This window comes from Mycobacterium sp. FW102-FHT13B02, assembly GCF_058790275.1.
Genome location: NZ_JBYTCM010000001.1, coordinates 57672 through 173014, shown reverse-complemented (window position 1 = coordinate 173014; position 115343 = coordinate 57672). Strand labels below are relative to the sequence as shown.

Annotated in this window: 105 protein-coding genes, 1 tRNA gene and 2 pseudogenes (2 of these 108 cut by a window edge); 53 read left to right on the top strand and 55 right to left on the bottom strand. The window is 65.0% G+C overall.

The genetic code is table 11. From position 1 onward, the window contains the following. A protein-coding gene (locus AC3WTE_RS00820) for a hypothetical protein (protein WP_492434859.1) crosses the window boundary here: on the bottom strand, window positions 1-60 show its beginning. The gene continues 147 nt to the left of window position 1, outside the view; 60 of the gene's 207 nt are visible here — the first part of the coding sequence; it begins with the start codon at window positions 58-60; its stop codon lies beyond the left edge, outside the window. Between the two features lie 172 nt (window positions 61-232). Here AC3WTE_RS00820 and AC3WTE_RS00815 point away from each other — a divergent pair, with 172 nt between their 5' ends. Further along, a complete protein-coding gene (locus AC3WTE_RS00815; RefSeq protein WP_492434857.1) occupies window positions 233-925 on the top strand; it encodes a cupin domain-containing protein in 693 nt (230 codons plus the stop codon). A 6-nt stretch (window positions 926-931) separates the two neighbouring features. Here the strand turns inward: AC3WTE_RS00815 and AC3WTE_RS00810 are convergent, their stop codons facing one another. Next, entirely contained in the window at window positions 932-1201 is a 270-nt protein-coding gene (locus AC3WTE_RS00810; RefSeq protein WP_459369497.1) for a metal-sensitive transcriptional regulator, read from the bottom strand. Between the two features lie 106 nt (window positions 1202-1307). After that, a complete protein-coding gene (locus AC3WTE_RS00805; RefSeq protein WP_459369496.1) occupies window positions 1308-1463 on the bottom strand; it encodes a DUF8730 family Cys-rich protein in 156 nt (51 codons plus the stop codon). A 235-nt stretch (window positions 1464-1698) separates the two neighbouring features. Between AC3WTE_RS00805 and AC3WTE_RS00800 the strand changes: the two genes are divergently transcribed. Together AC3WTE_RS00800 and AC3WTE_RS00795 are read left to right on the top strand one after the other, a co-directional pair. Further along, complete coding sequence (locus AC3WTE_RS00800; protein WP_492434855.1) at window positions 1699-2142, top strand: MmpS family transport accessory protein; 444 nt, start codon at window positions 1699-1701, stop codon at window positions 2140-2142. Next, complete coding sequence (locus AC3WTE_RS00795) at window positions 2139-4979, top strand: MMPL/RND family transporter (RefSeq protein WP_492434853.1); 2841 nt, start codon at window positions 2139-2141, stop codon at window positions 4977-4979. Before AC3WTE_RS00800 ends, AC3WTE_RS00795 begins: the two co-directional genes overlap by 4 nt. 15 nt (window positions 4980-4994) lie before the next feature. On the opposite strand, the gene AC3WTE_RS00790 is transcribed toward AC3WTE_RS00795, so the two are convergent. Further along, the gene (locus AC3WTE_RS00790; RefSeq protein ID WP_492435455.1) at window positions 4995-6530 is read right to left on the bottom strand and encodes a PucR family transcriptional regulator; all 1536 of its coding nucleotides are present in this window, start codon (window positions 6528-6530) and stop codon (window positions 4995-4997) included. A 147-nt stretch (window positions 6531-6677) separates the two neighbouring features. Between AC3WTE_RS00790 and AC3WTE_RS00785 the strand changes: the two genes are divergently transcribed. Genes AC3WTE_RS00785 through AC3WTE_RS00770 form a run of 4 tightly spaced genes read left to right on the top strand, consistent with a single transcriptional unit; the run spans window position 6678 to window position 12501 of the window. Then, window positions 6678-8108 carry an aminobutyraldehyde dehydrogenase gene (locus AC3WTE_RS00785; protein WP_492434852.1) on the top strand — a complete coding sequence of 477 codons (1431 nt, stop codon included), beginning with the start codon at window positions 6678-6680 and terminating at the stop codon, window positions 8106-8108. A gap of 60 nt (window positions 8109-8168) precedes the next feature. Next, window positions 8169-10112, top strand: coding sequence for a primary-amine oxidase (locus AC3WTE_RS00780; protein WP_492434851.1), 1944 nt, complete (start codon window positions 8169-8171; stop codon window positions 10110-10112). Between the two features lie 3 nt (window positions 10113-10115). Further along, window positions 10116-10967 (top strand): universal stress protein, encoded by an 852-nt coding sequence (locus AC3WTE_RS00775; RefSeq protein WP_492434850.1) that lies wholly within the window; start codon window positions 10116-10118, stop codon window positions 10965-10967. Continuing rightward, entirely contained in the window at window positions 10960-12501 is a 1542-nt protein-coding gene (locus AC3WTE_RS00770; RefSeq protein ID WP_492434848.1) for an APC family permease, read from the top strand. Before AC3WTE_RS00775 ends, AC3WTE_RS00770 begins: the two co-directional genes overlap by 8 nt. 231 nt (window positions 12502-12732) lie before the next feature. Here the strand turns inward: AC3WTE_RS00770 and AC3WTE_RS00765 are convergent, their stop codons facing one another. Next, window positions 12733-14754, bottom strand: coding sequence for a fatty acid desaturase (locus tag AC3WTE_RS00765; protein WP_492434846.1), 2022 nt, complete (start codon window positions 14752-14754; stop codon window positions 12733-12735). A 119-nt stretch (window positions 14755-14873) separates the two neighbouring features. Between AC3WTE_RS00765 and AC3WTE_RS00760 the strand changes: the two genes are divergently transcribed. The 4 genes from AC3WTE_RS00760 (at window position 14874) to AC3WTE_RS00745 (ending at window position 21450) form a co-directional block, all read left to right on the top strand. Continuing rightward, window positions 14874-15887, top strand: coding sequence for a helix-turn-helix transcriptional regulator (locus AC3WTE_RS00760; RefSeq protein WP_459370304.1), 1014 nt, complete (start codon window positions 14874-14876; stop codon window positions 15885-15887). A gap of 140 nt (window positions 15888-16027) precedes the next feature. Further along, window positions 16028-17368: a 4-aminobutyrate--2-oxoglutarate transaminase gene (gabT, locus tag AC3WTE_RS00755; protein WP_492434844.1), complete on the top strand. Its 1341-nt coding sequence runs from the start codon at window positions 16028-16030 to the stop codon at window positions 17366-17368. Then, window positions 17365-18819: an NAD-dependent succinate-semialdehyde dehydrogenase gene (locus AC3WTE_RS00750; protein WP_492434842.1), complete on the top strand. Its 1455-nt coding sequence runs from the start codon at window positions 17365-17367 to the stop codon at window positions 18817-18819. Before gabT ends, AC3WTE_RS00750 begins: the two co-directional genes overlap by 4 nt. 63 nt (window positions 18820-18882) lie before the next feature. After that, on the top strand, window positions 18883-21450 hold the full coding sequence (locus AC3WTE_RS00745) for an NAD-glutamate dehydrogenase domain-containing protein (RefSeq protein WP_492434840.1): 2568 nt from the start codon (window positions 18883-18885) through the stop codon (window positions 21448-21450). Here the strand turns inward: AC3WTE_RS00745 and AC3WTE_RS00740 are convergent. From AC3WTE_RS00740 to AC3WTE_RS00730, 3 genes are read right to left on the bottom strand one after another with little or no spacing between them, the layout of a single operon-like run. Next, complete coding sequence (locus AC3WTE_RS00740) at window positions 21437-21874, bottom strand: VOC family protein (RefSeq protein WP_492434838.1); 438 nt, start codon at window positions 21872-21874, stop codon at window positions 21437-21439. The genes AC3WTE_RS00745 and AC3WTE_RS00740 overlap by 14 nt on opposite strands. Window positions 21875-21914: 40 nt before the next feature. Continuing rightward, window positions 21915-22928, bottom strand: a complete 1014-nt coding sequence (locus tag AC3WTE_RS00735) for an agmatine deiminase family protein (protein ID WP_492435453.1) — start codon at window positions 22926-22928, stop codon at window positions 21915-21917. Window positions 22929-22939: 11 nt separating this feature from the next. After that, complete coding sequence (locus tag AC3WTE_RS00730) at window positions 22940-23929, bottom strand: nitrilase-related carbon-nitrogen hydrolase (protein ID WP_492434837.1); 990 nt, start codon at window positions 23927-23929, stop codon at window positions 22940-22942. A gap of 83 nt (window positions 23930-24012) precedes the next feature. Between AC3WTE_RS00730 and AC3WTE_RS00725 the strand changes: the two genes are divergently transcribed. Then, window positions 24013-24627: a TetR/AcrR family transcriptional regulator C-terminal domain-containing protein gene (locus AC3WTE_RS00725; RefSeq protein WP_492434835.1), complete on the top strand. Its 615-nt coding sequence runs from the start codon at window positions 24013-24015 to the stop codon at window positions 24625-24627. Here the strand turns inward: AC3WTE_RS00725 and prcA are convergent, their stop codons facing one another. The 4 genes from prcA to dop form a co-directional block, all read right to left on the bottom strand. Continuing rightward, the gene (gene prcA, locus AC3WTE_RS00720) at window positions 24628-25404 is read right to left on the bottom strand and encodes a proteasome subunit alpha (protein WP_492434833.1); all 777 of its coding nucleotides are present in this window, start codon (window positions 25402-25404) and stop codon (window positions 24628-24630) included. Then, entirely contained in the window at window positions 25404-26216 is an 813-nt protein-coding gene (gene prcB / locus AC3WTE_RS00715; protein ID WP_492435451.1) for a proteasome subunit beta, read from the bottom strand. Before prcB ends, prcA begins: the two co-directional genes overlap by 1 nt. A gap of 50 nt (window positions 26217-26266) precedes the next feature. Then, entirely contained in the window at window positions 26267-26461 is a 195-nt protein-coding gene (locus tag AC3WTE_RS00710; RefSeq protein ID WP_424075267.1) for a ubiquitin-like protein Pup, read from the bottom strand. Window positions 26462-26535: 74 nt separating this feature from the next. Next, a complete protein-coding gene (dop, locus tag AC3WTE_RS00705) occupies window positions 26536-28044 on the bottom strand; it encodes a depupylase/deamidase Dop (RefSeq protein ID WP_492434832.1) in 1509 nt (502 codons plus the stop codon). 113 nt (window positions 28045-28157) lie between these two features. Here dop and AC3WTE_RS00700 point away from each other — a divergent pair, with 113 nt between their 5' ends. Further along, window positions 28158-29342, top strand: a complete 1185-nt coding sequence (locus AC3WTE_RS00700) for a hypothetical protein (protein WP_492434830.1) — start codon at window positions 28158-28160, stop codon at window positions 29340-29342. 55 nt (window positions 29343-29397) lie between these two features. Here AC3WTE_RS00700 and arc read toward each other — a convergent pair whose 3' ends face one another. Next, window positions 29398-31245, bottom strand: coding sequence for a proteasome ATPase (gene arc, locus AC3WTE_RS00695; protein ID WP_492434829.1), 1848 nt, complete (start codon window positions 31243-31245; stop codon window positions 29398-29400). Window positions 31246-31403: 158 nt separating this feature from the next. Between arc and AC3WTE_RS00690 the strand changes: the two genes are divergently transcribed. Genes AC3WTE_RS00690 through AC3WTE_RS00680 form a run of 3 tightly spaced genes read left to right on the top strand, consistent with a single transcriptional unit; the run spans window position 31404 to window position 32758 of the window. Continuing rightward, the gene (locus AC3WTE_RS00690) at window positions 31404-31910 is read left to right on the top strand and encodes an MTB12 family secreted protein (RefSeq protein ID WP_492434828.1); all 507 of its coding nucleotides are present in this window, start codon (window positions 31404-31406) and stop codon (window positions 31908-31910) included. 19 nt (window positions 31911-31929) lie between these two features. After that, window positions 31930-32457 (top strand): lipoprotein LppK, encoded by a 528-nt coding sequence (gene lppK / locus AC3WTE_RS00685; protein ID WP_492434827.1) that lies wholly within the window; start codon window positions 31930-31932, stop codon window positions 32455-32457. Between the two features lie 7 nt (window positions 32458-32464). Beyond that, entirely contained in the window at window positions 32465-32758 is a 294-nt protein-coding gene (locus AC3WTE_RS00680) for a DUF503 domain-containing protein (RefSeq protein WP_492434826.1), read from the top strand. Here AC3WTE_RS00680 and AC3WTE_RS00675 read toward each other — a convergent pair. Then, a complete protein-coding gene (locus tag AC3WTE_RS00675) occupies window positions 32755-33582 on the bottom strand; it encodes a tRNA (adenine-N1)-methyltransferase (protein WP_492434825.1) in 828 nt (275 codons plus the stop codon). The two genes, AC3WTE_RS00680 and AC3WTE_RS00675, sit on opposite strands and share 4 nt — an antisense overlap. Before the next feature lie 221 nt (window positions 33583-33803). Here AC3WTE_RS00675 and AC3WTE_RS00670 point away from each other — a divergent pair, with 221 nt between their 5' ends. The 6 genes from AC3WTE_RS00670 to AC3WTE_RS00645 all read left to right on the top strand — a co-directional run bounded on the left by AC3WTE_RS00670 (window position 33804) and on the right by AC3WTE_RS00645 (window position 40821). Then, window positions 33804-34637 carry a RecB family exonuclease gene (locus tag AC3WTE_RS00670; RefSeq protein ID WP_492434824.1) on the top strand — a complete coding sequence of 278 codons (834 nt, stop codon included), beginning with the start codon at window positions 33804-33806 and terminating at the stop codon, window positions 34635-34637. Continuing rightward, complete coding sequence (locus AC3WTE_RS00665) at window positions 34634-35425, top strand: thioesterase family protein (RefSeq protein WP_492434822.1); 792 nt, start codon at window positions 34634-34636, stop codon at window positions 35423-35425. The genes AC3WTE_RS00670 and AC3WTE_RS00665 overlap by 4 nt, the downstream gene beginning before the upstream one ends. Before the next feature lie 990 nt (window positions 35426-36415). Beyond that, complete coding sequence (locus tag AC3WTE_RS00660; protein WP_492434821.1) at window positions 36416-37195, top strand: hypothetical protein; 780 nt, start codon at window positions 36416-36418, stop codon at window positions 37193-37195. A 617-nt stretch (window positions 37196-37812) separates the two neighbouring features. Then, on the top strand, window positions 37813-38247 hold the full coding sequence (locus tag AC3WTE_RS00655) for a CBS domain-containing protein (protein ID WP_459369471.1): 435 nt from the start codon (window positions 37813-37815) through the stop codon (window positions 38245-38247). Between the two features lie 10 nt (window positions 38248-38257). Continuing rightward, window positions 38258-38722: a DUF5709 domain-containing protein gene (locus AC3WTE_RS00650; protein ID WP_492434818.1), complete on the top strand. Its 465-nt coding sequence runs from the start codon at window positions 38258-38260 to the stop codon at window positions 38720-38722. Window positions 38723-38730: 8 nt separating this feature from the next. Continuing rightward, window positions 38731-40821 carry an adenosylcobalamin-dependent ribonucleoside-diphosphate reductase gene (locus AC3WTE_RS00645; RefSeq protein ID WP_492434816.1) on the top strand — a complete coding sequence of 697 codons (2091 nt, stop codon included), beginning with the start codon at window positions 38731-38733 and terminating at the stop codon, window positions 40819-40821. 83 nt (window positions 40822-40904) lie between these two features. Here AC3WTE_RS00645 and AC3WTE_RS00640 read toward each other — a convergent pair whose 3' ends face one another. Next, window positions 40905-42260, bottom strand: a complete 1356-nt coding sequence (locus AC3WTE_RS00640) for an NRAMP family divalent metal transporter (RefSeq protein ID WP_492434814.1) — start codon at window positions 42258-42260, stop codon at window positions 40905-40907. Between the two features lie 76 nt (window positions 42261-42336). Continuing rightward, window positions 42337-42807: a hypothetical protein gene (locus AC3WTE_RS00635; protein WP_492434812.1), complete on the bottom strand. Its 471-nt coding sequence runs from the start codon at window positions 42805-42807 to the stop codon at window positions 42337-42339. 403 nt (window positions 42808-43210) lie between these two features. Here AC3WTE_RS00635 and AC3WTE_RS00630 point away from each other — a divergent pair, with 403 nt between their 5' ends. From AC3WTE_RS00630 to AC3WTE_RS00615, 4 genes are all read left to right on the top strand, one after another. Further along, window positions 43211-44425 (top strand): acyl-CoA dehydrogenase family protein, encoded by a 1215-nt coding sequence (locus tag AC3WTE_RS00630; RefSeq protein ID WP_492434810.1) that lies wholly within the window; start codon window positions 43211-43213, stop codon window positions 44423-44425. A gap of 4 nt (window positions 44426-44429) precedes the next feature. Next, window positions 44430-45563, top strand: a complete 1134-nt coding sequence (locus AC3WTE_RS00625; RefSeq protein WP_492434808.1) for an LLM class flavin-dependent oxidoreductase — start codon at window positions 44430-44432, stop codon at window positions 45561-45563. A 2-nt stretch (window positions 45564-45565) separates the two neighbouring features. Next, window positions 45566-46765 (top strand): acyl-CoA dehydrogenase family protein, encoded by a 1200-nt coding sequence (locus AC3WTE_RS00620; RefSeq protein ID WP_492434807.1) that lies wholly within the window; start codon window positions 45566-45568, stop codon window positions 46763-46765. 66 nt (window positions 46766-46831) lie between these two features. Further along, window positions 46832-48112 (top strand): MFS transporter, encoded by a 1281-nt coding sequence (locus AC3WTE_RS00615; protein ID WP_492434805.1) that lies wholly within the window; start codon window positions 46832-46834, stop codon window positions 48110-48112. Between the two features lie 65 nt (window positions 48113-48177). Here AC3WTE_RS00615 and AC3WTE_RS00610 read toward each other — a convergent pair whose 3' ends face one another. From AC3WTE_RS00610 to AC3WTE_RS00585, 6 genes are all read right to left on the bottom strand, one after another. Beyond that, window positions 48178-48972: an LLM class flavin-dependent oxidoreductase gene (locus AC3WTE_RS00610; protein ID WP_492434803.1), complete on the bottom strand. Its 795-nt coding sequence runs from the start codon at window positions 48970-48972 to the stop codon at window positions 48178-48180. Between the two features lie 675 nt (window positions 48973-49647). Continuing rightward, entirely contained in the window at window positions 49648-49944 is a 297-nt protein-coding gene (locus tag AC3WTE_RS00605; RefSeq protein ID WP_492434802.1) for a hypothetical protein, read from the bottom strand. A gap of 288 nt (window positions 49945-50232) precedes the next feature. Next, complete coding sequence (locus AC3WTE_RS00600; RefSeq protein WP_492434801.1) at window positions 50233-50676, bottom strand: hypothetical protein; 444 nt, start codon at window positions 50674-50676, stop codon at window positions 50233-50235. Between the two features lie 155 nt (window positions 50677-50831). Then, on the bottom strand, window positions 50832-51539 hold the full coding sequence (locus tag AC3WTE_RS00595; protein WP_492434799.1) for a DUF4241 domain-containing protein: 708 nt from the start codon (window positions 51537-51539) through the stop codon (window positions 50832-50834). A 480-nt stretch (window positions 51540-52019) separates the two neighbouring features. Then, on the bottom strand, window positions 52020-52385 hold the full coding sequence (locus AC3WTE_RS00590) for a PLD nuclease N-terminal domain-containing protein (RefSeq protein ID WP_492434797.1): 366 nt from the start codon (window positions 52383-52385) through the stop codon (window positions 52020-52022). 48 nt (window positions 52386-52433) lie between these two features. Then, window positions 52434-52895: a hypothetical protein gene (locus tag AC3WTE_RS00585; protein ID WP_492434795.1), complete on the bottom strand. Its 462-nt coding sequence runs from the start codon at window positions 52893-52895 to the stop codon at window positions 52434-52436. Between the two features lie 645 nt (window positions 52896-53540). Between AC3WTE_RS00585 and AC3WTE_RS00580 the strand changes: the two genes are divergently transcribed. The 3 genes and pseudogenes from AC3WTE_RS00580 (at window position 53541) to AC3WTE_RS00570 (ending at window position 55351) form a co-directional block, all read left to right on the top strand. Beyond that, entirely contained in the window at window positions 53541-54152 is a 612-nt protein-coding gene (locus AC3WTE_RS00580) for a helix-turn-helix domain-containing protein (protein WP_492434794.1), read from the top strand. 189 nt (window positions 54153-54341) lie between these two features. Then, window positions 54342-54472, top strand: a pseudogene (locus AC3WTE_RS00575) (transposase); the annotation flags it as partial. A gap of 432 nt (window positions 54473-54904) precedes the next feature. Next, window positions 54905-55351 (top strand): pyridoxamine 5'-phosphate oxidase family protein, encoded by a 447-nt coding sequence (locus AC3WTE_RS00570; protein ID WP_492434793.1) that lies wholly within the window; start codon window positions 54905-54907, stop codon window positions 55349-55351. 52 nt (window positions 55352-55403) lie between these two features. On the opposite strand, the gene AC3WTE_RS00565 is transcribed toward AC3WTE_RS00570, so the two are convergent. Then, window positions 55404-56090, bottom strand: coding sequence for a Crp/Fnr family transcriptional regulator (locus AC3WTE_RS00565; RefSeq protein WP_492434791.1), 687 nt, complete (start codon window positions 56088-56090; stop codon window positions 55404-55406). 722 nt (window positions 56091-56812) lie between these two features. Here AC3WTE_RS00565 and AC3WTE_RS00560 point away from each other — a divergent pair. From AC3WTE_RS00560 to AC3WTE_RS00540, 5 genes and pseudogenes are all read left to right on the top strand, one after another. Further along, complete coding sequence (locus AC3WTE_RS00560) at window positions 56813-57484, top strand: Crp/Fnr family transcriptional regulator (protein WP_492434790.1); 672 nt, start codon at window positions 56813-56815, stop codon at window positions 57482-57484. Between the two features lie 255 nt (window positions 57485-57739). Continuing rightward, on the top strand, window positions 57740-58390 hold the full coding sequence (locus tag AC3WTE_RS00555) for a TetR/AcrR family transcriptional regulator (protein WP_492435449.1): 651 nt from the start codon (window positions 57740-57742) through the stop codon (window positions 58388-58390). 168 nt (window positions 58391-58558) lie between these two features. Further along, a complete protein-coding gene (locus AC3WTE_RS00550; RefSeq protein ID WP_492434789.1) occupies window positions 58559-58912 on the top strand; it encodes a VOC family protein in 354 nt (117 codons plus the stop codon). 386 nt (window positions 58913-59298) lie between these two features. After that, entirely contained in the window at window positions 59299-60315 is a 1017-nt protein-coding gene (locus AC3WTE_RS00545; protein WP_492435448.1) for an AurF N-oxygenase family protein, read from the top strand. 111 nt (window positions 60316-60426) lie between these two features. Continuing rightward, a pseudogene (locus AC3WTE_RS00540) lies at window positions 60427-61915 on the top strand (flavin-containing monooxygenase). A gap of 144 nt (window positions 61916-62059) precedes the next feature. Here the strand turns inward: AC3WTE_RS00540 and AC3WTE_RS00535 are convergent. Together AC3WTE_RS00535 and AC3WTE_RS00530 are read right to left on the bottom strand one after the other, a co-directional pair. Further along, window positions 62060-63823, bottom strand: coding sequence for a phytoene desaturase family protein (locus AC3WTE_RS00535; RefSeq protein WP_492434788.1), 1764 nt, complete (start codon window positions 63821-63823; stop codon window positions 62060-62062). A gap of 34 nt (window positions 63824-63857) precedes the next feature. Beyond that, window positions 63858-65621: a nitroreductase/quinone reductase family protein gene (locus tag AC3WTE_RS00530; RefSeq protein ID WP_492434787.1), complete on the bottom strand. Its 1764-nt coding sequence runs from the start codon at window positions 65619-65621 to the stop codon at window positions 63858-63860. A gap of 207 nt (window positions 65622-65828) precedes the next feature. On the opposite strand from AC3WTE_RS00530, the gene AC3WTE_RS00525 reads away from it, so the two are divergent. The 6 genes from AC3WTE_RS00525 to nrdF all read left to right on the top strand — a co-directional run bounded on the left by AC3WTE_RS00525 (window position 65829) and on the right by nrdF (window position 72547). After that, window positions 65829-66413, top strand: a complete 585-nt coding sequence (locus AC3WTE_RS00525; protein ID WP_492434785.1) for a TetR/AcrR family transcriptional regulator — start codon at window positions 65829-65831, stop codon at window positions 66411-66413. Between the two features lie 235 nt (window positions 66414-66648). Beyond that, on the top strand, window positions 66649-67101 hold the full coding sequence (locus tag AC3WTE_RS00520; protein ID WP_492434783.1) for a hypothetical protein: 453 nt from the start codon (window positions 66649-66651) through the stop codon (window positions 67099-67101). A gap of 1229 nt (window positions 67102-68330) precedes the next feature. Then, complete coding sequence (mspA, locus tag AC3WTE_RS00515; protein ID WP_492434781.1) at window positions 68331-69014, top strand: porin MspA; 684 nt, start codon at window positions 68331-68333, stop codon at window positions 69012-69014. Window positions 69015-69929: 915 nt separating this feature from the next. Beyond that, entirely contained in the window at window positions 69930-70328 is a 399-nt protein-coding gene (locus AC3WTE_RS00510; RefSeq protein WP_492435446.1) for a helix-turn-helix domain-containing protein, read from the top strand. 130 nt (window positions 70329-70458) lie between these two features. After that, the gene (gene whiA, locus AC3WTE_RS00505) at window positions 70459-71388 is read left to right on the top strand and encodes a DNA-binding protein WhiA (RefSeq protein ID WP_492434779.1); all 930 of its coding nucleotides are present in this window, start codon (window positions 70459-70461) and stop codon (window positions 71386-71388) included. A 166-nt stretch (window positions 71389-71554) separates the two neighbouring features. Continuing rightward, window positions 71555-72547: a class 1b ribonucleoside-diphosphate reductase subunit beta gene (gene nrdF, locus AC3WTE_RS00500; RefSeq protein ID WP_492435444.1), complete on the top strand. Its 993-nt coding sequence runs from the start codon at window positions 71555-71557 to the stop codon at window positions 72545-72547. Window positions 72548-72563: 16 nt separating this feature from the next. Here nrdF and AC3WTE_RS00495 read toward each other — a convergent pair whose 3' ends face one another. The 3 genes from AC3WTE_RS00495 to ctaD all read right to left on the bottom strand — a co-directional run bounded on the left by AC3WTE_RS00495 (window position 72564) and on the right by ctaD (window position 76204). After that, window positions 72564-73235: a Crp/Fnr family transcriptional regulator gene (locus tag AC3WTE_RS00495; RefSeq protein ID WP_492434778.1), complete on the bottom strand. Its 672-nt coding sequence runs from the start codon at window positions 73233-73235 to the stop codon at window positions 72564-72566. Between the two features lie 575 nt (window positions 73236-73810). Beyond that, window positions 73811-74461, bottom strand: coding sequence for a hypothetical protein (locus AC3WTE_RS00490; protein WP_492434776.1), 651 nt, complete (start codon window positions 74459-74461; stop codon window positions 73811-73813). A gap of 27 nt (window positions 74462-74488) precedes the next feature. Then, window positions 74489-76204 carry an aa3-type cytochrome oxidase subunit I gene (gene ctaD, locus AC3WTE_RS00485; protein ID WP_492434775.1) on the bottom strand — a complete coding sequence of 572 codons (1716 nt, stop codon included), beginning with the start codon at window positions 76202-76204 and terminating at the stop codon, window positions 74489-74491. 395 nt (window positions 76205-76599) lie between these two features. On the opposite strand from ctaD, the gene AC3WTE_RS00480 reads away from it, so the two are divergent. Both AC3WTE_RS00480 and AC3WTE_RS00475 read left to right on the top strand, forming a co-directional pair. Further along, a complete protein-coding gene (locus AC3WTE_RS00480; protein ID WP_492434773.1) occupies window positions 76600-77373 on the top strand; it encodes a sigma 54 modulation/S30EA ribosomal C-terminal domain-containing protein in 774 nt (257 codons plus the stop codon). Beyond that, window positions 77360-77815: a pyridoxamine 5'-phosphate oxidase family protein gene (locus AC3WTE_RS00475; protein WP_492434771.1), complete on the top strand. Its 456-nt coding sequence runs from the start codon at window positions 77360-77362 to the stop codon at window positions 77813-77815. The genes AC3WTE_RS00480 and AC3WTE_RS00475 overlap by 14 nt, the downstream gene beginning before the upstream one ends. Before the next feature lie 38 nt (window positions 77816-77853). Here the strand turns inward: AC3WTE_RS00475 and AC3WTE_RS00470 are convergent, their stop codons facing one another. The 3 genes from AC3WTE_RS00470 to AC3WTE_RS00460 all read right to left on the bottom strand — a co-directional run bounded on the left by AC3WTE_RS00470 (window position 77854) and on the right by AC3WTE_RS00460 (window position 80023). Then, window positions 77854-78132: a WhiB family transcriptional regulator gene (locus tag AC3WTE_RS00470; protein WP_492434770.1), complete on the bottom strand. Its 279-nt coding sequence runs from the start codon at window positions 78130-78132 to the stop codon at window positions 77854-77856. 97 nt (window positions 78133-78229) lie between these two features. Further along, window positions 78230-79207 (bottom strand): acyl-ACP desaturase, encoded by a 978-nt coding sequence (locus tag AC3WTE_RS00465; RefSeq protein ID WP_492434769.1) that lies wholly within the window; start codon window positions 79205-79207, stop codon window positions 78230-78232. Window positions 79208-79417: 210 nt separating this feature from the next. Then, the gene (locus tag AC3WTE_RS00460; protein ID WP_492434767.1) at window positions 79418-80023 is read right to left on the bottom strand and encodes a vitamin K epoxide reductase family protein; all 606 of its coding nucleotides are present in this window, start codon (window positions 80021-80023) and stop codon (window positions 79418-79420) included. Between the two features lie 704 nt (window positions 80024-80727). Here AC3WTE_RS00460 and AC3WTE_RS00455 point away from each other — a divergent pair. The 3 genes from AC3WTE_RS00455 to AC3WTE_RS00445 are packed head-to-tail and all read left to right on the top strand — an operon-like array spanning window position 80728 to window position 82213. Then, window positions 80728-81054, top strand: coding sequence for an ArsR/SmtB family transcription factor (locus AC3WTE_RS00455; RefSeq protein WP_492434765.1), 327 nt, complete (start codon window positions 80728-80730; stop codon window positions 81052-81054). Continuing rightward, window positions 81041-81568: an SRPBCC family protein gene (locus tag AC3WTE_RS00450; protein ID WP_492434764.1), complete on the top strand. Its 528-nt coding sequence runs from the start codon at window positions 81041-81043 to the stop codon at window positions 81566-81568. Before AC3WTE_RS00455 ends, AC3WTE_RS00450 begins: the two co-directional genes overlap by 14 nt. Before the next feature lie 9 nt (window positions 81569-81577). Then, on the top strand, window positions 81578-82213 hold the full coding sequence (locus AC3WTE_RS00445; protein WP_492434762.1) for a flavodoxin family protein: 636 nt from the start codon (window positions 81578-81580) through the stop codon (window positions 82211-82213). Here AC3WTE_RS00445 and AC3WTE_RS00440 read toward each other — a convergent pair. The 7 genes from AC3WTE_RS00440 to metH form a co-directional block, all read right to left on the bottom strand. After that, window positions 82197-83570 (bottom strand): FAD-containing oxidoreductase, encoded by a 1374-nt coding sequence (locus AC3WTE_RS00440; protein WP_492434761.1) that lies wholly within the window; start codon window positions 83568-83570, stop codon window positions 82197-82199. The genes AC3WTE_RS00445 and AC3WTE_RS00440 overlap by 17 nt on opposite strands. Further along, on the bottom strand, window positions 83560-84060 hold the full coding sequence (locus AC3WTE_RS00435; RefSeq protein WP_492434759.1) for a DUF4126 family protein: 501 nt from the start codon (window positions 84058-84060) through the stop codon (window positions 83560-83562). Before AC3WTE_RS00435 ends, AC3WTE_RS00440 begins: the two co-directional genes overlap by 11 nt. A 62-nt stretch (window positions 84061-84122) precedes the next feature. Further along, window positions 84123-84968 carry an ATP phosphoribosyltransferase gene (gene hisG, locus AC3WTE_RS00430; protein ID WP_492435443.1) on the bottom strand — a complete coding sequence of 282 codons (846 nt, stop codon included), beginning with the start codon at window positions 84966-84968 and terminating at the stop codon, window positions 84123-84125. Window positions 84969-84988: 20 nt separating this feature from the next. After that, on the bottom strand, window positions 84989-85270 hold the full coding sequence (locus AC3WTE_RS00425; RefSeq protein ID WP_029118502.1) for a phosphoribosyl-ATP diphosphatase: 282 nt from the start codon (window positions 85268-85270) through the stop codon (window positions 84989-84991). 484 nt (window positions 85271-85754) lie between these two features. Then, window positions 85755-87209, bottom strand: coding sequence for a sugar porter family MFS transporter (locus AC3WTE_RS00420; RefSeq protein WP_492434757.1), 1455 nt, complete (start codon window positions 87207-87209; stop codon window positions 85755-85757). 78 nt (window positions 87210-87287) lie between these two features. Next, window positions 87288-87950 (bottom strand): HAD family hydrolase, encoded by a 663-nt coding sequence (locus AC3WTE_RS00415; protein ID WP_492434755.1) that lies wholly within the window; start codon window positions 87948-87950, stop codon window positions 87288-87290. Between the two features lie 6 nt (window positions 87951-87956). Further along, the gene (metH, locus tag AC3WTE_RS00410; protein WP_492435441.1) at window positions 87957-91763 is read right to left on the bottom strand and encodes a methionine synthase; all 3807 of its coding nucleotides are present in this window, start codon (window positions 91761-91763) and stop codon (window positions 87957-87959) included. Between the two features lie 264 nt (window positions 91764-92027). Between metH and AC3WTE_RS00405 the strand changes: the two genes are divergently transcribed. Beyond that, window positions 92028-92885 carry a PAC2 family protein gene (locus AC3WTE_RS00405; RefSeq protein WP_492435439.1) on the top strand — a complete coding sequence of 286 codons (858 nt, stop codon included), beginning with the start codon at window positions 92028-92030 and terminating at the stop codon, window positions 92883-92885. Between the two features lie 143 nt (window positions 92886-93028). On the opposite strand, the gene AC3WTE_RS00400 is transcribed toward AC3WTE_RS00405, so the two are convergent. Genes AC3WTE_RS00400 through AC3WTE_RS00385 form a run of 4 tightly spaced genes read right to left on the bottom strand, consistent with a single transcriptional unit; the run spans window position 93029 to window position 97404 of the window. After that, window positions 93029-94450 (bottom strand): DUF1254 domain-containing protein, encoded by a 1422-nt coding sequence (locus AC3WTE_RS00400; protein ID WP_492434753.1) that lies wholly within the window; start codon window positions 94448-94450, stop codon window positions 93029-93031. A 2-nt stretch (window positions 94451-94452) separates the two neighbouring features. Continuing rightward, complete coding sequence (locus tag AC3WTE_RS00395; protein ID WP_492434752.1) at window positions 94453-95328, bottom strand: SDR family oxidoreductase; 876 nt, start codon at window positions 95326-95328, stop codon at window positions 94453-94455. Window positions 95329-95359: 31 nt separating this feature from the next. Next, window positions 95360-96607, bottom strand: coding sequence for a cysteine--1-D-myo-inosityl 2-amino-2-deoxy-alpha-D-glucopyranoside ligase (gene mshC, locus AC3WTE_RS00390; RefSeq protein ID WP_492434751.1), 1248 nt, complete (start codon window positions 96605-96607; stop codon window positions 95360-95362). A 38-nt stretch (window positions 96608-96645) separates the two neighbouring features. After that, entirely contained in the window at window positions 96646-97404 is a 759-nt protein-coding gene (locus tag AC3WTE_RS00385) for a 3'(2'),5'-bisphosphate nucleotidase CysQ (RefSeq protein ID WP_492434750.1), read from the bottom strand. Window positions 97405-97545: 141 nt separating this feature from the next. On the opposite strand from AC3WTE_RS00385, the gene AC3WTE_RS00380 reads away from it, so the two are divergent. Next, the gene (locus tag AC3WTE_RS00380; protein WP_492434748.1) at window positions 97546-97842 is read left to right on the top strand and encodes a hypothetical protein; all 297 of its coding nucleotides are present in this window, start codon (window positions 97546-97548) and stop codon (window positions 97840-97842) included. Between the two features lie 64 nt (window positions 97843-97906). On the opposite strand, the gene AC3WTE_RS00375 is transcribed toward AC3WTE_RS00380, so the two are convergent. From AC3WTE_RS00375 to AC3WTE_RS00350, 6 genes are all read right to left on the bottom strand, one after another. Beyond that, complete coding sequence (locus AC3WTE_RS00375) at window positions 97907-98572, bottom strand: GNAT family N-acetyltransferase (RefSeq protein WP_492434746.1); 666 nt, start codon at window positions 98570-98572, stop codon at window positions 97907-97909. Between the two features lie 68 nt (window positions 98573-98640). After that, window positions 98641-99501, bottom strand: a complete 861-nt coding sequence (locus tag AC3WTE_RS00370) for an SCO1664 family protein (RefSeq protein WP_492434745.1) — start codon at window positions 99499-99501, stop codon at window positions 98641-98643. Further along, complete coding sequence (locus AC3WTE_RS00365; RefSeq protein WP_492434743.1) at window positions 99485-100069, bottom strand: DUF3090 domain-containing protein; 585 nt, start codon at window positions 100067-100069, stop codon at window positions 99485-99487. The genes AC3WTE_RS00370 and AC3WTE_RS00365 overlap by 17 nt, the downstream gene beginning before the upstream one ends. Before the next feature lie 29 nt (window positions 100070-100098). Then, window positions 100099-100803 carry a histidine phosphatase family protein gene (locus tag AC3WTE_RS00360; RefSeq protein ID WP_492434741.1) on the bottom strand — a complete coding sequence of 235 codons (705 nt, stop codon included), beginning with the start codon at window positions 100801-100803 and terminating at the stop codon, window positions 100099-100101. A gap of 16 nt (window positions 100804-100819) precedes the next feature. Next, window positions 100820-101650, bottom strand: a complete 831-nt coding sequence (locus AC3WTE_RS00355) for an undecaprenyl-diphosphate phosphatase (RefSeq protein WP_492435438.1) — start codon at window positions 101648-101650, stop codon at window positions 100820-100822. 53 nt (window positions 101651-101703) lie between these two features. Beyond that, complete coding sequence (locus AC3WTE_RS00350) at window positions 101704-102015, bottom strand: hypothetical protein (RefSeq protein WP_492434740.1); 312 nt, start codon at window positions 102013-102015, stop codon at window positions 101704-101706. 191 nt (window positions 102016-102206) lie between these two features. On the opposite strand from AC3WTE_RS00350, the gene AC3WTE_RS00345 reads away from it, so the two are divergent. The 3 genes from AC3WTE_RS00345 to AC3WTE_RS00335 are packed head-to-tail and all read left to right on the top strand — an operon-like array spanning window position 102207 to window position 104507. Beyond that, window positions 102207-103196: a YncE family protein gene (locus AC3WTE_RS00345; protein ID WP_492434738.1), complete on the top strand. Its 990-nt coding sequence runs from the start codon at window positions 102207-102209 to the stop codon at window positions 103194-103196. Window positions 103197-103210: 14 nt separating this feature from the next. Then, window positions 103211-103438 carry a DUF5703 family protein gene (locus tag AC3WTE_RS00340; protein WP_492434736.1) on the top strand — a complete coding sequence of 76 codons (228 nt, stop codon included), beginning with the start codon at window positions 103211-103213 and terminating at the stop codon, window positions 103436-103438. 10 nt (window positions 103439-103448) lie between these two features. Then, window positions 103449-104507 (top strand): quinone-dependent dihydroorotate dehydrogenase, encoded by a 1059-nt coding sequence (locus tag AC3WTE_RS00335; protein ID WP_492434735.1) that lies wholly within the window; start codon window positions 103449-103451, stop codon window positions 104505-104507. 6 nt (window positions 104508-104513) lie between these two features. Here the strand turns inward: AC3WTE_RS00335 and AC3WTE_RS00330 are convergent, their stop codons facing one another. The 3 genes from AC3WTE_RS00330 to AC3WTE_RS00320 all read right to left on the bottom strand — a co-directional run bounded on the left by AC3WTE_RS00330 (window position 104514) and on the right by AC3WTE_RS00320 (window position 107912). After that, window positions 104514-105890, bottom strand: a complete 1377-nt coding sequence (locus AC3WTE_RS00330) for a hypothetical protein (protein WP_492434734.1) — start codon at window positions 105888-105890, stop codon at window positions 104514-104516. Window positions 105891-106027: 137 nt separating this feature from the next. Continuing rightward, entirely contained in the window at window positions 106028-106552 is a 525-nt protein-coding gene (locus tag AC3WTE_RS00325; protein ID WP_492434733.1) for a YbhB/YbcL family Raf kinase inhibitor-like protein, read from the bottom strand. Window positions 106553-106580: 28 nt separating this feature from the next. Beyond that, window positions 106581-107912, bottom strand: a complete 1332-nt coding sequence (locus tag AC3WTE_RS00320) for a M20/M25/M40 family metallo-hydrolase (protein ID WP_492434731.1) — start codon at window positions 107910-107912, stop codon at window positions 106581-106583. 75 nt (window positions 107913-107987) lie between these two features. Between AC3WTE_RS00320 and AC3WTE_RS00315 the strand changes: the two genes are divergently transcribed. Further along, window positions 107988-108073: transfer RNA gene (locus AC3WTE_RS00315), tRNA-Leu, on the top strand. Here the strand turns inward: AC3WTE_RS00315 and AC3WTE_RS00310 are convergent. The 4 genes from AC3WTE_RS00310 to AC3WTE_RS00295 form a co-directional block, all read right to left on the bottom strand. Further along, window positions 108055-109701: a recombinase family protein gene (locus tag AC3WTE_RS00310; protein ID WP_406804670.1), complete on the bottom strand. Its 1647-nt coding sequence runs from the start codon at window positions 109699-109701 to the stop codon at window positions 108055-108057. The two genes, AC3WTE_RS00315 and AC3WTE_RS00310, sit on opposite strands and share 19 nt — an antisense overlap. Before the next feature lie 186 nt (window positions 109702-109887). Further along, the gene (locus AC3WTE_RS00305; RefSeq protein WP_406804669.1) at window positions 109888-111393 is read right to left on the bottom strand and encodes a replication initiator; all 1506 of its coding nucleotides are present in this window, start codon (window positions 111391-111393) and stop codon (window positions 109888-109890) included. After that, window positions 111386-112831: an FtsK/SpoIIIE domain-containing protein gene (locus AC3WTE_RS00300; protein ID WP_406804668.1), complete on the bottom strand. Its 1446-nt coding sequence runs from the start codon at window positions 112829-112831 to the stop codon at window positions 111386-111388. The genes AC3WTE_RS00305 and AC3WTE_RS00300 overlap by 8 nt, the downstream gene beginning before the upstream one ends. Before the next feature lie 94 nt (window positions 112832-112925). Continuing rightward, on the bottom strand, window positions 112926-113264 hold the full coding sequence (locus AC3WTE_RS00295) for a hypothetical protein (protein ID WP_406804667.1): 339 nt from the start codon (window positions 113262-113264) through the stop codon (window positions 112926-112928). Between the two features lie 166 nt (window positions 113265-113430). Here AC3WTE_RS00295 and AC3WTE_RS00290 point away from each other — a divergent pair, with 166 nt between their 5' ends. Further along, complete coding sequence (locus tag AC3WTE_RS00290) at window positions 113431-114633, top strand: NsdA family TPR-like regulatory protein (protein ID WP_406804666.1); 1203 nt, start codon at window positions 113431-113433, stop codon at window positions 114631-114633. Next, a protein-coding gene (locus tag AC3WTE_RS00285) for a creatininase family protein (protein ID WP_406804665.1) crosses the window boundary here: on the top strand, window positions 114630-115343 show its 5' portion. Its footprint extends 12 nt past the window's final position; only the first 714 of its 726 coding nucleotides appear in the window; its start codon is at window positions 114630-114632; its stop codon lies off the right edge, out of view. The genes AC3WTE_RS00290 and AC3WTE_RS00285 overlap by 4 nt, the downstream gene beginning before the upstream one ends.

Genomic DNA, 115343 nt, shown 5'->3' with positions numbered 1-115343 from the left:
GGCGCCGGCGATGCCGGCCACGGCCAGTCCGGGGGCGATGAACTTGATCGGGTTCTTCATGATCGGCGCTTTCTGTCGGAGTGCTCGTCCGTTCTCGGACTGCATTCATCGTCTGCTCCGACCAGGTGAAAGTCGCTACTGCAGGCACCCGTTCCGTATTGCAGCTAGCCGGAAGACGCAACTGGGTGCCAGCGGTGAGGACAACGCGGCCCCGCGGGACGAGCCTGGCCGCATGATGATCAATCGACGCACGATGCTCGGCGGAGCGGGCGCAGTCGGCGTCACCGCCATCGCCGGCGCGGGCGCCGGCCGCGCGTTCTCATCCCCTTTGGCGCGCACCAACGTCCAGGAAGCAACCATCACCGAAGACGCCGCCCGTTTCGGCAATCCCCGCATCCCGGCCGAACTGGACACGGCGCAGCCGCACGTGTTTCGCCTCGGTGCGCTACCGCCCAGCGAGTTCGACGGCGGGACGTTGCGCCAGGTCTCCGAAGGAGATTGGCCGATATTGATGGGGCAGGAAGCCAGCGTGGTGATGGTGACGCTGCACCCCGGCGGAATCCGCGAACCACACTGGCATCCGAGCGCCTGGGAGCTCAACATCATCACCCATGGGGTGGTGACGTGGACTGTGCTCGATCCGCAGGGGCACTCCGAGCACTTCGAAGCCACCGTCGGTGATGTGGTGTTCACGCCCCAGGGTTCATTGCACTACTTCGAGAACAAGGGCACCCAGGACCTGAGCTTGCTGATCGTGTTCAACGCCAGCACCCAGGAAGGCGCGGACGAAATCGGCATCGGCGCATCGATCAGCAAGCTGCCGCCCGACGTTCTCGGCGTCGTGTTCGGCGTGCCCGCAGACACTTTCACCAAGTTGAAGAAGATCGACCAGTCGCTGACCATCGTCAAGCGGCCGACCAGCTGAGCCGCCTCACGCCAGCGACAGGAACAGCTTCTCCAGCTCGGCCTCGGTCATCGGCGACCGGCCATCTTCGGTGCCGCCGGTGAGGCATTCACGCAGCCCGGTGGCAACGATCTTGAACCCGGCGCGGTCCAGCGCCTTGGATACCGCCGCGAGTTGCGTGACGACATCCTTGCACTCCCGGCCCTGTTCGATCATCGAGATGACACCGGCCAACTGCCCCTGCGCCCGGCGCAACCGGGCCAGCACCGCGGCCATGGCCTCTTCATCACCAACCATGTCGCACCTACCTTTCATTACGCTGCAGCCAACTGCCCGCAATACCCCACAGGGTATCAGCGGGCCAGCCGACGCGGCGCCACAATCCCATGGCGCCCGCCACTTCCTACCGCCAGAACTTCAGGCGGGACGGCCGATCGGCCTTGGGGTGGCCGTCACACCACTGACTGGCGGGCACTGCCGCCTTGACGGCGTCCACGTGCATGCCGCAACCCGACCAGGTGGTCTTGCCGCACACCGAACAACGTTTGGGTTGACACATGTTTGAACCTTTCACTGACGAGTCCGCAGACCGCTCCCCTTATTTATACATACCCCATGGGGTATAGGTCAACGTCGTTGTGCACCACGTCACGCGCGCAGTAATACCCTAGGGGGTATGGTACGTTGACCTCGCTGGGTATACCCATCGGGGTATATGGGGGCGCGACCGCGATGCGGCCGACACGCTTGCCCTGCCCACGCGACAAGCAGCCCACCGGCGAAGGGATACGACGATGCCAACCGTCCTGGCGAGAATTTGGGCGCCCACCGTGGCTGTGGTGGCCGTTGCGCTCGGCGCCGCGGCAGTCACGCAACTGCGTGGCGCTTTCGGCTCCGAGCCGATCTTCACCGCGACCGCAAGCAGCGCGGCACCACTCGAGCCCACGCACGTCAAGCGCGTGGTCTACGAGGTTTTCGGGGCCAGTGACACCGCCGGCAGCGTCAACTACCTCGATCAGAACGCGCAGCCCGTGCAGGCGAGTTTCCACGGCCTGCCGTGGACCGTCACGGTCGACACCACCGCGCCGGCCACGATCGCGAGCGTGGTGGCGCAAGGCGATGGCGGCCGGCTCGGGTGCCGGATCACAGTCGACGGCGAGGCCCGCCAAGAACATGTCGTGACCGGGCCCCCGGCCGCACAGCAAGCCCAAACCTCGTGTCTGGTCAAGAACGCATGAGCGGCGACCACAACACGCGGCCGGCATATATGCGCTTCATCCGGCGGTTCGCCTGGCCGATCATCATCGGCTGGCTGCTGCTGACCGTCGCCATGAATGTGCTTGTGCCGCAGATCGAGTCGGTGGCCCGCAACCATGCGGTCACAATGTCGCCGCAGGATGCCCCGGCGTTGATCGCCGCCAAGCAGATCGGCGCGACATATCATGAGTCGGATTCCGACAGCATCGCGATGATCGTCCTGGAAGGCGACCAGAAACTCGGCGCCGAAGCACGCGGCTACTACGACGTGCTGGTGCAGGCGCTGCGGGCGGATACCAAGCACGTGCAGCACGTCCACGACATCTGGGGTGATCCGCTCACCGCAGCAGGGGTGCAGAGCCGCGACGGCAAAGCCGCCTATGTGCAGTTGAATCTCGCCGGTGACCAGGGCAGTACGCTGGGAAATGAGTCGGTCGACGGGGTGCGCGAAATCGTCAGCCGCGCAACCCCTCCCCCAGGCCTCAAGGCCTACGTCACCGGCCCCGCGCCACTGACCACCGACATGAACGAAGCCGCCGACAAGAGCATGCTCGTGATGATGGCCGTGACCGGCGTGGTCATCATCGTCATGCTGGCCCTGGCCTACCGCTCCGCGGCCACCGTGGCGCTGGTGCTGGTCATGGTCGGCTTCGAGATGGGCACCGCCAGAGGCTTGGTCGCGCTGCTGGGAGACCACAACCTGCTGAACTTCTCGACGTTCGTTGTCGCCATGCTGTCGTCGCTGGCCATCGCCGCCGGGACCGACTATGCGATCTTCCTGGTGGGCCGGTACCACGAAGCACGCCAAGCCGGGCAAGACCCGGAGACGGCCTACTACACCATGTTTCGCGGTACCGCCCACATCATCTTGGGTTCGGGACTGACCATCGCCGGCGCCACACTGTGCCTGCATCTGGCGCGGCTGTCCTACTTCAAGGCGTTGGGCATTCCCTCCGCGCTCGGACTGATCGTGGTCGTCGCGGGCGCGCTGACCGCCGCGCCGGCAGTCGTGGCCGTCGCCACCCGCCGCGGCCTGCTCGAGCCGAAACGGATGACCAAGACCAAGGGCTGGCGTCGGATCGGCACCGCCACGGTCCGGTGGCCTGCACCGGTCTTCGTGGCGTCCCTCTTGGTTGCCCTCGTCGGAATCATGTTCATGCCCACTATGAAACTGAGCTTCAACGATCGCTTCTATATCCCCCGCGATCTTCCGTCGAACGTCGGATACGAGGCCGCCGAGCGCCATTTCAGTGCTGCCACAATGAATCCCGACATTCTGATGGTCGAGGCCGATCACGACATGCGCAACAGCGGTGACATGATCATCCTGGACAAGCTGGCCAAGGACATCTTCAAGCTGCCGGGAATCGCGATGGTGCAGAGCATCACTCGGCCATTCGGCGGCCCGACCGAGCACACGTCGATCCCGTTCCAGGTCAGCGCCCAATCGATTCCGATCCAGCAGAACCTGCAGATCATGAAGGACCGGATGGGCGACATCCTGAAGATGAGTGACGATCTCGGCGGTCTGATCGCGCCGATGAAGCGACTGCAGACGCTGGTCGACCAGATGAGTGACTCGACGCAGCACCTGGCCGCCGACGTCCACCAGATGCACGCCACGCTCGACGAACTCCGTGACCATCTGGCCGACTTCGACGATTTCGCCAGGCCGCTGCGCAACTATTTCTACTGGGAGCAGCACTGCACCGACATTCCCGTGTGTGCGGCAACCAGATCGGTCTTCGACGCGATCGACAATGTGGACACGTTCAGTTCGGACATGACCACGCTGGGCACCGACATGGACCACACCGTCGCCCTGCTGCCCCAGATGAAGGCGCAGTTCCCGCCGATGATCGCCACGGTGGAGTCCATGCGCGGCACGCTACTCACGCTGCACAGCACCTTCTCCGGCCTGATCACCCAGATGTCCGCCATGACCGACACCGCCGGCGCCATGGGCCAGGCCTTCGATGCGTCCCGCAGCGGAGACTACTTCTATCTGCCGCCAGAAGCGTTCGAGAACGCGGACTTTCAGCGGGGCCTGCGACTCTTCCTCTCACCGGACGGCAAGGCCGCACGTTTTATCATCACGCACGCCAAAGACCCGGCAACCCCGGACGGCATCGACGCGGTCATGCCGACACTCGACGCGGCACATCAATCCGTGAAGGGATCGTCGCTCACCGACGCCAAGTTCTATCTCGCCGGCACCGCGGCGATCTACCGAGACATCCAGTCGGGCTCTCAGTACGACCTGTTGATCGTCGGGGCTGCCGCCTTGACGTTGATCTTCGTCGTCATGCTGCTCATCACCCGGGCACTGGTCGCGTCGCTGGTGATCGTCGGCACGGTGCTACTGTCGCTCGGCGCGGCGTTCGGACTGTCGGTCCTGGTGTGGCAGGACCTGCTGGGGCTCGAATTGAACTGGATCGCACCTGTTTTCGGCCTGATCATCCTGCTGGCGGTCGGCTCCGACTACAACCTGCTGCTGGTCTCCCGGTTCCAGGAAGAAATCGGCGCCGGGCTGAAGACCGGCATCATCCGCTCCATGGGTGAGACCGGCAGCGTGGTCACGACCGCTGGTCTGGTGTTCGCTTTCACCATGATGTCGATGGCCGCGAGCGACCTGAGCTCGATCGGTCAGGCCGGCACGACCATCGGGCTGGGCTTGTTGTTCGACACGCTGATCGTTCGGTCGTTGATGACGCCGTCGATCGCCGCGCTGCTGGGCCGGTGGTTCTGGTGGCCACTGCGGCCGGGCTCCAAGCCCGCCGTGTCGTCCGAACAGCAGTCCGCACTGCCCGTGGGCTGACCAGTCAGCCGGCGCTCAGCCGCCCGGTGTCCGCGCCAAGATCGCCAACAGCAGCTCGGCGCGGACCCGGGCGACCGCCAGGTCGCAACCAAGCAGGGCCTCTGCGGTTTCGATGCGCTTGCGCATCGTGTGCCGATGGACGCCGACCGCCGCGGCCGCGGATTCCCAGTGGCCGTTGGCTTCCAGGTACGCACGCAACGACGTGAGCAACCCCGTACCGAATTCGGCGTCATGGTCGAGGACGGGAGTCAGCACCGCCGCACCGAGCGCGACCAGCACCTCCCGGCTCTCGCCGAACGCCAGCAGCGTGCTGCCTGCCATCGCGGAGAACTCGAGCGGAGGCCGGCCGCATTCTGCGACCGACGCCGCCAGCCGGGCGTTGTCGACGGCCTCGGCCAGTTTGGCCAGCGGCAGAATTCCGCTGAGCCCCATGCGGATGGTGCGGCGCCGCGATGGATCGATCCGGGCCGCCAGCCCGGCCGCAATCTCCTCGGCCTCCGCTCCCGGCAACAACACCGCCAGCCAGTTGTCGGCGCAATGCACAAAGGTGGGCTGACCGGCCTGGTCCAACTGATCCAGAATTGCCGCGCTCACCTTCTTCAACAGTTGTGCGGTATCAGCTTCGGCGCCCGAGTCCGAATCGGCCGCAGCGACCAGCGCCCTGATGCGGCCCCGCGGATCGGCCGCATGAGACAGTTGCGCCCAGGCCGGCTCCAGGTTGGACACACCGGTGAGAATGAGTCCCAGAGCCTGCTCGTTGAGTCGCTGCTGCGCCTCCTTCAGTCGCACCGGTTTCTCGAAATCCAATGCGAGCAAGGAGTTTGCGTGCCCCAAGAGCACCTGATCGACCGGACTCAGGGCCGTCTCGCTGACCACCCCGAGCACCCCGTGCGAACGGCCCCCGACGCGGATGGACTGCTGCGCGACGGTGACGCCCTCCGCCAGCACCGCGACGGCCGACGCAGCCCCCGACTCGATCGCATCGCGCACCAGGTTGACGGTGGTGACGTTGAGATTGTGTGGGTGGGATGCGATCACCGTGCCCGACGGATCCAGCACCACGACGCTGGCCCGCAAGGCCCGGCCCAGTTCGGCGGCGACCTCTTGAGGGCCGCCGCTGACGACCGCCCGGGTGATCCGCGGCTGCGCCCGGGACGCGCGCAGCACCGCGTCATACTGCAGCGCGGCGATCCGCGAACCGACCCGCTGCACAATGGCCGCAAACGGCGTCCGCAAGGGAATCTCCAACAGCGGTAGCCCCAGCTCCTCTGCGGCGGACACCAATTCTTCGGGCACCTCGTCGAAGGTCAGACCGATACCGAATCCGACTCCGGCAACTCCACTTTCATGGAGCAGCTGGAGATAGCGCCGTCGATCGCGCGCACCCGGCGGCAGACCGATGCCGGTGGTGAGCACCAGCTCGCCACCGGACAGCCACTTGGCCGGATCAGCCAACTCTGTGGTCAGCACCAAGCCGATCTCGCTGCCGAGGCCGGCCGCACCCCCGCGCAGCCGGATCCGCAGATCAGCTTGGTCCAGCACCCATCGCACCGGAACCGTCACCGGGATGAATGTACAGAATGTCGAAAAACTCCGCCAAAAATCCCTGAATTGTCCGATGCTCACCGGTGTGTCCTGGCGCACACTGAGGCCGCCAGAGACGTGACGATCTTCCCAGCAAGAGAGCGACGGTACGAGATGCCCGACGGACTTCTACAGAACTACATCGACGGACAGTTCGTCGATTCGTCGTCGTCGGAGACCATCGACCTGATCAGCCCGGTGGACGGCTCGGTGGTGGGACAGGCACCCGTGTCCAACCGCGCCGACGTGGATACCGCGGTGGCCGCTGCCGAGCGTGCGTTCGCCACCTGGGGTAAGACCACGCCGAGCGTGCGCCAACAGGCCCTGCTGAAGCTCGCCGACGCGATCGAGGCACACAGCGACGAGATCGTCGAGGCGCAGAGCCGCAACACCGGCCAGCTCAAGGCGATGATCGCCGCCGAGGAAGTCGCGGTGAGCGCCGACCAGGTCCGCTTCTTCGCCGGGGCCGCCCGCATGGTCGAGGGACTGTCCGCCGGCGAGTACATGGAGGGCTTCACCTCCTACGTGCGGCGCGAGCCGATCGGCGTCGTAGGTCAGGTGACGCCGTGGAACTACCCGTTCATGATGGCCATCTGGAAGATCGGGCCGGCCCTGGCCGCCGGTAACACCGTCGTCCTCAAGCCGAGCGACACCACACCGGGAAGCACGTTGGTGCTGGCCCGGATCAGCAAGGGCATCCTGCCCGACGGCGTGTTCAACGTCGTGCTGGGCACCGGCGCGACAGGCGCCGAACTGGTCGACCACCCGGCGCTCGGTCTGGTGTCCATCACGGGGTCGGTGCGGGCCGGTATCGCCGTGGCCTCGGCCGCTGCCCAGCAGCTCAAGCGCAGCCACCTCGAACTCGGCGGCAAGGCACCCGCGGTGGTGTTCGGTGACGTCGACATCACCAAGGCCGCAACCGGAATCGCCCAGGCCGCGTTCTTCAACGCCGGCCAGGACTGCACCGCGGCCACCCGGGTGATCGTGCACGAGTCGATCCATGACCAGTTCGTCGACGCGCTCGTCGAGGCCGCCCACGCCCTGCGCCCGGGCCTGCCCGATGATGCCGACGCGTTCTACGGGCCGCTGAACAATGTCAACCATTTCACCGCGGTGAGCCAGAAGATCGCCGCGCTCCCGGAGCACGCCAACATCGTCACGGGCGGAAAGCAGGCGGGCGACAAGGGCTTCTACTTCGAGCCGACCATCATTACCGGGGTACGGCAGGACGACTCCATCGTGCAGGACGAGACCTTCGGGCCCATCCTGACGGTGCAACCGTTCAGCTCCGACGAGCAGGCCATCGGCCTTGCCAACGGCGTCCGCTACGCCTTGGCCTCGAGCGTGTGGACCAAGGACCACGCAACTGCTGAAAAATTCAGCCGGGCACTCGATTTCGGTGCGGTGTGGGTGAACTGCCACATCCCGCTGGTGGCGGAGATGCCGCACGGCGGCTTCAAGTACTCCGGTTACGGCAAGGACCTGTCGATCTACGGCGTCGAGGACTACACCCGGATCAAGCACGTCATGAGTGCCCACGACTGATCCCTGCCCTTCACTTCGCCCGCCGACTCGAACCCACCCTGCCGAACAGGAGCCTTCTCGATGACTGACACTTTCCATCCCCTCGACCCACTGAGCGCACCCGAATTCGCCGAGGTCACCGAAATCCTCGCGACCGCGCACGGTGTCGGGGACGGCTGGCGGTACACCTCCATCGAGATGATCGAACCGGCCAAGGCAGAGGTCGCCGCCTTCGACGCCACCGGCACGGTTCCGGATCGGCGTGCGCTCGCCACGGTGCTCGACACGTCGAACAACCGGACCTACAAGAGCGTGGTGTCGCTCTCGGCCGGGTCGGTGCTGTCGTGGGACCACATCCCGGGGGTGCAGCCCAACTTCACCGTCGATGAATGGGAAGAGGCCGACGAGGTGCTGCGTAAGCACCCGGAAGTCATTGCGGCCCTGGCCAAACGCGGCGTCACCGACATGGATCTGGTGTTCATGGACACCTGGACCTACGGCGACGTCGTGATGCCGGAGAAGTACAAGGACCGCCGCCTGGGCTGGACCGACACCTGGGTGCGAGCCGCCGACGGCGCCAACCCTTACGCCGGTCCGGTCAACGGATTCCACTGCGTCATCGATATGAACACCATGGAGCTGCTGGAGATCGAGGACACCTTCACCGTCGATCGCCCGGAGATGATGGGCGAGTACGTGCCGCAGCACATTCCCGAGCGCATCCGCAACGCGGGCACCCGGGAGCCGTTGCAGCCGCTGAACATCACTCAGCCCGAAGGGGTTTCGTTCACGCTCGAGGGCAACCTGCTGAAATGGCAGAACTGGTCACTGCGCGTCGGGTTCAACTACCGCGAGGGTATGACACTGCACGCCGTGAGCTACAACGACAACGGCAACGTGCGGTCGGTGGCCAACCGCATGTCGTTCGCCGAGATGATGGTCCCCTACCGCGACCATTGCGAAGACCATTACCGCCGAACGGCTTTCGACATCGGCGAGTGGGGCATCGGCTTCATGACGACCTCGTTGGAGCTGGGCTGTGACTGTCTCGGCGAGATTCGGTACCTGGATGCCGTGCTGCACAACAGCAAGGGCGAGCCGTACACCATCAAGAACGCCATCTGCATCCACGAAGAAGACAACGCCGTGCTGTGGAAGCACGTCGACCACCATCACGGCGCAGAGGTGCGACGTATGCGCCGGCTCACGGTGTCGTTCCACGTCACCGTCGCCAACTACGAATACCTCACCTACTGGCGGTTCTACCAGGACGGCAACATCGAATGTGAGGTCCGCGCAACGGGAATCATGGTGGTGAGCAACTTCCCGGAGGGCCAAGCGCACCCGCACGGCACGCTGGTCGACAACCGCACCTATGCGCCGTACCACCAGCACTTCCTGGTGGCCCGTCTGGACCTCGACGTCGACGGCACCGAGAACACGGTGTACGCCACCGAGACCGAGATCGAGCCGATGGGGCCGGACAACCCCTACGGACTGTCGCTGCGGCAGCGCAACACCCCGCTGCGCACAGAGTCCGAAGGCAAGCAGGACATGAACTTCCAGACCCAGCGGGCGTGGAAAGTCGTCAACGACAACGTCCGCAACGGCATCGGCACCGCGCCGGCGTACAAGCTGGTTCCCGGCGGCGCCTTCCCGGCGATGTTCGATCCCGAGTCGCCGATCCTGGCCCGCTGCAGGGCCATCGAACACACTGTGTGGGTCACCCCCAACTCCCCCGATGAGCGCTGGCCCGCAGGCGAATTCGTCACGCAGAGCAAGAAGGACACCGGTCTGCCGATGTGGACCGAGGCCAACCGCTCGATCGAGAACACCGACGTGGTGCTGTGGTACGTGTTCGGCATCCACCACATCACGAGGCCGGAAGACTGGCCGATCATGCCGGCGGACACCGTGAGCTTCTGGCTCAAGCCGGTCGGCTTCTTCGACCGCAACCCCTCGATCGACGTGGCGCCGACGCCGCCGAAGGCGTGCCACATGCCCACCGGATGTGAGGAGAGCTGACCCGTGAGCACCCCGCGTATTGCCGTCGCGTACCTCGCCACACCAGGCGGTAACGACGCCGTGGCCGTCGGCGAGCAGCTCGCCCACACCCTCGGCGCAGAGATCGACCTCTGCATGGTGCTGCCCAGCGAGCGACCGGCGCTGGCTGCGATCCCCGGCAACGTGCTGCTACGGGAAGCGGAGGGCTGGCTTGCCGCCGCCGCGGCCGGGATCCGCAATGACATCCCTGTGACCACACACCTGAGCTTCGACGAGTCCAGCACGGCAGGCCTGATCGCGGCGGCAGAGGCCGTGGGAGCCGAGGCGCTGGTGGTTGGCGGCGCGGGCGGCGGCATCGCCGGACCGTTGTCGTTGGGATCGGTGGTCAACGACCTGGTCCATGCGTCTCCGATTCCCGTGGTCATCGCGCCGCGCGGCGCGCGCCTGACTCGCAACGAACGGATTCGGGAAGTCACCTGCGCGGTCGGCACCCGTCCCGGCGCCGACGCGCTGCTGAATTCCGCTTTGCGGCTCTGCCGCGACACCCAGACACCGCTGCGCCTGGTATCGCTCGTCGCCGTCGACAACTCCGACAATCTGGAGCTGGCACAGAAACACGCCCAGAACGCCCTCGATCAGGCGAGATCAACTCTGCCGGAGGACATTCCGGTCACCTCGCGCGTTGCCTCCGGCCCCACTGTCGAAGACGCCGTCAACAAGCTCGGCTGGCATGACGGCGACGTGATCATGGTGGGGTCCAGTCGGCTGGCCCAGCCGCGCCGGCTGTTCCTCGGCTCGACCGCGGCGAAAATGCTGCGCGTCCTGCAGGTTCCGATGATCGTGGTTCCGAAAGACGAAGGGGCTGATAATGACTGAACAACTGGCCGATTCCGACCTCGCTCGTATAGAGCGGGAAGAAGGCCTGGTCGCCAAGGGCCTCGCCGCAGGCAGAATCGGCACGTTCACCGGAGCGATCCTCGGTATCTCCACCGTGGCACCCGGCTACACCCTCACCGCCAGCATCGGGCTCATCGTCGCCGCGGTCGGGCTCAAGATGCCGGCCATCCTCATCGCCGGTTTCATCCCCATGTTCCTCACGGCGTACGCGTACCGCGAGCTGAACTCGCGGGCACCGGACTGCGGCGCCTCGTTCACGTGGTCCACCAAGGCTTTTGGCCCGTATGTGGGCTGGATGTGCGGCTGGGGCATGGTGATCGCCACCATCATCGTGCTGTCCAACCTCGCCTCGATCGGCGTCCAGTTCGGCTATGAGTTCCTCGGCAAGGTGCTGCACAACGAAAAGCTCGCCACACTCTCGGCCGACAATGTCTGGGTCAACATCGGCTCCACCGTCGCGCTGCTGGCCATCGCCACCTACATCTCCTGCCGCGGCATCACGACCAGCGAAAAGGTGCAGTATGTGCTGGTCGGCTTCCAGATGATCGTGCTGATCACGTTCGCGATCGTCGCGATCGTGCGGTCGGGCGGCACCGAAGGACACCTGAGTTTCGACATCGATTGGTTCGACCCGTTCACCGGACTCACGCTGAGCGCCTTCGTGATCGGGCTGATCGGCTCCATCTTCGCATTCTGGGGCTGGGATACCTGCCTGACGCTCGGCGAAGAATGCAAGGACCCGACCAAGGTCCCCGGCCGCGCCGGGTTGCTCTGTGTGCTGTCGATCCTGCTGACCTACCTCCTCGTGGCGGTCGCCGTGATGATGTTTGCGGGCATCGGCGATACCGGGCTGGGTCTTGGCAATAAAGACAACGCCGCCAACGTGTTCGGCGCGCTGGCTTATCCGGTGCTGGGCGACTGGGGCGGGCCGCTGCTCCTGCTGGCGGTGTTCGCCTCGTCGATCGCGAGTTTGCAGACCACCGTGCTGCCGGCCGCGCGCACCATGCTGGCGATGGGTACATACGGGGCTTTCCCGAAGAAATTCGCCCAGATCAGCCCGCGGACACTGTCTCCGGTGTACAGCACCGTCGTCGCCGGTGTCGTGACAGCCGCCTTCTACACCATCGTGACGCTGCTGTCCGAGCGCACGCTGCTGGATACCATTGCCGCCCTTGGCATCATGATCTGCTGGTACTACGGCATCACCGCGTTCGCGTGTGTCTGGTTTTTCCGTAAGGAGCTGTTCCGGAGCCTGCACAACGTCATCTACAAGCTGACATTCCCGCTGCTCGGTGGCGTCATGCTGCTCTCCGTCTTCGTGAAGTCGGTGCTCGTCAGCATGGACCCGACGGCCAGCGGCAGCGGCGCGGAGATCGGCGGCATCGGCCTGGTGTTCTACCTCGGCTTCGGCATCCTGTTCTTCGGGGCCATCCTGATGCTCGTCATGCGCACCGTCCAGCCGGCGTACTTCCGGGGCGAGACGCTCACCATGGATACGCCGCCACTCCCCTGATTCGGTTCGACCCGAGTAACCGTGTGCGTGGGTACCGGATCAACACCGAGGCAGAAAAATACCTCGCTTCAATCACGATGCGCTACAAGCCATCCCGATTGGAGCGAGGTATCTGTTTCGGGGGTTAGATGTCCCTGGCTTCTATAACCACCGGCAGTTCACCACCACGATTGAACTCAGGGCGATCCGCAAGTCTCCTGACGCACGATGCGCCGCGACGTTACTACCCCGTCAGCCGTCGTAGTCGACCGACACCGTCGCGCTGGTCGGATGCGACTGACAGGTGAGGATGTAGCCGGCTTCGAGGTCATCGCGGCCGAGGGCGAAATTCTGTTCCATCTCGACCGTGCCGTCGAGCAACTTGGCTCGGCAGGTGCCGCAGGCGCCGCCCATGCATGAGTAGGGCGCGCCACTGCCCGTTTGCAGTGCACCCTCCAAGATCGTCTCGCCGGCCCGGAGACCGAAAGTCTTTGTCTTTCCTGATAATTGGAAGGTTACGGCAGCGGCCTGGTAGTCGCGTGCGGGCGCGTCGGTGCGGCCGAAGCCCGTGAACAACTCCAGATGAATCCGCTCCGGGGCCACGCCGCGCTCGATCAACGTCGTGCGCGCATCAGTGGACATCGCGGCAGGACCGCACAGGAACCATTCGTCCACGGTGTCGGGACGAAGATCCGTGGTGAGCCAGCCGGTCAGCCGTTCCGCGTCGATGCGACCGGACAGTTCCGCGGTGTGCAGCGGCTCGCGCGACAGCACGTGGCGGATCTCGAGGCGGTCGGCATATCGGGATTCAAGGCAGTCGAGTTCGGTCCGGAACATGGTCGACTCTTTGGTTCGGTTACCGTAGATGAGCGTGAAGCGGCTCTCGGTTTCGAGCTCCATGGCGGTGGCCAGGATGGACAACACCGGCGTGATGCCGCTGCCGGCCACCACGCCCACGTAGTGCTTGCGATGCAGCGGATGCAACACGGAACTGAAACTGCCGGCCGGGGTCATCACGTCGAGTACATCGCCGGGCTGGAGCCGGTCGGCCACGAACCCCGAGAACACTCCTCCCGGAATGTGTTTCACTGCGATCCGCAGCTGCGCACGGGTGGCCGGCGCACAGATGGAGTAGCTGCGGCGCACCCCTTGACCGCCCAGGTCGGTGCGCACCGAGACATGCTGACCGGGTTCGAATCGGAACTCGTCCTGTAGCCCCTCGGGAACGGCGAAGGTCACCAGCGTGCTGTCGGCGGTGATCGGATCGACCGCGGCCACCGGGATCCGGTGGAACACGGCATGCGGCGAACTCGAACGGGACGGCATCCGTACCGGCAGCAGTCGACCGAGCTTGCCGTTGAGCTGCTTCCACTCCCGGAATTCGCCGGAGTTGAGCTCCCGACCGAACACCGTGGAAATGGCGGCGCCCCGGTCCAGGTAGGCCTCCTCGTTGCGGCGCCAGGTCTTGGTGTATCGGTAAAACGGCACCGACGGATGCAAGTGGTGCACCAGGTGGTAGTTCTGCGACAACATCAATGGGGTGTAGAGCCACTCCATGCCGACGCGGGTCCGGGTCGCCCGGTACCGGTCACTCCGTTGGGTGTCCTCCAGGCCGTGGTGGGGCATCCAGTCGAACCACCACGCCAGGACCACAACCGCGATCCGTTGCGGGATGATGAAGATGACGGCCAGCGTCCAGAAGTGGCCCGACATGATCGCGACGATCACCCCGGTCACGGAAATGGCAACGCATGCCAGAGTTTCGGCGATCTCCGGCTTCGGGCGACCACTGATCTTGCGGATCAGATAGCCGCCGTAGGACACGTCGAGCAAGGCCCAGCGGAACGGCAGCTGCCATGCCGGGCCGTGCGAGGCGAAGGTGTCCGGATCGTTCTCGTCGTCGTTCGAATGCCGATGGTGCTCGATGTGGATGAACCCGAACGAGGGGAACGAGATCATCGGCTGGACGAACGGCACCGCCAACCGTCCGACCAATCCGTTGACCCAACGTGTGGAACTGATGGCGTAATGCACGGCGTCGTGAACGACGGTGAACATCGTGAAGGACACCACCGCGTTGACCACGATGGGGACCCACATCGGGAGCACCCCGTCCAGATAGCCGACGGTGGACCCGACAAATGCCGCGAGTCCGGCGAGTAACAGCGCGACCGTCGGCCAGGCCAGCTTGGGTACCTGCTCGCCCGGATCCGGCAACGCCGTTCGCGCACCGGGTTGGCCGGCCGCCCGATCAACCACATCAACTCGCGACATTCGATACTCCGTCTGTCAGGCAACCAAGGCCGGTTGCGTCTCCCGAGGACGCTACGGACGCCGGCCAAGCGATTGAATGTTCCAACGGGACGACGATTTGGTATTTTCGGACAGTGGGAATGACCCCGGTCTGGGCGGTGCCGCGGGGCACCGAAGGCGTCCGCATCATGGTGCAGGGCGGCATCGCGCATGGGATGACGCTCACGGAATGTCTCGCGGGTAGCGGACTGACCGAAGCCGGCCTCGATGACGAGAACGCCGAGATCTGGGCGCACCAGGAATTCGACGTGATCCGCAATCTCATTGCGGGACTGGGTGACAGACCGGGTGTCGGCATCGAGGTGGGGCTGCACTCCACACTCGGCCGTGCCGGCTTGCTCGGCTTTCTGATCCTGGCCGGTCCCACCCTGCGACAGGGCGTAGAGCTGATCCTGCCCTATCTCGCACTCTCCCCCACCCACCTGCGGTTCTCGGTGGAGACCGACGACGAATACGGCTACCTGGTGGGCGATGACAGTGAATTGCCCACGGATGTCAGGCCGTTCATCGTCGAGCGGGACCTCGCCGGATTCGTCGCCGCGACGCAGGGCGCCAACCTGGCGCTAACACCTGCGTGGGCGGAGACGACACTCGATGCCGACCGCGCTGCAAAGCTCGCAGAGCTGTGGCAGCTCCCTCAGTCCGCGGTACGCCACGGCCAACGCACGAACCGCGTCGCTGCCACCCATGAAGTTCTGAACATGCCGTCGCCACTCGCCGACGCGAACACGGCGCGCAAGCTCGAACAACAATGCCGAGACGTGCTCGAACGCCGGCTGTCTCGCGTCGGCGTCGCGGGGCAGGTCCGCAGCCGGCTGCTGCACAACCCCGGGGAACTACCGGCGATGCCCACCATCGCCGACGAATTGCACATCGATCCACGCACACTGCGCCGCCGCCTGGCCGCCGAAGGCACCTCCTACCGCTCGCTGCTCGATGAGGTGCGCCGCCAATTGGCCGTCGAACTGCTACAGCAGGATTTGTCGGTGGAGGAGGTCTCCCGGCACCTGGGGTACGCCGAAACGGCCAACTTCACCCACGCTTTCAAGCGCTGGGAAGGCACCGCACCGAGCTACTTCCGTAGATCGCGATAGTCGACCTTCACAGATGTGCCCAGCGGGCGACAAAGTGGAGCGCGGTAGCGGCGCCGATTCGACAATTTGGACATGGTCATCGCCGCTCGAACAGCCAAGAATCAGCAGTACACAAGCCGTTCGATCACCAGGAGCAACCGATGACCGACATCACCTATCGACTGGCGCAGAAGCGCAACATCGTCACCGCGCTGCCCGGTCCCCGATCGGTCGAAATGTCGGCGCGGCGGCAGGCCGCGGTCGCGGGTGGCGTCAGCTCCTCCGCGCCGGTCTACGCGGCCGACGCCGACGGCGGTGTCATCGTCGACATCGACGGCAATTCTCTCATCGACCTGGGCTCGGGCATCGCCGTCACCAGTGTCGGCGCATCGCATCCCGGTGTCGCTGCCGCGGTGGCGCAGCAAGCAGCCCGGTTCACCCACACCTGTTTCATGATCACCCCCTACGAGGGCTACGTGGAGCTGGCCGAGCGGCTGAACACCATGACCCCCGGCGACCACGAGAAGCGCACCGCATTCTTCAACTCGGGCTCCGAAGCTGTCGAGAACGCCGTCAAGGTGGCGCGGCTGGCCACCGGCCGCCAGGCCGTCGTCGCCTTCGATCACGCCTACCACGGCCGGACCAACATGACCATGGCGCTGACCGCCAAGGCCATGCCCTACAAGTCTCAGTTCGGCCCGTTCGCGCCGGAGATCTACCGGATGCCGGCGTCGTACCCCTACCGCGACGGGCTCACCGGCGAAGCCGCGGCCAAGGCCGCCATCAGCCGCATCGAGACCCAGATCGGCGCCGCCTCTCTCGCAGCCGTGATCATCGAACCCGTTCAGGGCGAGGGCGGCTTCATCGTGCCCGCGCCGGGATTCCTTGCCACCCTGGTTGATTGGTGCAAGGCCAACGGCGTTGTATTCATCGCCGACGAGGTGCAGACGGGGTTCGCCCGCACCGGAGCGTGGTTCGCCTCCGAGCACGACGGCATCGTCCCCGACATCATGACCCTGGCCAAGGGCATCGCCGGCGGCATGCCGCTGGCGGCCATCACCGGGCGTGCCGAACTGTTGGATGCCGTGCATCCCGGCGGCCTGGGCGGCACGTACGGCGGCAACCCGGTGGCCTGCGCCGCGGCACTGGCCACCCTCGACGCCATGGCAGAGATGGACCTGCCCGCCCGGGCCCGCGCCATCGAAGCCTCGGTACTGCCCAAGTTGCAGGCCCTGCGCGACACCGGGGTGGTCGGCGACGTCCGCGGACGTGGCGGCATGCTGGCGGTCGAAATCGTCAAACCGGGAACCACTGACCCTGACCCAGTACTCACCAAAGCCATTGCGGCAGAAGCGTTCAAGCGCGGCGTCATCATCCTGACCTGCGGCTCATACGGCAACATCATCCGGCTGCTCCCGCCGCTGGTGATCAGCGACGAGCTGCTCGACGAAGGCATCGCCGTGCTGGGCGATATCGTGCGCGAAATGGCGGCAACCCGATGATCGACCGCGCCACGCTACTGGAGTCCATGCCCACCGAACTGTGGCTCGGCGGCCTGCAGGTGCCGGCGTCCACGGGAGCACGGTTCGCCGTGCACGACCCGGCCACGGACGCCGTCCTCATCGAGGTCGCCGACGCCGCGCCCGCCGACGGTGCCCGCGCCCTCGACGAGGCCGTTGCCGTGCAGGCCTCGTGGGCCGCCACCCCGGCCCGCGAACGTGCCGAAATCCTGCGCCGCGCGTGGGAACTGGTCATGGATCGTCGCGACGACTTCGCCCTGACCATGACGCTGGAGATGGGAAAACCCTTGGCGGAGAGCCAGGGTGAGGTGAACTACGGCGGCGAGTTCCTGCGCTGGTTCGCCGAAGAAGCGGTCCGGATCAACGGCCGTTACACCCAGTCCCCCACCGGTAACGGCCGCATCCTCGTGAGCAAGCAGCCCGTCGGTCCCACCTTGGCGATCACACCGTGGAACTTCCCATTGGCGATGGGCACCCGCAAGATCGGGCCGGCGCTGGCAGCCGGCTGCACCATGATCGTCAAGCCCGCGGCCGAGACGCCGCTCACCATGCTGCTGCTGGGCCAGGTGTTCGCCGACGCCGGCCTGCCCGCCGGTGTGCTGTCCATCCTGCCGACCACTGACGCCGCAGGCCTGACCGGACCGCTGCTGGCGGACTCGCGACTGCGCAAGCTGACTTTCACCGGCTCCACCGGTGTCGGACGAAAATTGTTGGCGCAGTCCGCCGATCGGGTGCTGCGCACCTCGATGGAACTCGGTGGCAATGCTCCGTTCGTGGTGTTCGACGATGCCGATCTGGACGCCGCGGTCGACGGTGCCATGGCCGCCAAGATGCGCAATATGGGTGAGGCCTGCACCGCCGCCAACCGCATCCACGTCGACAACGCGGTGCGTGCCGAGTTCACCGAAAAGCTCGCCGCGCGCATGGCGGCGCTGACCACCGGCCCGGGCGATCAGACCGGCAGCCAGGTCGGTCCGCTCATCACCGCCAAGCAACGGGCCACGGTCGACGAACTGGTGCAGGACGCCGTCAACAAGGGCGCCACGGTAGCCACCGGCGGCAAACCCGTCGAGGGCGAAGGCTTCTTCTACCCACCGACCGTGCTCGCCGACGTGTCGTCCGACGCCCGCCTCCTGCGCGAGGAAATCTTCGGACCGGTTGCCGCGATCATCGGATTCGACGGCGAGCAGGCCGGCATCGACGCCGCGAACGACACCGAATACGGCCTGGCAGCATACGTCTACACGCAGGGCCTGGACCGTGCACTGCGGGTCGCCGAGTCGATCGAGGCCGGCATGGTGGGCGTCAACCGTGGCGTCATATCCGATGTGGCCGCGCCGTTCGGCGGCATCAAGGAATCCGGCATCGGCCGCGAAGCCGGCAGCGAAGGTATCGAGGAGTACCTCGAGACCAAGTACATCGCGCTGCAATAGCTTGCGCCGCCCTTCATCCACACACGCAGACCTCCAAGTAAATAGACCGGAGTAGTCCTCCCCATGCAGAATCCCGCTGCCCGGGTGTCTTTCGACGCCGACGGGCTGAACAACCACGCCCAAATCCAGTGGCCCGGCCAACCGCCGTTCCTGGCCGACGTCTGCGCCATGTTCGAATCTTTCGGCCTGCGCGTCGCCTCCTACCACCACTGCGGCGAAGCCGGGCACAGCTACGAGTTCGGCGACCTCTCGCTCTCTGCCTCGACACGTGACCTGGTCGCGCAGGCATGCGAGGCCGCCATCGCGGGGCGCTGGAACGTCGACCGGTTCGCCATGCTCATCGCCGCGGCCGGCATCGACTGGCGCCGGGCTGTCCTGATCCGCGCGGCGTGCCGGTTCGTCCGGCAGACGGGCCTGGGGTTCTCCGAGGACTACATCGTGGAATCCTTGGTCGCCGCACCCGAATTCGTCAATGCGCTACTGGCATTGTTCGACGCCCGGTTCAACCCGGACGCCACCGCGGACATCGAGCAGGCAGATCGTGAAGTCACCGCTCTGGTGGATGCCGCGGCCTCGCTGGATGACGACCGGATCCGACGGGCTCTGCACGCATTCGTCGCTGCGACGTTGCGCACCAACTGGTTCCAGGTCGGGCCCGACGGCCGCTCGAAGGACTACATGTCGTTCAAGATCGACTCATCGCGGCTGTCGATCACGGGACCCGTTGTCCCCTATCGCGAGATCTTCGTGCACTCCGACATCGTCGAGGGCGTGCACCTGCGCACTGGCGCCATCGCCCGCGGTGGGCTCCGCTGGTCCAACCGCGCCGAGGACTTCCGCACCGAGGTGCTCGGCTTGATGAAGACGCAGGCCGTGAAGAACGCCCCGATCGTGCCGACGGGCGCCAAGGGCGCCTTCGTCTTGCGTTCCGCCACTGTCGATCCCGCTGACGGCTACCGCACCTTCATCCGCGGTCTGCTCGATGTCACCGACAACATCGTGGACGGCACCGTCCGCCCTCCCGACCGCACCGTGTGCCCTGACGGGGACGACGCCTATCTCGTGGTCGCCGCCGACAAAGGCACCGCCACGTTCTCGGACCTGGCCAATGCCATTGCCGCGGAATACGGCTTCTGGCTCGGCGACGCCTTCGCGTCGGGCGGGTCGGCCGGATACGACCACAAGGCCATGGGCATCACCGCCCGTGGCGCCTGGCTGTCGGTACGTCGGCACTTCGCCGAGGCCGGTCATGACATCGACGTCGAGCCATTCACCGTCGCCGGCATCGGCGACATGTCCGGTGACGTTTTCGGCAATGGAATGTTGTTGTCCCGCAACATCAAGCTTGTCGCGGCTTTCGACCATCGACACATCTTCCTCGACCCGAATCCGGACCCGGCAGCCTCATATCAGGAGCGGGCGCGGCTCTTCGCCCTCCCCCGGTCCAGCTGGCAGGACTACGACCCGGCGTTGATCTCGGTGGGCGGCGGCGTGTGGCCGCGCACCGCGAAATCAATCCCGCTGTCAGATCAAGCCCGGGTGAGCCTGGGCATCAAGACCGTCGAATGCACTCCGGACGAGCTGATCAGCGCCGTGCTGCGCGCGCCCGTCGACTTGCTGTGGAACGGTGGCGTCGGCACCTACGTGCGCGCCGACGACGAGACCGACGCCGACGCCCAGGACAAGGCCAATGATCGCGTGCGCGTCACCGCATCGCAGTTGCGCTGCAAGGTGATCGGTGAGGGCGGCAACCTCGGCCTGACGCAGCAGGCGCGTGTCGCGTTTGCACTGAGCGGTGGGCGGGTCAACGCCGACTTCATCGACAACGCCGCAGGTGTCGCCACCTCCGACCTCGAGGTCAACCTGAAGATCGCGCTGGACTCCGGCAATATCGATACGACGCTTCGCAATTCGCTGCTCGCGGGAGCGACGGACGATGTCGCCGCGCGGGTGCTCGCCGACAACGCGGACCAAATTCTGGCGATCAGCATGGCCGCGGCCGAGGCCGGGTCTCTGCTGGACCGGCACATCAGGCTCATCGCCAACCTGCAGGACGAGGCCGGCGTCGACCCCGACGTCGAAGGACTGCCGTCGAAGCAGGAACTGGACCGGCGGCGCCTGGTCGGGCTCGGGCTCACCCGTCCTGAAATCGCCGTGCTGCTGGCGCAATCCAAGAATCTGGTGTCACACGAGCTGTTGGCCTCCGACGTGCCGGACCACGAATTGTTCGTCGGCCGCCTGGAGCAGTACTTCCCGGCCAGCATTGCCGAGCAGGCTCGGACCGAGATCGCGAACCACCCGCTGCGCCGCGAGATCGTCGCGACCTCGGTCGCCGGTGAGCTGATCAACCGGGTCGGCCCGGGCACCATTTACCGCATGCAGGAACGTCTTTCGGTCAGCACGTCCGATGTGGCGATGGCGTACGCGACGGTGCGTGAGATCCTCGATCTCGACGCCCTGTGGGCCGAGGTTCTGACCGGCAAGACCGATGAGAGCCAACGTATCCAGGCGCTGCTGGAGATCCGTGAGCTGCTCGAGCACCTGACATCGTGGGTGGTGCGCAACGGCGCGGGCAACCGTGATCGGGTGAGTGCCGCGGTCAGCCGGTTGATCGCCGTCAGCTCTTCTTGAGCTCCTCGGCGAACATCACGATGATGCCGCTGGGGCCGCGGACATACGTCAGCTTGTAGATGTCCTCGTAGGCGGCCACGCCACGCAGCGGATGGCAGCCATGCCTGGCCGCGACCTCGAGGGCCGCGTCGATGTCGTCGACCGAGAACGCGACGCGGTGCATCCCAATGTCGTTGGGGCGGGTGGGTTCCGAATCGATCGCCTCGGGATGGATGTACTCGAAGAGCTCGACGCGGCCATGGCCGTCGGGCGTCTCGAGCATGGCGACGTTGGCGTGGTTGCCGTCGAGGCCGACAGCCGTGTCGGTCCACTCGCCGCTGACGGTGGTGCGCCCGACGACGGTGAGACCGAGGTCTGTGAAAAACGCGATGGTCGCGTCGAGATCGCGCACGGCGATGCCGACGTTCTCGAGTTTGATGGGCATGTCGTGGATGGTACCCAGCGCGGCCCGGACCAAACGCGCCCTAGCTCAGGGCAGAAGGCTGGTGTTGCGTGATGCAGTGGATGCCGCCGCCCCGCTCGAACAGCGGCCGGGCATCGACACTGACCACGCGCCGGCCCGGGTATTGCTCGGCCAGGATCGCTGCAGCGTCGGCGTCGTGCGGATCGCCGAACGCACACGCGATGACGCCCCCGTTGACCACCAGGTGGTTGATGTAGCTGTAGTCGACGTAGCCCTCGGCGTCGGTCAGCAGGTCCGGCGCGGGCAGTTCAACGATCTCCCAGGGCCGGCCCGCCGCGTCACAGGTGTCGGCGAGCACCTCGCGAATCTCCTTACACACCAAGTGGTCCGGATGCGCCCCGGAGCGCTGGGCATGCACCAGCAGGCGCCCTGGTGAGGTGATGGCTGCGACGATGTCGACGTGCCCACGGGTGCCGAAGCGCTCCGAGTCGCGGGTCAGGCCGCGCGGCAGCCAGACGGCGTGGGTGGCGCCGATGGTGCGGGCCAGCTCGGCCTCGACGTCGGCCTTGGTGGCGCCGGGATTGCGGCCCGGGTCGAGTTGGACGGTCTCGGTGACCAGCACCGTGCCCTGCCCGTCGACCTGGATACCACCACCTTCGTTGACCAGCGTCGAGTCGACCACCGGAACTCCGGCCCAACCGGCGACTGCGGCAGCGATTTTCGCGTCGCGATCCCAGCGCGCCCAGTCCTGGGCGCCCCATCCGTTGAACACCCAGTCCACCGCAGCCACCGAACCGTCGTCGGCGTGCACGAAGGTCGGCCCGATATCGCGCATCCACGCGTCGTTCAGTGGCGCTTCGACGATGTCCACGTCGACGGACAGATACCGCCGCGCGGCAGCCATTTCAGCGGGATCCACCACCACGGTCACCGGTTCGAATTCCAGCACCGCATGCGCCACGGCGGCCCAGGTCGAGCGGGCCTCGTGATGTTCGGTCTCGTTGTCTCCCAACGAATAACCTGCCGATGGGAACGCCATCCACACCCTGTCCTGCGGTGCGCTCTCCGCGGGCATCACATAACCGGTCACTTCACCACCGCCGTGGCTTCGTGGCCGGCGCCGTACGGACGCTGCGCGTCGACGGGCGCGGTCAGCGCACCGTAGCTCTCCGGCCGCCGGGTCAGCAGGAACGGGAACAGCTCCAGCCAGTCGCGGCGCTGGTCCAGATCCAGGTCGGCGACCAGCACCGCCTCTTCGTCGCGCGGCGCCTGCACCAGCACCCGGCCGTAGGGGTCGGAGATGAACGACGAGCCGTAGAAGGTCACGGCGCCCTCATCGCCGATTCGGTTGGGCACCACCATGAACAGGCCACTGTTGATGCCGTTGGCGACGATGACCTGCTGCCACAGCGGTTGCGTATCGAACGCCGGGAAGACCGGCTCGGAGCCGATGGCCGTCGGGTAGACGACGATCTCGGCGCCGCCGAGCGAGTAGCTACGGGCCACTTCGGGGAACCATTCATCCCAGCAGGTCGGCATACCCAGCTTGGCGCCGAGCCCCTCAGGGTCGTAGACCGGGTACGGGTTGTCCCCGGACTCGGCCGGGCCGGCCCGAAAATAGGTGTCCTCGTAGTAGCCCGCCGAGATCGGAATGTGCATCTTGCGGGTCCGGCCGGCCAACTCACCCGACGGGGACACCAGGATGGCCGTGTTGAAGCCCAAACCGTCTGCCGCCGGCGCCTTTTCATACAACGAGGCATGCACGAAGACGCCGTTGGTCCGGGCCGCGTCGGCGGCCAGCGCGAACGTCGGCCCCTCGAGCAGGTCTTCGGCGACGTCGCCGGGGTTCGGGCCGGCCGGGGTGTCGGCGGGGTAGCGCAGCAGCGTGATCTCCGGCAGACAGACCAGCGTGGCACCTTCTCCCGCCGCCCGATCGATGCCCCCGCGCAGCACCTTGGTGAGCTCGTCAGCCTCGGGACGCCAGCGGTGCTGCACCAGTCCGACCCGGACCGGCGGTCGCGTCGACGCGGTGCTGCGGGACAGCGACTCGGGCGCGGTGGCGGTCAGGGTGATCATCAGCTGTACTCCTAAAACGAATTTAATTCGTTTTATTGTGGCCCCACTTACCCACACTTGTAAAGAGGTAGTAGAAAGAAGCCATGGGCCGCCCCTCCACACCGCTGCTTTCCGCGGATCGCATCGCCGGCGCAGCAATGGATTTGGTCAACAAGACGGGCGGCTTCACCGTCCCGGAACTGGCCCGGGCCCTCAAGGTCAGCCCGTCCTCGCTGTACAACCACGTCGCCGGGCGCGAACAGATCGTCGAGCTGCTACGCGAACGGGCGATGTCCGACGTCGCGCTGCCCGCCGACGACCCACACCGCCCGTGGACCGACGTCGTCGCCGACATCATGCGGTCCTACCGGCAGAGCTACGCCCGCTACCCGCGGCTCATCCCCCTGCTGACCTCGCATGCGGTCAACAGCGACCACGCCCTCACCATGTACAACGTGCTGGCCGTCACGTTCGGCCGCGCGGGATTCGATCCAGCGGACACGTTGCGCGCCATCACCCTGATCGACGCGTTCGTGCTGGGCTCGGCGCTCGATGTCGCCGCACCCGACGAACCGTGGCAGCCCGGCGCCGAGGTCGGCCCAGAGTTCGCCGCGGCACTCGCCACGGGAAGCACCAAACCCGAACGCGCCGACGATGCCTTCGAATTCGGCATCGCAGTGCTGCTGCGCGGACTGGCAGCGGTTCCGTCGTCCGAGTGATTACTCGGACGCGTCACCCTCGGGCTTGGCTTCCGGCTTGCTCTCGCCATCCGCGGCCTTGTCCTCGTCCTTGGCTTCCGCCTCGGCCTTCGGCAACACCGCGTCCAGCGCGGCACCGGTGATCCGCCGGAACGCGCGACGCGGCTTCTTGGCGTCGAGAATCGCCACCTCGAGCGTCGACGCCTCCAGCACGCGGTCACCCGCCCCGGCGTGCAGCGCGTCGACGGCGATCTTCACGGCGTCGGCCAGGCTCGCGTTCTCCCGGTAGGAGTCATTGAGTGCGGCGATGATGGGCTCGGTGGTACCGCCCATCACGACGAAATGCGGCTCGTCGGCGATGGATCCGTCGTACGTGATCCGGTACAGCTCAGGGGCTTTCGTCTCGCCGTGGTGCGCCACTTCGGCGACACACAGCTCGACCTCGTAGGGCTTGGCCTGCTCGGTGAAGATGGTGCCCAGCGTCTGGGCGTAGACGTTGGCCAACTGGCGGCCGGTGACATCGCGTCGGTCGTAGGCATAGCCCCGGGTGTCGGCGAACTGGATACCACCGCGACGCAGGTTGTCGAACTCGTTGAACCGGCCGACGGCCGCGAAACCGACCCGGTCGTACAGCTCACTGACCTTCTGCAGCGACCGCGACGGGTTCTCCGCGACGAACAGCACGCCACCTTCATAGGCCAGGACGACCACGCTGCGGCCCCGCGAAATGCCTTTGCGCGCAAGCTCCGAACGTTCCCGCATCGCCTGTTCGGGCGAAATGAAATACGGAAAGCTCATCAGGCATTACCTCTCGCGCTGGTCCGGTTGGCGATGACTTCCCGGGCCAGCGCGGCAATCCGTTCGTCGGTCACCTCTTCGGCGCCTTCGGCGCCGATCAGTACCGCGGTCGGGTAGATCCCGCGCGTCAGATCGGGTCCGCCAGTTGCCGAATCGTCGTCGGCAGCGTCGTACAGCGCCTCGATGGCCACCTTCAGCGCCGAATCGGCATCGCTCACATGCGAATACAGCTTCTTGATGGACGACTTGGCGAACAGAGATCCCGAGCCCACCGACTGGTAGCCCTCTTCTTCGATGTTCCAGCCACCCGCGGCGTCGAACGAAACGATCCGGCCGGCGTTGCCCGGGTCGGAGTCGTCCAGGTCGTAGCCCACCAGCAGGGGCAGCGCGACGAAGCCCTGCATCGCCGCGCCGAGATTGCCGCGCACCATGATGGCCAGTCGGTTGACCTTGCCACGGAACGTCAGCGGCACGCCTTCGACCTTCTCGTAGTGCTCCAGCTCCACGGCATACAACCGCGCGAACTCCACCGCGATCGCGGCCGTGCCGGCGATGCCCGTCGCGGTGTGTTCGTCGGCGATGTGCACCTTCTGCACGTCGCGGCTCGCGATCATGTTGCCCTGGGTGGCCCGCCGGTCCCCCGCGATCAGCACGCCGCCGGGGTACTTGATCGCGACGATGGTCGTGCCGTGCGGCAGGTCGGCGCCGGATCGAGGATCACCCGCTGCGGCCCAATTGTTCCTCACGCCCGCGGCCGGCAACAGGTGTGGTGCCTGCCGGCTCAGAAAGTCCGAAAACGAGGACAAGTTCAGGTGAGGTGAGGTGACATCCAGTCGGTCAGAGAAAGGCCCGAACGCTCGCGTCACTGGCCGCCCTTTTGGACGTACGCGCGCACGAAGTCCTCAGCGTTCTCTTCCAGCACGTCATCGATCTCATCGAGCAGGTCGTCGGTGTCCTCGGCGAGCTTCTCGCGACGCTCCTGACCTGCGGCAGTCGTACCGGTGAGGTCGTCGTCCTCGCCGCCGCCACCGCCACGCTTGGTCTGTTCCTGAGCCATCGCCGCCTCCTGATTGCTCGATATCTAACTTCACACTACCGGTCCGTGCCCGGGTTCCCCGGGAACACAAGCCATTACGTGGTCAGCTGTTCCACCAACTCGGCCGCACTGTCCACCGAATCGAGCAGCGCGCCGACATGTGCCTTGCTGCCGCGCAGCGGTTCCAGCGTCGGAATCCGCACCAAAGACTCGCCGCCGAGGTCGAAAATCACCGAGTCCCAGCTGGCCGCGGCGATGTCCGCACCGAACCGGCGCAGGCACTCGCCCCGGAAGTACGCCCGGGTGTCGGTGGGTGGGTTGTCCACCGCGTCGAGCACCTGCTGCTCGGTGACCAGCCGCTTCATCGAGCCGCGCGCCACCAGGCGGTTGTACAGGCCCTTGTCCAGCCGCACGTCGGAATACTGCAGGTCCACCAGATGCAGACGCGGGGCGTTCCAGCTCAGGTTCTCCCGCTGCCGGAAGCCCTCCAGCAGGCGCAGCTTGGCCGGCCAGTCCAGGATTTCGGCACACTCCATCGGATCGCGCTCGAGCAGATCCAGGACCTGCGCCCAGGTCTCGATGACGTGGTCGGCGCGCGGGTCCGGGTCGCGCCGCTCCTGCAGCTTGGCCACCCGGTCCAGGTAGATGCGTTGCAGCGCAAGGCCGGTGAGTTCGCGTCCGTCCGCCAGTGCCACCGTCGCGCGCAGCGACGGGTCCCGGCTGATGACGTGCACCGCGTGCACCGGGCGGGCCAGCGCCAGGTCGGACAGCTCGATGCCCTCGGCGGCCCCGAACTCGATCAGGTCGAGCACCAGCGACGTGGTGCCCACCTTCAGATACGTGGACGTCTCGGCCAGGTTGGCGTCACCGATGATGACGTGCAGCCGGCGGTACTTGTCGGCGTCGGCGTGCGGTTCGTCGCGGGTGTTGATGATGCCGCGCTTGAGCGTCGTCTCCAGGCCGACCTCGACCTCGATGTAGTCGGCGCGCTGGGTCAGCTGGAAGCCCGGCTCATCACCCGACTGCCCGATGCCGACGCGGCCCGAACCGGTGACGACCTGACGGGACACGAAGAACGGCGTCAGCCCGGCGATCACCGAGTTGAAGGGCGTCTGCCGACTCATCAGGTAGTTCTCGTGCGTGCCGTACGACGCACCCTTGCCGTCGACGTTGTTCTTGTACAACTGCAGCTTCGCCGCCCCGGGCACGCTGGCCACATACCGGGCAGCGGCTTCCATGACCCGCTCGCCGGCCTTGTCCCAGATGACCGCGTCCATCGGGTCGGTGACCTCGGGAGCGGAGTACTCCGGGTGGGCGTGATCGACATACAGCCGGGCGCCGTTGGTGAGGATCATGTTGGCGGCGCCGATCTCGTCGGCGTCGACGATCGGTGCCGGTCCCGTGGAGCGGCTCAGGTCGAAACCACGGGCGTCGCGCAGCGGGGACTCGACCTCGTAGTCCCACCGCGTGCGCTTGGCCCGCTGGATGCCGCTGGCCGCCGCGTACGCCAGCACCGCCTGGGTGGACGTGAGGATCGGGTTCGCGGTCGGATCAGACGGCGATGAAATGCCGTATTCGACCTCTGTTCCGATGATCCGTTGCATGCCGCACAGCGTAGACGGACTGGCGATGCGTCGGCCCGACAGGCCGGAGCCGAGCCCCGGCGAGAAAGCCGTCCACGCACACAGCCGGGTGTCCGTGTTGCACCATGGGGCGCATGACCGCATCTGGGCGAGCGAAGCGACGGGATCAGTCATCGCCGAGCGAGCGGGTCGCCGCCGAGACCTGGTTTCTGCGCCGGGGTCTGCCCGCAGTGCTGCGCCCAGGAGCGCTCGTGCGGCGGCTGTGGCAACGGTCGGCACCGGCGCTGGCCGCGTTCGCGGTGTTCATGGCGAACTCGATCCTCGTCACCGCCGTCACCGGCAAACACACCATCAACATCGAAGGCCAACCCACCCGGACCGAGTGGTTCGTCCTGGCGTTGGTCGTGCTGGTGGCGCCGGTGGCCGCGCTGGCCGGCTGGCTGGTGTCGCGCATCTCGTCGTGGCGCAACCGGGCCGCGGCGGCCGCCGTGGCGGTGGCGGTGTGCGCCGCCGGCGCGGTGCTCGGCGGTCCGGGCCCGAAGGTCCCCGGCAACGTCGTGTACGTGGCCGTGATCATCGCCGCCATCCTGGTCTGCACCGCGACCGGGATCGGCTCCATCTTAGGCTGGGCGCTGGACGTCACGGCCCACAACCTGACACTGGTCGGCAGTCTGTTCGTGAGAGCCCTGCCGATCATGCTGCTGACCGTGCTGGTGTTCTTCAACACCTACGTCTGGCTCATGGCAGCGATCGTCAGCAGAGCACGTCTGTGGTCCGCGCTGGGCTTCCTGGCCCTGATCGCCGTGGCATTCGTCATCACGACCACCATCGACCGGGTTTGGCCGATCCTGACGGCCACGCAACCGGATGCGCCCGAGGCCGAGGACGCGATCCTGGTCGGCACCCCGTTCGAGCACATGCCTCAGCCCGCCCGCCGAATCCCGTTGACCCGCATCGAGCGGGTCAACGTGGTGTTCGTGCTGGCCATGTCCCAGGTGTTGCAACTGCTGATCGTTGCCCTAGTGACCGCATTCATCTTCCTGGTGCTCGGCCTGATCCTCATCAGCCCGAAACTGCTGGCGGAGTGGACACGCAACAACGGCTCGCCCGACGGCACCGTCTTCGGCATGACGCTGCCGGTGCCGGAAGCGCTGATTCAGACCGCGCTGTTCCTGGGTGCGCTGACCTTCATGTACATCACCGCGCGCACCACCACCGACGCCGAATACCGGGCCGAGTTCGTCGACCCCCAGATCGACAGCCTGCGCCGCCGGCTGGACGCCCGCGACCGGTATCTCGCCGACCGCAAACAACTGTGAGGGCTGTGCACGCGATTCCGGAGTCTCGCGTGCACAGCCCTCACAGGCGTCGTGCCTACAGGTACTGCCCCAGGTTGGATTCCGTGTCGATCGCGCGGCTGGCGCTCGACGACTTGCCGGTGACCAGCGTGCGGATGTAGACGATCCGCTCGCCCTTCTTGCCCGAAATCCGCGCCCAGTCATCGGGGTTCGTGGTGTTGGGCAGGTCTTCGTTCTCGGCGAACTCGTCGACGATCGAGTCCAGGAGGTGCTGGATACGGAGGCCGCGCTGTTGCGTTTCCAGCACCGACTTGATCGCGTACTTCTTGGCCCGGTCCACCACGTTCTGGATCATGGCTCCGGAGTTGAAGTCCTTGAAGTACATGACCTCCTTGTCGCCGTTGGCGTAGGTGACCTCGAGGAAGCGGTTGTCGTCGATCTCGGCGTACATCCGGTCGACGACCTTTTCGATCATCGTCTTGATGGTCAACGTCCGGTCGCCGTTGAACTCGCGCAGGTCGTCCTCGTGCACCGGCAGGTCCTCGGTGAGGTACTTGCTGAAGATGTCCTGCGCCGCTTCGGCATCCGGCCGCTCGATCTTGATCTTGACGTCCAGGCGGCCGGGCCGCAGGATCGCCGGGTCGATCATGTCCTCGCGGTTGGAGGCGCCGATGACGATGACGTTCTCCAGGCCCTCGACACCGTCGATCTCCGAAAGCAGCTGCGGCACAACGGTGGTCTCGACGTCAGAGCTGACACCGGTACCACGGGTGCGGAAGATCGAGTCCATCTCGTCGAAGAACACGATCACCGGAGTGCCCTCGGACGCCTTCTCACGCGCCCGCTGGAAGATCAACCGGATGTGCCGCTCGGTCTCTCCGACGAACTTGTTCAGCAGCTCGGGGCCCTTGATGTTGAGGAAGTAGCTCTTGGCTTCCCGGGCGTCGTCGCCGCGCAGCTCGGCCATCTTCTTGGCCAGCGAGTTGGCGACAGCCTTGGCGATGAGCGTCTTGCCGCAACCAGGAGGGCCGTACAGCAGGACGCCCTTGGGCGGCCGTAGTGAGTACTCCCGGTACAGGTCCTTGTGCAGGAACGGCAGCTCCACCGCATCGCGGATCAGCTCGATCTGCCGCGTCAGGCCACCGATGTCGCTGTAGGCGACGTCGGGCACCTCTTCGAGGACCAGATCCTCGACCTCGGCCTTCGGGATCCGCTCGAAGGCATAGCCCGCCTTGCTGTCGACCAGCAGCGAGTCACCGGGCCGCAGCTTGCGCGCTCGCTCGTCCAACAGGTCGTCGGCGCCGTCCAGCAGCTCGACGATCTCGGGGTCGAGGTACTCGAGCGCGATCAACGGCTCGGCGAGCCAGACGATGCGTTCCTCGTCGGCATGGCCGACGACGAGGGCGCGCTTACCGTCGTTGAGGATTTCGCGGAGGGTGCTGATCTCGCCGACCGCCTCGAACGAGCCCGCCTCGACCACCGTAAGCGCCTCGTTGAGCCGGACGGTCTGGCCCTGTTTGAGTTCGGACACCTCGATGTTCGGCGACACCGACAGCCGCATCTTGCGACCGGAGGTGAAGACGTCGACGGTGTCGTCGTCGTGAGTCAGCAGCAAGACGCCGTAACCGCTGGGGGGCTGCCCGAGCCGATCGACCTCCTCGCGAAGCGCCAGCAACTGCTGCCGCGCCTCTTTGAGGGTGTCCATCAACTTGCCGTTGCGAGTCGTCAGCGAATCGATGCGGGCTTCGAGCTGCTGCACATCACGCGGCCCGCGGTGCGCCGCGGCCGCGGTCGTGAGCTGCTCGCGCAGCGCCGCCGTTTCGCTACGAAGCCGCGCCAACTCGGCGGCATCGGTGCTGGACATGGGGTTCTGATGAGATGTGCCCGGGTTGCCGAAGGCGTCCGGGCGATCCATTTCAGACATCTTGCGCTCCTTTCCCACACCGGAAGTTGGTGCGGCGGATACCTCAACGCTACCGGCGATCTGCCGTTCATGGGCGTCGAAGGAATCACGACACACGGGTGTTGCTCTGACCGCGCTGTTAACCTCATACGCAAGTCGGGCTCATCGAAAGGACCGCAGTGATCGTCAAATCCCTCGTCACCGGCATCGCAGCCACCGCCCTCGTCGGCGCGGCAGCCGTCGGTACGACTGTGACTTCCCAGACGGCCATCCCGACCACTGGGATGCGGGCGGCGGTCGCGCCGGTCGTTCGCCAGGTGCCGCTGCCGCAGGCGCCCGCGCCAGGCCTGCAGACATCACTGGTGTCGACGCTCACCGGGCTGACGGCCGCCGGAAGCTTCGCCGGGTCCAAGGGCAGCTACATCCAGGGCGGCGTCGGCCGGCTCGAGGCCATCACCGCCGACCGGGCGTACAGCAACGCCGTCAAGCAGGGCGTGTTCCCCATGAGCTTCGCCGTTGCCGACATCGACGACCTCGGCGACGGCACCGCGACGGCCAACGTGACAGCCACTGCCGCCACCGGCGCCACCGCGTCTCAGCCGCTGACCTTCGTCGCGGGCCCGAGCCCCACCGGCTGGCAACTCTCCAAGGGGTCGGCCATGACCCTGCTGTCGTCGGTGAAGTAGGCACACCAGGAGCCGCCCGGTGAACCCAACCCGAGGGACCTTGATCGCCGTCATTGCGGCGGCGATCGGGTTGTCCGGGTGCAGTGAACACGTCGAGCCGCCCGCCGACCCGATGCCCCGTTCCCTGCTCACCACCGACGCCAAGTCCCCCGCGACAGCGCCGCTGCCATCGCCCGATGCGCTCACCGCAGTGCTCTACAAGATCGCCGACCCCGCGGTGCCTTCGGCCCAAAAGATCGGGCTGATCCAATACGGCACCGCCGAGGATCAGACCGGGCTGGACAACTTCACCAGGGCACTGCGCGACAACGGTTTCAATCCGATGAACGTGACGGCGGCGGACCTGCTGTGGTCGGCCGGGCAGCCGGGCGACATCATCGCCACGATCACGATCAGTTCCGTCGCCGCACCGGACAACAAGTTCACGTTCCCCATGGAATTCAGCCCCATCCGCGACTCCTGGCAGCTGAATCGGCAGACCGCGAACCTGCTGCTGAAGCTGGGGCAGCCGGGCGGGCCTGACGCCGCGACAACCCCGGCCCGCTGAGCTGTCGATGTGGGTCGGCTGGCTGGAGTTCGACCTGTTGCTGGGCGACGTGCACTCGCTGAAAGCGAAGCGCTCGGCGATCCGGCCGATCATCGCCGAACTGCAGCGCAAATTCTTCGTGTCCGCTGCCGAGAGCGGCAATCAGGAACTGCACCGTCGCGCGGCGATCGGGGTGTCGACCGTCGCGGCTGACCGTCAGCACGTCGTCGAGGTGCTCGATGCCGCCGAGCGTCAGGTGGCGGCCCGGCCCGAGATCGAATTGTTGTCGGTCCGGCGGGGTCTGGTCAGCAGCGAGGACTAGATATTGCGCTTGCGTCGCAGCGGCTGCGGCGTCACCGCGCCCGGTGCCAGCCGGCGCGCGCTGATCAGGAACGCGGTGTGGCCGCGCATCGAATGCTGCGGACGCACCGCCAGGCCGACAACGTCCCAGCCGCGCTGCAACGATTCCCACGACCGCGGTTCGGTCCAGCACTGCTGCTCGCGCAGCGCCTCGACCGTCTTCGACAGCTGCGTGACGGTAGCGACGTAGACCATCAGGACGCCGCCCGGCACAAGTGCCTTCGAGACCGTCTCCAACACGTCCCACGGCGCGAGCATGTCGAGCACCACGCGATCGACCTGCCCGCCGTCATAGGCGTTGAGGTCGGCGATGACCAGGTTCCAGTTCTCGGGCCGCTCGCCGAAGAAGGTCTCGACATTGCGCACGGCATGCACGGCATGGTCGTCGCGCACCTCGTAGGACGTCACAGAACCGCCCGGACCAACGGCCCGCAGCAGTGAGCAGGTCAGCGCACCGGAGCCGGCGCCGGCCTCCAAAACCCTTGCGCCCGGGAAGATGTCGCCCTCGTGCACGATCTGCGCGGCGTCCTTCGGGTAGATCACCTGCGCACCGCGCGGCATCGAGAGGACGTAGTCGATCAGCAGCGGACGCAGTACCAGGAAGGGGTCACCGTTGGTGGATTTCACCACGCTGCCCTCGGGCTGGCCGATCACCGAATCGTGGGCGATGATGCCGCGATGGGTGTGGAACTCCCCACCGGTCGCCAACACCATGGTGTAGTGCCGGCCTTTGGCGTCGGTCAGTTGGACGCGGTCGCCGACGGTGAAGGGTCCGGTGATTCGCACCGGGTCAGCCTGCCAGCCGACCTGTCCCGGCTGACGGCCGGGGTTCACGAAGTCTGGGGACGGCCCGGCTGAGCCGATTTGTCGCTGTCGCGACCTAAGCTGCTGGCATGACCACCGCTAGCGAGGAGCCGAAGGCGGATCGCGCATGAGCACCGCCAGCGAGGAGCCGAAGGCGGATCGCGCATGAGCACCGCCAGCGAGCAGCCGAAGGCGGATCGCGCATGACCTCTGCCGCCCCTGTCCGACGGCCGGCGCTCTCGCCGTCGCGGGCCGGTGACTTCAAGCAGTGCCCGCTGCTCTACCGGTTCCGGGCCATCGACCGGCTGCCGGAGCCGCCGTCCACCGCGCAGTTGCGTGGTTCGGTGGTGCACGCCGCGCTGGAACAGCTGTACGCACTGCCCGCCACCGACCGGGTCCCGGAGACCGCGCTGTCGCTGGTGACGCCGGCGTGGGACGCGGTGGTCGCCGAGAAGCCCGAGCTTGCGGACGAGATCGCGCCCGAGCTGCGGGAGACGCTGCTCGACGAGGCCCGCACGTTGTTGTCTGGGTACTACCGGCTTGAGGATCCGACGCGCTTCGACCCGCACAGTTGCGAACAACGCGTCGAGGTCGAGCTGTCCGACGGGACGCTGCTGCGCGGATTCGTCGACCGGATCGACGTGGCACCGACGGGCGAACTGCGGGTGGTCGACTACAAGACCGGCAAGGCGCCACCGGAAGCCCGGGCGCTGGCCGAGTTCAAGGCCATGTTCCAGATGAAGTTCTACGCGGTGGCGCTGCTGCGCATGCGTGGCGTGGTGCCAGCGAGGCTGCGGTTGCTGTATCTGGCCGACAGTCAGGTGCTCGACTACAGCCCTGATCTTGCTGAGTTGGAGAGGTTCGAAAAGACGCTGATGGCCATCTGGCAAGCCATCCAGAAGTCAGGCGAGACCGGTGACTTCCGGCCCAACCCGTCCAAGCTGTGCTCCTGGTGCTCGCACCAGCAGTTGTGCCCCGCCTTCGGTGGCACTCCCCCGCCGTATCCCGGCTGGCCCGAGGGCTTCGGGGTCGCATGATCGACTGTTACTACCGTCGGCGGGGCGCCGACGGCGATCTGCAGCGCTTCGAATCGACCGAAGGCACCGGCAGTAACTGGGATACGAGCATCCAGCACGGTTCGCCGCCGCTGGCACTGCTGACCAAGGCGATCGAAGAGCTGGCCGCCGGCAGCGGCATGCAGGTGGGCCGGCTGGCTCTCGACATTCTCGGCGCCATTCCCGTTGCACCCGTTGCGGTTCGGGCGTGGGTGTCGCGGCCCGGATCCCGGATCTGCATGATGACCGCGGAGATGACGGCCACCCAGCCTGATGGTTCCGAGCGGGCGGTGGCGCGGCTGTCGGCGTGGCTGATCGCCCGCAGCGACACCCGCGACGCCGTACTGGACCGGTACCCGCCGATGACCCGCGTGCCCGATACCGGGTTCCGGCATCACTGGCAGGGCCGGCCCGGTTATCTCGAGACCGTCACCTGGGTTCCGCAACCCGACGACGCGGGCGCCTCCGTGGTGTGGATGCGGCCGTTGATCTCGCTGGTCGACGACGAGGAGCCGACCGACCTGCAGCGGCTGGCGATGGTCGTCGATTCCGCGAATGGCGTTGGCGCCGCGCTGGATCCGAATGAGTTCATGTTCATGAACACCGACACCACGGTGCACCTGCACCGCGCACCCGTGGGCCCCGAATTCTGCCTGCGGGCCCGCGGCTCGATCGGTCCGGACGGCCTCGGGTCGACGACCGCCGAGCTGTTCGACGAGCAGGGGTTCATCGGGACCTCGGCGCAAACACTGTTGGTACAGCGGCGCTGACCAGACGTGCCGAGACAACGCTCGGCACGCGTCTGAACAGTTCACCAAATACGCAGGTATAGGAAAATTGTGCAGACCGGCCCCAAGTCACGCCGAAGGCGCTCATGCTATAGGCGTGGAGGGGTCGAAGCCTGCCGAGCAAAGCCGGGGTCGCTTGTGGATCGCGGTCGGACTCTCGCTGACCGCGTTGGCCGTGATCCTATTCGGGGTAGTCATCGCGTCGCATTCAGGAAGCAAGACCACGTCGTTACCCCACCCGCCCAGCACGTCGGTCCCGCCTCCTCTGGAACCGCGCATAACAATTGTTCCGCGTGACCCCAACAAGTCGGTCGGAACGCCACCCGAGACCCAGACCCAGATAGCAGTCCCACCCAATCTCGGGGAGCCGCAGAAACCCATCACCGTGACCGCGGCACCAGACTCCCCTGTCACCGCCACTCTGCTAGTGCCAACACCTGTGACCGCCCCGCCGCCCAGCGTCGCTCAACCCAGCTCGAACACAATTGCTGGTCCCCCCATCATCACCGCCATCGCGACGTTACTCGTTGCGGCAACCGGGCTGATCACCGCAGTATCAGGATTGCTCAAAGTCACGCACTCCAGAGCCTCAACCAAAACCCCTGCCACATAAAGGATCAACCCACACGGCCATGGCACGTTCGCCTCCGCGAGGCCCGCCTACCGCGACGACGTCACTACTGTGCAGCGACGCCGCCCGGACGATCACACGACCGTTGGCGTAGGCGTCGGGGCGCCGGAAAACGCCGCCCGATCACCTCTCGGGCAAACCATCTGCTTGCATCCACACCGCGGTCGCCGGGCCCATGGCTCGGCAGATATGTAGCCCACCTTGGCAATCGGGTGACTTAAGTCCCCCAGCGCGGGGCCTTTCGCGAGTCGCTCAGCTACCGAATTCAGGCGTATTCACAACGAAGACATCTGATTGACCAACGGTGTCGAAAGGCCGCCGACCCAGTCTCCGGCCTGGCGATGAACCCGACCAAGCTCGGGCCCGAAACCATGAACGAGGGACCCGATCTACCGGTTCGTTACCGATCTGGACAGAAAGAGCAGAACTTAACGAAAGCTGACATAGCTATGAATCTCGCATACTCCACCAGGACGGACGTTTGTCCGTCCGCCAGTCCGACCCCATTACATGTCGCCGACTACGACTTCGGTACCGATGATTCGTCCGGCACCTCGCTCGACATGGCTCGGCTCGAGGCTCCGATGTCCCAAGTGATCACCGATGAGGTCGACGGTGCCAGCTGGTACCTCACGCTGGACGTCGAAGTACTCCTCATCGCCGCCCTCGGACGTGCGATCGACCGGGTGATCGGGCCGGGACAGATCGTCCTCGACGTGGCTGCGGCAAACGAACGCGTCGGCGGCGCCCTGGCCGTGGTGCGGCGTATCCCGCTGCAGTGTGTCTCGTACGACAAAGTTTCGGCCACGGAAATGCTGCGTAATGTGCGCAACGCATTCGACGAGGCGATCGCCGACCCGGATCAGGTGTCGGAGGTGCTTTTCGGCTACGGCATGACGCGCATCGTCGGGGCTCACCCGGGGCCGGCCCATACGCTGGAGTTGCGTGCTTACCGTTGCGACGGGATATTGCAGCTGGACTGGTGGTATGCATCCGGCCGGTTTTCCGCCAGTACCATCGAAGAACTGGCAGAACAGTTCACATTGGCCGCGATCGAGCTGGCCTCCGAGGCTGAGCCAGATGAGTCGGCGACCGGCGCGCAACCAGGTGAGCACGGCTAGTACCGGCGGGATTCGCTGACGCGTATCACCACGAAGGTTTGCGGAGCCTCAGACCGCGACCTGCATCAAATGGTCAGTGCCGATATGACAGCCGAACCACGATCAAGCAGGTTCAGGACCCGGCAATGGTTCGCGGCCAGTACCTCGGCACGGCTGTCCTTTGTGGTCGTCATGCTGCGGCGTCTTCTGGTGATGTTCCTTCGTTACGGCAATATGCCGATGACAAACGGGACAGGTGATAGAGGGCATGATCCTCATCTCTCTTTCTTTCACGAGATGTCGATGCGTCCGGCGATTGCTGACCGGACCCTAAATTGTTGTTACAGTGAAATTTTCGACGCCGCCCGCGAAGTTGTGGACAAGTCTGCAGGGTGAAGATCGGCTGGCCATAGAGGCCAATGACCCTGACCGTGGACCCCAAGGCCCCGGGCCGAACGCAGCAGTGCCGACAGCGAATCGGGAAACCGTCGAGGTTTCCCAACCAGTCGTGGGGTGAAGTCCAGCGCCCTCGCCTCGAAGGCCGAATGGCCCTAGATCGGGCTCGCGCCGCGGTGAAATATCGAACTGTGCGAGGAGCCGAAGCCCCCCGGCTCCCTTCGATATTGAGGAGACACACCATGACAAGGGCCCGTGACATCATGCACGCCGGAGCAACATGTGTGGGAGAGCACGAGACATTGACCGCGGCGGCTCAGCACATGCGCGAGTTGGGCGTTGGTGCGCTACCGATCTGCGGGGACGATGATCGCTTGCACGGCATGATCACCGACCGCGACATCGTCATCAAATGCATCGCCGCCGGGCATGACCCCAATACGGTCACCGCCGCGGAGCTTGCCCAAGGCAGCACCTATTACGTCGACGCCGACGCCGGTATCGAGCAGATGCTGAACGTCATGGAGGAACACCAAGTCCGCCGGGTACCCGTGATCGAAGATCACCGCCTGGTCGGCATGGTGAGCGAAGGCGACATCGCGCGGCATCTACCCGAATACGCCGTCGCGCAATTCGTCAAGGCCGTCTGCGCCCCGCCTGCCCTCGCCAGCCACTGACCAGCAGATCATGAGCACTCACTATGAGACCGGCCCGGCAGCAGGCGAATACGGCGTGGAAAACGAGAACCAGCTGCAGCCGCAGGACACCCTGATCGAACGCGGCATCGACGACGTGCTGGATGAGGGATACTCGCCGCCCGAGCGGCTGTACGGGCGTGGCGCCTTCGGCCCCTCGGAGAGCATGGACCAGCTGCTCGCGGAGGAAGAACACGATCCGGCATCACGCGTTGACGTCATACTCGACGCGGACGAACAGCAACGTTCCGATGACGCCGAGCGCGAAGCGGAATTTCCTGAGCGAAGAGAGGTCGGCCGCGCGCGAGCAGGTCGACTTGTCGCACCGGACTTGGGATTTGGCGAAGACACCGAGGCAGAGCTGGTTGCCACGGACGTCGGTATCAGCGGCGGTGCAGCTTCCGCAGAGGAAGCCGCCGTTCATGTCATCGATGATGAAGTACCGCCGCACCGGTAGCTATGGCGATGAGGTCCACGGCGGCGCCCCGGTGGCCGGCGAAGGTAGAGCGCCGGGACGGGACCGTCGTGCCGTTCGACGTCACCCGGATCGAAACTGCGGTCGCGCGGGCGGCCCGCGAGGTGGCGAACGACGATCCCGACATGCCGGGCGTCGTGGCCAGGTCCGTTGCCGACGCACTGGGACCCGGTGTAGCACAGGTCGAGAAGATTCAGGATTTCGTCGAGGCGAGGCTGGGCGAAGCAGGCCTTGACGATGTCGCCCGCGCATACATCATTTACCGGCACCGTCATGCCGAGTTGCGCACGGCCAAGGAATTGCTCGGGGTCCGCGACGAGCTGAAGCTGAGCCTGGCCGCGGCCACGGTGCTGCGCGAACGTTATCTGCTGCGCGATGAGCAGGGCGCTCTCACCGAGTCGACCGGCGAGATGATGGACCGCGCGGCGCGCTGCGTCGCCGCGGCGGAAGACGAGTATCAATCGGGCTCATCGGCGCAGTGGGCCGAGCGGTTTTCGGCGCTACTGCGGAATCTCGAGTTTCTGCCGAATTCGCCCACATTGATGAACGCCGGCACCGACCTGGGCCTGCTCTCCGGCTGTTTCGTTCTGCCCGTTGAGGATTCGCTGCGCTCCATCTTCACCACCTTGGGCCAGGCCGCCGAGATCCAGCGGGCTGGGGGCGGCACCGGGTATTCGTTCGGGCACCTGCGTCCCGCCGGGGATCGGGTGGCCGGCACCGGTGGCACGGCAAGCGGACCGGTGTCCTTTCTGCAGCTCTATGACACCGCCGCAGCCGTGGTCTCGATGGGCGGGCGTCGTCGCGGTGCGTGCATGGCGGTGCTCGACGTGTCACACCCGGACATCCACGACTTCATCACCGCCAAGGCCGAATCACGTCGCCAGTTAACACATTTCAACCTATCGGTCGGTGTGAGCGACGCTTTCCTGCGCGCCGTCGAAAGGCACGGCACGCATCGGCTGGTCAATCCACGCACCGGCAAGACCGTTGCCCGAGTACCGGCAGGCGAGCTGTTCGACGCCATTTGCGAATCCGCGCACAGGTGCGGCGATCCGGGCTTACTGTTCCTGGACACGATCAATCGAGCCAATCCCGTGCCGGGACTGGGCCGAATCGAGGCGACGAACCCGTGCGGAGAGGTTCCGCTACTGCCGTACGAGTCGTGCAACCTCGGCTCGATCAATTTGGCCCGGATGGTCACCGACGGTCGCGTCGATTGGGACAAGCTCGCCGACGTCGCGACGGTGGCTGTGCGGTTCCTCGATGACGTGATCGACGTCAGCCGCTACCCCTTCCCCGAACTCGGCGAGGCAACCCGCGCCACCCGAAAGGTCGGACTCGGCGTGATGGGTTTGGCGGAACTGCTTGCGGTGCTGGGCATTGCGTACGACAGCGAGGAGGCGGTGCAACTGACAGAGCGAGTCATGCGCCGCATTCAACGGTCGGCGCACCTGGCGTCCCGTCGGCTGGCCGAGACAAGAGGTGCGTTTCCCGCGCTCGCCGACAGCCGGTTCGCCCATGGCGGACCGCGGCGCAACGCGCAGCTCACCTCCGTTGCTCCGACCGGCACCATCTCGCTGATCGCCGGCACCACCGCGGGGATCGAGCCGATGTTCGCAATCGCCTTCACCCGGGCGATCGTCGGCAGGCACCTGCTGGAGGTCAACCCGTGTTTTGATCGTCTGGCCCGCGACCGCGGCTTCTACAGCGATGAGCTGACCGCCGTCATCGCGCAGCGCGGCGGAGTACGGGGCTATTCACGGTTGCCCGCGGACGTGCGGGCGGCGTTCCCGACTGCTGCCGAGATCGCGCCGGAGTGGCATTTGCGGATGCAGGCCGCGGTGCAGCGTCACGTCGACGCCGCAGTATCGAAGACCGTCAATCTGCCAGCTGCCGCTACGGTTGACGATGTCCGCGCCATCTATCTGGCCGCGTGGAAGGCGAGGGTCAAGGGCATAACGATCTATCGCTATGGCAGCCACGAAGGCCAGGTGCTGTCCTATGCCGCGCCGGAACCCGCACTAGCCCAGGCAGATACCGGGTTCAGCGGCGGGTGTGTGGGGCGAACGTGCGAGTTCTGAGGGTGGGGACATACCCACACACTCGGAACCGCTCCATCTTGAGTGCGCGGGTAACAGCAGGTGCGACCCAAGCCCTGTTGCCGTCACGCACCGGTGATGAGCGAGCCGAGTAACGCCACAGCGCACACACCCATGATCACCACCATCGCCCAGCCCATGACGTTGGCGAAACGGCCGTTGACGTGCTCACCCATGATCGATCGGTTGTTGCCGACCAACGCGATCAGCGCCATCAGCGGAGGAGCCAGCACCCCGTTGACTGCGGCGGCGTAGTACAACATCCGGAACGGCGGAATCCCGATGAAATTCAGACCGACACCGACAAGCGTGGCCAACGCGATCACGACGTAGAAAGCACGGGCCTGGCGGAAGGTGTATCCGAGCCCCGCTTTCCAGCCCAGCGCCTCGGACAGCGCGTAGGACGCCGAACCCGTCAAGGTGGGCACCGCGAGAAACCCGACCCCGATGATGCCGATCGCGAAGAGCAGGAAGGCAAAGTCGCCGGCAAGTGGCCGTAGCGCAGCGGCGGCCTGATCCGGTGTGTCAACGCTGAATACGCCCGCTTGATGAAGAGTGGAGGCGCACGTCAGGATGATGAAGAACTGCACGAAATTCGAAAAACCCATGCCGATCGTGGTGTCGACCCTCATGTTGCGAATGTCCCTGTCGCGGACCACCGGAACACCCTTGCCGTAGAACTGCATTCGGCCACGGGCGAAATCCTCTTCGGCTTCCTGATCGGCCTGCCAGAAGAAACAGTAGGGCGTGATCGTGGTGCCCAGGACGGCGACGATGTTGAGCACGTAGTCGCGCGACCACTCGACATGCGGAACGAATGCGCTCACCGCCACCGCGGGCCACCACGGGTGATGAATGACGAAGGCCGCCACGACATATGCGAGCAGGCTCAGGCTCGCGTACTTCAGGAACCGGGCATAAGCGGGGTACGGCACGAAGATCTGCAGCAGCAGGGAGATGCCCACGATCGCCGCGAGCCAGGCCAGGAAGGGGACGTGAACGAGCATCTGACCAGTGGCCGCCATCGCTCCCAGGTCAGCGCCGACGTTCACGATGTTGGCGACCATGAGCAGCGACACAGCGACGAAAAGCACCCTACGCGAATAATGTTCGCGTAGCACCGACGCCAGGCCGCGGCCGGTGACCATTCCGATTCGGCCGCAAATCTCCTGGATCGCCACCATGAACGGATATGTCCAGGCAGCCACCCATAGCTGAGAGTAGCCGAACTGCGCCCCGGTCTGGCTGTATGTCTGGATACCGGACGGATCATCGTCGGACGATCCCGTCACGAACCCCGGACCGAGGACCTTCCACGCCGCCGCCGCCCGGGCACGCAGTGACGCACGCGACCCACGAGACGTCATCGCGTCCCCACCGGCCAATGGCTGCTTCTTCTGGGTCTCACTCTCATCTGTCATCTCGGCGGCAAGTTTGTCATCTCGGCGGCAAGATCGGCAGCCGGCGCGGCGAGACCTGGCCGCACGCGGTCGGGATTCACGCAGCGTGAGGCATATCGGTTACAGCGCCCGCGGATTGGTACGAATCCGGATGGCTGTGGACGGGAGCCCAGCCGACGTACGTCAGGTACAGGCCGACCACTGCGACCAACACCGAGCCTGCCTGCCACCACGCAGCGGCACTGAGCGCAGACTGGCCCATGGACAGGTAAGCCTTGGGGAAGGCCATCAGCGCGATGCCCTTGACGACGCTCAGCCAGCCCAGCAGCGACACGATGGCAGCGGACGGTCCACGCCAATAGGGATGCAGGACGATCACGGCAAGGCCCATCGGCAGAACAAACGCGCCGGCTACCCACGGCCATACCGCATCCGCGCTGAACGCTTCGATCATCGAACGCATGTAGGCGGTTCGACCGATCATGGTCAGCGCCGCAATGAACAGATACGGGCCCAGAACGCGGGCGAACAGACGCGTCCGCGACTGGATGTGCGGGGTGATGCTCATAACTACCTCCGTCGAACGGACCCGTTGCCAAGGCCATGACATGCCCCAGCAATGACAGGGCGTCAACCTTTCGTACGGCCATCTGATCGCGCGGCGACAACAATCCAGTAGGGACCGAAGTCCCCAATCGGTCGCCGATCGTCCGTCGGCGACATCGCGCCGGCATCTATCGCGCCGCGAACCGCTGCCCGCCCGCCCGCCTGAACTGACGACCTCGTTGGAATCAGAATGATCTTTAGCGGTATCGACGCTACCGCCGGTGGTCAGGCCTCTTCCGAGCGCTCACATCGAATCCGGCGCCGCACCGTGTCGCGTTTTTCGCTTCTATATTCCTGAGCGAACCGCCTGAATTCGCCACTGCCCCTTTGGCTTGTGGCCGTGTTACGTTCCCGGGAGTTGAGCCATGACTGTTCTCACCACGACTGCCCCTGCCGACGACGATGTCGTCGCCGCCGTGTTGGCTACCGCTGACCGCGTCGCCGACGAGCTGCGCGAGACCGCCGCCGCGCGGGACCGGGCGAACGCCGCGCCGCGTGAAGAGATCGAGCTGCTGCGCCGCAATGATCTGCTGCAAGTGCAAGAGCCGGTCGAATACGGCGGCTCGGGCTTCAATTACGCGCAGGCGGCTCAGGTGACGAGGCGGATCGCCCGTGGTGACACGTCGATCGCCCATCTCATCGGCTACCACTACGCCCAGACCCGCATCGCGTCGCTCTTCGGGACGCCTGCTCAAGCTGAGGTGCTCTCCCGAAAAAACGCCGCCGAAAAGCTGTTCTGGGGTGGAATTCAAAATCCTCGCGGGGGCTCCGATCTGGTTTTGACCCGTGACGACAACGGGTTCCGGCTGAACGGCAGCCGCACGTTCGCCAGCGGCGCGAGTACCGGCGATCAGCTGTCCGTCACGGCCTCGCTCGACGGCAGTCTGGTTTTTCTGTCGCTCGACGTCCGTGGCGGCCGTCAGGGATTCACTTTCCTCGATGACTGGGACAACATCGGTCAGCGTCTGACGGACTCGGGTGGTGTCCGTGTCGTCGACGCGCGGATCGAGCATGACGAAGTGCTCGGCGAAGAACCTTTCGTCGCTTCGGATCCCACGCCGTACCAGACCCTCGTTACGCCGCACTGGCAGTTGGCGTTCGTCAACTTCTACCTCGGCACCGCAGAGGGGGCCTTGGCCGAGGCGCTCGATTGGACGCGAACCCACGGCTCGGCGTGGGAATCCTCGGGCGTCGAGCGGGCCACCGACGACCCGTACGTTCTGCAGACCGTCGGCGAGCTCGTCAGCCAAGTACGGGCGACCGCATTGTTGGCCGACCGGGCCGGCGATGCCCTGCAAGCCGCGCTGGACGTCGGGCCGGCGCTGTCGGAAGACCAGCGCGCCGAGGCCGCAGTGGCCATCTACGAAGCCAAGTACCTTTCCACGAAGGTCGGCTTGGAGACCGCCAGCCGCCTGTTCGAAATCCAGGGCGCACGCGCCACGTCCACCAAGTACGGATTCGACCGGCACTGGCGAAACTTGCGCACTCACACGGTGCATGATCCGGTGGCGTACAAGGCCAAAGAGGTTGGTGACTGGACTCTCAACGGTCGCCGCCCCGAGTTCTCGCTGTACCGGTAGACCGATGGCCATCACTTTGCACTGGTTCCTGCCCACCAATGGTGACTCGCGCAGCGACCTGAGTCTGGGCAACGCGGTCGGTGCGGCAGGCAGCCGCGCGGACGGCTTCGGCGCGGACCGCGCTCCCGACCTCGATTACCTCAGCCTCGTGGCGGGCGCGGCGGAGCGGCTCGGATTCACCGGCGCATTGACTCCCACCAGTAGCTGGTGTGAGGACGCGTGGGTGTTCACAGCGGCACTGACCCAACGGACCGAACGGTTCAAGTACCTGGTCGCGTTCCGGCCGGGCTTGCAAGCGCCGACCCTGGTCGCCCAGGCAGCCGCTACGTACCAGCGAATCTCGCGGAACCGTTTGCTGCTCAATGTGGTTACTGGCGGCGACGATGTCGAGCAGCGCCGCTTCGGCGATCATCTCGGCAAAGCGGAGCGCTATGAGCGGGCCGCCGAGTTCCTCACGATCTTCCGGCAGCTATGGTCCGGCGAACCGGTCACTTTTACCGGCAAGCACCTGTCGGTGGAGAACGCGACCATCATCCCCGCCGACACCTTTCCTGACATCTACCTGGGCGGGTCATCGGCCGAAGCGCTAGAGGTGGCGGCCGAACACGCCGACGTGTACCTGACATGGGGTGAGCCACCTGCCCAGGTCGCCGAGAAGCTCGATGCGGTGCGCCACCGAGTCAAGAATCTGGGGAGGACGCGGTTGGCCGCCGGAGAACTGCGGTTCGGGATTCGTCTGCATGTCATCAGTCGCCCCACCGAAGAGGAGGCATGGGCGCAGGCGGACAAACTGCTGGCAGGTCTTGATGCCGAGAGCATCAATCGCGCGCAGCAGATTCAACGCAATTCGCAGTCGGAGGGGCAGCGGCGGATGTCTGCCCTGCACGGCGGCCGAACCGACAACTTGGAGGTGTCCCCCAACTTGTGGGCCGGTATCGGGCTGGTTCGTGGTGGTGCCGGCACCGCGTTGGTGGGCAGCCATGAGCAGGTTGCCGACCGCATCGCGGAGTATCACGAGCTGGGTCTCGACGAGTTCATCCTGTCCGGATATCCACACCTCGAAGAGGCCTACTCCTTTGGCGAGGGCGTCACCCCCATTCTCGCGGAACGCGGACTGCTTGCTGATCGGCGCTCGTGAGCATGGTGCGAACTTTGGCGCCCAGGACGCACGCGCACATCGTCGCTATCGCAGAAGAATTCGCCGCAGCGGTGAAACCTGGTGCCGCCGAACGTGATCGAACCGGCGCCGTGCCCCGGGCAGAGGTTTCCGAGTTCGACACCCGCAGCCTGCCGGCCATCACAGTGCCGATCGAAGACGGCGGAGACGGGCTCGGACCTCGGACTTTGGCCGACGTTGTCAGGATCATCGCAGCGGCCGATCCAGCCCTTGCCCAGGTGCCACAAGGCCATTACCTTGCCGTGGACATCCTGCGCCTGCTGGGCACTCCCCTGCAGCGAGCCCGCATCCTTCCCGCCATCGTAAACGGGGCGCGCATCGCACCGGTGCTCGCCGAGCGCGGCGGCCATCATGCCCAGGATCTCAAAACCCGCCTGAGCAACGACGGCACGCGCTGGCGGGTCGACGGCACCAAGTACTACTGCACCGGCGCCATCACTTCTCGGTGGCTGGCAGTCAGCGCACTCGATCCCGACGACCGTCTCGTGCTGGCGTTCGTCGAACGTGACGCACCCGGTGTGACCATCGACGAAGACTGGGCCGCCATGGGGCAACGCTCTACCGTGAGTGGGACCACCACTCTGGATGGCGTCACGATCGACGGCGACTTGGTCGTGCCCTATTGGTCGGCATTCGAGAAGCCGCAACTTCTCGGCGCACGGGCCCAATTGGTCCACGCAGCCATCGAAGCCGGCATCGCGGAGGGCGCCCTCGCCGACGCCGGCGAGTTCGTCCGCACCCGCAGCCGCCCGTTCTTCGAGGCGGTGCGCTACGGACAGGCCAACACGGCGAGCGACGATCCGCACGTCCTGCTGCGATTCGGCCAGCTTGCCACCCGGACCCGCGCGGCTGTCCAGCTGTTACGTTGGGCTGCAGGGGAACTCGAAGACATCGGTCTTGACGTCGGCGATCCCGACGCCGCCGCGCGCGGCTCGATAGCGGTGGCCCAGGCCAAAGCCTTCAGCAGCGACGTCGCCGTCGACGTGGCCAGCCAGGTGTTCGCGCTCACTGGGGCAAGCGGAACCGATCGCCGGTACGCCCTCGACCGACACTGGCGTAATGCCCGCACCCACAGCGTGCACGACCCCGTCGACTGGAAGTACCACCACATCGGCGCGTGGGAGCTTTCCGGTGTGACACCGCCGAATCACGGCCAGATCTGAATGCACTTTCGATCCCGCGGATTCTGAATATCGGGACGCCGACCGGCACCCGATAGCCTCGGCCCCATGTCCGCCAATCTGGAAGAGGCGCAAGCCGTTTCACCCACACTGAAATCGCAGCCGTTCAAGCCGGCGGTGTTCGTGGCAGTGACGGCAGGATTGGGGTACGGCTTCGACTCCTACGCCGTGAACATCTACGGCTTGGTGTTGCCCGAGATCAAGAAGACCCTGCAGATCACCGAGGCTCAGGCCGGCTATATCGGATCGATCTTCCTGGTCGGCTACACCATCGGGACCATCGGATTCGGTTTCGCCGCCGATCGGTGGGGCCGCAAGGCCACGCTCGGTGCGTCGATCCTGCTCTACGGCATCACCACGGCATTGGCCGGCATCACCACGAACCTGGCGGCATTCACCGGCCTGCGCTTCCTCACCGGCGTGGGCGGCGCCGGCGAACTGGCGGTCGGTGCCCCCTATACCGCCGAGGTCTGGCCGACCAAGACCCGGGCGATCGGCGTGGGCGGGGTGATCTTCTCGTTGTTCTCGCTCGGCTACGTCCTCGCGGCGGCGGTCGCGCTCGTGCTGGTGCCACGATTCGGCTGGCAATCGGCATTCATCGTCGCCATCGTCCCGGCCGTGATCTTGTTTCTTGTGCGCCAAGGTATTACCGAATCGCCGCGCTATACCGAGGTCGACGAAAGACGAAAGCGGGACGGCACTCCGAGGGCCCAGCTGTGGAAACTACCCGGGGTACGCCGGCGTCTGATCGTGGGCTGGTTGATCTACACGGCGAACGCGGTCGGCTACTGGGGCTCCACCCTGTTTCTCACGACGTACATCGTCAAGAGATTCCACGCATCCACCACCGATGCGATTCGCTACGCCCTGGTGTTCTTCCTGCTGCAAGTCGTCTTTGTCTTTCTGGGCACCGCGTTGGCCGACAGATTCGGTCGCCGTCCTTCGGCGGTCCTCGGTGCCGTCGTCGCGGCCGGTTCCTCCATCCTGGCAGCCACCTCGGATTCGTTGGCCGAATACCAGGTCTACGGAGCGATATCGATCGCCACCCTCGGTTGGCTGTGGGGAGTCGGCGATGCGTACATCTCCGAGCTGTTCCCAACAGTGCTGCGGGGCACCGGATTTGGCGTCGCCGTCGGCGGCGGCCGCATCGTTTCGATCGCCGCGCCGACCGTCGTCGGTTGGGCCATCGGTCACTACGGCGTACAGGCGCCTTATCTGGCGCTGTCCGCGATTTGGCTGCTCACCGTCGTCGGCTACCTGTTGGGTCCAGAGACCAAGGGCAAGGAACTCGACGACCTCGCGGACGAGGCTATGGCGTTTCCCGCCTGAAGTTGACGACATTGCGGAGGGGCGCGGACCGCCGACTCCCGGCGCGCGAGGGACCCAGCAACTCGTCAGATCGGGCGGCCGGCCTTTATCACCCGCAGTACCTGATCTGTGCCGTCGCCCGGCCAGAAGGTGTGCATTGCCCAGGTCGCGCCGGCGCGGGCAAACTCGGCCGCGTCAGTACCCGGGCGAGTCTTGACGGCGATATCGAAACCGTCACTGCCGCCACGCAATTGGTCGATGGTGTTGGCGATCTGGGCAACCGTCGACGCGTCGCCTGTGAGTGGAAATATGCCGTCATGGCGGGCGGCTCGTTCGACTGGCTTGCCGCTGTGGCGTGCGGTGCCGAACCACACCGGGATTCGCACCTGCTGCGCGGCGTCGGGTAGCGCACGCACGTCGTCAGCGACCAGCTGACCACGATGCGTGACGGTTTCACCGGCCCACATGGCCGTCAACAATCCGACGCCTTCATCAAGCAAGCGTCCGAGTCGCCGCGCGTCGGCATCCTCTCCGACCGCAGAGTATTCTCGGCCCCGATTGTCACCGGTGCCCAAGCCGAGGATCAGCCGTCCGCGACTCAGCCGATCCAGTGTCAGGGTCTCCCGTGCAAGTTTGAGCACGCGGCGCCGCGGTAGCGGTGTGACCATCGGCCCCAACCTGATTCGACTCGTGTTGGACGCAGCAGCTGCCAATGCGACCCAGGGATCGGCGATTTCCCACTGGCCGCCGATCGGGCTCAGTACATGGTCCCAGACAAATAGGCCGTCCCAGCCCGATTCCTCGGCGGCGATCGCGATGTCGACGATGGCGTGGGGGTCTGCCAACTCGCCGAACGGCGGCATAAAGGTTGCGTGGCGCACCACGACACCGTAACACCGAGCTCACTCGTGGCATGTCGCCGAGAGTGCCGGCGAAGGCCATCCGTCCGCACAGCTCCTACGGGTTAGCCATCTCACTGAATGAGCTGGTGCACAGCACCTTTGACGGGCTATCTCAGTTCGAGTACGAGCTGCGCACACCCGTTGCTACAACAATGCGCCCTCTCTGGTGATCGGCGGCATTAGTACAGGCGTGACCGCTCGATGTTGTCCCAAGTGGGCACGACGGTAACGGCGCGATACCACGGCGGCGATCAGGGCCACAGTGCCGCCAGCGCCTACCGGCAGCGTGGTCGATTGACGGTCAGCGAGTATCGATTGGCACTGTTCGACATAGTTGCTCGCCACAAACATGGGTCCGCCGCTGGTGTGCTGATCGAAATTGAGTCGGTCTTGCTCTTCGGCAACTTCGAAACGTGGGTGAAAGCCGGTCCCGCATGGGATCGGGAATCCGGCCCGGTCGACAGCTCCCAGGTGCACTGGCGTTGCCGTGGATAGCAGCGCGCCGAGGACTGCGGCGGTACCGCTGAGAGCGAGTAGTCGGCTCAACATGTTGCTCTAGTTCTCCTTTCGAGATGGTATTGCCGCCTCGGGCGGCTCCCCCGATCGTCGAATCTGTGCATGATTCATCGCGGGATGTTTGCTGGCTGGTGGGTGTCAGGCTGCCGATCCAGAACTGCGCAGCCGGCAGTCTTCGAGTTGACGGCCGAGGTGCTCGGCGATGGGGCCGTCTGGGTGGTGCAGCGCGCGCCAGGCGTCCAGTTTTTCCATGAGGGCATCGGGAACCGCGAGTTGTTCGCGGTCAATGACAGCAATCAGCGACTCGATTAGCCCGCCGAACTCGCTGATGCCGAGGTTGATGTACGCGTTGTCGAGTTGCGCGGGTGTCAAACGAGAGCGGATGGATTCCACCAACTCCCACGCGACGTCGGATTCGCTGGTCAACGACATCATCGGTACTCCTTACGCTTCGAGCGCTGTGCCCTTCCACGGCGGGCTGGATGGCGGCCAACAGCATGTACTTGGTGTTTATCTCGTGAGCGGTGGGTCAGCCTGGAAGGTTCCGGATTTTCTGAACCGTCGTGGCGGTACCGCCGCTTTTGTAGGGTTAGTCGTTGCTGGAGGTGGGAACCGAACGTGCGGGTCGCGTGATCCCGGGCACACTGACGCGCCGCTACAGCACGCAGTCGGTTGAGTCGTTCACGGTTGTGCGTCTTGTTCTCGGACGCCGGCGCACGTAGATCAGGGACGCCGACGTCTCACGAGCCTGTACACGCCGCGGATCACCAGCCCGATACCCACCGGGACCGCGACCACGAGCACCCAGGGAAGAACCTGGCCGAAGCCGAACATGATGCTGTCCAGTGGATTCTGCGGACCCACCTTCACCGTCAGGGCATACCGGCGGCATACCTGGCCGCCGTTCGTCGATTCAACGAGACTGACTCTCGTGGTTCCTTCTTGCTTTGCCCGATACCGCTCGGTGTAGGTGCCATTTCCAACCCCGGCCGGCGGCTTTCGCCCCCATTGGTAGCGCGAACCCAGTTTGTTCAGGATGTGGGGATTGTCGATATGTTCTTCGCGCCACTGGCAGAAGGTCTGGTCGTAGTCGTCAGCGAGGACGATGTCGAATAGTTGACCGGTCAGGACGTGGACCTGGCCGCCGTTGTCGTCGTCCCTGGCCATTACGTCCGGCTGCGGCGCACAGCCAGCGGTCATAAGTGCCAGCCAGCACAGAAGAGCGACGCACAACATGGTCGACAGCCTCCGGGCGGACCGTCTCGCTGTGGACCCTAGGACGTTCTTTGGCGTTGCGCCGGAGGCTTCTTGGCGCCACATGGTTATATTCGCCATCTGCGCCGCCAAAACAACTCGGCAAGCGTCCGTTTGTCTTTCACGGGCGACTTCACCGACGAATCTGGCGATGGCGCCGCGACCGGCCTGTCGGTGCCCGCGATGTCGATGAGCGCTAAGTCGATGTGGATCGCGACGGGGCGGTCCTCTGCGTCGAAGCTGGCCAGGATGGGGATGGACGTGTTGTCGACCAACGTCTTGCAGGTGATCACCGTGGCCCCACTGCCGCTGCGCACTTCGGAGAAATTACTGGGGCTTTCCCACGCCCGCTCCCAGTCCTGGTCGAGGGCCTCCATGTCCGCCTCCGTTATCGCATCGCCGTCGTGCACCAGGACAATCCCCAGATCGGTGTAGACGCTCGCTCCGTAGGGCGGAATATCGCTGGGGTACAACGCCTCCGGCGTTCCCACGTAGGCCGGGGCCACATCAGATAACTGCACCGATAGATACGCGGGCCGCAGCACAGGTTTGTCAGCCGTGCCCGCCGGCCGGACGTAACACTCGGTGGCCCAGACTCGGTGATCCCCTGCTCGAACAGCGAGCACGACCTGCGGGCGCTCGCGGTCGTAGACGTCGCGGATCGCCAAGCGTCCGGATGTGACCGGCAGCCGACCCAGCTCAACGTCGCGGCTACCGGGGGTTGGCGTCCACACCGGAAACTCGGATGCAGGCACGCGGTTCGGGCTGGTCGACATCGTCACACCTTTCGGTTCAAACCCGATCCGTAGCTCTTTGCGCCTCAACACCCGGCGATGGGCATTGTGTTCCAGCGGGACTGTCACCAGACGGTACGCCCGTCACCTCGAGGAAATGCTGCTCTCGTGTCGGACGCCGGTGGCACACGCAATGACCGGTTCGCACCGACCGTGCCGGCCGGGCCGCCATGCATTATGTGACGACCGCACACTGCTAACGGCCCGTCCGACAAGGGACAATATGCAAGATGGGTGCCACACCCGTAACCGGAGCAGTCGCCGAATACCGCGGGCAGCGCATCCCAATCATGTTCAGCGCCGACGACTGGGTGGCGCTGGCCGTTCGGTCATCGATGGCATCGTGTCGGTCGCTGTCACCGCATCCCGAGCGAGACAGACCGTTTCATTGAGCGGCCGGCACCCTGACGGGCGCGTGCTTGCGGGGTTCGTTGGCGACCCCGCCGCCGCAGGGCGCCCGGATCAGTCCGCGTCGTGGCCATCGGTGCCGTCTTGTGCACGTTTGAGTTTGGCGGCGCGGCGCTGTTGCTCGGCCCTTTCGCGGCAGCGCCGCAGGAATTCCTCGTCGGCGGCAGGATCCTCCGGAATGAAGCGGCCCGGTTTGTCGTACTCGGGGAACCGTCGGTCTTCGAGGGAGCGATTGCGCGGCGTCGCGACGGCCGGACGTCCGGCAACAAACCAGGCGATTGATCCGGCCAACGGGAGCAGCAGGACGATGAAGATCCACAGCACCCGCGGCAATCCACGCACTTCATGATCATCGGTGCAAGCGATATCGACGATCGCCAGCAGCAACACGAGCACGTCGAGCACACCGAAATACAGCATCCTTGTGACCTTTCCTTGACGCGATGCCGACGGCCTTTTGTTGAGTCGTCAATTCACCGATGACCGGCGCGGTGCGAACGCCTGGCTCCATACCTGGCGGCATGCGACGCCGACGAGCACCAGCACGAAGACGATGACCAGGTTCAGCTGTAGGCCACCGAAGGGGTGGCCGGCACGCTCGTAAAGTGCGGTGAGGATGACGGCCGCGCCCAGGACGGGAGCGGCGATGGTGCCCATGCCGGCGGGCCAGCGGCCGATGGCGATGGCTTCGACGACCGCAGCGATGATCACCACCGCCAGTGCGCCGATGACGCAAGCCGAGATGGTGTCTGCGGCCACAGTCGTGAACAGTGAGCCACTGCTGTAGTCGGCGTATCGGCGTGGGAGGCCATAGGAGCTCATCTCCGCCATAAGTCGAGCGACCACGAACACCCCCCACGCCGCGTCGCCGGTGACATGGGCGATGCGGGCGGTCAGGTATCGGCGGCGCGGTGTTGCGGTGGGACTCATTGTCCTGCAGCGTTATCGGGGTTCACGGGCCGTGAGCCTCCTGGCTTTAGAGTCGGCCCCACCGTGGTCGGTCGCGCGCTGCGAGGGTGCGCAAAATAACTCCGCAGCAGGGTGATCGCGCTGAGGTCTGACGTTCATCCAGCCGTCATCGGTGACGAACTGCGTGAACCGAGCCAGCATCGGCTGCGGAGCCGCGGCCGTCACTCCCGTGGCGAACACGCATGGCGCGGCAGCCATAGCGAACACCACCGACATCGCCATTACACAACCCGACAACCCAGTGCGACGCAGCATGCATAACCCCCCTTGCGAATGCAGGCTCCAAGCCCCCCGGCTTGCCCGCGGCTCACGCGATAAGGCAAACAATCGCATGAGCGGACTGGCACGTCAACTCCTGCCGCGAGGTCGAAAACGGAACTCCCGGCACATCCCCCTCTACCCGCACCTGCGGCCGCCCTGCCCCGGCCGGGTTCCTGACAGCCGCGGCACCTGCTACGTCAGTTGCCAACCGACCGGAAACTAGAGCCGAAAGTCCCAACATCCGTGGTTACGTGGTGAAGAACATCACATGAACATAACCCCCGAACTGTGTAAGCATGCCTATGCACGCGCCAGTTCGTTGCGCGCGCAGTCATTCTGGGGAGGATGACAGAGCAAGGGGGAAATCACTTGACCATGTCTGTCCAGGCGAGTCGTAATCGCCTCAATACCAACATTATTGGCTTCGATCGGCTGGCTGATGCGACGCCCGACCCGGTGACCGAGGCACGACCCGCTGACAGCGTTAGCCATGCCTCAAACCAGACCGATCAGGCTCGCACCACTTTCCCGAAACAACACCACCGCGGAGGAGAATCGATCGATCCCGGCACCGTGGCAGCACGCCTAAACCGGTTGTTCGACACGATCCGCCCGCCCGGCCGCGGCCCGCTGCGCAACTACGAGGTGCTTAATGCCCTGCGGGCCCGCGGGATTGAGATGTCTGCGCCATACCTGTCCCAGCTGCGCGCCGGCAGGCGCAGCCACCCCAGCCTAGATATGCTGCGTGACCTCGCCGATGTCTTCGGTGTGTCCGTCGCCTATTTCACCGACGCAACCAGCGCCTATACCCGGTACTTGGAAGCTGAATTATGTTGGCTAGAAATGGCACACGATCCGGAGGTCCGCATGATCACCACGTCACTGCTCACGTTTCCGCCCGATATCCGTGAGGACATCCTGCAATCTGCGGGTTCCCTGTACAGCGCGGCCGGATAGACCAGATCGAGCCTAGTAGCGCTGGTGGCGAAATGGCTGGTCAAACTGATCGACGAGGTCAATCGTTAGACGAGTTCTCAGACCGGCGCGTGCGTGGGATATTGGGTGTATACGCCGCGTGGGGGTCCGGCCCGCTCGAAGTGATCGGTGCGACGTTCCGCCGACTCATCGAAAAATGGTGAAAGGCAGCTGTTTCCTGCCGAGTTCGGTGCTGACGTCATCGCTGCAGCCGCAAGGGTGAGGCGCCGTTGCGTCAGATCGCGAAGGACTTCGACATCTCGGAGGCCTGCCTGCATCGCTGGCTCAAGATCGCTGACCGCAATCAAGTGTGGCTGACCGACATCACCGAGCACCGCACCGATGAAGGCAGGCTCTACCTCTGCGCCATCAAAGACGTCTACTCCAACTCCGATTGTGGGTTACTCCATCATGGCCAACCCATGCCCTCACCGGGCGAGCGAAAGCTGGCAGAAACCCACCCGAAAACGGCTTATCGCCGAGCCCTTTGCTCTGTTATAGCGAACTATCGCGTCATGTACAGCAGGATATCGATCCTGTCTCCACCACCGATGCCCTGGAACGGGCCAGCGCCACTTTCCCTTCAGCGGTAACCACATACACAATCGACAGCCGAGGCCGTAGCTCACCTCCGTCGCGGGACCTTGGACCCTACTCCACTGGTCTCGCAGAACAGCAAACTCGGCGCATGCTGTCATCCGACAGCTCCGGGACATCACCGAGAGGGGGAACGTGTGACGCTTCGACCGAGCACCGACCACCGCGTCGCCACCGCCCTCGATGACGCCGAGGCCATGCGACTGCTCGCCAGCATCGATCACGGGCGGGTCATCTTCACCCGAAACGCTTTACCGACAGCGCGGCTGGTCAATCATCTCGTCGACAACGGGCAAGTGATACTACGCACCCAACTGAACCCGACCCTCTCGAATGTGGTGCGGCGACTGCAGAGCTCAGGAGTCGTCGTCGCCTACGAGGCCGACCACCTCGACCCCGATACACACACCGGGTGGAGCGTCGTCGTCACCGGAAAGGCCACCACCATCAATGATCCCGAACAGCTCACCCGCTATGAACGATTGCGCCCGTGGGTCAACCTCGCTAGCCACAGCCTCCTGGCCATCACACCGCAAATCGTTGACGGAATCCGTTTCAGCGCAACCGAATGCACGCGGGAATGAACCGGCCGGGTCCAGGAACTGATCGACGTCACGAGGGTGCGGGGACTTGCCTTCACTCAGTAGGCCGGCCAGACCTATGCCGATTCGAACCGCCATCGGCCAACGCTGCCGGATCATGGATGTCGATTGCCCTGGCGCGCAGCCGCACCCATCCGCGATCGGCGAACGTGGAGAGCACCTTGCACATTGATTCACGACTGGTACCGGCCAGCTGACCGAGCTCCCGAGTGTTCAACTCGTGGCGGACGCGCATCACCCCGTCTTCGGGCCTGCCGAACCGGTCGGCCAGGTCGAGCAGCAGCGCGGCGACGCGCCCGGGGACATCCGTGAAAATTTGTCCGTATACAACGTCATTGGTGCGCCGCAGCCGGTGCGCCAGCACACGAAACAGCGGTCCAGTGATCTCCGGATGCTCGGCCATGCACGATCGCAAGCCGTCAGCAGTCAATATGTAAGCCTGTACCGCAGTCAATGTCGCCACCGTCGATGTGCGCACTCCCGGGTCGTACACCGCAAGCTCACCGAAAACGTCCCCAGGACCCAACAGGCTGATCACCCGGTCCTGACCTCGTGATCTGCGGCTGACTTTCACTTTGCCGGACTCGATGAGATAGAGGCAATCGCCGGCGTCACCTTCGCCAAACACATTGTGCCGCCGGGGATACCACACCGGCTGCAGATGCGTGGCCACCGCCGCGACGAGATTTGGTGCCGCGCTCTCAAAGATGCTGTCGCGCAATAGTGCTTGCTTACCCGAAACATCTAGCCCACCTGAACCATCCGGCGTAGAAAGTGCGACGCCAGTCGCTGCGTATCGACCACCTTCCATCGACCTACCGCCCCCAATCCCCTACCTACATATAAGGTGACCCGGCACGCTATGGCTGGACATGTGACACCGGTAGAGCCAAAAGTCCCGAGCGCTTTGGACACGACGCTCGTTCGTGGAACGCCTGGGAGCCGCGATAACGACGGTCCATGCGGCCCTGGTGACGGAGCTAACTCCAATACCGAACACCCGTATCCGCAACTGTTGCGTCAATTACATTTCCGGGTCACTAGGGCGCTAACTTGTGTTTCCTGAGTTAATGTAACCGTCGTTGGCACATAGATGCGTGTCGTTGGGTAGGCATCCGACTCGGCTATCGCGCTTTCCCCGAGCGGTAGCCACCGGATTAGTTCTGCACTGCAGTTCGGCCGCCTGAGTCGTGGGGCGTGCCGAGCACGGCGAATTTGAACTTCGGAGGAAAGTCATTGCGGGCGTCAAGTACCGGGGCGCGTCGGTGGCAAACGGGGTGATTGTTGCTCCGCTGCCGAGCTGCTTATTGACGATCGGGTATCCGCTAGGGCAAAACTGCTATCGCGGGGCGGAGCCACGTACACGCGAGCAGCCCACGCGGTCTGTGGACATCCAGCGTCCGCCCGAACTACCCACCGCGCCACCAAAGCCCGGGAGACACCGTGGGTGAGGAATTGCTGCGCGCCAGCATCTTTGGCGACTTTGCGCCGGACATCGTCGCGGCCGTGGCAGCCCATCTCGAACCGGTGTCATTTCCTCGCCGGCACACCGTGTTTCGCGAAGGCGACACCGGCGATCGGCTCTACGTCATCGCGACCGGCAAGGTCAAGGTCACCCAAATACTACGGGGCCGAGACCGCGTCATCGAGTTGTTGGGCCCGAGGGACGTATTCGGCGAGCTGTGGGTGTACGGCCCAGGGCTGCGTCTACGCACGGTGACCACATTGACTTCGCTCCAAGGCGTGACATTGACGGCCTCGGCTTTGCAGTCGTGTATCGCTGCTTATCCCGAAATCACCGACCAGCTGTTTCGAGTGATGGCGAGCCGGCTGCGGCACGGCAACGACGTTCTCGGCGAGACTGACACCACCGACGTAGCCGGACGCGTCGCGACATTACTGCTCGACCTGGCCAATCGATTCGGTAGACCTGAGGACGGAGCGATGCGCATCTACCACGAGCTGAATTACAAAGAACTTGGCCAGCTGGCCGGCACTACTCGCGAGTCGATGAACAAAGTGCTGTCGGCGTTCGCTGAAGAAGGATGGATTCGACTACACGGCAGGGCAATCGATATCTGCGACGCGGCCGCATTGGCGAATCACGCGACGTGATATCGCTACCCGCTTCCGCCTCATCGCTAGAAGCAACGTGAACCTATCTTCGGCACAGGCAAACACGCGACGGCGTGACCTGACACAGATATGGGACTTTGGGCCCTACTAGCCACGTAGTCGAGCGGGAAAACTCGGCGCTCGCTTGTAATGCCGGTGGGACGATTGGCGGAGAGGGGACTCGTGGCGCGTAGACCGACGACAGGGGCTCATCAACGCCCGGCATCACGGTCGACACCAGAGCCGAACGTGCGCATGGCGCTGGCAGCACGTCGTAAGCGCGGCCGTCCCACCGCACTGAGGGGAGTGTCTTCGCGCGAGCTGATTGTTCACTCGGCTCGCACAGTCTTCACCGACGTCGGCTACTCAGCCACAACGCTTCAAGAAATCGCCGCGCGGATCGACGTCGCCAGGACCTTGGTCACCCACCATTTCGCCACCAAAGCGGACCTGTACCACGAAGCAATCGGACAGCCAGCACTCGCACTGATCGAAGCAGCGCGAAGCTCAGCACAGCACGCCGCGACACTCCCAGATCAGCTGACATCGTTCATTTCCGGCGTTCTGGATTTCAATTCCACCGCTGGCTCGGGATTCGCATCAGCCGACCTCCTCATTACTGCCGCGCGTGAATCGCTGCGCCACCCCGGCCTCACCGGCAAAGCCGATACCCTAGGTGCCCTCCGAACATTCGTCTCGACGGCGGTGCACAATGCCGCCGACCACGGAAAATTCGATACCGACACCGATCTCTCGGCAACCATCGATGTACTGTCCTCGATCCTGTGGGGCGTGACGATCTACGCCAGCTGCACAGGTGCGTCAGCGAACCTTATGGCGATCGTCGACGGACTCGAACGACTCACCGGCAACAGGCTGTGGACGCTGAAGGCGGCCGACTGGTGAGCCGCGCGACGAAACGTGCTGTGCGACTGAGCTTCCCGAGCCAAGCGCCGTCGCTATCCACAGACCTGCGACCGTGGCATACTCCGATACCTACGTCGACGAACGATTCCGCGCCGCATCGCCGATACCGCCCGAAACTAGGAACGCTGTCGCCATGGGAGGCAACAAATGAGCGAGCATGAAGTCAAAATGATCATCCTGTCCACTGATGATTTGGACGAATCGATCCGGTTCTACAGCGACACCCTCGGAATGCCGCTCAAGTTCCGCGACGGAACCCACTTCGCCGCGCTCGACGGCGGGCCGATAACGCTCGCATTGGCCACCGCGTTGGATCATCCCATCCCCGGAAAGGTCGTCGTCGGCATCAAGACCACCGATGTCGACGCTGCCGCGAAAAGCATCGAAGCCAGCGGTGGCGGCATCGTGAAAGGACCGTACAACGACGCACACGAACGTCGCGCCGTTGTCTACGACAACAAGGGCAATGCCTTGGTCTTCTACAGTCCCCTACCCCGGTAAAGATTCCGCACTGTGGGCGACAACTGCCCGAGGTAGCGAGGCGTTTCGCGCCGGCAGGGGCTGATTCGCAGCCGCCCGCCCGCCCATGGCTGCCGAGTAAGCAGAGCGATCCGAAGACCCGCCAAGGGGTGCGACAGCTGCGAATCATCCTGTGGTCCAGCTCAAGTCGTTCAGATATGGCGCTTTGGCGGCCAGGACTCGACACCTCCTGCCGGGTGCCGACACGGGGGTGCCTCAAAGCTGGCCGCGACGGCCGGTTCTTGCGACGGCCGCGCAGTTGCCCACACCAATAGGGCCTTTTGGCCCTACTCACAGATGGTGATACCGCCGGTACTGTCCGTGTACACACAGTGGGTGTATGTAAACCCGAGCGGGAGGTTGAACGGATGGCTCGCACCAGGATCGTCAAGCGCTGGCGCAAGAACATGGATGTCAGCGATGACCAGGGGTACCGCGAGGTCCTGTCGACTTTGTCAGAGGGATCGGTGCGACGAAATTTCAATCCCTACAAGGACATCGAGTGGGATACACCAGCGTTCGATGTCAAAGCAGACGACCCGCGCTGGATTCTTCCTGAATCGGACCCGATCGGCGCCCACCCCTGGTACCAAGGCCAGCCGGTCGATCGGCAGATCGAGATCGGCAAGTGGCGCCAGGCCAACGTCGCCAAGGTGGGCGAACAGTTCGAGAACATCCTGATCCGTGGTCTGATGGAGTACTCGTTTTGGGTGCCCAACGGCTCCCCGGAGTACCGCTACTGCTTGCACGAATCGATTGAAGAATGCAATCACAATCTGATGTTTCAGGAGATGGTGAACCGGATCGGCATGGATGTGCCTGGCATGCCACGCTTGCTCAAGTGGTTGCAACCAGTGATCCCATTGACCGCGGGCCCGTTGCCGATCCCATTCTTCTTCGGCATTCTCGCCGGCGAAGAACCCATTGACCACATGCAAAAGAACGTTCTCCGCGAGGGCAAGGAGTTGCACCCGATCATGGAGCGGGTCATGGCGATCCACGTCGCCGAAGAGGCCCGGCACATGTCATTTGCACACCAGTACCTGCACAAGCGCGTGCCGAACCTGCGCTCGCGCCAGCGACTGTTGCTGTCACTGTTTGTCCCGCTGGTCATGCGTATCCTGTGCTCAGCAATCATCGTGCCGCCACGCGCGTTTTGGGCGAAATTCGACATTCCACGCTCGGTACGCAACGAGGTGTTCTTCGCCGCACCCGAGTCGCGCAAGATGCTGCGGGACACGTTCGGAGATGTCCGAATGCTGTGCCACGACACCGGTCTGATGAGTCCGATCGCCAAGCTGATGTGGCGGATCTGCAAGATTGACGGTCCGCCAAGCCGCTACCGCGGTGAACCGCAGCGTGAACGCCTGCTCTCTGTCGTGTAGTCGCCGTCCACCGTGCCTGAAATCGGGTCGGCTCCCGTCGACTTTGCGGCGTACACAGCTCGCTGCGCTCGACCCGTATATAACTCCCTACCTTGAAAGGCCCTGTCGGCTATGGCTGATATCGAAAACTTCGACGTGCTGATCATCGGTGCCGGCATCTCCGGCATCGGCGCCGCCTATTACCTGCAGCGTGAGCATCCCGGCCGCAGTTACGCGATGCTGGAGGCCCGCGGTACCACCGGGGGCACCTGGGATTTATTCCGCTATCCGGGAATTCGGTCGGATTCTGACTTACACACCTATGGTTACCAATTCAAGCCCTGGCTCGACGAGCATGCGATCGCCAGCGCTGACAAGATCCTCGCCTACCTACACGAGACGGTCGCGGAAAACGGCATCGATCAGCACATCCGGTTCCGCCACAAGGTACTTGGGGCCGCCTGGGATTCTGCCAGTGCCTCATGGCTCGTGGACGTCGAGCGGACCGGTCGGCAGGGGGCAGATCCAGAGCTCGTGCAGCTCTCGGCGCGCTGGCTGTTCTGCGGGAGCGGGTACTACCGGTATGACCAGGGGTACAGCCCCGAGTTCACCGGTGCCGAACGGTTCACCGGACAGATCGTGCATCCTCAACACTGGCCCGAGCATCTCGACTACGCCGGCAAGAAGATCGTCGTAATTGGCAGCGGTGCAACGGCAGTCACGCTTGTTCCAGCTCTGGCCGGCACGGCTGCTCACGTCACCATGCTGCAGCGGTCGCCGACCTACATGATGCCGGTACCAGCCAAGGACAAGTTTGCCAACATCGCCAAGCGGCTCCTCGGCGACGAGCTCGGGTACGCGGCGGCCCGGCGCAAGAACATCCTCAGACAACGCGCCGTGTACACGTTCTGCCAGAAATACCCAACGGCGGCGCGGGCGATGATCCGTTGGTTCAACGCGCGGAGGTTGCCCGGCGGGTATCCGGTGGATGAGCACTTCAGCCCCCGCTACAACCCCTGGGATCAGAGGTTGTGCGCGGTACCCGACGGTGATCTGTTCACGGCACTCGGCGACGGAAGCGCTTCGGTGGTCACGGATCGCATCACGACGTTCGCCGAGACCGGCATCCGGTTGGAATCCGGGCACGAACTCGAAGCCGACATCATCATCACCGCTACCGGTTTGAACATCCAGCTACTCGGCGGGATGGCGCTGAGCGTTGATGGGCAACCTGTGGACGTGTCTAAGGCGGTGGCTTACCAAGGGCATGATGCTGTCCGGTGTACCGAACTTCATCTTCGCATTTGGCTACACGAATTCGTCGTGGACTTTGAAGATCGACCTCTTGTGCGAGCATTACTGCCGCCTACTGAGACACATGGATAGCCACGGCTACGACATGGTGTGGCCGGTAGCCGACCCGAGCATGGAAACCCTCCCCCTACTGGACTTTTCAGCAGGATATGTACAGCGAGCTCTAGCGGCTATGCCTCGGCGGGGCATCAACGAGCCGTGGCTAATGTCGATGAACTACAGCTACGACGTCGCAATGCTGCGCGACGGTCCTGTCCTCGATCCGAATCTCACGTTTCAGAGGGCTGCCGCAACGACTGGCTCGTAGACGACTGCCGCACTGGGCCGTATCGCCGATTGACGCCAACTCCGGCCGTTCGATAGGTGCCTTCTCAACAACCGCCCGCCGGCTGGAACGATCGGAATCGGCCCGATGGGTCTGCACTCGTTCCACGTAGTCTCCTTGTCTGGCTCAACGGGCGGTGCTACGGCGCTTCGAACCCTTCACGGCCAGTGTCGTGGATACGGCGAGGGGGTCCCAGGAGCTGTCGCGCTCAGGTAGCGATGCAACGTCGCCGAATACGGCGCCGTCCCTTACTTCGCGAATCAGGTTGCGGTTCAACACCGCCCCGGCCGCGCCGATGCCGGAGAGCATCGTTCCCTCGACGCCAGGTCCCCATGCACTGCTAGCTCCGGCGACGAAAAGGCCTCCCACCGGTGTGCGCGGTCCCTGACGTCGTGGGCCGACCTGGTCCCAACTCATCTCTACGCCGTAAGAGCCACCGTCTGTCGACCGGGTGTAGCGCTGCTGGGTAGCCGGCGAGCCGGCTTCCAGCCACACGATGTGCTCGCGGATGTCGGGAATGACGTCTTCGGCAACACTCACCAAAATGTCAGTTACCTGTTCTTTCATGTACTGATACGTGGGGTTGGAGCGGTACGTTTCTTCGACGGTGGGGTCGAGTCCTGCCAGCCCCCACAGTTCTGGATCCGGTGGCACGTAGGTCATCACCTCGATGGAGCTCTGGCCCGCGGGGGCCAAACCAGATACCGGGTCTTTGATCGAGGCCATGTGGATCATTGCACCCAGATAGGTGCGGCATTCCTGTAGCCACGCCTCACGGTCGCCGTTGAATCGACGGAAGTCCAGGCGACGTTGGCTGACGCCGAAATCTCCGTCGAAGCGGAACCGCCAGATCTGCGCGGAAGTGAATCTGTCGGCGAGATCGGTGTCCAGGCCGAGGTAAACGTTGAACAACGGCCACGCCATTCGGTAGTTCGCGACTCGACGCATGTCGCGAGCAGGAATATGCTCGGCGCCGACCAGGTCCCGGAAGGTCTTCTTCAAGTCGGCGGCCGAGACCACGATCGGGGCGTGGAGGGTTCGCCCTCCCTCGACACTGACCCCACTCACACGTCGGTTCTCAACGTGGATGCGGTTGACTTCGGAACTCAACGCGATGGCGCCGCCGTTTGCCGTGATCGCCTCGGCAAGGGACGCAGACAGCATCTGGCCACCTCCCTGCGGGAAGTAGGCTCCGCCACCCACATAAATCTTGAGATAGCCCGCTTGCACGAGGGCAGGCGCTCGCCGCGCCGCCGCCGCGTACGCCGGAGTCTGTCCGCACACCACTGTGCGGGCCATACCGGTCACACCGCACATCCGCACCAGGGCGTCCAACGGCAGCATTGCGAGTGCGGCGTAGGGCCCGGCTTTACGCGCGAACTGGACCGCGCCGTCTGTCCCGGACCCTGTAGATGCGAGGTCGACGGCATCGGCAAGCCGGCGGATGATCTTCACGTACCGACGCAACGCTGCCCGCTGCTCCGGGAATTGCGCCAGCAATCTTTTCTCGTAGTTGTCCCACCCGCGGGGTACGGCGAAATCAACTGATCGGAAGTGCAATTGGTCGAATCCGTCGGCGTCGATCTCGCGGAAGTCGATCCTCTTGTCAAGTCCAAGCCCACGCAAAATCGTCGGGATGTTGCCTTCCGGAGAACCGCAGCTACCGAGATAGTGAACACCGACTTCGAATTCGAATCCGTTGCGCCGGAACACGTGAGTACACCCGCCGATCGTCTCGCCGGCTTCCAACACCAGTGTGCGGACGCCGTTCGCGGCGAGGTACGCGGCAGCGGTCAGTCCGCCCATCCCGGATCCGACGACGATTGCTCCCCAATGAGAATCGTCCGGGATCGAGCCCACAAGGCTCGAGGGGCTAGCTGAAGTGGTCATGGTTGGTCTCCCTTTCGTGAGGCTGCGTCGGGCGCTAGGCGTGCTCTGGCGAGGGCGAGTCGCCATCCGGTGCGTCGAAGGTGATGCGGACGCTGATCGGATCGGTCTGCAGCGCTTGGAATCCTGCTACCACCAGTGGCCGCAGCCACCGCGCGCTGACAAATGATGCAGCCCTGGAAGCGGGATCGTCATCGCTACGTAGTGCCGCGGTACCGTCCAACCACCGTGATCCACGTTTGATCTGAACGCGAGGGTCGCTGGCGATGTTGTGTGCCCAGCCTGACCGCGCGCCGTGTTGCGAGACCAGCCACGCGCCGGTGTCATCAAAGCGCGCCGACACCGGCACTTCGCGGCGTAGTCCGCTACGGCGACCCGTCGTCGCCAGCAGCGCGGTGTAGTCACTGCGCAGACCCAAGCGATCCAGTGACCGCACCATCGGGTTGAAAACATAACGCCCGATGACTATTTCACGTCGGAACTTTCGATCCCGCTTGCGCTCGGCGGCTGCGCCGAGTCCGCGCGGACTGATCAGAGCGCCAAGACCGTTACGTCGCAGCGCGGACAACAGTGTCACCGCCACGGCGCGGTGCAGATCAGGATCGCGTCCGGCCCCCATACGGTGTAACTGATCGGTGTGCCACTGCAGATCGAGGAGTCCCCGCAGTGACTTACCGAGGGCGGTACGCGGTGCTGATTGCCCGGCCTGTGGAGGCCGGGAAGTGACGGTTTCGATTGCCTCGCTCGTCAACTGGTGTGCGACGTCCGGAACCAGTACTGCCGGACGCCCCAGACCGACCACGTCGCACGAACCCTCTGCCAGCGCCGAGGCCATTGCCGCTCGAGTGCGAAACCCGCCTGTCACGGCGATAGGCGTGTCCGCAGCCAGTGCGCGCGCTTCGGCGGCGAAACGGAGGAAGTATGCCTCACGCCGCGCTGTGCTGTCGGCGGGTTCGCCACCGATCCCCTCGTCCGCTCCCACCAGCGCCGCCGGGGATTCGTAGTTGCCACCGCTGATCTCGATGAGATCCACCCGTTCTACCGACAATCTCCGGATCACCTCGCGTGACTGGTCTTCGGTGAACCCCCCGCGCTGAAAGTCGGCCGAGTTGAGCTTGACTCCGATCGCGAAGCCCGGCCGCACGCTCTCGCGGACGGCGCGCAGAATCTCGATGAGGAAGCGCGAGCGACTCTCGTCGTCACCACCCCAATGGTCTGTGCGCCGATTGGCCAACGGTGAGAGGAACTGGGAAACGAGATATCCGTGCGCTGCATGGACCTGCACACCGTCGAATCCGGCTTCCTCAGCGACCCGTGCCGTCGCCGCGAATCTCGCGATGATGTCTCGGATTTCAGAGTCAGCGAGTTCGCGTGGCTGCGGCGTTCCCGGCATTGCGATGCCGACGGGAGACGGCGCAACCGGCCTTGTCCTGGTCGCCAGCGGATTGGCTTGTCGCCCTGGATGATTGATCTGCATCCATATTCTGGTGTCGCCGTCTTGCACCGTCTTGGCCCAGCGCTGAAGCGCATCCAGATGTCGGCTGTCCTCGACTATGACGTTTCCCGGCTCGCCCAGGTGGTGTTGGTCGACCATGACGTTGCCGGTAACAACAAGGCCGAAACCGCCCTGCCCCCAACGCTGGTACAGCCGTTCGATCCGATCACCAGGGCCACCGTCAGCCTCGGCAAGTCCTTCGCTCAGCGCCGACTTCATGAGACGGTTCGCCAGGACTTGACCGCAGGACAGCGTGAGCGGCGTTGCCAGCGTGACCTGCTCTGCACGGCGGGTGATCACCGTCATTTCTGTCCAGCCTCTCGTCAGCATTAGACCGTATGGTCTAATCATTGAAGTAGACCATACGGTCTAATGATCGCGTGCGCAATCGCCCGCAGGGACACGACGGAGAACTCCATGAAGGAAGCTCGAATGGGCCGATCCGTGCCACACTTCACCAAAAGGCACGCGTGTCCACTACGTGCCGCGTGGGCCGAAAGGAGAGCAACTACGGTGTCGGTGCGCTCCCGCCTGATACAGGCGACCACGGAGCTCGTCCGGCGATTCGGCGTATCCGGTACCGGCGTCGCACAGGTGCTGGCAGTAAGCGGAGTAGCCCGGCGAAGCCTTTACCTGTACTTTCCGGGTGGCAAAAACGAACTCATTGCTGAATCGACGACGTCGGCCGGTGAGCTGGCTGACGGCGTCATAGGGCGTCTTGCGGCGGCCGACGAGCCGGTACGCGCTCTCGTCGACTTCTGGTCCAGTTTGCTTGTGAGCGGCGACTATAACGGCGGCTGTCCGGTAGTGGCGGCCGCGCTGAGCCGCGAGGAGTTTCCGGATGTGGCGGATGCCGCCGGGCAGGTCTTTGACCGGTGGGTCCATACCATTGCCGCGGGCCTACGATCCAACGGTGTCGCCGAGAAGGATTCCGTGGGGCTGGCCACCTCGATCGTCGCGATGCTCGAGGGTGCGCTGATATTGGCGCAGAGCCGACAGTCGACGGAGCCTCTCGAGTATGCGCGGACTCATCTGGAGTTGCTCCTGCGGAGCTACACAAAGCCGGGCCGAAAGCGAAGTGCCGGAAGAATGCCCTAACTGTTGTGATTGCGGCCGGAAAGGCCTCCGATCACTGCAGGCGGGCATTCCGCTTCAACGCCGCAGGAAGCAACGCGGCCACACTGTCGACTCGCTTCAATCCCAAGGCCATCCCCTTTTCCGGGGATGGTGAACACGACACGCCTATTCCGCCGTCAAACTGCCGAAACCAACCCAATCAGATGCTCCGAAGCGTCATTTAGCATCTCGATTGCTCTCAGGGAGGAATCAACCGATGGGCCATTCCGATTATCGGAACACACCGCCCGAAGTAAGTCGTCTACTTCGAGTGATCCTGTGCGCGACAGGGATACAGTGGATCGTCTTCTTTATCTTCATGACACTGATCACCGTCCGGCCCATCATTCCGATGTCATCGCCGGCGGGGCGCCTGCTGATGTGGGGCCATGGCGGTGTGGAGTATCTCGTCATGCTCGCCGCCGTGAACATCGCCCTCAGCATCGGGCTCCTCCTGGCTGCACGGGACCCATATCGCTACGGACGCCTTGTGGATGCATTCCTCCTCACTGAGACCTTCCATATGGCGAGCATGCTGGTCATGGGTTTTCTACCCGGACAACACATTCACCTGATCGGCGATATCCCGCTCGGCATCGTGAGCGTCGCCATCGTCGCTGCGATTTGGCTGCCTGCACGCGCCAAGTATGTCCATTACGAAGCTCGGTGACGGCTCTACTCAGCGCACATGGGCCGCGGCACCGGCACAGGGGGGACGGTGGTGCCGGTGCCGCGGGGTCTGCGTCGCAGGTGCCGGCAACACCGCCGGCGCAGACCATGGTGAGGACAACAGCCACAGCGACCGCCACCCCTCGGCGCGGGTAGCGCGGCCGGTGTCCCGAAGCTCTTTTCTGGGTCTCCGCTGGCGCATCGGAGCACAATTCCCACTCCGCATGAACGTAAACCCGACCAAACGCCTTTCCTTCCAGCAACTTTGGAGCCCACACCGCGCAGACCAGCCAGCACAGCGTCATCTCAAAGACATCAGCCGAGTAGGGTCAAAAGTCCCTCGTGTCAAGAAACCCCGCTCCAAATGGGCTGACCTTGGTACGACCCGGAGAACCGCCAGTCCCGCTGCAGCATTCGTCAGTCAGCCCATGCAGAGTAGCTGTAGACACCGCCGATCCGTCAGGCCAGCTGCCAGCACCGTGAACGGCTTCACGCAACAGCATCTCGAACCGCAGCGTCACCTTCAGCACGTTCGCGATCAGTCAGCGCCCCTTGGCAAGCCACCTTATCGAGCTGCTGGCCATACCGGGCGCGATTGGATCGCCGGACGCTAGCGCGCTGACGTCCACAGTCATGTTCGGGCCTCCGTTTGCGTCGAATAAGTCGGGACCCCACGAGCGTGCGGCGCAGCGTTTGCGCCGTGATGTCGGCCATGTTGCATCGGTGGGACGCCGCCTGGGAATCCTTGTCCCACTGCCATATACGCGGCGGTCATAGACGGATACACCGCCGAGACAGTAATGCCGTTCCGTAGCACCAGCGTGAAAGTGCCGCCACGTCGACGAACAGGTGTCGCTCCCCCACCCGCGGTTGCAAGGAGTGAGTTTCCCAATAGCGGCGTGCCACACGACATCGCGGGTCGGTTTGTGCGGGAATGATCAAGTTCAGCGAACACGACCATGGGCACATCTGACCTATAGAGTGCTATGTTCAACGACCCCGTGAGCACGAAATCCTGTGATGTGTAGCACTTTAACGACCTCACGAAGGCCTCTCGGGTTGAACTCGCGATATAACGACAGCAACAAGGGTCACGAATTCAGCCCACCACCGTCGACACACCGAGGCTGGGCGACAAAACAGCCGAACCTCACCACGTCGTGTCGAGCCGGAACTGTCAATCGCCGTCTCGACTTCTGCCCGTTGAACCGAAGAAGGATGGTCCCACCAATGACTCGACGCTCGGCCAGGACTCTAGTGCTTTCGATTGCTACCACCGTCGCGCTTATTGCGTATACGCCCAGCCCCGCCCACGCGGGCCTGGACAATGAGCTGAGTTTGGTCGACGGCCAGGATCGGACGTTGACGGTGCAGCAGTGGGACACCTTCCTCAACGGGGTATTTCCCTTGGATCGCAACCGATTAACACGTGAATGGTTCCACTCGGGCAGAGCCAAGTACACGTGCGACGGCAAGACCTGCGACCAATTCGCCGGCACCCTAGAGCTCGGCTACCAGATTGGCTTCCCCTGGTCGCTCGGCGTGGGCATCAACTTCAGCTACACCACCCCGAACATCCTGTTCGACAGCGCCAACCTCATCCCGGTGGCAGTATCACTCGGCCCCACCGGACCAAGTGTCGGACTGAACCCAGCCTTCAACCCGTCGATCGTCACACCAAACCTGTTCCCCGGAGCATCGATATCGGCCGATCTGGGCAACGGCCCCGGTATCCAGGAAGTCGCCACATTCTCCATCGACGTCACCGGTCCAGCCGGCTCGGTCGCCGTGTCAAACGCCCACGGCACCGTCACCGGCGCCGCCGGCGGCGTACTCCTACGACCCTTCGCCCGCCTGATCGCAAAAACCGGCGACTCGGTCACTAGCTACGGCGAACCATGGAACATGAACTAGCCCAACAGAATACCACCACCATGCGCAAGGTAAGCCAAGCCACAGACATGCACAGGGATGATCGCAAGGTAATTCACCGGGGTCGAGTCAATCCGCCTCTACAGGCATGCGCCCCACAAGCGGGACATGGTAGAGGGCACTGGTAGACCGATCCCGCGACAGCGCAGAGGTCAGGACGGCCGAGCTCGAACCAAATCGGTCATGCGTGTTTGGTACGTTGCGGCGTCGATCTGCCCGGCGAGACGCTGTCGGACGATGACCTCCTCGCACCTGCCTGCCCAGTGGCGTCCACGCCGCGGGCGCCGAATCACCGCGTAGATCACGGCACCCAACTCGACGGCGGCAACAAGCAACGCCACTACCTGTCCGGTGCCGACCGGTCCGGCCTCAATCATCTCTTCTCACTTTTGTTTTGGTCGCTCATAGTGCACTGTCATCGACACAGCGTCGAGCACGGATGAGACCTGCGGTAGGGCCATAAGGCTCTGCGTCTGAAGCTCAAGGCGCCTGCACCTTGGCTCGGCGGCGCACCCGTCGATGATCCGACTTTTCTCGGTTGCCTTCGGCGGCGAGTAGGGCCAAAGGTCCCACATTTCGCCGGTTGCGCGGTGAGTAACGCCACGCAAACAGCACACCGAATCTGTGTAAACATGGCTAAGTGTCCGCTAGTTGCTAGCGCCCGCGATCACCCCGGGGAGAGGGTGCTGAAAGAAGGGGGAGCTTCACATGAGTACGTCCGTACGGCCAAACTGTGATCGACGACATACCAGGCTTATTAGCATCTACCGGAGGGCCGACGTGGCACCCGAGGCGACTACCGATGTTCCTCCCCCAGCCGATGGCACACACGCCACGATCCAGACGATCTCGGTTCGCGATCGGCATAGCCAGCAACATCGTCGGCGCGAGGACTCGATCGAACCGGACACTTTCGCGGCGCGCCTCAACCGGTTGTTCGACACGATCCGCCCACCCGGCCGCGGGCCACTCCGCGATGCCGAGGTCATACAAGTACTGCGCGCCCGTGGGTACAAGATGTCCGGACCGTACCTGTCCCAGCTTCGCACTGGCAGCCGCGGCAATCCCAGCATTCGAACGCTGCGTCAGCTCGCCGATGCCTTCGGTGTATCCGTCGAATATTTCACCGAGGGTGACGGCGGCTACACCAGGTTCTTAGAAACAGAATTGCGTTGGCTGGAGCTGGCACACGACCCCGACGTCCGCCGGATCACGACGGCCCTGCTTGCTCTGCCGCCCGATGCACGAGAAGACATCCTGCGGTCCGCAATGTCCGCGCCCACCGTCGCCAAATAGCCGTGAACTTTTCTTGTAGAGGCGACAACCGCGGTGACATCAACGAGACCTGGCGCCGTTGGCGTCGCTCGGGGGCGGGCGTGAGGTGCCGATCGGTGTCCAATCGGGATGGCGGAGGGAGATTTGGGTGTTGACACCAAGAGTCAAAGATGAACTCGCCCACATGGTCGTGCAACAAGCAAGTGCACGTAAGGCTGAGGTGGCTGCGATACTGCAATTCGCGGGCGGACTGCGCATCGCCAGGGGGCGTGCTGTGATCGATGCCGATGTGGACCGGGCGTCAACAGCAACCCGGGTGTGCAGGGACCTCACGGACTTGTGCGGCTATGCGGCCGAAGTGCGGGTGGTGCCGGGCATGGGTGAGCGTTGTCGCTACGTAGTGCGCATTGTGCACCACGCTGAAGATGTGGCCCGCTGGGCCGGATTGATCGATCGCTACGGTCGGCCGGTTCGAGGCATGCCGGCCCAGATCGTGGGCGGCGGCACAGCAGAAGCCGAAGCGATGTGGCGCGGGGCGTTCCTGGCCCGAGGCTCGCTGTCGTTAGCAGGTCGTACACGGGGGCTGGAGGTGCAGTGCCCCGGCATCGAGGCCGCGTCGGCATTGACGGGAGCAGCCCGCAGGTTGGGCGTGCAGGTCAGGGCCCGCCAGGTGCGGGGTGCAGACCGTATCACGGTACGTGATACGGACACGATCACCGCCTTGCTGAATCGCATTGGTGCTCAACAAACCTGCGCGGCGTGGCAATTCCATCGCGATACCGCGGGTCCACGGGTCATTGGCGCGGCACTAGTGGACTCCAACCACCGTCGCGCCCAGGAGTCAGCAATGGAGACGGCGATTCGCGCCGAACGCGCACTGCACATCGTCGGGGACAAGGCGCCTGATCATTTCGTCGAAGCCGCGGTTCTGCGTATCCAGAACCCCGACTTGTCACTAGAAGAGTTAGGCCGCCTCGCTGAGCCACCCTTGAGTAAGGACGCGGTCGCCGGCCGACTACGGCGCCTGCTGAGAATGGCTGACCGGGAAGTCCAACGAGCCATGGTTTCGGACGCCGGTTGAGCCTTCCCGGCACAGCAATTGCGTGCGCAAGCGACGGTGCCTTTGAGTTACTAATATGCTGTAGGACAGGCTATTTCGCTACAATGATCCGCGCCGCACGGTTAGTGCGGCGCTCGCAGATGTTCCCGCAAGCAGGACTGGCAATCGCGAGGAGACAGTGACCGAAATGTTCGCCACTACCGGACCCGCCGGAGAGTCGCCCGAACCACCGCCCCTGGAGGCCATCAACTGGAATGCAGCCACTGACGCCAAGGACATCGACGTCTGGAACCGGCTGACCACCAATTTCTGGCTACCTGAGAAGGTGCCGCTATCCAACGACCTACCAAGCTGGGCAACCTTATCTCCGGATCAACAGCAACTGACCGTGCGCGTGTTCACTGGCCTCACCCTGCTCGACACCATGCAAGGCACGGTGGGATGCGTCGAGATGCTCGCCGATTCCCAAACACCGCACGAAGAAGCTGTCTACACCAACATGGCGTTCATGGAGTCAGTGCACGCTAAGAGCTACAGTTCGATCTTCTCCACACTGTGTTCCACTCGCGAGATCACCGATGCATTCGCGTGGTCGCGCACCAACGCGTTTCTTCAGCGTAAAGCCCGCATCGTTCATAACTACTACCGCGGCGCCGACCCACTCAAGAAGAAGATCAGCTCGGTGATGTTGGAATCCTTCATGTTCTACAGCGGCTTCTACCTACCGCTGCACTGGGCCGCACGCTCCATCCTGCCCAACACCGCCGATATCATCCGACTGATCATCCGCGATGAGGCCGTGCACGGTCACTACGTCGGCTACAAGTTTCAACGTGGCTACCACACCGAAACCTCTGCGCGCCAACACGAGTTACGCGATTTTGCCTACACCATGTTGACCGAGCTCTACGACAACGAAATCGACTACGCGCATGATCTCTACGATCCGCTGGGCATGACGGATCCCGTATTGCCGTACATGCGCTACAACGCCAACAAAGCCCTGTCCAACCTCGGTTTCGACCCATTGTTCGACCGCGACGACAGCCAAGTCCCCGCCGAAATACTCTCGGCACTCGACCCAGGCGCCGCAGAAAACCATGACTTCTTCTCAGGTAGCGGCAATGCCTACGTCATCGGCACCGCAGCCGAGACCACTGACGACGACTGGACCTGGTAGGCGGCGTTCCAATCCCTCATTTGGCGCGTTCGGCCAGCGCGGCCGGATCGCGGATGTCGATGACTGTGCCCTGCAGTCGAATCCATCCGCGATCTACGAACATGACGAGCGCTTTGTTGGTTGTTTCACGGGTGACTCCGGCCAACTGTGCGATCTCCGTCTGCGAGAGGCCGTGGCTGATGCGCCATGTGCCGCAATCGTATTCGCCAAACCGTCTGGTGAGGTCGAGAACAGTCCTGGCTACTCGCCCGACGGCATCGGTCAAGGCCTGGCTGTACAGGGCGTCGGTAGCGCGGCGCAGACGACGAGCCAAAGCCGTGAGCAGCTGCTCAACAATCTCAGGATGCTCGGCAATGCAGTCCCACAGCGCGGACCGGGTCATGGTCAGGGCCGTTACGGCCGTCACAGTGGTGACAGTAGATGTCCGCGGTCCCGGCTCAAACACTGCAAGTTCCCCAAACATGTCTGCCGGGCCCAGGATGGCGACCAGAGCTTCGCGGTTTCGTATCGTGTGTCCGACCTTTACTCGACCATCGATGATGATATAGAGCTGGTCGCCGATATCACCTTCGCTGAACACGATTCGTCGACGGGCAAACGTCACCGGATCCATTCGACCCGCTAGCGTGGGGACTACGTCCGGATCGACACCATCAAAGAGCCCGGCACGCAGCAGTATCTTCTTCACGCAACCCCCATCCGTCAGGTGCGACCCGCCGCTGCCCTGTTCGCGAAATGCATAGTTGTGTATCAGGAGATGACACGGGTTCGTTATCGGTGGCCACGGACCCGACGAATGGGGCGGTGATCCCAAAGATGCTGGCGCGTAATGACTTCTCGTTCAGCACATTTGACGACCCTGCGGCAGCGGATACGAATGGTCGAGGGCGACAACCGGCATCCACGGACCGCAGCATTTCCTCGCGCTCGTGGGGTTCCCTCATCAGCAGTGTGGTGGTGATCTCACACACGTGCTTGTCATGGGCGAGGTGAGCCTATCCAAGTGGATGTCGAGGGCCCGCGTGTAATCGGAGTCATCGCCGTCGATACGGACCGCGGCGGGCTAATACTTGGGCCACCTCGATATTGCTATAGGGACCCCGCCCAGGCGGATACGCAGTCGCAAACAGCCGATTGAGCCGCTCAGTATAAATCGGTCCGCAGACCGACGGTGCGCGCCGGCGCGTGACCTTCCGAAGATCCACAGCTCGAGAGTCGAAGCGTGCCGCGCTCCCTGCACGCCCACGAACGGTTCGGCCCCGATCAAGGGACACAAGAATCGGCCGACGGCAACCGCTCTGGGGTGTGCCGCTGTGGTTCGCAGGTGCCGGTGTTGTCGAATGCTGGCCCCAGGTCCGGTTGATCGTGCATGAGGATCGCCACATCGGTGGGTCCCGATACCGGATATCCACTCCAACTGCCAGCAAAATACAGCACATCGACATCGTGGGTGACGAATACGCTCACGCGAAGACGAGTCGGGGAACCGAACAGCAGAACTCGCGCCGGGTTGTGGGCGTTGCCAATCGCCAGCACACCACTGGACAACTCGAGATGCCCCTCGAACACCAACTCGCCCAGACCTGTTTTGTCTGATCCCGTCAGTACGCGAACCCGCACAAGCCGGCCCGCTACGGAACATTCGTCAGCGCTCATCGTGTGTATCCACAAGGCATGCCCGGGCATGCCTTGTTCGATGGTCACGTCGGGATGAATGTAGGTGCCCAGCATGCCATTCGCGCCGAGGTCCTCGATCACCACGACGGCGCCATCGGGCTCGATCTGCGCATCGCACAGCACAACGTTCGATGATGTGATGGCGCCGCCTCCTTCCTGTTGAACATGTTTGGCGCGAGAGTGCGTTAATGCGCTGTGCTGCAGTACCCGCCTGTGCGTGCCCGAGAGTCCGCGCATCGTGATCTGAGCACTATGCGATTCCCCTCAGGACGACGAGCTGTCGGTTTTGTGCCGACGGCTGATATGGGCTTCCGCGCGCATCCGCTCGACCATGTGCGGGTAGTGCAGCTCGAACGCCGGCCGCTCCGAACGGATCCGGGGCAGCTCGGTGAAGTTGTGCCGCGGCGGCGGGCAGCTGGTGGCCCACTCGAGAGAGTTGCCGTGACCCCACGGGTCGTCGACCAACACCGGTTCGCCGTAGCGCCAGCTCTTGAACACGTTCCACACGAACGGCAGCACCGAGATACCGAGTAGGAAGGAGCCTGCAGTGGAAACGAGATTGAGTGTGGTGAACCCGTCGGTGGGCAGGTAGTCCGCGTAACGGCGCGGCATACCTGAATCGCCCAGCCAGTGCTGCACCAGGAAGGTGGCGTGAAACCCGATGAACGTCAGCCAGAAGTGCAACTTGCCCAAGCGCTCGTCGAGCAGTCGGCCCGTCATCTTCGGGAACCAGAAGTAGATGCCCGCGTAGCTGGCGAACACGATGGTGCCGAACAGCACGTAATGGAAGTGCGCGATAACGAAATACGACTCGGTGACGTGGAAGTCCAGCGGCGGGCTGGCCAACAGCACTCCCGACAGACCACCGAGAAGGAAGGTGATCAGGAAGCCCACCGAGAACAGCATCGGCGTCTCGAACGTCAACTGCCCCTTCCACATGGTGCCGATCCAGTTGAAGAACTTGATGCCGGTCGGCACCGCGATCAGGAACGTCATGAACGAAAAGAACGGCAGCAGCACCGCGCCCGTGGCATACATGTGATGCGCCCACACCGCGACTGACAAAGCGGCAATTGACAACGTCGCGTAGATCAGGGTGGTGTAGCCGAAGATCGGCTTGCGGGAGAAGACCGGAACGATCTCCGATATGACGCCGAAGAACGGCAGCGCGAGAACATATACCTCGGGATGACCGAAGAACCAGAACAGGTGCTGGAACAGCATCGCACCACCATTGGCCGGATCGTAGATGTGCGCCCCCAGGCGGCGGTCCGCGGCCAGGCCGATCAGCGCGGCGGTCAGCAAGGGGAAGATCATCAGCACCAGGACCGAGGTCACCAGGATGTTCCAGGTGAACACCGGCATCCGGAACATGGTCATACCGGGGGCGCGCAGGCATACCACCGTGGTCACCATGTTGACCGCACCCAGGATGGTGCCCAGACCACCGACTGCCAGGCCAAGGATCCACAGATCAGCACCGGCACCCGGCGAGTGGACCGCATCCGACAACGGCGTGTAGGCCGTCCAGCCGAAGTCCGCAGCGCCGCCGGGAGTGATGAACCCCGACAACGCAATCAAGGAACCGAAGAAGAACAGCCAGAATGATAGTGCGTTCAAGCGTGGAAACGCCACATCAGGGGCGCCGATCTGCAGCGGCAGCACCAGGTTGGCAAAACCGAACACGATCGGAGTGGCATAGAACAGCAACATCGCCGTGCCGTGCATGGTGAACAGCTGGTTGTACTGCTCATTGGACAAGAACTGCAGACCCGGCAGCGCCAACTCCGCGCGGATGAACAGCGCCATCAAGCCGCCGATGAAGAAGAAGGCGAAGCAGACGACGCAGTACATCATCCCGATCAGCTTGTGATCGGTCGTGGTCACCAACTTGTAGATCAGGTTTCCCTTGGGACCCATCCGATCCGGGAACGGCCGACGGGCCTCAAGCCCTGCGATGGGGGGCGCTTCGGCGGTCATCAGATCGCACCCATGACCAGATGCCGGTATTGCCCAGCTTCACCGAAGACCAGAACCCCAACAGTTCGTGGCGTCAATCGCTTCACCCGTAAGACCTTCCATGCCGACGCATATCGCAAATGCCGCAGAAGCTATTGCCGGCGGGACGGTGCCAGTAGGGCCAAAGGTCCCTAAGCGGGGTGGAAAGTGTTGGCCCACAGCGTCTTAGCCGAGGCAATCGGCCGCGTTGCGTCCGTCTGTGTTACCTGTGCCACAAACGATCTAGTATCTGCGTGAGCTCACTCCAATGCGGGGACTTTGGACCCTACTGGCCCGCGCAGTGGTCCCGCAGACTCGACCCTCATTGCCAACGCCAGAACGTCGGTAGAGAGGGGGAACACTTGGCGCGCAGCCCCATGCCTGCCACCGCTCGCGAGGTCTACGTGTTATCGGAAGGCCAAGTGTCACCGCCGCAGGCTGCGCAGGTCGCAGCAGCGGTGGGTCAGATCCTCGAGCGCCGACACATCACGGGGGACGCCCGGGTACGACTGACCACGCGGGATGGTCTGGGTGGGCCGCTGCTGATACAAGTGAACCTGCAGGTTCGCGACAAGCCAACCCGCATGCAGGCAATCACCGCCGGTGTGGGTGATTTGGAGGCGGCCCTCGGGCGGTTGGATCGTCAGATCGTACGAACGAGGGAACCGTGGCGACCACGCCCCTGGCCGGACCGAACCCGCCGGATACTGTCCGCGGTCGGAGGTCAGCCCGTGATCGGTCGGCGTAAACACGTTGCGCTGCAGATCAGAACACCGTTGGAGATGGTGGCCGTCATGGACTCGATGGACTTTGACGTGCATCTGTTCACCGACCACGAAACCGGCGAAGACGCAGTGGTATACCGGGCCGGACCGTCGGGCCTCCGGCTGGCCCGCCAACGGCGTATGTATCCGCCGGGCTGGTCTTGGGCACCGGCTAGGGGCGCCGCTCCCCCAGTACCGCTGATCGTCAATTCCCGCCCTACGCCGATACTGACGGACGCCGAGGCAGTCACTCGCATCAGTGAGCACGGCTTGCGGTTCCTGTTCTTCACCAACCCGAACACCGGCCGAGGCCAACTGCTCTATCCACGATATGACGGCAGCCTCGGCCTCCTCACCCCCGCGGTGCGACACCATGACCACGTCTAATCGTTTGCCGCGCGCCATCAAGTCTGCCCTGGTCACCCTCAACGACGTCGAAGCCATGAAACTCGTCGCCAGCGTCGACCACGGACGGATCATCTTCACCCGCAACGCTTTACCAGCCGTCCGACTGGTGAACCACCTGGTCGACGACGGGCGGGTGATCCTGCGTACCCGACTGAACCCGGCCCTGACAAACGCAGTACGCCCAATCCCCAACATAGGAGTCGTCGTTGCCTATGAAGTCGATCAACTCGATCTCCAAGAGCACACAGGCTGGAGCGTTGTCGTGACCGGAATGGCCACTACGATCAGCGATCCCGAGCAGCTCACCCGTTACGAGCGGCTGCACCCGTGGGTAAACCCAGCTAGTGACAATGTCCTCGCCATCACACCACAGATCGTCAGCGGAATCCGCATCAGCACAACCGAATACACTCGAGATTGACGCGGCCGGGCCAGTTGCACTAACGGGAGTTCACGACTTCAGGCAAGTAGCCGCGCTCTCTCCGCTTGCGTGAGGCCGCCCCACGTCCCGTAATGTTCCGGAACTCGAAGAGCATGCGCGCGACACTTGGCGCTCACCGCACAGCAGCTGCAGATCTGCTTTGCGCGGCTTTCGCGCTCCCGCTGCAGCTTCAGGCGTTCACCTTCAGGCGAGAAGAAAGTGCTCAACTCAACGCCTCGGCATCGGGCTCGAAGCTGCCATTCCCATACCTGCGACGCCGGCCCCGGTAAACCAGATAGAGGTTGCGGCAATCTCACGCCAACATCCTTCCTTAGCGAATTGCAAAGGCGCCCAGTCGCTCGACAAAGGTCCAGCGGCTACGTCAGCATTTCAACCTGCTCAATACATGTCGAATCATGCCGGTGTGGCCAGCTTTTCGGCATTGCGGGCTGCGCGGCTGAGGCGACGCTCCTTGGCTTCATCGAACTTGATGCAGGATTCTTCGAGCTTCTCGAGAAGGACACCCAGATCGTCTCTCGCGCGCGCGCCGTCACCTGTGATGTCCTCGCGTTCGAAGATTCGCCACTTTCTGATCTGAGGCATGACGATCTCCTCCAGGTGGACGCGAGGATCGTAGATACCGCCGACCGCAATCGTCACCGCCTTGCGACGGAACGCTGGAATGGTGTAGCCCGGCATCGTGAAGTTGTTGAGAATCCGGTATACTGAAGCGATGGCCTGATTCGGCGCGAGTTCGAAGCCGGCCGCCGAGACATCCCGATAAAAGAGCATATGCAGGTTCTCGTCCGCCGAAACACGTTGCAGTAGTTGGTCGGCAATAGGATCGTTGCACGCCTTGCCGGTGTTGCGGTGCGACACCCGCGTGGCCAGTTCCTGGAAGCTCACATACAGGACGGAATCGAAGAGGCTGTTGGCGAAGAGCTTGCCCTGCTGATTCTGCCCCGGCGAGAAGCCGCGGGTGATTTGCTCGACGCGCAGTTTTTCGAGTTCGACTGGGTCGCTGGCGCGAGTCACCACGAGGTAGTCCCGCAAGGCGACACTGTGCCGATTCTCTTCGGCGGTCCAGCGATTGACCCATTGACCCCATGCGCCGTCCATGCTCATGTTCATGGCGATTTCGCGGTGGTAGGAAGGCAAATTGTCTTCCGTGAGCAGGTTGACCACCATGGCAATCCTGGCGACCTCGGACAACTGCGACTGTTCGGGGTGCCAATCCTGACCGCCCAGTGCGTAATAGTTTTTGCCGTCCGACCATGGGATGTAGTCGTGAGGATTCCAGTCTTTCATCATCGACAGATGCCTGTTGAGCAGGCGTTCCGCCACCGGTTCCAACTCATGTAGCAATCGGAGGTCGTTCGAGTCCTTCGCCACTGTCACTCCTGAGCGTGTATCTGTAACTTGCAGTCCCATTTAAATGGGTTGCGTTGGAGCGCTGGTAGGGACTTTTGTCACCACCCACTGCGAGAAGCAGCACGGCGCGGCGATTGGACCGCTTCGCGCACATTCTGGGCAGCGTCGGCTTCCTTGGGCCCCAAGCCCGTCTGATGGCACATGACCCAGGCCGAACCGCGGAGTGTCACGCTAGATAAGCGTGGACCAATAACTCCAGAATCGATCGAGGATCAGCAACGCAATCGCGGTGATCCACACGGCGTACAACGGCCATCGCCACTGGTACAAGGCGTAAAGCACTTTGTTGCCAGCCCAGGGCCGCAACGCAATTGGAGGCACCACGACCAGCAGCCCCATGGTGACGACCCACACCACCATGCAGTACGGACACAAGGCGCCGATCTCGTACAGGCTCTGATAGATCAACCAGTGGACGAACGCTGCCCCCAGCACCGAGCCACCGGCGGGACCAGCCCAGTACCACCGCGGCAGCCGAATCCCCGCCACCGCCAACACGCCCGTGACAATCACCACACTGAAGGCAGCGATGCCGATCAGCGGGTTCGGAAACCCGAACACCGAGGCCTGCTTGGTAAGCATCACTGACCCGCACGACAGCACCGGGTTGACGCTGCACGACGGGACATACGACGGGTTCTGCAGCTGCCGGACCTTCTCGACCGTCAGCACGAACGCGGCCACCGCGCCGATGACGCCGGCAAGCAGAATCCACACTGCGTCAGGGCGACTGACCGCCACCCCCACCGGCCGCGGCGACGCCTCAGTGTCAATCACAGACGGGGCCACCGATGCGCGCCGGCCAAATGCACCATTGCATGAGCCAAGTCGTCTTCTGCTGTCGACGTCACCATCCTCATCTCCTCCACCCAAGGCGAATGCGCGCCGCAGCGACACACTCAGTCACAACTGACGTATCCGCCGCCAGAAGCGATGGACCATACCGCCGCCAACAAGACGACGGGGATCAACAACAGGATCGATCGAGTCAGCGTACGCATGAGAATCCCCCAACATTTGCCAAAATTTGAATTATGGCGACGATAACGCCTCTTCCCGGACCCTGGCTTCTATGTATAGCTGACTGATTACGTTGTCCGCTAGCAGCGTTCGCGAAAATCTCCGCAACCGACTCGGTTGTCCCAATGTTGTGACTTTCTGACCTAATCGTAGCTGAGTTCGTACCAGCACGATTCGGCAGCGGTCGTTTGCCCGTCAATGCTGCCGGCTTGGGAGCCGAACCCACACGCTGGTGGCTGCTGGCAGTAACACGACCACGGCGCGTGCCCGAGTTCGGCTCTTGTGCCACTTTTGAGCCATAGACCGCACAAGTGGCTGCCATATCCCCCGACTGTTGTCGAGAGACGCTGCCATGGCCGATCAATCGACGCTCGCCATTGGCGGTGTAGTCCTCGCTTGAGCCGAAGGGTCTCACGAATATTCATTTGCATCTATATAGATGTGTTGGCATACTTGCCCGCATGGACGTCTTCGAAGCGGTCGCCGAACCGAACCGGCGCGCGCTGCTCGACGCACTCGCCGAAGGTGAGCGCACCGCAGGCGAACTCGTCGCAACTCTCCCCGGCGTCACCCAGCCCACGGTTTCCCGTCACCTCCGGGTGTTGCGCGAGGTGGGACTGGTCGAGGTGCGGCCCGACGCCCAACGACGTATCTACGCGCTGCGAGCCGACGGCCTCGTCGCGATGGATCAGTGGATCGAACGCTACCGCCGCTACTGGACCAATCATCTGGATGCCCTTGAGCGTCATCTGGATTCGACATTCAAGAAGGAACATGGCAGCCGATGAACCCGAGGGCGTCGTCACCGTCGACGGCGACCGCGCGACGCTGACATTCGAACGTCGCCTGCCCCATCCCGTCGAGCGGGTATGGGCCGCGATCACCGAGCCCGCACATCGCGACATCTGGATGGGCAAGACCGTCATCGACGGCCGCGAGGGCGGCTCGATCGAAACGGTTGCGTCCGGACCGCCCGTGCCGCCGGAGATGAAGCGCATGACGGGCCGCATCCTCGTCTGGGATCCGCCGCACGTGTTCGAGCACGAATGGCACCAGCAGATAGTCGAACCCGGCGTCGTCCGTTACGAACTCACCGCTGACGGCACCGGCACACTGCTCCGGATGACCCATCGCGGCCTCGGGGTGCCCAATGCCGACGGATTCCGGCCCGGCACGCAGGCCTTCCTCGACCGGTTGCAGGCACTACTTGACGGCACGCCACTCCCCGGCTGGCTGGAGCGCTATGCAGAGATCGCCGGACACAGCCCGCTCGACGCCCCGCCCGCGACCCCGAGTACTTAGGAGAAGATGATGTCGGACAATGCTTTTCATGCTGCCCCGTCTGTGGTGATCGCCTACCAGTCCGGCTTCGGACACACCGCGGTTCTGGCCGAGGCAGTCGCGACTGGAGCCCGGGCCGCGGGCGCGGCCGTCACCCGCATCCGATTGGGTGATCTCACGGACGACGACTGGCAGACCCTCGACGCGGCCGACGCGATCATCTTCGGCACCGCCACCTACATGGGCAACGTGTCGGCGGGGTTCCAGATGTTCGCCGAGCAGACGGGCCGGCGCTGCCAGCAGGGGACCTGGGGCGACAAGGTCGCGGCAGGCTTCACCAACTCGGGTTCCAAGAGTGGCGACAAGCTCAATTCGCTTGTCTCATTGGCAATTTTCGCCGCACAGCATCACATGCACTGGGTGAACCTGGGTCTGGGCCCCGGGTGGAATCACTCCGCCGCCAGTGAGAGTGACCTCAACCGGTTGGGCTTCTGGTTGGGCGCCGCGGCAGCAACGGACGTTGACGCGAACCCCGACCAAGTGCACCCTTCGGACGTCGCGACGTGCGAGCACCTGGGCCGGCGGGTTGCCGAGGTCACCCGGCAACTGATCGCCGGACGCGCTGCGGCGCAGGCTATTACGGAGGCCGTCACGGCAGGGGCCTGAGCCCCTCGAGCATGGTGGGCACCAGTTCGGCGACCGTCGGGTGAATGTGCACGGTGTGCGTCATGGTGGTGTACGGCGCTTTCGCGGCCATCAAGTCGAGGATGCAGTGCACCACCTCGTCGCCGCCGACGCCGAGGATGGACGCGCCGAGAATCTGGCTGGTCTCGGCGTCGACCACGACCTTCATGAAGCCCTGGGTCTCCCCTTTTTCGACCGCCCGGCCGACGCGCGTCATCGGACGCTTACCCACCAACGCTTTTCGTCCTGACGCCCGCACCTGGGCCTCGGTCATGCCGGCCCGGCCCAGCGGCGGATCGATGTACAGCGCGTAGGTGGGGATGCGGTCGCTGACCCGGCGCGGTTCATTGTCGAGCAGATTGGCCGCGACGATCTCGAAGTCGTTGTACGAGGTGTGGGTGAATGCGCCCTTGCCGTTGCAGTCGCCCATGGCCCAGATGTGGTCGGCGGTGGTCCGCAGCTGATCGTCGACGGCGACGTATCCCCTGGAGTCCATTGCCACCCCGGCCTTTTCGAGGCCCAGATCGTCGGTGTTGGGTACCCGGCCGACAGCGACCAACAGGTGCGATCCCGACACGACGGCCCTACCGGTGCTGACTGCGACGCCATCGCCGTCGCGCGATACCCGGATGTCGTCGGCGTCCAGGTGAATGGTGATGCCCTCACGTTCGAGGATGTCTTTGATGGCGGCGCAGACGTCGTCGTCTTCGCGGGAGGCCAGCCGCGGTCCGCGTTCGACCACCGTGACCTCGGCACCGAACCGGCGGAACATCTGCGCGAATTCGAGGCCGATGTAGCTTCCACCGATGATCACCAGATGCTCTGGCACGGTGTCGAGTTCGAGGATGCCGACATTGGTGAGGTAGTCGACGTCGGCGAGGCCGGGGATGTCGGGAACGGTCGCCCGGCCTCCGGTGTTGAGGAAGATCCTCTTGCCGGTGATCAGTTGGTCACCGACCTGCAGTGTGTGCGGGTCGACGAACCGCGCGTGCCCGCGCAGCAGCGTGCAGCCGTCCAGCCCCTCGAGCCAGCTTTCGACGCCGTCCCGGTCGGCGGTGACGATCCCGTCCTTGCGGCCCTTGACTTTTGCCATGTCGACCGTGACGTCGCCGGTGCCGATGCCGTATTCGGCACCGCGGCGGGCCAGATGTGCGGCATAGGCACTGGCGACCAACGTCTTGGTCGGGATACAGCCGTAGTTCACGCAGGTGCCGCCCACGAGCTTCCGCTCTACAACGGCGACGGTCTGGCCGGCTTCGCTGAGCCGGCCGGCCAGCGGCGGACCCGCCTGCCCTGCGCCGACGATGATGGCGTCGAATGCCGTGGCCTCAGGCGACATACGGACCGATCGCACTCTGCACGACGGCTGCTACCGCGAAACCGCCGGCAACGGCGATGACGTCCTCGGCGATCGCCACCGGCAGGTCGCGCCCGCCGTTGCGCGCCACCAGGATTCGGCGAGCGTGAAAACCGGCCATGGTCCCGATGACCGCGCCGATCATTCCGGCCCCCATGCCGATGAACGTGTGGTGCCAGCCGGCGCCGATGACCGCACCGGCGAACGCGCCGGTGAGCAGACGGGCCCCGAACTGCGACGGCACCGTTCGCGCCGGAGTCTTGGGTAGCTGATCGGTGATCAGTTCGACCACCAACAGGACCGTCAGCACCGTCACCGTAACCCAGTGACCGACCCATTCGGCCCAGGTACCTACCAACGGCAGCCAACCGAGCTTGGCACCCCAAGCGACAACGGCAGGTGGAGTTAGCGCCCGAAGGCCCGCAACCACACCAATGAGTAAGGCGAACAGCAGAACCAGCGCTTGCGTCACGTAACCCTCCAGTCGGAAGTGCAGGTTGGGCGAACCTACGGCGACGCTAACACCGGCACCGGTCAGAAGCGACAGAACCGGATATCGGAGGCCAGGATCGCCTTGGCCCCGATGGCTGCCAGCTCATCCATGATGGCGTTGACCTGGCGGCGCGGGACCAGAGCGCGCACCGCGACCCAGTCGGCATCCGCCAGCGGCGCAATGGTCGGCGATTCCAGGCCCGGCGTAATGGCCGTCGCCTGCTCCAAAACGCTGCGGGGGCAGTCATAGTCGAGCATCAGGTACTGCTGCCCGAACACGACACCCTGGATGCGGGCGGCGAGCTGGTCGCGCGCCGGGTCGGGCGCGACGTCGGCACGCTCGATCAGCACCGCCTCCGAATCGCACAGCGATTCGCCGAAGGCCACCAGGTTGTGCAGTGCCAATGTCCGGCCGGAGCCGACGACGTCCGCGATCGCGTCGGCCACGCCGAGCTGGATCGAAATCTCCACCGCGCCGTCGAGGCGGATCACGGTGGCTTCAATCCCCTTGTCGGCCAGGTCTTTACGCACCAGGTTGGGGTAGGCGCTGGCGACGCGCTTGCCGGCCAGGTCGGCGACCGCCCAGTCCCGCCCGGCAGGCGCGGCGTACCGGAACGTCGACGACCCGAAGCCCAGCGCCAGCCGCTCGCTGACGGGAGCCATCGACTCAGCGGCAAGATCGCGGCCGGTGATACCGAAGTCCAGCTGCCCGGACCCCACGTAGATGGCAATGTCCTTGGGCCGCAGGAAGAAGAACTCGACCTTGTTCACCGGGTCGACGACCGTCAGATCCTTGGGATCGGTGCGACGGCGGTATCCGGCCTCGGACAGGATGTGGGCGGCCGACTCGCTGAGCGCGCCCTTGTTCGGGACGGCGACGCGGAGCAGGCCGTTGGACGATGCGCCGGTCACAGCTTGCCGTAGACGTCGTCGAGGGTCAGGCCACGCTTGATCATCAATACCTGCGTCCAGTACAGGAGTTGGCTGATCTCGCCAGCCAGCTCGTCGTCGCTCTCGTGTTCAGCGGCGATCCACACCTCGCCGGCCTCTTCGATGATTTTCTTGCCCAGATGATGCACCCCGGCGTCCAACGCTGCGACGGTTCCGCTGCCGGCCGGCCGGGTCTGCGCTCGCTCGCTGAGCTCGGCGAATAGCGCATCGAAGGTCTTCACGGGCTGTAATTGTTTCACGCTGACGACTTGCACCGTGCACGTGGCCGCCCGGGGCGTTCCAGCAGCTCCGCTCCCGCACACCGAAAAACTTTGGTCACTTTGTTTGCGCTGGTCACGTTGGGTAACTAGGGCCACATTCGTCACAGCGGATTGTCGGTGCTTCGAACTAGTGTTCGGATATGGACATCGCCAGCAGCCTTGTTGAGGAGGCCTACGCCAACCTCGACGCGGCGCTGGCCCGCGTCGCAGCCCTGGACTACACCGGCTTGGACGTGCGGACATTGCTGGAAGTGCAGTCCCGCCGCGAAACCCTCAAATGCGGCCGCGAGGTAGTGGTGGGCGCCGTGGGTGGCCATCCGCCACCCATCCGGTGCCAAGTCGCGCCGTCGATGCCGCACGTCTATGGACCATGCCGGCCAAAACAGTGCACTGCGGCGGGGCAAGAGCGACCACATCGGCCGTCTGGTGGAGATTCCACCAGAGCGGCATCCGGATTCTGTCCCTACGTCGCCATCAGCTCGGCGTGCATATCCTCCAGCGCAACGCCCTTGGTCTCTCGCACCCACTTGGCGACGAACACCAGCGACAGGAAGGCACACAGCGCGTAGAAGCCGTAGGCGACGCCCAGCATGCTGCGCAGTTCGGGAAAACTGACGGTGATCAGCCAGTTGGCAACCCACTGGCCGGCCGCGGCCAGGCCCAGCGCCGCGGCGCGGATGCGGTTGGGGAACATCTCCCCCAGGAGCACCCACACGACCGGTCCCCAGGACATACCGAACGCCACCACGAACAGGTTGGCGGCGACGAGCGCGATCGGCCCTTCGACGCCGCTCAATTGCGGTACCCCGTTCACCTGCGGGGCGATGCCGAAGATGACCGCCATGGTGGCCAGCGTCAGCGTCATCCCGGCCGAGCCGATGAGCAGCAGCGGTTTGCGGCCGATCTTGTCGATCAGCATGATCGCCACCACGGTCGTCAGGATGTTCACGACCGAGGTGATGACGGTGATGAGGAACGACGAGCTCTCGTCGAAACCGACGGCCTCCCACAGCACATTCGAGTAGTAGAAGATCACATTGATGCCGACGAACTGTTGGAACACCGACAGCGCCAGACCGACCCAGACGATGCCGTAGAAGCTCAAGAGCCCACCGCCGGGCTTGCACATGTCGCGCCAGGACGGCTTCTGTTCAGCATCGAGCGTCTGCTGGATGCGACCGATGGTGATCTCCAGGTTCTTCGTCCCGAGCAAGGTGGTGAGCACCTTGCGAGCTTCCGGAATCCGGTGCGTGGCAACGAGGTAGCGAGGCGACTCGGGAATGGTGAAGGCCAGCAGCCCGTATACGACGGCAGGGATGGCCATCAGGATGAACATCCACCGCCAGGCCTCCAGGCCGAGCCACAATATGTTGCTCGCCCCACCGGCCAGGTGCGCCAGCAGTGCGTCGACGGCCAACGACAAGAAGATGCCGCTGACGATGGCCAGCTGCTGAAGGGACCCGAGCCGGCCGCGGATACTCGTGGGTGACGTTTCGGCGATGTAGGCCGGAGCGATCACTGACGCGATGCCCACACCGAGGCCGCCGATGAGGCGGAACGCGATGAGGACCTCGACGCTGGTGGCGACGCCCGCCCCGATGGCGCTGATCAGAAACAGCAGGGCAGCCAGCTTCATCACAGAAAGCCGCCCGACCCGGTCGGCCAGCCGCCCGGCCGTCATGGCGCCGACAGCCGCACCGAGCAGTGCCGAGGCCACGGCGATACCCAATGACTTGTCGCCGATCGCGAAGTACTGCTGGATGGACTTCACCGCACCATTGATGACGGCGCTGTCATACCCGAAGAGCAGACCACCTAATGCGGCCACCGATGCGATGCGCACGGCGCTGTGGCCGGAGTCGAACTCCTCATCGTCGAAGATCGCCGAGGTGTCGTTGCCGACCGGGCCATGGGACATCTGACGTCCTTTCGCAGCGCTGCGTGGTGTGCGTCAACAATCGCACAGCAGACCCGGCCCCAGGACCAGAACTGGCAGCTACGAACACGTTTCGTGGTAGATGTTCCAGAGGTCGGCGACCTCCAGCCCGGCCAGCGACTCGATGTGCCGGCGGCGCGGTCCGTCCGGAACCGCGACGTCGTTCGGGACGACGAGCACGACGCAACCCGCAGCGTCCGCGGACTGCGCACCGGTCACCGAATCCTCGATCGCCAAACAGTCCTCTGCCGCAACACCCAGCAGTTCGGCGGCCCGCAGGTACGGAGCCGGATGGGGCTTCCCGTCGGGCACCTCGTCGCCGCAGACTGTCACCGTAAAATAGTGACTACCAATGGTTTTCAGTGCCTGTTCGGTCAGCGTGCGCCGGGTGTTGGTCACCAGAGCCAGAGGAATCCGGCCGGCGGCCAACGTTTCCAGCAACTCCCGCGCACCCGGCCGCCAGGGCAGCCCCTGCTCGAACAACTCACCGGTGTAGTCGTGCAGCCAATCCGCCGACTCGGCCATGGACTCGGGAGTCGGGTCCAGGCCGAGATCGTCGTAGACGATGCGCATGACATTCTCTGCCGAGCCGCCGACCGTCGTCTCCCGCACGGCATCGGTCAACACCCCGCCCTGTCGGGCATAAAAAGCGTGCATCGCGACGTCCCACAGCTTTTCCGAGTCGACGAGCGTGCCGTCCATGTCAAAAAGCACAGCTCGCACGCGAACTCAGTCCTCCGGGTTGTAGCCGAGGTTGGAGCTGAGCCAGCGCTCGGCTTCCTTCAGGGTCCAGCCCTTGCGCCTCGCATAGTCGGCCACCTGATCCTGAGCCAACCGGCCGACGACGAAGTACTGCGACTGCGGATGCGAGAAGTACCAGCCGCTGACGGCGGCGCCGGGCCACATCGCCATCGACTCGGTCAGCTCGATGCCGGTTCGCTTCGTGGCGTCCAGCAGGTCGAACAGCGTCACCTTCTCGGTGTGCTCAGGGCACGCCGGATAGCCGGGTGCCGGGCGGATGCCGACGTACTTCTCCCCGATGAGCGCCTCGTTATCCAGCTGCTCGTCGGGCCGGTATCCCCAGAACTCCTCACGGACCCGCTGGTGCATGCGTTCAGCGAACGCCTCGGCCAGCCGGTCGGCGAGGGACTCCAGCAGGATGGCGCTGTAGTCGTCGAGGGCAGCCTTGAACTCCATGATCTTCTCTTTGCTGCCCAGGCCTGCGGTGACTGCAAACCCGCCGACGTAGTCGGCCAGACCGGTGCCCTTCGGCGCGATGAAGTCGCCCAGCGACCGGTTCGGGATGCCGTCACGGTGCTCGCCCTGCTGCCGCAGGTTGCGCAACGTGGTCAGCACCTCGGTACGGGCCTCATCGGTGTAGACCTCGATGTCTTCAGAGCCCGAGCCGACCGCGTTCGCCGGGAAGAAACCGATCACACCGTTGGCGCGCAGCCACTTCTCCTTGATCAGGGTGTCCAGCATCTCCTGGGCGTCGTCATACAACTTGCGGGCGGCTTCGCCCGACGCCGGGTTGTTGAGAATGTCGGGGAACTTGCCCTTCATCTCCCAGGCGTTGAAGAACGGCTGCCAGTCGATGTACTCGCGCAACTCGGCGAGGTCGTAGTCGAGAAACTCCCGAACGCCGACGCCCTGGGCGGGTACCGGCGGCGTGTAGCCGTCCCACTCGATCGGGGTTCGGTTGGCGCGTGCCTTCTCCAGCGTCAGCATCGGCCGCTCGTGCTTCTGGGCGTGCCGTTCGCGCAGGGCGGCGTAGTCCTTCTCGGTGGCCTCCATCAGCGCGGGACGCTGCTTGTCGTCGAGCAGCGCGGCCGCGACCGGCACCGAGCGGGACGCGTCCTTGACCCAGACCACCGGACCGCTGCGGCGCGGCGAAATCTTCACGGCCGTGTGCGCACGCGAGGTCGTCGCGCCACCGATCAGCAGCGGGATCTCGAGGCCTTCGCGTTCCATCTCGACGGCGAAGTTGACCATCTCGTCCAGCGACGGCGTGATCAGGCCGGACAGCCCGATGATGTCGGCATTGTGTTCCTTGGCGGCATCCAGGATCTTCTGGGCCGGCACCATCACACCGAGATCGATCACTTCGAAGTTGTTGCACTGCAAGACAACCCCGACGATGTTCTTGCCGATGTCGTGGACGTCGCCCTTGACGGTCGCCATCACGATGGTGCCGTTGGTGTCCTTGGACGCCTTGCCATTACCCGTCGCTTCGCTCGCCCCGGAAGTGCCGTTCTCGGCCTTCTCCGCCTCGATGAACGGCAACAGGTACGCGACGGCCTTTTTCATGACCCGCGCCGACTTCACGACCTGGGGCAGGAACATCTTGCCCGCGCCGAACAGGTCGCCGACGACGTTCATGCCGTCCATCAGCGGGCCCTCGATCACCTCGATGGGCCGCCCGCCCGCGGCGGCGATCTCGGCGCGCAGTTCCTCGGTGTCGGCGTCGACGTGCGCGTCGATGCCCTTGACCAGAGCGTGCGTGATGCGCTCGCGGACCGGCAGAGAACGCCACTCCGCCGCAGCCGCGTCGCTGGGCTCTTCCCCCTTGGTGTTGAACCGTTCGGCGATCTCGAGCAGCCGCTCGGCCGCGTCCTCGCGCCGGTTCAGCACGACGTCCTCGATGCGGTCCCGCAGTTCGGGGTCGATCGAGTCGTAGGGCACCAGCGCGCCGGCGTTGACGATGCCCATGTCCAGGCCGGCCTTGATGGCGTGGAACAGGAACACCGCGTGGATCGCCTCGCGGACGGGGTTGTTGCCGCGGAACGAGAACGACACGTTCGAGATGCCGCCGGAGATGTGCACCGACGGCAGGTTCTCCTTGATCCACGCGCACGCGTCGATGAAGTCGATGCCGTAGGTCGCGTGCTCCTCGATACCGGTGGCCAGCGCGAAGCAGTTCGGGTCGAAGATGATGTCCTCGGCCGGGAAGCCGACCTCCTCGGTGAGGATGCGGTACGCGCGTCCGCAGATCTCCTTGCGGCGTTCCAGGTTGTCGGCCTGCCCCTGCTCGTCGAAGGCCATCACGACGACGGCGGCGCCGTACTTGCGGCACAGCCGTGCCTCGCGGACGAACTTCTCCTCCCCTTCCTTCATGGAGATGGAGTTGACGATCGGCTTGCCCTGGACGTTCTTCAGGCCGGCCTCGATGACCTCCCACTTGGAGGAGTCGATCATCACCGGGACGCGGCTGATGTCCGGCTCGGCGGCGATCAGCTTGGTGAAGCGGTCCATCGCGGCGACGCCGTCGATCATGCCCTCGTCCATGTTGATGTCGATGACCTGTGCACCGACCTCGACCTGCTGCAGGGCGACCGACAGCGCGGTGTCGTAGTCCTCGGCCTTGATGAGGTTGCGGAACCGGGCGGAGCCGGTGATGTTGGTGCGCTCACCGATGTTCACGAACAGCGAATCTTCGGTGATGTTGAGCGGCTCCAGGCCGGCGAGCCGGGTGGCGACCGCGATCTGCGGCACCTCGCGGGGCGTTTTGCCCTCGACGACCTTCGCGATCTCGGCGATGTGCGCCGGTGTCGTGCCGCAGCACCCACCGACCATGTTGACCAGACCTGCGTCGGCGAATTCTTCGACGTATCCGGCCTGACGCTTCGGGGACTCGTCGTACTCGCCGAAGGCGTTGGGCAGACCGGCATTCGGATAGCAGGAGACGAAGGTGTCCGCGATGCGCGAGATCTCGGCGAGGTACGGCCTCATCTCGGGCGCGCCGAGGGCGCAGTTGAGGCCCACCGCCAGTGGCTTCGCATGCCGGATCGAGTTCCAGAACGCCTCGGTGACCTGACCGGACAACGTCCGTCCGGACGCGTCGGTGATGGTGCCCGAGATGATCACCGGCCAGCGGCGGCCGCGCTCCTCGAACAGCGTCTCGATGGCGAAGATCGCGGCCTTGGCGTTCAGCGTGTCGAAGATCGTCTCCACGATCAGCAGGTCAGCACCACCGTCGACCAGCCCGTTGGCGGCGTCGAGGTAGGCGGCGACCAGCTGGTCGTAGGAGACGTTGCGGGCGCCGGGGTCGTTGACGTCCGGGGAGATCGACGCGGTCCGGGTCGTCGGGCCCAGCGCCCCCGCGACGTAGCGGGGCTTGTCGGGGGTGCTGAACTCGTCACAGGCCTTGCGGGCCAGCGCGGCGCCGGCGTAGTTCAGCTCGTAGCCGAGCTCAGCCATGCCGTAGTCGGACAGCGAGACCGCGTTCGCGTTGAACGTGTTTGTCTCGAGGATGTCGGCGCCCGCCTCGAGGTACTCGCGGTGGATGCCCTCGATGATGTGCGGCTGGGTCAGGGTGAGCAGGTCGTTGTTGCCGACCAGATCGCTCGGCCAGTCCTTGAACCGCTCGCCGCGGTAACCGGCCTCGTCGGGGCGGTCGCGCTGGATCGCCGTGCCCATCGCGCCGTCGATGACCACGATCCGCTGACCCAGTGCAGCCGTCAGCTCGTCGGTGCAATCCGGGCGAATGTTCGGCACGAAAGTATCAACCTGGGCGGCAGTCACATACGTTCCTTCCAGTACGGAAGGCGTCCTTAACTCTGCCGAGCGTGGCGGACACCGGGAAACCGGGATCCGTTGCAACGCCTCTCGACCTGAAAGAGTCTACGTGGTCGGCTGACCCGCGTTAGGACGCCCACGTTGGACAGTATTTTGTCCAGTGCAGTCACATGAACATGGTAGGCGGGCCATCAAACCGGTTTGCCGGCCCGACCCGCCCAGGGGTAGCGCTCGCGGGTGCCGATAAGGGCTTACGCTGGCGTTGTGAGCCCCGCCGATCGGCCCCTGCCCCGGGGCCTTGAGCTGCCCGAACTGCACGATGCCGTCGTCGTCGCTGCGTTCGAGGGGTGGAATGACGCCGGTGACGCCGCCAGCGACGCCCTTGAGCACCTGGATGCCATGTGGGAGGCGCGGACCATCGTCGAGATCGACGATGAGAGCTATTACGACTACCAGGTGAATCGCCCGGTGATCCGCCAGGTGGACGGCGTCACGCGCGAGCTGGTGTGGCCGTCGATGAGCATCTCCCACTGTCGCCCACCGGGTTCGGACCGCGATGTGGTGCTGATGCACGGCGTCGAGCCGAACATGCGCTGGCGCACCTTCTGCGCCGAGCTGCTGGCGATCCTGGACAAGCTCAACGTGCAGACCGTCGTCATCTTGGGCGCGCTGCTCGCCGACACCCCGCACACCCGGCCGGTGCCGGTGTCCGGCGCGGCGTACTCCGCCGACTCGGCGAAGTTCTTCGGGCTGGAAGAGACCCGCTACGAAGGCCCGACCGGCATCGCCGGGGTCTTCCAGGACGCCTGCGTGCAGGCCGGTATCCCGGCCGTCACGTTCTGGGCAGCGGTGCCGCACTACGTGTCGCAGCCCCCGTGTCCCAAAGCCACTGTCGCGCTGTTGCATCGGGTGGAAGACGCTCTCGACGTCGAAGTGCCCCTCGGCGACCTGCCGGCACAGGCCGAGGAGTGGGAGCAGTCGGTCACCGAGATGACGGCCGACGACGAAGAGATCGCCGAGTACGTGCAGTCCCTCGAGGAACGCGGCGACGCCGAGGTCGACATGTCCGAGGCGATCGGCAAGATCGACGGCGACGCGCTGGCCGCGGAGTTCGAGCGGTACCTGAAGCGCAGGGGCCGATAGCCCCTCTCCGCGAGCGTGCGTGTCTGCGCGCGGCGCACCGCTGGCTCTGTGCCGAATACGCACCTTCGGCGTCGCCGAGCGCGACGAAAATGCGCACCAAATGCGGCGTGTCGCACGCAAACACGCACGCTCGCGGTGATTGGTTACCCGCGGACGGGCTTGGGGGCCTTCCAGGTGCCGTCGAGCGCCTCGGGTTTGGGCCAGTACAGCCGCAGCGCCACCGAGAACGGTCCGGCCGGTGTCGGTAGCCAGTTGGCTTCGCGGGCCGGTCCCGGCGACTTGTTCTGCAGGTTCAGCGTGATGCCGCCGTCGGGGTCTTTGATCAGGGTGGGCAGCATCGCCGAATTGATCAGGTACCGGTTGATGGGGTTGGCCACCAACTGGCTCTGCGGCATCTCGTAGACCGTCACCGACCAGAACGCGTTGACCGGCGGCAACTGCCCGGGCGCGAACCGCAAGGTGTAGTTGTTGGTGCCGGTCAGCGGTGCGCCGGCGCTGTCGTTGACCCCGCCCGGATAGATCGCCTCGGCCGCGGTGTTGCCGTATATCCCGAGCACCGCACCCGCCATGCGGTACAGGTAGTTGCCCCTCAAATCGGTTGCGGTACCGAACAATTGAGCCGATGTCACCTCACCGGTGTCGACCTTGTCCTTCTTGAACTCGTTGAACGCCGCCCAGGCGTCCGCCATGCCGTCCTCGACGGCCTTGCGGTTTTCGGGGGTGAGCGTGTCGGCGCGGAAGCTGCCGTCGGGGCCGACGCCGATGGCGGCGAAGCGCTCACGCTTCACTTCCTCGGCAGCCTGCGCCGGCGCGAACTTCATGACGAAGTTGAGGATTTCGAAGAACTTCGGCGAGGTCCGCTCATCCTGCGCCGACAGCGGTTTCACGAAGTCGATGGGCGGGGCGAGTGGCGGCGGCGGCTGCTTCAGGAACGCCGATAGCGGCGTCACGTGGTAGCCCGCCTGAATCTTCTTGACGTTCTCGAGGTCCGCCGGCCCGAACAGCTGGGTCCGGTACAACACGAAGGCCAGATCGGTGGAGCTGCGAATCACGCGCTCAACGCCGGGCGGCGTCTGGCCTCGCCAACTCGGCCCCGCCAGAAGGTAATTGCCGGGGCCGTTGCCCGTGGCGCGGCTACCGACGTAGGCGATGTTGTAGGTGTAGCCGTCGACGAACTGCAGCGAGTAGTAGCGGCCCGCCTCGACCGGCGGGACACTGAGCACCAACGGCTCGGCACGCAGGTCGGCCCCGAGGAACGAGTACGGCGTGTCCGAGTTGGGTGTCTGGACCGCCTTGTCCGCCGGAGTGAAGACGCGCGCGACGTTGTGGATCTCGTTCCAGCCGCCCTTGTACTCGGGACCGCCTTTGTCCACGAAGTACGAGTACTGAATCCGGTAGTTGTCGACCATCGGAAACCCGTACGTGTAAGCGGCTTTCGCGATGGCCCGCACCTGGTCCGGAGTCGGCGGCGACGACGGTGCCGGGCTCGACGCCTCGTGGTTCGAGCACCCGGTAACCGCCAACAGCATCGCGACGAGGCCGAGGCAGAAGTAACCGAACCGCATGGTCAGTGCTTGTCGAGCTGCTCGGTGTGAGCGCTGGTCGAGCGGCCGAGTGCGGCCACCTCGGCATCCATCCGGGGCAGCAGATCGGGCACGAACTTGGCCACCGGCACCTCACCGATGCGCGTCGCCAGCAGCGGCCGCAGCCAGCGCAGCGCGCCGACCCAACCGGGGCAGTTCACCCGGGTCTTGCGCCCCTCGATACCGGCGACGAAAGCCTCGCCGCACTTGTCCACCGACGTCGTCTGGCTGATGGGCCACGGCAGCTTGGTCAGCATCTCGGCGAACGTCGACAGGTCGGACTTGGTGTCGCGGACCATCGCGGTGTCGATCCAGGACATGTGCGCCGAGCCGACGTCGACGCCGCGGTAGCCGACCTCGAGGCGCAGCGCGTTCGCGAAGTGCTCCACGGCGGCCTTCGAGGCGTTGTACGGCGCCAGGCCCGGAGCGGCGGTGTACGCGGCCAGCGACGACACGATCAACACGTAGCCACGACGCTCGATGACCGACGGCAACGTGGCGCGCACGGTGTGGAAGACCCCGAGCACGTTGATGTCGAGCAGCCGCTTGAAAGCCTCGGGATCGACCTGCAGCACCGAGCCGTAGGTGGCGATGCCGGCGTTCGCCACCACCACGTCGATGCCGCCGAACCGCTTGACGGCCGCGTCGGCAGCAGCCTGCATCGACGAGAGGTCGCGCACGTCGGCGACCACCGTCAGGACATCGTCGCCGAGGGTGGCGGCCGCGGCGTCCAGTGCCGCCGCATCGACGTCGATCAGCACCAGCTTGGCGCCCTTACGGTGCAACCGGCGGGCCACCTCGGCCCCGACCCCCGCAGCACCACCGGTGATGAATACGACTTTTCCGTACACAGAACCCATGATGGCAAAAAGTACCCGCACGGCGAAGTGACTAGAGGGTCACCCCGAGCAGCGCGTCGACCGTGTCCGCCACCAACCGCGGCGACGCGGCGTCGTGCCCGCCGTACTCCAGCGCATCGGTTGACCAACCATCAAGGGCGGCAAGCACTTTCGGAGTATCCAGGTCATCGGCCAAGTACCGGCGGACGCGGGCGAGCAGATCGCCGGCGTCCGGGCCGGCGGGCAGTGCGGTGGCGGCGCGCCAACGCTGCAAGCGCATCTGAGCCGTGCTGAGGACCTCGGGGCTCCAGAAGCGGTCGGCTCGGTAGTGCCCGGCCATCAGACCCAGCCGGATGGCGCCCGGGTCGACGCCGTCGGCCCGCAACCGCGACACGAGGACCAGGTTGCCGCGGCTCTTGCTCATCTTGTGGCCGTCCCAGCCGATCATCCCGCCGTGCACATAATGACGGGCGAAACGCCGCTCACCCGTTACCGATTCGGCGTGCGCGGCGGAGAACTCGTGGTGCGGGAAGGTCAGGTCGCTGCCGCCGCCCTGGATGTCCAGGCCCGCGCCGACGCGGTTGAGCGCGATCGCGGCGCACTCGATGTGCCAGCCCGGGCGGCCCGCGCCGAACGGCGACGGCCAACTCGGCTCGCCCGGCCGCTGCACGCGCCACAGCAGGGCGTCGAGCTGGCTGGCCTTGCCGGCCCGGTCTGGATCGCCGCCGCGCTCACCGAACAGCGCCAGCATGGTGTCGCGGTCATAGCCGGATTCGTAGCCGAACTGGGTGGTGGCGTCGGCCCGGTAATAAATGTCGGGGTACCCAGGTTCATTGGGGTCGTCGATGACGTACGCGGCGCCGGAGGCCAGCAGCTTCTCGACGAGCTCGACGACCTCGGCGATGGACTCGATGGCACCGATGTAGTCGTGCGGCGGAAGCACCCGCAGCGCCGTCATGTCCTGCCGGAACAACTCGGTCTCGCGGTCCCCGAGGGCGCGCCAGTCGATGCCGTCGCGCGCGGCGCGTTCGAACAGCGGATCGTCGACGTCGGTGACGTTCTGCACGTACTGGACATCGTGACCGGCGTCGAGCCAGTAGCGGTGCACCAGGTCGAACGTGAGGTAGGTCGCGGCATGACCGAGGTGCGTGGCGTCGTACGGCGTGATGCCGCAGACGTACATGGTGGCCTTCGGGCCCACCGAGACCGGCCGGACCTGACGGTCGGCGGTGTCATGGAGCCGGAGTTCGGGGCCGCGGCCCGGCAGGTTCGGGACGCTGGGCGCCAGCCACGATCGCATGACGTCGACTTTAGGGTGTGGGCCGAACCACGCCCCAGTCAGGACACCTGGCGTACGGCGTCGAGCAGCGTATCGGCGTACTCGGGGCGGCACATGACGAAGTCCGGCAGGTACGGATCGGGCCGGTTGTACCGCAGCGGCGAACCGTCCAGGCGCGACGCGAACAGCCCCGCCGCCTGCACCACGGCGGCCGGCGCGGCCGAGTCCCATTCCCACTGGCCGCCGGCGTGCACGTAGGCGTCGACGTCGCCACGGACCACCGCCATGGCCTTGGCGCCCGCGGAACCGATGCCGACGAGCTCCATGTCGAGCACATCGCGCAGCCACCACACCACGGCCGGGGGCCGGTACGTGCTGGTGGCGATCCGGATCGGGCCGGGACGACGCGGCGGCGGGCCGGTCACGGTATCGGTGCGGTGCACCTCACCGTGCGCGGGTAGGGCGACGGCCGCGTCGGTGATGGACCCGTGTGGGCTGCCGTCGCGCTGCCAGAGTGCGATGTGGACGGCCCAGTCCGGCCGGCCCCGGCCGAACTCTCGGGTGCCGTCGACCGGATCGACGATCCAGACCCGGTCCGAACGGAGCCGCACCAGGTCGTCGGCAGCCTCCTCGGAAAGAACGGCGTCGTCAGGACGGGCCGCGCGCAGCCGGTCGAGAATCAGAGTGTTGGCGTGCCGGTCGCCGGCCGCGCCGAGCGTGTACGGATCGTGAGAGCCGAACCGGTCGCGCACCGACAGCAGGAACTCCCCTGCCTCCTGCGCGACCTCGGCGGCCAACGCCGCATCGCTGTACTCCACGCCAATGAGTATCGCCGAGGCTCACGTCACAGCCGAAATCAGCTATTCACAGCCAGGTTGCAGGTTGCTGGCAGGTCCTGCCGAAATACCGCCCATAACATTTGGACAACTATTTACCCGTCAGTCATTAAGGAGGACGCCATGGACGCCGCATCCATCGGGCCGGTCAAGCGCCGTCGGTCCCTGCTGGTGAAGACGTTCGGATTCGCCGGCGTCGCCGCAGGTGTAGCTCTCGGCGCCTACGGCACGACCCACGCCCCCGCTCCGGCCGTCGCACCGGTCGCCTCGTCGGGCCACGGCGCGACGTCAGGTGAGTACAGCCAGCCGACCGTCGGCGGCATGAACATCGGCGCGACCGCCACCATGACGACGCCGAGCAACGTCGAGGCCGTCACCGTCGCTTCCCCGCCGGTCAAGGCCGCGCCGTACCACGGCTGATCCGACGCCAGGCACGTAAAAGGGCTCCGGGGGTTCCCGGAGCCCTTTTACGTTGTGGCGCAGCCTACTTCGGCGTCGCACCCGGAGCGCGGACCACCATGGGCACGGCCGGGAAGTACGACGCCATCTCCGACCGAGACCGGCGCAGCGCCGCGGTGCCGTAGCCCCGGTGGCGGTGCTCGGGGTGGACCCAGATGCGGACGTTGACCTCGCCGCCAACCAGTTCACCGAACACCATGGCGACCTTGGCACCGTCTTCCTCGGCGACGAACCACACCGCCTCCTCGGCGTTGACGCGGGCCAGAGCGGCCTTGATCTCGTCGTCCAGGTCGCCCGCGGCACGGCCCGAGCCGTCACCGGAGGCACCGACATCGGCGGTGCGGGTGGCGAAGATGTCGCGGTCGTCGGCACCGGAGAACGGGCGCAGCACCAAGTTGTCCCCGAAGCTGGCGGGGCGGTCCTTCACCGTGAAGGACAGTTGACTGTTCAGGTCTTCGAGCTCGTCGGCGATGCGCTTGCGGGCATCCTTGGTCAGCAGATCGAAGGACATCGCCATGACCTGCTCGCCGCCGATATGAGAGGTGCCGAGCAATTTGGCGATCGCATCAACGGCGGCGGCTTTGTCGTCGGCTTCGACGATGACGTCGAGCACCTCATGCCGGCGGTCCAGCGCCTTCTGGAGGGCATCGGTGATCTCGCGGCGGGCTGCGGCCTTGTCGTGGTCGGTCATGCCGACGAGCCTAGAGCACTACCGATCGGTAGGTCGGCGTAAATCGGTTACCTGTGTGCAAACCGCGATCAAAAGGCCGGCCACGGTATCGGCCGATGCCGATCCGGGGTCGGCATGATCGGATTATCAAGCAGTTCAACAACTCTCGCCTGCAACGCGGCGATCTCAAGACGGGTCAGGTGCGGGGCCAGCTCCGCGGCGAGGCTGTCGTGCAGCGTGTCCCGCAACGCGGCGACGGCACCGAGCACCTCGTCGTCGATAGGTTTTCCGGCCCAGCCCCACAACACCGTGCGCAGCTTGTCCTCGGCATGCAGGCTGACGCCGTGGTCGACGCCGTACACCTGGCCGTCGGCGCCCGCGAGGACGTGACCGCCCTTGCGGTCGGCATTGTTGATCAGCACGTCGAACACCGCCAACCGGTGCAACCGGGCGTCGTCGGCGTGCACCAGCACCACTTCGTCGCCTTTATGGTCGTAGGCCCGCAGGATCGGTAGATAACCCGCCGGGACGCGGCTCGCCGGAACGAGGTCGACGAGGTCCATGCCGGGCGCTCGTTCGGCCTCGCTGAGCGCGTTCTGGGCGAGCGTAGCGACGGGAAAGACATCGCCGGGTTGGTCCACCCAGCGCTGCACCATGCCCGGACCTGCCGGACCCTCACGAATAATGGTGTGCGGCACCAGGTTCCAGCCCAGTGCAGCCGACACCAGATAGGCGGCCAGCTCGCGGCCGGCCAAGGTACCGTCGGGAAAATCCCACAGCGGGGCCTCGCCGGAGATCGGCTTGTACACGCAGTGCAGCAGGGCGCCGTCCAGCTCGGCCTCGCACAGGAACGTCGCGTTGCTGGCCGACCTGATGCGACCGAGCGCGGTCAGCTCCCCCTGCTGCAGAACGCGTTCGGAATCACGCCCTGCCTCATTCAGCGGGTTCATCGCCGGCATCCAGCACACCGCGCCGATACCCATTGGTGCGCAGGCAGATATGGCCCTCGGGGTCCAGCGGTTCGTCACACAGCGGGCACGGCGGCCGGCCCGCGGAGATCACCCGATTCGAGCGGTTCGCGAAATCCCGGGCCGACTGCGGACTCAGGAATACCCGCACGGCGTCGGGACCCTCCTCGGCGTCGTCGAGCACCACCGAAGCGTCGAATTCCGAATCGGTGACCGCCAGCAGCTCCACCACCACGGTCTGGGCTTCGGAGTCCCAGCCGAGGCCCATGGTGCCCACCCGGAACTCGGCGTCCACCGGCATGACGAGCGGATTCAGGTCGGTGACCTGGCCGGTGTCGGGCGGGATGGGGGTGCCGAACCGGCGGTTGATCTCCACCAGCAGTGCGGAGATGCGTTCGGCCAGGACCGCGACCTGTTGCTTCTCCAACATGACCGAGACGACCCGCTGCTCGTGCACCGCTTGCAGGTAAAACGTCCGGTTGCCAGGCTGCCCAACGGTCCCGGCCACGAAGCGGTCGGGAGAGCGGAAGACGTGGATTGCGCGGGGCATGGCACCTTTCAAAATACCGGTTCACCGGTCTAGTCGGTCGAGCCGCCGACGGTGGCGTCGTGTGTCGGCGCGGCGTCCTCGGCCTTGCCGGGCTCTTCGGGTTTGGGCCGCAGCGCAGAGCTGAGATCCGAGCCGGTGTGGTTGACGTGCAACACGAACGGCCGATGCGGCGTATAGCGGATGACGCTCATCGAGGCGGGGTCGGCGACGATCCGCTGGAAGGCGTCGAGGTGCACACCGAGGGCGTCGGCCAGCACCGCCTTGATGACGTCGCCGTGGGTGCACGCGATCCACAGTGCGTCGCCGTCGTGCTCGTGCGCCAGGGCCTGGTCGATCTCACGGACCGCCGCGACCGCACGCGACTGCACCTGGGCCAGCCCCTCACCGTCGGGGAACACGGCGGCGCTGGGCTGCTGCTGGATGACGGGCCACAGCGGCTCTTTGACCAGCTCGGCGATCTTGCGGCCGGTCCAGCCGCCGTAGTCGACTTCGGTCAGCCGGTCTTCGACGCGGGGCTCCAGGCCGAGCGCCGCGGCCAGCGGGGCGACGGTGTTTTGGCAGCGCAGCAGCGGCGACCGGACGATGGCCTTGACCGGCAGCTCGCCGATTCGGTCGACGACGCTCTGCGCCTGCGCGCGCCCCTTGTCGTCGAGGTCGACACCCTCGGACCGGCCGGCCAGCGTGTGCGCGGTGTTGGACGTCGAACGTCCGTGCCTGAGCAGGATGACGGTCATCTGGCCTCCTCGAGTATCACTGCGCGGCCACCACCCCGGTGCCGAGCAGCGCCAGCACCGTCACGCCGAGCCCCACGCGGTAGCCGACGAACCAGTACATGCTGTGCCGCACCAGAAATTTCAGGAACCAGGACACCGCGGCGTAGCCGACCACGAAGGCGATGGCGATGGCCACTGCCAGCTGAGGGCCGGTGGCACTCATACCCTCGGTGACGGGCTTGAAGGCATCGGGCAGCGAGAACAAGCCGGAGGCCAGCACCGCCGGGATGGCGAGCAGGAAGCCGAAGCGCGCCGCCAGCTCGCGGTTCATACCCAGGAACAAGCCGGCGCTGATGGTCGCACCGGACCGCGACACCCCCGGCACCAGCGCCAGGCACTGCGCGAGGCCGACGATGACACTGTCCTTCCACGTCAGCTGCTCGACGTCGCGCGTCTGCTTGCCGAGGTATTCGGCGAGGGCGATGACGGCCGAGAACACGACCATCGCGGTGGCGACGACCCACAGATTGCGGGCGCCGGAGCGGATCTGATCCTTGAACAGCAGCCCCAGGACGCAGATCGGGATGGTGCCGATGATCACCCACCAGCCCAGCCAGTAGTCGGCGGTCCGGCGGGCGGCGTCGGCCAACCCGCCGAACCAGGCGGTGAGGATGCGCCAGATGTCCTTGGCGAAATAGATCAGGACCGCGGCTTCGGTCCCCAGCTGCGTGACGGCGGTGAACGACGCCCCGGCGTCGCCGGCGAAGAACAGCCGGGAGGCGATGGCCAGATGGCCCGACGACGACACCGGCAGAAATTCGGTGAGCCCCTGCAGGATGGCCAGCACGATCGTCTGCCACCAGCTCATGGCTGCCACGTCAGTCACGCCGACGACCGTACCGTGAGCGGCGCGCGCGGGCTTTAGTGGTTGCGCGGCACCGGTTGTGCGTCGGCGACGGCGTCCCGCACGGCCGCGGCCAGGCTGCGCTCGTCGTGCACGTCGACGTGCGCGAGGCTTCGCGAGGACGCCGCGACGATGTCCTCTTCTTGAGGCACCGGACCCGACAGCCGCGGCCGGTAGATCTCGACAATCAACACGCGTTTGTCGTCCAGGCGAAAGGAAAAACTCCGACCGTCGCCGACTTGGCCAAACCCGCTGGCCCGCAGACCTGTGGAAAGATCTTCGATAGCAAAATTACCGTTGGCAAGGTCGCCGTCGGTGGCAATGCTCATGCTTCCGACCATACCGCTCCGGTACGGAGCGTACCCACCGGAAGATGAAATTTGACGCCGAGAAATTTGCCTAGACTGGCAATTTACGATCGCCCGCCGTTCACCCGACCGAAAGACAGCCCGTGTCAATGGATCACCACCGAACCAATTGTCGGCGGCGTGAATATCCGGCCAGCGTAACGAGATTCGCGATGGCCGCCCTGACCATCGGCGCCCTGACCGCCTGCTCGTCCCATCCGGCCGATACGCCGCCACCCACCATCTCCCCCGCACGCGCCGCGGTGTCACCCGCGGTCAGCGGCGCACCCGACGGCGTCGTCCGCGCCCTCCCCGGCCCCGGCACCGGCGCGGCCTTCGACACGGCGACGTCGTCTCTGGTGGTGTTGGGCACCGACGACGCGCGGCGTCCGGTCGTGACCATCCCGGGCACCCCACCAGTGGTACTGCCGGCCGCGGCGACGGGAATCGCGGGCGACGGCGCGGGCACGGCATATCTGGCCACTCGGGGTGGCTACCTGCGGTTCGACATCGGCAAGCGCGCGGTGCAATCCGTCGGGGTGGACGGCCAGTCGGGCACCGACTTCACCTCGATCGCCCGGCGAGCCGACGGGAAACTGGCCCTGGGCACCGCCGACGGCGCGGTGCTGATCGTCGACGGCAGCGCGGTGCAGTCCCGGATGAAGGCCTTCGCCCGGGTGGACGGTCTTGCCGCCCAAGGCAATACCGTCGTGGTGCTGGACCGCGGCCAGACCTCGGTGACCGAGGTGAACGCGGCCGGCACCGACGTCGCGCAGGCGCTGCGCGCCGGTGAGGGCGCCACCACGCTGGCCGCCGACCCCGCGGGCCGGGTGCTGGTGGCCGACACCCGCGGCGACGGCCTGCTGGTGTTCGGCACGACGCCGCTGATGCTGCGTCAGCAGGCGCCGGTGCGGGGCGCGCCCTACGGCCTCGTCGGATCGTCGAAACTCGCCTGGGTTTCACAGACCGCGACAAACAGTGTGGTTGGTTACGATCTTTCGACTGGTATCCCCGTGGAGAAAGTCCGATATCGCACCGTGCAGCAACCCGACGTCCTCGCCTTCGACGAACGCACCGGCACCTTGTTCGTGGTGTCGGGATCGGGCGCCGGGGTGCAGGTGATCGCGAATGCCGCCGCCGGGCCAGGGCCGGGCGGGCGCTGATGCAGCGGGGGCGGATGCCGGCAGCGTGGGCGGAGGACTTGTCCGACGACTACGAATGGATTCCGCTCCGACTGCCCCCGGAGGTCACCAGACTGTCAGCGTCCATCCGGCTGTCGATCGAGGCCGAATATCGTGGTTGGGAACTGACCCGGGTGCGCCTCTACACGGACGGTTCGCGCCGGGTGCTGCTGCGTCGTCGCAAGACCGATAGATTGGCGCCGCCCGAACAGCCGTCGATGTGAGGAGCCGTTGATGTATCGCGCCCTGCGCTGGGTGTTCTTCCGGGTGTCCCCGGAACGGATTCATACCTGGGTGTTCGCGTTGTTGCGCGTGGCGACCGGGTCGGGCGTGAGCCGCCGGCTGCTGGCCAAGTGGCTGGCGCCCTCGGATCCGGTGTTGGAGACGACGGTATTCGGCGTGACCTTCCCCGGTCCGCTAGGCCTGGCGGCAGGCTTCGACAAGAACGGCAGCGGCATCAATGCCTGGGGTCCGCTGGGTTTCGGCTACGCCGAGGTCGGCACGGTGACGGCACAGGCGCAGCCCGGTAACCCGGCGCCGCGGCTGTTCCGGCTGCCCGAGGACCGCGCGCTGCTGAACCGGATGGGGTTCAACAACCACGGTGCCGGCGAGCTGGCCCTCAAGCTGACCCGCAGCCAGTCGACCGTGCCCATCGGCGTGAACATCGGCAAGACCAAGGTCACCCCGGCCGAGCATGCCGTCGACGACTACGCCGAGAGCGCCCGGCTGTGCGGGCCGCTGGCCGACTTCATCGTCGTGAACGTCAGCTCCCCCAACACCCCGGGCCTGCGCGACCTGCAGGCGGTGGCCTCGCTGCGGCCGATCCTGGCCGCCGTCCGCGCCGAGACCACCAAACCAGTGCTGGTGAAGATCGCTCCCGACCTGTCCGACGACGACGTCGACGAGATCGCCGACCTGGCGGTCGAATTGGGGCTCGCGGGCATCGTGGCGACCAACACCACGATTTCCCGCGAAGGCCTGTCGACCCCGGGTGTCGAAGAGCTCGGTGCCGGCGGCGTGTCGGGCCCCCCGGTGGCCGCACGGTCACTGGAGGTGCTGCGGCGACTGTACAAGCGGGTCGGCGGCCAGCTGGCGCTGATCAGTGTCGGCGGCATCGAGACCGCCGACGACGCCTGGGAGCGGATCATCGCCGGCGCGTCCCTGGTGCAGGGCTACACCGGCTTCATCTACGGCGGCGGCTTGTGGGCCAAGCACATTCACGACGGTGTGGCCGCCCGCCTCAAGGCCGGCGGGTTCGCGTCGCTGGCCGATGCGGTGGGCTCTGCGGCCTAGAACGGCTTAATACACCTCCAGCGGCGTGACGCCCAGTTCGTCCAGGGTCTGTCGCACGTGGTCGCGGAGAACAGCTTTGGTGTTCTCCGCGCCGACCTGGTAGCCCACGACGCCGATGGTGACCTTGCCGTTGTGGCGCAGGGCCGTCACCACCAGCAGGCCGCCGGGCTGCTCGATGTCGCGCTTCATGACGTTCTGCTCGACACCCCAACAGATCACGTAATCAGCCTGGTGGACTCCGTCGATGCGGCCGACCAGGTCCGGCACGTCGCCGACATTCGAGCAGGTGACCGGCAGCTCGCCGAGCACCATGGCCGCGGTATGCCGGACCGCCCGCCGCGGGATGAACGGGGTCAGCGGCAGCAGTTGGAAGGATTCGTCGGGCTGCTCCTTGGCGCTACGCAGCGCTGTCCGGATCGCGCCACGAAGCTCGGTGAGGTCGGTGGTGGCCGTGGCGGGGTCGACGGTGAAGGTCGTGAAGGTCATCGCATTGGCCCGGGTGTCGTCGAGCGACGTGCGGTCGTTGATCGACACCATCAACGACACGGCGCCGTCCCGCGCCCGCTGCCGTCCCATGCGCACCCCGAGGCGGGTGGCGAACGCCGAGACCAGCGAATAGTTGTTGCCGCCGAGTTCCGCTGCCCGCGCATCGAAATGATCGAGGTCGATGATGGCGGACGCGAACGGCACGTGCACGAGTTCGTCGCCGTCGGCCGAGCCGCCCGCCGACGACGGCTGTGCGCTCATCTCGCCGCGGCGCTCGCGGGCCAGTTTGACGGCGACCTTGACCGTCCGCCGGACCTCCGGCAGGTCCCTGAAGGTCTGACGCAGGTCGGAACGGATCGCCTGCCAGCGGGTGCGCGACCGCGGCCGCTCGTAGCCGAGGTTGCGCTCGGTGCCCAGGACCGCGTCCATGAACGCGACGACCGATCCGGTGCCGTCGATCAGACAGTGCGACAACGCGATGGCCACCCCGGTTGAGCCGTCGGTGAAGGGCTGCACCCCCAGCGTCCAACCAGGCCCGTGCTCGGGATCGATCGGAATCTGCGCGCGCTCCTGGAGCCAGTCGCTCAGCGCTGACCGCGGGCGAGCGGTTTCGGCGATGTCGAGAGGCCGCGGGGCGCCGGACGCGGTCACCCAGCGATGCCGGCCGAACGGTATCGGGGACCGCTCGATATACCGCGCCACGAGCCCCTTGCCGAAGTTCTCGTGGAACCGGCGCAGCCCATCGAGATCCACCGGACCTTCGTAGAACCACAGCGCCATGCCGACCTGGACCCGGCCATTGGCCCGATACGACAGGAAGGTGGCCTGGTCGATGTAGTCGAGCCGGTCCGGCTCTGGCGTCCTGGACTGTTTACTCGTCTGGGCAGACGTGGACAACGTGGACCGGCCCCCTCATATCGGAAGGCAGGCGAGCGTCGGTGCCACCGGCCTCGAACCGATAGTAGGGCGGCGGGTACCGCCCCGCGACTCGGCCCGAGCGGGATACTTCTGCTCGCCCGCGACTATTCGCTCGCCTAATTCTGCTCGTAGGTGCCGTGGATGACGGCCCGGGCGATGGCCTGCATGAACAGGTTGAAGCCCAGGAACGCCGGGGTGGCGTCCTCGGGAATGTCCAGCTTCTCCACCGGCAGTGCGTGCACGGCGATGTAGTACCGGTGCGGCCCGTGGCCGGCCGGCGGAGCGGCGCCCAGGTAGCGCTTGAGGCTGGCATCGTTGGCCAGAGTGATGGCGCCGCCGGGCAATGCGTCGCCGTTGCCCGCGTCGGCGGCGAGCTCGGTGACGTCGGCGGGCAGGTTGGCGACGGCCCAGTGCCAGAAGCCCGAGGCGGTCGGGGCGTCGGGGTCGTACACCGTGACGGCGAAGCTGCGGGTCTCGGCCGGGAAGCCCGACCAGCTCAGCTGCGGCGAGACGTCCTGTCCCCCGGCACCGAAGATGCCGCTGACCTGATCATTGGCCAGCGGGCCGCCGTCGGACAGCGACGTCGAGGTCAGGGTGAAGGTCGGCAGCTGCGGCAGGTTGTCATACGGCGAAGCAGTCATGATGTCCTTACGGTAGCGGGCAGAGCGGTCAGCAGTGCGTCAGGAAGTGTTCGAGGACCTTGGCGCCGAACTGTAGTGCGTCCACGGGTACCCGCTCGTCGACCCCGTGGAACAGTGCGGCGAAGTCCAGCTCGGGCGGCAGCCGCAGCGGCGCGAACCCGAAACACCGGATGCCCAGGCGGACAAAGGCTTTCGCGTCGGTGCCGCCCGACATCATGTAGGGCACGGTGCGGGCGTCGGGATCGACGGCCAGGATGGCGGCGTTCATCGCATCGACCAGGTCACCGTCGAAGGTGGTTTCCACGCTGGGCAGGTCACGCTCCCAGGTGCGCGTGATGTTGGGACCGAGCAGCGCGTCGAGTTCACGTTCGAAGGCCTCCTTGCGGCCCGGCAGAACGCGGCAGTCGACCATGGCCTCGGCCGTGGCCGGGATGACGTTGGCCTTGTAGCCGGCCTTGAGCATGGTGGGGTTCGCCGTGTCGCGCAGGGTGGCGCCGACGATGCGCGCGATGCCGCCCAACTTCGCGATGCTGCCCTCCAGATCCGGCGAGGCCGGGTCGAGGTCATAACCGGTCTCTTCCGAGACCGCGGTCAGGAACTGCTCGACCGACTCGCTGAGCACCAGCGGGAACTGGTGCCGGCCCAGCTTCGCGACGGCTTCGGCGATCTCGGTGACGGCGTTGTCGTCGTGCACCATCGAGCCGTGCCCGGCCCGGCCGCGGGCCGTCAGCCGCATCCAGGACAGGCCCTTCTCGGCCGTCTCGATGAGGTACAGGCGGCGTTCGCCGCCGGCCTTCGTCGGGACTGTCAGCGAGAAGCCACCGACCTCACCGATGGCCTCGGTGATGCCGTCGAACAGCTCAGGCTGGTTGTCGACGAGCCACTGGCAGCCGTAGGTGCCGCCGTGCTCCTCGTCGGAGACGAACGCGAAGACGAGGTCGCGGGGCGGGACGATGTTGTTGCGTTTCAGATGCCGCGCGACGGCGATCATCATGCCGCACATGTCCTTCATGTCGACCGCGCCGCGGCCCCACACGTAGCCGTCCTTCACCGCGCCGGAGAACGGGTGCACGCTCCAGTCGGCGGGCTCGGCGGGGACGACGTCGAGGTGGCCGTGGATCAACAGGGCGCCCCGGTTCGGGTCGGCACCTTTGAGCCGGCAGAACACGTTTCCGCGGCCGGGCGCGCCCGCTTCGACGTACTCGGTGGTGTAACCCACCTCGCGCAGCTTCTCGGCCACCCAGCGGGCGCAATCTTCCTCGCCTTTGGTGGTTTCCGGCTCCCCGGTATTCGACGTGTCGAAGCGGATGAGCGAGCTGACGAGATCGACCACTTCGTCTTCGGGCGCTGTCACAGTCACATTCGTACCACCCTCGGTTTGGGACTGAGCACCTCGATCCGTTAGCCTAAGCTGCCCGGCCAGACGGCAGGGCAGGTCCGAGTGGCGGAATGGCAGACGCGCTAGCTTGAGGTGCTAGTGCCCTATTAACGGGCGTGGGGGTTCAAGTCCCCCCTCGGACACGTCCGGCGACACGACTTAGGTCGGCCGTCGCCGTGACTCGCCGTAGGTGCGGGTCATAATCAAGACGCAAACCCAGGCTCGCGTACACCTGGGCGCGTTCCACCCCGGTCGCCTTGCCGAGGATCACCGACAGTCCGCCCAGCTCCTGGACCAATTCGCTGATCTGGACGGCAGACATGGCGTGGGGTTGCTCCGTTCGCTCAAGACGAGCCCTCAGCTCGTCACGCTCGGCCGTGCGGCGACGCAATGCAGCAGTCAAGTCCTCAACAGCCACACCCGACTCGACCGCAGCGACCAAGGCAGCAATCTTGCTGTTGACCTCGCTGAGCTCACGCTGCGCAGCGGCGTAGCCAGCTCCAGCCACCTGGTCCGTGTCCTGCCCGCGTGCGAGGTCTTCTGGATCGGCGAGGGTGGCGATCCAATTATCCAGACGTGCGGTCACCTCGTCCTCACGGAGATAGACGGTGCGCGGGTGATCACTCAGGTCCACAGGTACGGAACGCGACTTGCCCAGCTCGCATCGGTAGAGGATTCGCGTCGTTTGCTTCCCTGGTCGGGCAGCGCCCTGCATGCGGCGTCCACATGCGGCACAGAACAACAGGCCGCGCAGCGTGTACGGAACCGTCGATTCTCTGCTGCACACAAGACCAGGACCGCGCCGCGCCTGTGTCCGAAGACGAACAGCCTGCGCCAACTCGTCAGGGATCAGCGCTTCATGCGTGCGGCGGTCCGGCGCGATCCAGTCGGCCTCATCACGCCACCGCATACGAGTCTCATACCCAGCAGCGACATCCTCGGGATTGACCAGGACTTCGTATTTCTCTTGCTTGGCCCACACACGGATACCGCGGTACGCCGGGTTGTCGAGGATCGCGCGGATCGCCGAATGGGACCATCCGCGCGGGTCACGGTGACGATTCCGGGCCGGGTCGTATTGGCTCGGTGACGGCACACCCTCGTCGGTGAGCTGTTGGGCGATGTAGCGCAAGCCGGCGCCGTCGGCGTACATGCGGTAGATCCGCTCGACGACCGAACATGTCGCGGGGTCGGGTTCGAGGCGATGGAGCCGCTGCCCAAGACCTGCTTTGGCAGGGTTGGGGTGCGGGCCGGCGTCGACGAGTTGGTAACCATACGGTGGTCGCCCACCAAGGTATCTGGACGTGTCTTGCGCAAGTGCTGACATCGCCGTACGGACTCGCATCTGGATTCGCGCACGCTCTCCCTTGCTCATGCCGCCGAACAGAGTCATCACCAGGTCGTGTGCCTCGGAGCCGGGATCGACTGCTCCGCCGACCTCGGGTACCCACAGGCCGACGCCGTAGTGCGTGAGGACAGGAAAGGTGAGCGCGAACTGCGGCCCGTAGAACGCACGGGCGGGTTCCCCGATCACTATGGCATCAAAGCTACGGTCCCTGGCGGTGACATCGGCTAGGAGACGCGACGCCTCGGGCCTGCGCTTCCACGGCAGCGAACGGCTTTGTCCCACATCGAAGTAATCACTGACGACGACTCCGCCATGCGGAGCGATCAGGTCGATGGCCCGCCGTTTCTGCCAACTGCGACTCGCCTCTGGGTCTTGAGCGTCCTCCGTGCTCACTCGGCCGTAGAAGGCGAACCTCAGACTCACGCCACTCCCCTCCCTGATGCAAGCATGCGGTCTCGTACAGCCAGTATGACCTGCACCAGCGCACGGTTGGCCTTAGCCGGAAATCGATAGCTCTCGGGTACCACCATTTCAACACCTCCCTCCGACAAGGTCGGCGCATCGATTCGACCGTCGCACTCGGTGCGAGCATCTGCTGCTCGGGAACTGTCAGCCATCGCCACCCCTGGGGGGATCTCCCTGTTGGTTGCAAGCTTGGCGACGGGCTTCCACCCGTCCGATGCGGCGGGCGTGGATGCGTTGCAGGGCGGCGGAATAGATGAGGGTGCGGTCGCCGAGGCTGGCGGGGCCGGCACGGTCAAACTCCCACGCCACCAGATCATCGCCATCGGCGGACTCCAAATCCAGATCATGCTGATGTGCAGTGCTTATCAATCGCTGTTCACGTGTCCAGGTGGCGCGGCGTTCGCGCAACGCGGTCATGGTGGTGGAATAGCGGCGGGACTTGGAGGTGATGTGGCCTCGGTAGCCCAGAGTGTGCAGCCAGCGGCCGATACCAGCCAATCCCCTATCGGCGAGTTGGCTGATGGTGGTCAGGATCGCGCGAACGTGCTCAGTGACGTCGAGGTCAGCGACGGCCTCAGCGGAGATTCGCCGTGCACTAATCCCCACGTCAGCCAAGGACTTGGTGACGTATTTCGCGAGGTAGCGAGCTACGCGCTGGCCTGGCAGTATCCGGTCGCGTGGTGAATCCTCCTGCACAGCAATTCTTTCCGCGTCAGCGTGCCGGTTGTCGATGGGTTGGGTGTCGACTTGTGTGCCGAACCTGATTACCCGTGTCGCGGTGTCTGAGGATGAGTCGGTGACCGTCACGGCCACGGTTCGAGCGGCCTGTTGGATGATGGTGGCCAGTTCGGTTGCCGCGAGAGGCGCCTGCCAGTCCCGACCGCCACAGTTGTCGCCGGCGGGCGGGTCGAGGCGGATCAAGGCATGAATATGCGGGACAAGTCGGGCTTGCAGCTCAACGACTTTGATGAAGCTGACCCGCACCGAATCCGGGTCGGCCCCCGAGGCGCGTAGCTTTCGGCGCAGTGTGCGTCGCAGAGTGATGGTGAAACGTCGCCACAGTTCAGGCAGGTGCCAGGTGAAAAGGACGTGCCCGGCGTAGTCGTAGCAGTCTGCGCAGATCGGCTGTCCCACATGGATATCACCGTCGCTGTGGGTTGCACTGCACCAGAGGGGTTTTCCGTGTTGGCAGCGGTTGGCGCCGCCGGTGCGGTGATGATCGCGGCACACCCGGTGCCGCTTGTCGCCCGCACGTTCGGTGGTGTGAACAGGTCCATAGCTGGGGGCCGTAAGGGTGAGGAACACCTGCGGACGATCGGCCACTGCTGCGGGGATAGCGTGATGGCCGCCAACGGTGCCGGCGTGCACGAGTTGCCAGGTGTCGCGGGCGTATAGGTCTGAACACGACGGGCAGATCTGGGCCCGGCGGTTGTTGCACCGTGTCCACACCACCCGATCCCGACCATATTCATCGGTGCCGACCAGTTGGATGGGGTGAGCGCAGAACCCGACCGATTCGGCACGCCGCCACCACGATTCGAACCCCATAGAGGCCGCGCGGCGTACCATCTGCTCAACCACCTTGGCGGTGTCGATGATCTCAGGAACACCGGGAAGGCCGAGCTGTGCCGCTTCCTTGGAGCTATTCATTGCTGCCCTCGCCCGATGTCTGGCCGCCGCCATGGCTTCTCGGCTGCCTCTTGCTGCCCGGCCGGCCGGTAGGGCGGCGGAATCGAGCGGCGAGGGTGGCGATGTCCTGGTCGGTGACGTGGAAAGCCCGCACTCGCTGAGGTTGGGCGGTGCCGTCGACGAGCATGTAGCCCACACCCGGTGTTGCATCGGAGATCCGATCGCATTCCGCACCGGCATCACGCGCGCCTTGGCCCAGCACCATAGCGGTTTGAGTAGTCTCGGTCAGCCGCAGCCCGATCCGCACGGTGAACAGCTGCCGGACGGGGAGCGTGTCCTTGGCCGGGTCTTGGACCGCGGCCACCACCGAAATGCCGACGGCGCGGCCCTGGGAGAGCAGCAAGCCCAGCAGTTGTTCGATTTCGCTGCGCAGCTTGCGATCAGTGACATAGGCGGTCAAGGCCGCGATCTCATCAATCACCACGACAAAGAGCGGTTCGGATGAGGTGGGGGTGTGCAGGCGCGTCTTGCCGCGCAACCGGTTGGCGCGGGCGTGCATCACCTCCACCAGTTGCCGCAGCAGATGCAGAGTGGTGTCGGTAGCGTCGTGGCTAAACACCGTGAACATCGGGGCTCCGGCGCCCAGTTCCATGCCGCCTTTGGGGTCGATGACACAGAGTCGTACGTGCCCGGTCTTCACCGAGGGAGCGATGCCCGTGACCAATGACCACAACACCGAGCCTTTGCCGGCGCCGGTCGCCCCGGCGACCAGGATGTGATGCCCCAGTAGCGGCAACCGCCACCACCCGTGGCTTTCGGTCATCCCGACGCACACAGCCGTGAGGTCGACGATGGTGGCCGGCGTGGGCATCGGAAGTGCGATCGGTTCGGCGAGTACGTCGCCACGCATCAGGGTGATCCGTAGTTCTCCTGGTGCGGTAGCGGTGATGGTGATGCGCTCCGCGCGCCACGTGGCAGCCAGCGCCTCGGCTTGTCTGTGCCAGTCCGGCACCGATTGGCCGGTCACGACGCGCAGCCGGAGTACATCGGTATGCGTGCCGATCTGCACTGACTGCAGTGTCGGCGTGAGAATGCGCTCGCCTAGCTTGGCGGTCAATCCATGCAGGACGCACACAGAGCCCCAGTTGCGGGTGTAGCGCCACCACGTCAGCCAGCGCCGCCGCACCGGCTCGGTCACCCAGGCGTGAAAGGATCGGCGGTCCAGCCATGCCCACGCCATGTACCCGAAACTGACCACGACGGCAGTGATCAGTCCCGGACGCACCCCATGGGTGATCGCCACCGCGATGCAGGCGACGATCGGGATGCTGATGGCGGGAAACAAGATCGCCCACCACAGCAGATATCCCACCGCTTTGAACAGTGACACGATGAGGTCTTCAATCCAGTCGTCATTGTTCGACTGGGTGTTGTTGGTGCTCTTGTTGTTTGACGCCATGATGGCTGCCTTCCGTGAGCTCGGCGTGATGTGCGGATGTGCGGCCCGGGCTGGGGCGTGAGACTGTGCCAGTGCCACACCCCAGCCCAGGCGCTCATTTCGGTGCGCGCGCCACCTGGTCACCCGACCCAGCCGAGATCGCGGTGATCGCTTCGGCGCGGAAGGCCACACCGCTGCGATCGCCCTGTGCCCACGGGATCGCCACCAAGCCCGACACCGACACCGACTGTGTGACAGTGAGTTTCGGGTCACCGGCGACGGTGACATTGAGTACTTCGCCGCCGGTGTCATCCAGGGCGAGGAGTTGTATCGCAAACAGTGGCAACCCGGTGCTGGTGTCCACCTTGGGGCTACCTGTCTCGAAATTCAGCCGAGGTTCTGCCGCCCGCGTCACAATGAACCGGGTGCCTGATGTGTCAAGTCTCAATCGCATTGCTGTGCTGTCCCTCCTTGGTTTCGCATGCGGTCGTCGGTGTCCGCGAATCCAAGAACAGCGTGTGGACGGCAATCGCCGGAAGTCACCACCAGTAAGAGCCAGTAACACCCCGGCACGCGCACGATTGCCTGACCTGCGCTGATGTGTGAGGCATGATCGGAAGATGACGGCAGTCGATCCACACCGTGCGCTCAACGCGCAGCGGCTCCGACGTGCCCGCCTGGAATACGGATTCAGTCTCCAAGAACTGGCAGCCGAGGTCGAAAACGTGCGCGGGATGCGCAGTGACCGCGATATTCCGCCGCGCGAATCCTTGCGTCAGATGATCATCAGCATCGAACGCGGCGGCCCATTCGGCGAAATGTGGCGGGCAGACCTTGCCGCAGTCTTCGGCCGCGACCCCGACGAGATATTCAGCGTGCCGGTCCAATCACCGCTGCCGCACCCGTTGCTGCTGGAGTTGCCGGTCGACGAGGATGTGTTGTCGGTAATCACCGCGCAGCGGGCTGCGCACATCGAGGCAGAGCACGCCTTCGGCGCTCAACACGCGCGGCCGTTGGTCGAGCGCGATCTCGACACCGTCGAAGCGCTGATCAAAACCGCACCCCGCCGACTCAAACGTGCCATGGCAGAGGCAGCCGGGACCATCGCCGAAGTAGCTGGCTGGATCGCCCAAGACCTAGGCGATCATGCCGCCGCCCAAACGCTGACGCATAAGGCGTTCCTGCATCTGCGGGCTGCTAGTCCCGAGCTACGTGCGATGATCCTGATGCGGCAATCGAACATTCTCACGCGCAGCGACGCCAGCTTGGCCGTCGACCTCGTAGCCGATGCCGCCGAGTTCATCGACGGCCGCGACGCAGGGCGGCTGACGGCCAGCATCGCCCGCCAGCAAGCCCTCGCCGCGCTGCACAATGACGACGAGCGGGGCTTTCACCGGCATGTCGCCGAGGCCCTTGAACTCGGCGACATCGAGCCCGCCACCGATGACCGGGCACCCTACGCCCACGCCGCTTACGTCGCCAGTGACATCGCATCCGGATACTTACGCCTCGGCCATGCTGAGAAAGCGCTGGAGCTGCTGACCAGCCACCACACCGAATGGACTTCACAACAACACCGCGACCGCGCCGTCGCCGACATGCGACTACTCCATGCCTACATCGCGATCCGGGACTATCGCCTCGCGCTTACGCTAGCTGACACCGCCATCCCCGCCTACCTGTCAGCGCCATCGCAGCGAGCGCGCCGACACCTCGCTCAGGCGGGCAAACTCGTCCGTGACCGTCGACGAAGAGACACCAGCCCTGTCCTGCAAGAACTTGCCGCGCGCATCAAGAAAGCCACCCAAGGAGCACATACGTGAGCCGCCACATCATCCCCGATACCACCACCACCGATCCCGTCGCCACCAATTCCGTGGCAGTGCTACCGGTTGGTTCCTTCGAACAGCACGGCCCCCACCTGCCGCTGGGCACTGACTCTCTCATCGCCTGCGCCATCGCGACGGCAATCAGCCAGCATCACAACGTTTTCCAACTGCCACCGATCACGTTCGGATGCTCTCATGAACACGCCGCGTATCCCGGAACGGTCAGTATCAGCGCCACAGCACTGGCGGCGGTCATCGCCGATATCACCCAGTCGCTCATCCAGCAGGCAGTGCGCGGGCTCATTGTCGTGAACGCCCACGGCGGCAACGCTGTACTCACTAATGTCGTGCAGCAGGCCAACCAGCCCACCGCGCCGATCAATGTGGGTCTCTATCCAAGTCGCGAAGATTGGACCGAAGCCCGCACCGCCGCCGGTGTCACCAGCACCAATCACGACGACATGCACGCCGGCGAACTGGAAACTTCCATCCTGCTCGCCGCATACCCGCACTGCCTTCGCGCCGGGTGGGACAACGCCGATCACAGCGCCTCGGACCGCCGCTACCTCACCACCGTAGGTATCGACGCCTATACGCCTACCGGTGTCATCGGCTACCCGTCACGGGCCACCGAAGCCAAAGGCCACGCGCTGCTCAACCACCTCGGCCGCAACGCCGACACCCTCATCACACTGCTGACCCCG

Excerpts from the sequence above, each read along its gene's own strand:
- AC3WTE_RS00375 (WP_492434746.1), bottom strand. The coding sequence starts at position 98,572 with ATGACCGACCACGACAAGGCCGCAGCCCGCCGCGAGATCACCGATGCC.
- AC3WTE_RS00445 (WP_492434762.1), top strand. The coding sequence starts at position 81,578 with ATGTCGGACAATGCTTTTCATGCTGCCCCGTCTGTGGTGATCGCCTAC.
- AC3WTE_RS00440 (WP_492434761.1), bottom strand. The coding sequence starts at position 83,570 with ATGTCGCCTGAGGCCACGGCATTCGACGCCATCATCGTCGGCGCAGGG.
- AC3WTE_RS00290 (WP_406804666.1), top strand. The coding sequence starts at position 113,431 with ATGACGGCAGTCGATCCACACCGTGCGCTCAACGCGCAGCGGCTCCGA.
- AC3WTE_RS00760 (WP_459370304.1), top strand. The coding sequence starts at position 14,874 with ATGACCCCGGTCTGGGCGGTGCCGCGGGGCACCGAAGGCGTCCGCATC.
- AC3WTE_RS00805 (WP_459369496.1), bottom strand. The coding sequence starts at position 1,463 with ATGTGTCAACCCAAACGTTGTTCGGTGTGCGGCAAGACCACCTGGTCG.
- AC3WTE_RS00670 (WP_492434824.1), top strand. The coding sequence starts at position 33,804 with ATGACCTCTGCCGCCCCTGTCCGACGGCCGGCGCTCTCGCCGTCGCGG.
- AC3WTE_RS00340 (WP_492434736.1), top strand. The coding sequence starts at position 103,211 with ATGCCGGCAGCGTGGGCGGAGGACTTGTCCGACGACTACGAATGGATT.
- nrdF (WP_492435444.1), top strand. The coding sequence starts at position 71,555 with ATGTTCGCCACTACCGGACCCGCCGGAGAGTCGCCCGAACCACCGCCC.
- AC3WTE_RS00660 (WP_492434821.1), top strand. The coding sequence starts at position 36,416 with ATGAACCCGACCAAGCTCGGGCCCGAAACCATGAACGAGGGACCCGAT.
- AC3WTE_RS00490 (WP_492434776.1), bottom strand. The coding sequence starts at position 74,461 with ATGCGCGGACTCTCGGGCACGCACAGGCGGGTACTGCAGCACAGCGCA.
- AC3WTE_RS00665 (WP_492434822.1), top strand. The coding sequence starts at position 34,634 with ATGATCGACTGTTACTACCGTCGGCGGGGCGCCGACGGCGATCTGCAG.
- AC3WTE_RS00420 (WP_492434757.1), bottom strand. The coding sequence starts at position 87,209 with ATGTCCCATGGCCCGGTCGGCAACGACACCTCGGCGATCTTCGACGAT.
- AC3WTE_RS00335 (WP_492434735.1), top strand. The coding sequence starts at position 103,449 with ATGTATCGCGCCCTGCGCTGGGTGTTCTTCCGGGTGTCCCCGGAACGG.
- AC3WTE_RS00745 (WP_492434840.1), top strand. The coding sequence starts at position 18,883 with ATGCAGAATCCCGCTGCCCGGGTGTCTTTCGACGCCGACGGGCTGAAC.
- ctaD (WP_492434775.1), bottom strand. The coding sequence starts at position 76,204 with ATGACCGCCGAAGCGCCCCCCATCGCAGGGCTTGAGGCCCGTCGGCCG.
- AC3WTE_RS00625 (WP_492434808.1), top strand. The coding sequence starts at position 44,430 with ATGGCCATCACTTTGCACTGGTTCCTGCCCACCAATGGTGACTCGCGC.
- AC3WTE_RS00605 (WP_492434802.1), bottom strand. The coding sequence starts at position 49,944 with ATGATGTCGTTGACCAGCGAATCCGACGTCGCGTGGGAGTTGGTGGAA.
- AC3WTE_RS00630 (WP_492434810.1), top strand. The coding sequence starts at position 43,211 with ATGACTGTTCTCACCACGACTGCCCCTGCCGACGACGATGTCGTCGCC.
- AC3WTE_RS00325 (WP_492434733.1), bottom strand. The coding sequence starts at position 106,552 with ATGACTGCTTCGCCGTATGACAACCTGCCGCAGCTGCCGACCTTCACC.
- AC3WTE_RS00475 (WP_492434771.1), top strand. The coding sequence starts at position 77,360 with ATGACCACGTCTAATCGTTTGCCGCGCGCCATCAAGTCTGCCCTGGTC.
- AC3WTE_RS00545 (WP_492435448.1), top strand. The coding sequence starts at position 59,299 with ATGGCTCGCACCAGGATCGTCAAGCGCTGGCGCAAGAACATGGATGTC.
- AC3WTE_RS00520 (WP_492434783.1), top strand. The coding sequence starts at position 66,649 with ATGGGCCATTCCGATTATCGGAACACACCGCCCGAAGTAAGTCGTCTA.
- AC3WTE_RS00580 (WP_492434794.1), top strand. The coding sequence starts at position 53,541 with ATGACAGAGCAAGGGGGAAATCACTTGACCATGTCTGTCCAGGCGAGT.
- AC3WTE_RS00595 (WP_492434799.1), bottom strand. The coding sequence starts at position 51,539 with ATGTCGACCAGCCCGAACCGCGTGCCTGCATCCGAGTTTCCGGTGTGG.
- AC3WTE_RS00590 (WP_492434797.1), bottom strand. The coding sequence starts at position 52,385 with ATGCTGTATTTCGGTGTGCTCGACGTGCTCGTGTTGCTGCTGGCGATC.
- AC3WTE_RS00800 (WP_492434855.1), top strand. The coding sequence starts at position 1,699 with ATGCCAACCGTCCTGGCGAGAATTTGGGCGCCCACCGTGGCTGTGGTG.
- AC3WTE_RS00480 (WP_492434773.1), top strand. The coding sequence starts at position 76,600 with ATGCCTGCCACCGCTCGCGAGGTCTACGTGTTATCGGAAGGCCAAGTG.
- AC3WTE_RS00600 (WP_492434801.1), bottom strand. The coding sequence starts at position 50,676 with ATGGCCAGGGACGACGACAACGGCGGCCAGGTCCACGTCCTGACCGGT.
- AC3WTE_RS00815 (WP_492434857.1), top strand. The coding sequence starts at position 233 with ATGATGATCAATCGACGCACGATGCTCGGCGGAGCGGGCGCAGTCGGC.
- AC3WTE_RS00680 (WP_492434826.1), top strand. The coding sequence starts at position 32,465 with ATGTGGGTCGGCTGGCTGGAGTTCGACCTGTTGCTGGGCGACGTGCAC.
- AC3WTE_RS00735 (WP_492435453.1), bottom strand. The coding sequence starts at position 22,928 with ATGCCCGCGGAGAGCGCACCGCAGGACAGGGTGTGGATGGCGTTCCCA.
- AC3WTE_RS00725 (WP_492434835.1), top strand. The coding sequence starts at position 24,013 with ATGGGCCGCCCCTCCACACCGCTGCTTTCCGCGGATCGCATCGCCGGC.
- gabT (WP_492434844.1), top strand. The coding sequence starts at position 16,028 with ATGACCGACATCACCTATCGACTGGCGCAGAAGCGCAACATCGTCACC.
- AC3WTE_RS00530 (WP_492434787.1), bottom strand. The coding sequence starts at position 65,621 with ATGACGGTGATCACCCGCCGTGCAGAGCAGGTCACGCTGGCAACGCCG.
- AC3WTE_RS00535 (WP_492434788.1), bottom strand. The coding sequence starts at position 63,823 with ATGACCACTTCAGCTAGCCCCTCGAGCCTTGTGGGCTCGATCCCGGAC.
- AC3WTE_RS00710 (WP_424075267.1), bottom strand. The coding sequence starts at position 26,461 with ATGGCTCAGGAACAGACCAAGCGTGGCGGTGGCGGCGGCGAGGACGAC.
- AC3WTE_RS00645 (WP_492434816.1), top strand. The coding sequence starts at position 38,731 with ATGAGGTCCACGGCGGCGCCCCGGTGGCCGGCGAAGGTAGAGCGCCGG.
- AC3WTE_RS00730 (WP_492434837.1), bottom strand. The coding sequence starts at position 23,929 with ATGATCACCCTGACCGCCACCGCGCCCGAGTCGCTGTCCCGCAGCACC.
- AC3WTE_RS00655 (WP_459369471.1), top strand. The coding sequence starts at position 37,813 with ATGACAAGGGCCCGTGACATCATGCACGCCGGAGCAACATGTGTGGGA.
- AC3WTE_RS00300 (WP_406804668.1), bottom strand. The coding sequence starts at position 112,831 with ATGGCGTCAAACAACAAGAGCACCAACAACACCCAGTCGAACAATGAC.
- AC3WTE_RS00360 (WP_492434741.1), bottom strand. The coding sequence starts at position 100,803 with ATGACCGTCATCCTGCTCAGGCACGGACGTTCGACGTCCAACACCGCG.
- mshC (WP_492434751.1), bottom strand. The coding sequence starts at position 96,607 with ATGCGATCGTGGCTGGCGCCCAGCGTCCCGAACCTGCCGGGCCGCGGC.
- AC3WTE_RS00370 (WP_492434745.1), bottom strand. The coding sequence starts at position 99,501 with ATGAACCCGCTGAATGAGGCAGGGCGTGATTCCGAACGCGTTCTGCAG.
- AC3WTE_RS00785 (WP_492434852.1), top strand. The coding sequence starts at position 6,678 with ATGCCCGACGGACTTCTACAGAACTACATCGACGGACAGTTCGTCGAT.
- AC3WTE_RS00780 (WP_492434851.1), top strand. The coding sequence starts at position 8,169 with ATGACTGACACTTTCCATCCCCTCGACCCACTGAGCGCACCCGAATTC.
- AC3WTE_RS00555 (WP_492435449.1), top strand. The coding sequence starts at position 57,740 with ATGGCGCTGGCAGCACGTCGTAAGCGCGGCCGTCCCACCGCACTGAGG.
- AC3WTE_RS00795 (WP_492434853.1), top strand. The coding sequence starts at position 2,139 with ATGAGCGGCGACCACAACACGCGGCCGGCATATATGCGCTTCATCCGG.
- AC3WTE_RS00750 (WP_492434842.1), top strand. The coding sequence starts at position 17,365 with ATGATCGACCGCGCCACGCTACTGGAGTCCATGCCCACCGAACTGTGG.
- AC3WTE_RS00365 (WP_492434743.1), bottom strand. The coding sequence starts at position 100,069 with ATGCCCCGCGCAATCCACGTCTTCCGCTCTCCCGACCGCTTCGTGGCC.
- AC3WTE_RS00400 (WP_492434753.1), bottom strand. The coding sequence starts at position 94,450 with ATGCGGTTCGGTTACTTCTGCCTCGGCCTCGTCGCGATGCTGTTGGCG.
- AC3WTE_RS00620 (WP_492434807.1), top strand. The coding sequence starts at position 45,566 with ATGGTGCGAACTTTGGCGCCCAGGACGCACGCGCACATCGTCGCTATC.
- arc (WP_492434829.1), bottom strand. The coding sequence starts at position 31,245 with ATGTCTGAAATGGATCGCCCGGACGCCTTCGGCAACCCGGGCACATCT.
- AC3WTE_RS00550 (WP_492434789.1), top strand. The coding sequence starts at position 58,559 with ATGAGCGAGCATGAAGTCAAAATGATCATCCTGTCCACTGATGATTTG.
- AC3WTE_RS00810 (WP_459369497.1), bottom strand. The coding sequence starts at position 1,201 with ATGGTTGGTGATGAAGAGGCCATGGCCGCGGTGCTGGCCCGGTTGCGC.
- AC3WTE_RS00635 (WP_492434812.1), bottom strand. The coding sequence starts at position 42,807 with ATGAGCATCACCCCGCACATCCAGTCGCGGACGCGTCTGTTCGCCCGC.
- AC3WTE_RS00640 (WP_492434814.1), bottom strand. The coding sequence starts at position 42,260 with ATGACAGATGAGAGTGAGACCCAGAAGAAGCAGCCATTGGCCGGTGGG.
- prcA (WP_492434833.1), bottom strand. The coding sequence starts at position 25,404 with ATGAGCTTTCCGTATTTCATTTCGCCCGAACAGGCGATGCGGGAACGT.
- dop (WP_492434832.1), bottom strand. The coding sequence starts at position 28,044 with ATGCAACGGATCATCGGAACAGAGGTCGAATACGGCATTTCATCGCCG.
- AC3WTE_RS00455 (WP_492434765.1), top strand. The coding sequence starts at position 80,728 with ATGGACGTCTTCGAAGCGGTCGCCGAACCGAACCGGCGCGCGCTGCTC.
- AC3WTE_RS00650 (WP_492434818.1), top strand. The coding sequence starts at position 38,258 with ATGAGCACTCACTATGAGACCGGCCCGGCAGCAGGCGAATACGGCGTG.
- AC3WTE_RS00295 (WP_406804667.1), bottom strand. The coding sequence starts at position 113,264 with ATGCGATTGAGACTTGACACATCAGGCACCCGGTTCATTGTGACGCGG.
- AC3WTE_RS00350 (WP_492434740.1), bottom strand. The coding sequence starts at position 102,015 with ATGAGCATTGCCACCGACGGCGACCTTGCCAACGGTAATTTTGCTATC.
- AC3WTE_RS00450 (WP_492434764.1), top strand. The coding sequence starts at position 81,041 with ATGGCAGCCGATGAACCCGAGGGCGTCGTCACCGTCGACGGCGACCGC.
- AC3WTE_RS00700 (WP_492434830.1), top strand. The coding sequence starts at position 28,158 with ATGACCGCATCTGGGCGAGCGAAGCGACGGGATCAGTCATCGCCGAGC.
- AC3WTE_RS00740 (WP_492434838.1), bottom strand. The coding sequence starts at position 21,874 with ATGCCCATCAAACTCGAGAACGTCGGCATCGCCGTGCGCGATCTCGAC.
- AC3WTE_RS00615 (WP_492434805.1), top strand. The coding sequence starts at position 46,832 with ATGTCCGCCAATCTGGAAGAGGCGCAAGCCGTTTCACCCACACTGAAA.
- AC3WTE_RS00585 (WP_492434795.1), bottom strand. The coding sequence starts at position 52,895 with ATGAGTCCCACCGCAACACCGCGCCGCCGATACCTGACCGCCCGCATC.
- AC3WTE_RS00395 (WP_492434752.1), bottom strand. The coding sequence starts at position 95,328 with ATGGGTTCTGTGTACGGAAAAGTCGTATTCATCACCGGTGGTGCTGCG.
- AC3WTE_RS00380 (WP_492434748.1), top strand. The coding sequence starts at position 97,546 with ATGGACGCCGCATCCATCGGGCCGGTCAAGCGCCGTCGGTCCCTGCTG.
- AC3WTE_RS00770 (WP_492434848.1), top strand. The coding sequence starts at position 10,960 with ATGACTGAACAACTGGCCGATTCCGACCTCGCTCGTATAGAGCGGGAA.
- mspA (WP_492434781.1), top strand. The coding sequence starts at position 68,331 with ATGACTCGACGCTCGGCCAGGACTCTAGTGCTTTCGATTGCTACCACC.
- AC3WTE_RS00355 (WP_492435438.1), bottom strand. The coding sequence starts at position 101,650 with ATGAGCTGGTGGCAGACGATCGTGCTGGCCATCCTGCAGGGGCTCACC.
- AC3WTE_RS00345 (WP_492434738.1), top strand. The coding sequence starts at position 102,207 with ATGGCCGCCCTGACCATCGGCGCCCTGACCGCCTGCTCGTCCCATCCG.
- AC3WTE_RS00765 (WP_492434846.1), bottom strand. The coding sequence starts at position 14,754 with ATGTCGCGAGTTGATGTGGTTGATCGGGCGGCCGGCCAACCCGGTGCG.
- AC3WTE_RS00305 (WP_406804669.1), bottom strand. The coding sequence starts at position 111,393 with ATGAATAGCTCCAAGGAAGCGGCACAGCTCGGCCTTCCCGGTGTTCCT.